Origin of the sequence: Pseudofrankia coriaricola (assembly GCF_032027725.1) — a bacterium.
In the GTDB taxonomy this organism is placed as follows: domain Bacteria; phylum Actinomycetota; class Actinomycetes; order Frankiales; family Frankiaceae; genus Pseudofrankia.
Genome location: NZ_JASNFO010000008.1, coordinates 1 through 100086, shown reverse-complemented (window position 1 = coordinate 100086; position 100086 = coordinate 1). Strand labels below are relative to the sequence as shown.

The 100086-nt window shown below is 68.7% G+C and carries 71 protein-coding genes and 8 pseudogenes; 37 read left to right on the top strand and 42 right to left on the bottom strand.

Annotated elements, in window-relative coordinates:
* Positions 1 to 253: pseudogene (locus tag QOZ89_RS06910) on the top strand (hypothetical protein); the annotation flags it as partial.
* Here QOZ89_RS06910 and QOZ89_RS06905 read toward each other — a convergent pair.
* The 7 genes from QOZ89_RS06905 to QOZ89_RS06875 all read right to left on the bottom strand — a co-directional run bounded on the left by QOZ89_RS06905 (position 254) and on the right by QOZ89_RS06875 (position 11656).
* Positions 254 to 2416, bottom strand: a complete 2163-nt coding sequence (locus QOZ89_RS06905) for an NlpC/P60 family protein (RefSeq protein WP_312623324.1) — start codon at positions 2414 to 2416, stop codon at positions 254 to 256.
* Positions 2407 to 3705, bottom strand: a complete 1299-nt coding sequence (locus QOZ89_RS06900; protein ID WP_071046532.1) for a hypothetical protein — start codon at positions 3703 to 3705, stop codon at positions 2407 to 2409. The genes QOZ89_RS06905 and QOZ89_RS06900 overlap by 10 nt, the downstream gene beginning before the upstream one ends.
* 79 nt (positions 3706 to 3784) lie before the next feature.
* The gene (locus QOZ89_RS06895; protein ID WP_071046531.1) at positions 3785 to 4123 is read right to left on the bottom strand and encodes a hypothetical protein; all 339 of its coding nucleotides are present in this window, start codon (positions 4121 to 4123) and stop codon (positions 3785 to 3787) included.
* A 354-nt stretch (positions 4124 to 4477) separates the two neighbouring features.
* A complete protein-coding gene (locus QOZ89_RS06890; protein ID WP_071046530.1) occupies positions 4478 to 5962 on the bottom strand; it encodes a hypothetical protein in 1485 nt (494 codons plus the stop codon).
* The gene (locus QOZ89_RS06885; protein WP_071046529.1) at positions 5955 to 8519 is read right to left on the bottom strand and encodes a hypothetical protein; all 2565 of its coding nucleotides are present in this window, start codon (positions 8517 to 8519) and stop codon (positions 5955 to 5957) included. The genes QOZ89_RS06890 and QOZ89_RS06885 overlap by 8 nt, the downstream gene beginning before the upstream one ends.
* Positions 8516 to 8785 carry a hypothetical protein gene (locus QOZ89_RS06880; RefSeq protein WP_071046528.1) on the bottom strand — a complete coding sequence of 90 codons (270 nt, stop codon included), beginning with the start codon at positions 8783 to 8785 and terminating at the stop codon, positions 8516 to 8518. Before QOZ89_RS06880 ends, QOZ89_RS06885 begins: the two co-directional genes overlap by 4 nt.
* 123 nt (positions 8786 to 8908) lie before the next feature.
* Positions 8909 to 11656: a helix-turn-helix transcriptional regulator gene (locus QOZ89_RS06875; RefSeq protein WP_071046527.1), complete on the bottom strand. Its 2748-nt coding sequence runs from the start codon at positions 11654 to 11656 to the stop codon at positions 8909 to 8911.
* A gap of 447 nt (positions 11657 to 12103) precedes the next feature.
* Between QOZ89_RS06875 and QOZ89_RS06870 the strand changes: the two genes are divergently transcribed.
* The 3 genes from QOZ89_RS06870 to QOZ89_RS06860 all read left to right on the top strand — a co-directional run bounded on the left by QOZ89_RS06870 (position 12104) and on the right by QOZ89_RS06860 (position 17032).
* The gene (locus tag QOZ89_RS06870) at positions 12104 to 15097 is read left to right on the top strand and encodes an AAA family ATPase (protein ID WP_312623323.1); all 2994 of its coding nucleotides are present in this window, start codon (positions 12104 to 12106) and stop codon (positions 15095 to 15097) included.
* 1257 nt (positions 15098 to 16354) lie between these two features.
* Positions 16355 to 16672, top strand: coding sequence for a hypothetical protein (locus QOZ89_RS06865; protein ID WP_071046524.1), 318 nt, complete (start codon positions 16355 to 16357; stop codon positions 16670 to 16672).
* A gap of 45 nt (positions 16673 to 16717) precedes the next feature.
* Positions 16718 to 17032 carry a hypothetical protein gene (locus QOZ89_RS06860; protein ID WP_071046523.1) on the top strand — a complete coding sequence of 105 codons (315 nt, stop codon included), beginning with the start codon at positions 16718 to 16720 and terminating at the stop codon, positions 17030 to 17032.
* Positions 17033 to 18134: 1102 nt separating this feature from the next.
* On the opposite strand, the gene QOZ89_RS06855 is transcribed toward QOZ89_RS06860, so the two are convergent.
* Both QOZ89_RS06855 and QOZ89_RS06850 read right to left on the bottom strand, forming a co-directional pair.
* A complete protein-coding gene (locus QOZ89_RS06855) occupies positions 18135 to 18365 on the bottom strand; it encodes a hypothetical protein (protein ID WP_083418053.1) in 231 nt (76 codons plus the stop codon).
* A 462-nt stretch (positions 18366 to 18827) separates the two neighbouring features.
* Positions 18828 to 19646: a recombinase zinc ribbon domain-containing protein gene (locus tag QOZ89_RS06850; protein ID WP_241841452.1), complete on the bottom strand. Its 819-nt coding sequence runs from the start codon at positions 19644 to 19646 to the stop codon at positions 18828 to 18830.
* 681 nt (positions 19647 to 20327) lie between these two features.
* Here QOZ89_RS06850 and QOZ89_RS06845 point away from each other — a divergent pair.
* Together QOZ89_RS06845 and QOZ89_RS06840 are read left to right on the top strand one after the other, a co-directional pair.
* On the top strand, positions 20328 to 20612 hold the full coding sequence (locus tag QOZ89_RS06845) for an integrase core domain-containing protein (RefSeq protein WP_241841451.1): 285 nt from the start codon (positions 20328 to 20330) through the stop codon (positions 20610 to 20612).
* A gap of 205 nt (positions 20613 to 20817) precedes the next feature.
* Positions 20818 to 21132 carry a hypothetical protein gene (locus QOZ89_RS06840; protein ID WP_071046521.1) on the top strand — a complete coding sequence of 105 codons (315 nt, stop codon included), beginning with the start codon at positions 20818 to 20820 and terminating at the stop codon, positions 21130 to 21132.
* A gap of 58 nt (positions 21133 to 21190) precedes the next feature.
* Here QOZ89_RS06840 and QOZ89_RS06835 read toward each other — a convergent pair whose 3' ends face one another.
* Positions 21191 to 21358: a hypothetical protein gene (locus QOZ89_RS06835; RefSeq protein WP_198543039.1), complete on the bottom strand. Its 168-nt coding sequence runs from the start codon at positions 21356 to 21358 to the stop codon at positions 21191 to 21193.
* Positions 21359 to 21681: 323 nt separating this feature from the next.
* Positions 21682 to 21849 (bottom strand): annotated as a pseudogene (locus QOZ89_RS06830) (transposase); the annotation flags it as partial.
* A 37-nt stretch (positions 21850 to 21886) separates the two neighbouring features.
* Here QOZ89_RS06830 and QOZ89_RS06825 point away from each other — a divergent pair.
* Positions 21887 to 22366: a hypothetical protein gene (locus QOZ89_RS06825; RefSeq protein ID WP_071046518.1), complete on the top strand. Its 480-nt coding sequence runs from the start codon at positions 21887 to 21889 to the stop codon at positions 22364 to 22366.
* 159 nt (positions 22367 to 22525) lie between these two features.
* Positions 22526 to 22996 carry a hypothetical protein gene (locus QOZ89_RS06820; protein WP_071046517.1) on the top strand — a complete coding sequence of 157 codons (471 nt, stop codon included), beginning with the start codon at positions 22526 to 22528 and terminating at the stop codon, positions 22994 to 22996.
* Between the two features lie 311 nt (positions 22997 to 23307).
* Here the strand turns inward: QOZ89_RS06820 and QOZ89_RS06815 are convergent, their stop codons facing one another.
* Positions 23308 to 23823, bottom strand: a complete 516-nt coding sequence (locus QOZ89_RS06815; RefSeq protein WP_241841450.1) for a hypothetical protein — start codon at positions 23821 to 23823, stop codon at positions 23308 to 23310.
* A gap of 473 nt (positions 23824 to 24296) precedes the next feature.
* Between QOZ89_RS06815 and QOZ89_RS06810 the strand changes: the two genes are divergently transcribed.
* Entirely contained in the window at positions 24297 to 24617 is a 321-nt protein-coding gene (locus QOZ89_RS06810; RefSeq protein ID WP_198543036.1) for an ArsR/SmtB family transcription factor, read from the top strand.
* The gene (locus QOZ89_RS06805) at positions 24614 to 25096 is read left to right on the top strand and encodes an SRPBCC domain-containing protein (RefSeq protein ID WP_071046516.1); all 483 of its coding nucleotides are present in this window, start codon (positions 24614 to 24616) and stop codon (positions 25094 to 25096) included. The genes QOZ89_RS06810 and QOZ89_RS06805 overlap by 4 nt, the downstream gene beginning before the upstream one ends.
* 338 nt (positions 25097 to 25434) lie before the next feature.
* Here the strand turns inward: QOZ89_RS06805 and QOZ89_RS06800 are convergent, their stop codons facing one another.
* Positions 25435 to 25728: a hypothetical protein gene (locus tag QOZ89_RS06800; RefSeq protein ID WP_071046514.1), complete on the bottom strand. Its 294-nt coding sequence runs from the start codon at positions 25726 to 25728 to the stop codon at positions 25435 to 25437.
* Between QOZ89_RS06800 and QOZ89_RS06795 the strand changes: the two genes are divergently transcribed.
* The 6 genes and pseudogenes from QOZ89_RS06795 to QOZ89_RS06770 all read left to right on the top strand — a co-directional run bounded on the left by QOZ89_RS06795 (position 25712) and on the right by QOZ89_RS06770 (position 33032).
* Positions 25712 to 26170, top strand: coding sequence for a hypothetical protein (locus QOZ89_RS06795; RefSeq protein ID WP_071046512.1), 459 nt, complete (start codon positions 25712 to 25714; stop codon positions 26168 to 26170). The genes QOZ89_RS06800 and QOZ89_RS06795 overlap by 17 nt on opposite strands.
* 299 nt (positions 26171 to 26469) lie before the next feature.
* A pseudogene (locus tag QOZ89_RS06790) lies at positions 26470 to 26729 on the top strand (DDE-type integrase/transposase/recombinase); the annotation flags it as partial.
* 739 nt (positions 26730 to 27468) lie between these two features.
* Positions 27469 to 28428, top strand: coding sequence for a UDP-glucuronic acid decarboxylase family protein (locus QOZ89_RS06785; RefSeq protein WP_071046511.1), 960 nt, complete (start codon positions 27469 to 27471; stop codon positions 28426 to 28428).
* 188 nt (positions 28429 to 28616) lie between these two features.
* Entirely contained in the window at positions 28617 to 30404 is a 1788-nt protein-coding gene (locus QOZ89_RS06780; RefSeq protein ID WP_241841449.1) for a glycosyltransferase family 2 protein, read from the top strand.
* Positions 30405 to 30552: 148 nt separating this feature from the next.
* Positions 30553 to 31578 (top strand): UDP-glucose 4-epimerase GalE, encoded by a 1026-nt coding sequence (gene galE, locus QOZ89_RS06775; RefSeq protein ID WP_312623321.1) that lies wholly within the window; start codon positions 30553 to 30555, stop codon positions 31576 to 31578.
* Complete coding sequence (locus QOZ89_RS06770) at positions 31575 to 33032, top strand: UDP-glucose dehydrogenase family protein (RefSeq protein ID WP_241841455.1); 1458 nt, start codon at positions 31575 to 31577, stop codon at positions 33030 to 33032. Before galE ends, QOZ89_RS06770 begins: the two co-directional genes overlap by 4 nt.
* Here the strand turns inward: QOZ89_RS06770 and QOZ89_RS06765 are convergent.
* A complete protein-coding gene (locus QOZ89_RS06765) occupies positions 33016 to 34269 on the bottom strand; it encodes a glycoside hydrolase family 53 protein (protein WP_071046509.1) in 1254 nt (417 codons plus the stop codon). The genes QOZ89_RS06770 and QOZ89_RS06765 overlap by 17 nt on opposite strands.
* Positions 34270 to 34676: 407 nt before the next feature.
* On the opposite strand from QOZ89_RS06765, the gene QOZ89_RS06760 reads away from it, so the two are divergent.
* The 3 genes from QOZ89_RS06760 to QOZ89_RS06750 all read left to right on the top strand — a co-directional run bounded on the left by QOZ89_RS06760 (position 34677) and on the right by QOZ89_RS06750 (position 39894).
* Positions 34677 to 36800, top strand: coding sequence for a WD40 repeat domain-containing serine/threonine protein kinase (locus tag QOZ89_RS06760; protein ID WP_312623319.1), 2124 nt, complete (start codon positions 34677 to 34679; stop codon positions 36798 to 36800).
* A 99-nt stretch (positions 36801 to 36899) separates the two neighbouring features.
* Positions 36900 to 39203, top strand: coding sequence for an FxSxx-COOH system tetratricopeptide repeat protein (fxsT, locus tag QOZ89_RS06755; protein ID WP_312623318.1), 2304 nt, complete (start codon positions 36900 to 36902; stop codon positions 39201 to 39203).
* 76 nt (positions 39204 to 39279) lie between these two features.
* The gene (locus QOZ89_RS06750; protein ID WP_274536485.1) at positions 39280 to 39894 is read left to right on the top strand and encodes an FAD-dependent monooxygenase; all 615 of its coding nucleotides are present in this window, start codon (positions 39280 to 39282) and stop codon (positions 39892 to 39894) included.
* 503 nt (positions 39895 to 40397) lie between these two features.
* Here the strand turns inward: QOZ89_RS06750 and QOZ89_RS06745 are convergent.
* Entirely contained in the window at positions 40398 to 40889 is a 492-nt protein-coding gene (locus tag QOZ89_RS06745) for a MarR family winged helix-turn-helix transcriptional regulator (protein ID WP_116271396.1), read from the bottom strand.
* A gap of 184 nt (positions 40890 to 41073) precedes the next feature.
* On the opposite strand from QOZ89_RS06745, the gene QOZ89_RS06740 reads away from it, so the two are divergent.
* The 4 genes from QOZ89_RS06740 (at position 41074) to QOZ89_RS06725 (ending at position 44946) form a co-directional block, all read left to right on the top strand.
* Positions 41074 to 42024, top strand: coding sequence for an NADP-dependent oxidoreductase (locus QOZ89_RS06740; protein ID WP_312623317.1), 951 nt, complete (start codon positions 41074 to 41076; stop codon positions 42022 to 42024).
* A gap of 395 nt (positions 42025 to 42419) precedes the next feature.
* Positions 42420 to 42896 (top strand): VOC family protein, encoded by a 477-nt coding sequence (locus QOZ89_RS06735; RefSeq protein WP_071046497.1) that lies wholly within the window; start codon positions 42420 to 42422, stop codon positions 42894 to 42896.
* Between the two features lie 342 nt (positions 42897 to 43238).
* Positions 43239 to 43589 (top strand): YciI family protein, encoded by a 351-nt coding sequence (locus QOZ89_RS06730; RefSeq protein ID WP_071046496.1) that lies wholly within the window; start codon positions 43239 to 43241, stop codon positions 43587 to 43589.
* Between the two features lie 337 nt (positions 43590 to 43926).
* Positions 43927 to 44946 (top strand): nuclear transport factor 2-like protein, encoded by a 1020-nt coding sequence (locus tag QOZ89_RS06725; protein ID WP_312623316.1) that lies wholly within the window; start codon positions 43927 to 43929, stop codon positions 44944 to 44946.
* 209 nt (positions 44947 to 45155) lie between these two features.
* On the opposite strand, the gene QOZ89_RS06720 is transcribed toward QOZ89_RS06725, so the two are convergent.
* The 6 genes and pseudogenes from QOZ89_RS06720 to QOZ89_RS06695 all read right to left on the bottom strand — a co-directional run.
* Positions 45156 to 46625, bottom strand: a complete 1470-nt coding sequence (locus tag QOZ89_RS06720) for an aldehyde dehydrogenase family protein (protein WP_312623315.1) — start codon at positions 46623 to 46625, stop codon at positions 45156 to 45158.
* Between the two features lie 32 nt (positions 46626 to 46657).
* A complete protein-coding gene (locus QOZ89_RS06715) occupies positions 46658 to 47944 on the bottom strand; it encodes a flavin monoamine oxidase family protein (RefSeq protein WP_312623314.1) in 1287 nt (428 codons plus the stop codon).
* Complete coding sequence (locus tag QOZ89_RS06710) at positions 47941 to 49182, bottom strand: flavin monoamine oxidase family protein (protein ID WP_312623313.1); 1242 nt, start codon at positions 49180 to 49182, stop codon at positions 47941 to 47943. Before QOZ89_RS06710 ends, QOZ89_RS06715 begins: the two co-directional genes overlap by 4 nt.
* The gene (locus QOZ89_RS06705) at positions 49179 to 50636 is read right to left on the bottom strand and encodes an APC family permease (RefSeq protein WP_312623312.1); all 1458 of its coding nucleotides are present in this window, start codon (positions 50634 to 50636) and stop codon (positions 49179 to 49181) included. Before QOZ89_RS06705 ends, QOZ89_RS06710 begins: the two co-directional genes overlap by 4 nt.
* Before the next feature lie 112 nt (positions 50637 to 50748).
* Positions 50749 to 50988: a helix-turn-helix domain-containing protein gene (locus tag QOZ89_RS06700; protein WP_312623311.1), complete on the bottom strand. Its 240-nt coding sequence runs from the start codon at positions 50986 to 50988 to the stop codon at positions 50749 to 50751.
* Positions 50972 to 51061 (bottom strand): annotated as a pseudogene (locus tag QOZ89_RS06695) (winged helix-turn-helix domain-containing protein); the annotation flags it as partial. The pseudogene QOZ89_RS06695 and the gene QOZ89_RS06700, both read right to left, overlap by 17 nt.
* A 461-nt stretch (positions 51062 to 51522) precedes the next feature.
* Here QOZ89_RS06695 and QOZ89_RS06690 point away from each other — a divergent pair.
* On the top strand, positions 51523 to 52674 hold the full coding sequence (locus tag QOZ89_RS06690) for a TetR family transcriptional regulator (RefSeq protein ID WP_071046486.1): 1152 nt from the start codon (positions 51523 to 51525) through the stop codon (positions 52672 to 52674).
* 178 nt (positions 52675 to 52852) lie between these two features.
* Here the strand turns inward: QOZ89_RS06690 and gabT are convergent, their stop codons facing one another.
* Complete coding sequence (gabT, locus tag QOZ89_RS06685) at positions 52853 to 54319, bottom strand: 4-aminobutyrate--2-oxoglutarate transaminase (protein ID WP_312623310.1); 1467 nt, start codon at positions 54317 to 54319, stop codon at positions 52853 to 52855.
* Positions 54320 to 54438: 119 nt separating this feature from the next.
* On the opposite strand from gabT, the gene QOZ89_RS06680 reads away from it, so the two are divergent.
* The 3 genes and pseudogenes from QOZ89_RS06680 to QOZ89_RS06670 all read left to right on the top strand — a co-directional run bounded on the left by QOZ89_RS06680 (position 54439) and on the right by QOZ89_RS06670 (position 59016).
* The gene (locus tag QOZ89_RS06680) at positions 54439 to 55968 is read left to right on the top strand and encodes a PucR family transcriptional regulator (protein ID WP_071046483.1); all 1530 of its coding nucleotides are present in this window, start codon (positions 54439 to 54441) and stop codon (positions 55966 to 55968) included.
* A gap of 189 nt (positions 55969 to 56157) precedes the next feature.
* Positions 56158 to 56342, top strand: a pseudogene (locus QOZ89_RS06675) (IS110 family transposase); the annotation flags it as partial.
* Between the two features lie 259 nt (positions 56343 to 56601).
* Positions 56602 to 59016, top strand: a complete 2415-nt coding sequence (locus tag QOZ89_RS06670) for a putative bifunctional diguanylate cyclase/phosphodiesterase (protein ID WP_071046481.1) — start codon at positions 56602 to 56604, stop codon at positions 59014 to 59016.
* A gap of 191 nt (positions 59017 to 59207) precedes the next feature.
* On the opposite strand, the gene QOZ89_RS06665 is transcribed toward QOZ89_RS06670, so the two are convergent.
* The 7 genes from QOZ89_RS06665 to QOZ89_RS06635 form a co-directional block, all read right to left on the bottom strand.
* Entirely contained in the window at positions 59208 to 60383 is a 1176-nt protein-coding gene (locus QOZ89_RS06665) for an ABC transporter substrate-binding protein (RefSeq protein ID WP_241841446.1), read from the bottom strand.
* A 317-nt stretch (positions 60384 to 60700) separates the two neighbouring features.
* A complete protein-coding gene (locus QOZ89_RS06660) occupies positions 60701 to 62983 on the bottom strand; it encodes an arylsulfatase (RefSeq protein WP_312623309.1) in 2283 nt (760 codons plus the stop codon).
* A gap of 215 nt (positions 62984 to 63198) precedes the next feature.
* On the bottom strand, positions 63199 to 64245 hold the full coding sequence (locus QOZ89_RS06655) for an oligopeptide/dipeptide ABC transporter ATP-binding protein (RefSeq protein ID WP_071046478.1): 1047 nt from the start codon (positions 64243 to 64245) through the stop codon (positions 63199 to 63201).
* Positions 64242 to 66347, bottom strand: a complete 2106-nt coding sequence (locus QOZ89_RS06650) for a dipeptide/oligopeptide/nickel ABC transporter permease/ATP-binding protein (RefSeq protein WP_312623308.1) — start codon at positions 66345 to 66347, stop codon at positions 64242 to 64244. The genes QOZ89_RS06655 and QOZ89_RS06650 overlap by 4 nt, the downstream gene beginning before the upstream one ends.
* Positions 66344 to 67291 carry an ABC transporter permease gene (locus tag QOZ89_RS06645; RefSeq protein ID WP_312623306.1) on the bottom strand — a complete coding sequence of 316 codons (948 nt, stop codon included), beginning with the start codon at positions 67289 to 67291 and terminating at the stop codon, positions 66344 to 66346. Before QOZ89_RS06645 ends, QOZ89_RS06650 begins: the two co-directional genes overlap by 4 nt.
* 22 nt (positions 67292 to 67313) lie before the next feature.
* Positions 67314 to 68882 (bottom strand): ABC transporter substrate-binding protein, encoded by a 1569-nt coding sequence (locus QOZ89_RS06640; RefSeq protein WP_083418044.1) that lies wholly within the window; start codon positions 68880 to 68882, stop codon positions 67314 to 67316.
* Positions 68879 to 69724 (bottom strand): TauD/TfdA dioxygenase family protein, encoded by an 846-nt coding sequence (locus QOZ89_RS06635; protein ID WP_198543035.1) that lies wholly within the window; start codon positions 69722 to 69724, stop codon positions 68879 to 68881. The genes QOZ89_RS06640 and QOZ89_RS06635 overlap by 4 nt, the downstream gene beginning before the upstream one ends.
* 97 nt (positions 69725 to 69821) lie before the next feature.
* Here QOZ89_RS06635 and QOZ89_RS06630 point away from each other — a divergent pair, with 97 nt between their 5' ends.
* Positions 69822 to 70682 (top strand): LysR family transcriptional regulator, encoded by an 861-nt coding sequence (locus tag QOZ89_RS06630; RefSeq protein WP_071046470.1) that lies wholly within the window; start codon positions 69822 to 69824, stop codon positions 70680 to 70682.
* A gap of 159 nt (positions 70683 to 70841) precedes the next feature.
* Here the strand turns inward: QOZ89_RS06630 and QOZ89_RS06625 are convergent, their stop codons facing one another.
* A complete protein-coding gene (locus tag QOZ89_RS06625; RefSeq protein ID WP_083418043.1) occupies positions 70842 to 73076 on the bottom strand; it encodes a diguanylate cyclase domain-containing protein in 2235 nt (744 codons plus the stop codon).
* 339 nt (positions 73077 to 73415) lie between these two features.
* The gene (locus QOZ89_RS06620; RefSeq protein WP_312623305.1) at positions 73416 to 74042 is read right to left on the bottom strand and encodes a TetR/AcrR family transcriptional regulator; all 627 of its coding nucleotides are present in this window, start codon (positions 74040 to 74042) and stop codon (positions 73416 to 73418) included.
* A gap of 71 nt (positions 74043 to 74113) precedes the next feature.
* Here QOZ89_RS06620 and QOZ89_RS06615 point away from each other — a divergent pair.
* A pseudogene (locus QOZ89_RS06615) lies at positions 74114 to 74485 on the top strand (alpha/beta hydrolase); the annotation flags it as partial.
* A gap of 29 nt (positions 74486 to 74514) precedes the next feature.
* Positions 74515 to 75357: an SDR family NAD(P)-dependent oxidoreductase gene (locus QOZ89_RS06610; protein ID WP_312623304.1), complete on the top strand. Its 843-nt coding sequence runs from the start codon at positions 74515 to 74517 to the stop codon at positions 75355 to 75357.
* Positions 75358 to 75873: 516 nt separating this feature from the next.
* Here QOZ89_RS06610 and QOZ89_RS06605 read toward each other — a convergent pair.
* The 5 genes from QOZ89_RS06605 to QOZ89_RS06585 all read right to left on the bottom strand — a co-directional run bounded on the left by QOZ89_RS06605 (position 75874) and on the right by QOZ89_RS06585 (position 80581).
* The gene (locus QOZ89_RS06605) at positions 75874 to 76989 is read right to left on the bottom strand and encodes a sugar ABC transporter substrate-binding protein (RefSeq protein ID WP_083418810.1); all 1116 of its coding nucleotides are present in this window, start codon (positions 76987 to 76989) and stop codon (positions 75874 to 75876) included.
* Positions 76990 to 77079: 90 nt separating this feature from the next.
* On the bottom strand, positions 77080 to 78120 hold the full coding sequence (locus tag QOZ89_RS06600; RefSeq protein WP_071049559.1) for an ABC transporter permease: 1041 nt from the start codon (positions 78118 to 78120) through the stop codon (positions 77080 to 77082).
* Positions 78117 to 79724, bottom strand: coding sequence for a sugar ABC transporter ATP-binding protein (locus QOZ89_RS06595; RefSeq protein ID WP_071049557.1), 1608 nt, complete (start codon positions 79722 to 79724; stop codon positions 78117 to 78119). Before QOZ89_RS06595 ends, QOZ89_RS06600 begins: the two co-directional genes overlap by 4 nt.
* A gap of 93 nt (positions 79725 to 79817) precedes the next feature.
* Positions 79818 to 80159, bottom strand: coding sequence for an EthD domain-containing protein (locus QOZ89_RS06590; protein WP_071049556.1), 342 nt, complete (start codon positions 80157 to 80159; stop codon positions 79818 to 79820).
* Positions 80160 to 80179: 20 nt separating this feature from the next.
* Complete coding sequence (locus tag QOZ89_RS06585; RefSeq protein ID WP_071049554.1) at positions 80180 to 80581, bottom strand: Rid family hydrolase; 402 nt, start codon at positions 80579 to 80581, stop codon at positions 80180 to 80182.
* Position 80582: 1 nt separating this feature from the next.
* Here QOZ89_RS06585 and QOZ89_RS06580 point away from each other — a divergent pair.
* Positions 80583 to 81704: pseudogene (locus QOZ89_RS06580) on the top strand (helix-turn-helix domain-containing protein); the annotation flags it as partial.
* A gap of 26 nt (positions 81705 to 81730) precedes the next feature.
* Here QOZ89_RS06580 and QOZ89_RS06575 read toward each other — a convergent pair.
* The 3 genes and pseudogenes from QOZ89_RS06575 to QOZ89_RS06565 all read right to left on the bottom strand — a co-directional run.
* Positions 81731 to 81934, bottom strand: a pseudogene (locus QOZ89_RS06575) (transposase); the annotation flags it as partial.
* A 9-nt stretch (positions 81935 to 81943) separates the two neighbouring features.
* Positions 81944 to 83164 carry an ABC transporter substrate-binding protein gene (locus QOZ89_RS06570; protein ID WP_312623301.1) on the bottom strand — a complete coding sequence of 407 codons (1221 nt, stop codon included), beginning with the start codon at positions 83162 to 83164 and terminating at the stop codon, positions 81944 to 81946.
* Between the two features lie 400 nt (positions 83165 to 83564).
* Positions 83565 to 84848: a cytochrome P450 gene (locus tag QOZ89_RS06565; protein WP_071053634.1), complete on the bottom strand. Its 1284-nt coding sequence runs from the start codon at positions 84846 to 84848 to the stop codon at positions 83565 to 83567.
* Positions 84849 to 85542: 694 nt separating this feature from the next.
* Here QOZ89_RS06565 and QOZ89_RS06560 point away from each other — a divergent pair.
* The 4 genes from QOZ89_RS06560 (at position 85543) to QOZ89_RS06545 (ending at position 93198) form a co-directional block, all read left to right on the top strand.
* Positions 85543 to 85980 (top strand): VOC family protein, encoded by a 438-nt coding sequence (locus QOZ89_RS06560; RefSeq protein ID WP_312623298.1) that lies wholly within the window; start codon positions 85543 to 85545, stop codon positions 85978 to 85980.
* A gap of 758 nt (positions 85981 to 86738) precedes the next feature.
* The gene (locus tag QOZ89_RS06555) at positions 86739 to 88430 is read left to right on the top strand and encodes a type 1 periplasmic-binding domain-containing protein (protein ID WP_312623297.1); all 1692 of its coding nucleotides are present in this window, start codon (positions 86739 to 86741) and stop codon (positions 88428 to 88430) included.
* A gap of 1 nt (position 88431) precedes the next feature.
* Complete coding sequence (locus tag QOZ89_RS06550) at positions 88432 to 92229, top strand: ABC transporter permease subunit (RefSeq protein WP_312623296.1); 3798 nt, start codon at positions 88432 to 88434, stop codon at positions 92227 to 92229.
* Positions 92230 to 92379: 150 nt separating this feature from the next.
* Entirely contained in the window at positions 92380 to 93198 is an 819-nt protein-coding gene (locus QOZ89_RS06545; protein ID WP_312623294.1) for a TIGR03620 family F420-dependent LLM class oxidoreductase, read from the top strand.
* Between the two features lie 60 nt (positions 93199 to 93258).
* Here the strand turns inward: QOZ89_RS06545 and QOZ89_RS06540 are convergent, their stop codons facing one another.
* Positions 93259 to 94857: a FadR/GntR family transcriptional regulator gene (locus QOZ89_RS06540; RefSeq protein ID WP_312623292.1), complete on the bottom strand. Its 1599-nt coding sequence runs from the start codon at positions 94855 to 94857 to the stop codon at positions 93259 to 93261.
* A 283-nt stretch (positions 94858 to 95140) separates the two neighbouring features.
* On the bottom strand, positions 95141 to 96109 hold the full coding sequence (locus QOZ89_RS06535; protein ID WP_071053639.1) for an LLM class flavin-dependent oxidoreductase: 969 nt from the start codon (positions 96107 to 96109) through the stop codon (positions 95141 to 95143).
* Between the two features lie 425 nt (positions 96110 to 96534).
* Here QOZ89_RS06535 and QOZ89_RS06530 point away from each other — a divergent pair, with 425 nt between their 5' ends.
* Together QOZ89_RS06530 and QOZ89_RS06525 are read left to right on the top strand one after the other, a co-directional pair.
* The gene (locus QOZ89_RS06530; protein WP_312623290.1) at positions 96535 to 97704 is read left to right on the top strand and encodes an amidohydrolase family protein; all 1170 of its coding nucleotides are present in this window, start codon (positions 96535 to 96537) and stop codon (positions 97702 to 97704) included.
* Between the two features lie 319 nt (positions 97705 to 98023).
* Positions 98024 to 98533 (top strand): VOC family protein, encoded by a 510-nt coding sequence (locus QOZ89_RS06525; RefSeq protein WP_071053640.1) that lies wholly within the window; start codon positions 98024 to 98026, stop codon positions 98531 to 98533.
* A gap of 206 nt (positions 98534 to 98739) precedes the next feature.
* Here the strand turns inward: QOZ89_RS06525 and QOZ89_RS06520 are convergent, their stop codons facing one another.
* Positions 98740 to 100032, bottom strand: coding sequence for an ABC transporter substrate-binding protein (locus QOZ89_RS06520; protein ID WP_071053641.1), 1293 nt, complete (start codon positions 100030 to 100032; stop codon positions 98740 to 98742).
* Positions 100033 to 100086: the final 54 nt, after the last annotated feature.

Here is a 100086-nt window from a genome sequence, read left to right as displayed (position 1 = left end):
GCTGTGCCTGACCCCGACCCAGGCGTCCTGGGCCAACCCGATCGAGGCCCACTTCGGCCCGCTGCGCGGCTTCGCCCTCGGTAACAGCGACCCGCCCAACCACCCGGCACTCGCTCGCGACCTGCACGCCTACCTGCGCTGGCGCAACACCCACCGCCGCCACCCAGCAGTGCTGGAAGCCCAGCGCCGCGAACGCGCCCGTATCCACTCCGAACGCCAGCACCGCTGGGGCCACACCAGAAACGCCGCCTGATCAACAAGAACCGACCCGCATTCGCGGACAACGCACTAGGGCCGGCGGCGGCTCAGCGCCCGCGGATGGGCCGGTCTGCGCCAGGCGGGTGGCGAGCCGCAGCGTTGGGCGGACGATCGCGTCCCGAATCTGGCGCCATTCCTCCGTGAGACCGGGCTCGTCGTTGCCGATTGCCCTTCCGCCGCGCTCCGGATGCCGGAAGGAAAAAACCATGTCCGTGAGCCGGTTCTCGTCCCGGTTGCCACTCTGGGCGGCGAGAGTCACAGCCAACGACCAAAGCCTGCCGTTCAGCGCGTCCACAATGCCGCCCGGCGGGGCGTTGCTGGGCGCGGACTCGGCTTCCTCCAACCTTGGCTGGATGACGGGGCCGTACGACGCGAAGGTCTCATGAGGCTCAGTCACATGCTCGGTGGCAACGTCGAGGTCTTCGTCTATGCCTTCGCGGTAGTCCTCGGCGGCAGCGAAGTCGTAGTCACCGGCCCTTTGGCTCACGAGTTCCCGAGCGATGCCGTCCCATTCCTCGGAGGTCGCATCGGAGCCCAGCCAGTCCGGCGCCAGCAGGGCCGCGCTCGCCTCCTGCCCGCCACTTTCCGGGGTACCCGTCCGGAATCGCCACACCCCGGTCCACCTTTCGGGGTTGTACTCGGCGCTGCGGACCACGGTGCCCGCGTACGAGGCGTCTATGACGCGGCTCGAACCGACGTAGATGCCGATGTGATGCGAGCCGATAACGAGAATATCACCGGCGAGCAGGGACGCGTTTGCTGGGATACCCACGTATTCGAGCTCCCCGCCTTCGATGATCTGTTTAACTCCATTTCCCTTTCCACCCAGCCTCAGTCGCCGCCCGAGGACATCGCGGTAGACGTGGTAAACCAGGCCCGAGCAGTCGAGCGTGCCGCTGCCCTGGCGAAGGAGCTCAGTGCAGTCCAAGGTGCGCTCGTTCTTTCCTCGGAACATCGACGGTGTGTAGGAACACGGCGCCTTGTAGCGTACGCCCAGGTAGCAGTGGGCGCGCGCGGTGACCCGGGCGGCGATGCCGTCGCCCTGGGACTCGACGGGACGCGGTGTGATCTTCGGCAGGACAAACCGCACCACCCGGGAAACGACATCATCGAGGGCGCGGAGTTCCTGCGCATCCGTATCACTGACAGCGTTCCGAGCCTCCTCGCCCCGCCAGAACGGAAGGCTCCTGTCGGGGTGCCGGTACATGAAGACCATCAGTGACAACGGCAGCCCGGCAGTCGGCGTCACCGGCGGCCTGAAGTTCGTCATGACTTTCTTCGGAGTGTGGCGCAGGTAGATCTCGAAAGGGCCGTGCTGAAAGCTATTGAACATGGCGCCGAGTAGAAGAAGCATCTCGCCCTCGTTAGTGGGAAAGATAGCCGCGAGGTCATCCCGATGCTGGGCAAGGAACTGGTCCGGGCTGCCCGCAGAGACCGGAGCGTCCACGCGGACGGCGGGCGGCGGACCTGAGACCACGTCCCGGCCGCTTCGCAATGACGCGAGCAAAGGCCGGACGATGGTGTCCCGCAGCCGTAGCCATTCGGCGGCCAGCCCCTGCTCGTCTTTTCTGATCGAGCGACCACCCAACTCCGGGTGACGGGAGTGGAGTACCAGGTCGGTCAGCTTGTTCTCGTCGTCGACGCCTGCCCCGAGCAGAAGTTTCGCATAGGTCACGGCCTGCGTGACCATGCCCCCGGGGTCCGGTATCCAGCCTTCGCTCAGACCAGCCAGTCCCGTCGAACCGGCCGGAGCCGGTGGCGCGGCGGAGGGATCGGAGATCCGCGCCCCGCCGTCGTACGGCGAGGCGAGGTCTTCTCCGATCCGCGCCCCGCCGTCGAACTCGAGTCCGTTGTCCTCCCCGGCCGAGAGCTGCGCCACCCACTCGGTCGCGTCCCATTCATCCTCGGCGTAGAAACTGCCCTCGCCCGCATCCGTGAATCCAGACGGCCCAGGCGTTCTCGACGGCGCAAGCCGTGGCGTCGGTACAGGTGACAGATTTCCCGACTCGTTGTGGAACGGCCTGTCCTCGGGTGGGGGCGGCGTCGCGTGTCGGTCCAGTTCTCCGACGGCAGCCTCGACTCCCGCCGGCGGCGAGGCGAACGGGGATTCGAGCTGTTCGTCGAGCTGCGCGCGGTAGGGGGAGATCGTCATCGCCATTCGGAGCTTCCGGACAGGTGGCCGTTGCTGGCCGCGGGTCCGGCGGACACTGCTGGCAGTGCCCTGGCCGGGCCCGGTGTGGGTATCCGCACGGGCTGTGCGGCAGGACCCGGCAGGACGTTCGTGGACGGGCGGTCCTTCACTCGCTCGCCCGTCGCGGACTGCCAGAGGTCGATGATCAGATTCATGTCCCGTCGCAGAGGTGTGTCGCCATCGAAGAGAGTTCGCGCTCGCCCAGCGGTGTCGAACAGCCCGAGTTCGATGCCTCGCAGCAGCGTCGACATGGGTTCGGCGAGCTCGAACAGCTCACGGGAGGTAGGTGCGGCGGACATGCCGACCCGTGCGGCGAGCTTCTCCAGCCGGTCCGCCGGGCTGGTCGCGTCGCACTTCAGCTCCATGACGATCTCAGAATTGCCCCGGACGGTGAGATGGAACCAGCTCATCGCGGTGACATAGACGAACTCGTCCCGCGCCAGCAACCCACGACGCCGACGCCCGTTCAACATGTCCTTGATCGCCCGGCAGAGCAGAGCGATGTATTCGGCGTCCGTGGCGTTGCTGCCGATCAGGTTCCGGCTGTTCTCGATCCCGAGCCAGACCTGGCGAAGCAGCTCGGACCACTTCTCCCTGAATCCGGTGTTGACGCTACCGGTGTCCAGCTTCCACGGTTGGCCGCCCGCGCCGGTCGCTGGCGACGGGCGCGCTGGCACGGGGTGGGGGAGATCGAGGTTGAACATTCGCCAGTAGGCATTGCGACGGTTCACCCGCGACGAAGGGCGCAGCTCGCTCACCACTCCGGTGATGGCGTACAGCGGCGGGTCCCGGAAAAACAGCTCCTCAGTGGTGCGAGCCCATTCGGCTGCGGGCAGGCTGACCGACTCCAGCGTCTCGCCGACAACAAGCCGGCGCAGCACCTCGCCGCACACCTCGAGGATTCCGGTCGCCTCGATGAGATATGCGTAGATCAGATGGTGCCAGAGAAGGCCGACGTGGGTTCCTTTGTGAATGCTGCCCGGTCCGATGTCGTCGGTGTAGGTCTCGGTGTCGTCGATGTCTATTCCGGACGGCGCGATCGGGAGGCTGGCGGGCGGCATGGGCATGCCGAGCCGGTCGACGATCCCGTCGTCGCCGAGGAAGGTCGAGCGGTCGCCGGGCGACGAGACCAGCGCCGCGATCGGTGCCTGCCGGGCGCCTTGCCACGCCTCCTCCAGCCAGCGGCTGAGCTGGAGTGGATGGACTTCGAAGACCTTGTCGTCGGATCCGAAGAGATGCGCGAGCGATAGAAACATTGTTATTCCACCTTCACCGTGACGGTGGTCACCGGAAGCTCCTGTCGCGGTCCGGCTCCTGACGTGCCTCCGTCGGTTTTCAAAACTTCGGGCCCAGCTTGATCAGATGATCCTGTGAGTCATAGATCTCTACCGTTTCGAGTGACTTCCGCACGAGGTGGGGAGGCACGCGCACCGTCTTTCCGTCGGATTCGAGATCGGCCCTCACCGGCCGGGATTTTGGATTCTCCTGAAGCTTGACGTAGTCACCCTGGCCGAGTTCCTCGGAGAAGTCGATCGTCTCGACGCCGCCGCGATGGAGCCTCCTGTCCGCGGGAGCGAAAGGCAGTGCGAAGCGTTCACGGCCGAGCAGACTAGCGATGACCTCGTAACGCAGCCGGGTCAGCTCCTGCTGGCGGAACGCCTCAGGGTCGACCACCGGGAACGGAAAGGTCGGCGACCTGGGGGCGTTCCTGGCTCCGGGCTCGGCGCCGCTTCGCGTTCCTGCCCCGACTCCGGAGCCTGTCGGCAACTCCGTATCCATCCTCTGGCGCAGGTCCGCGAGGTCCTGCGCCAGAGATTTGATTCTATCTTCGGCCGATTCGGCTCCGGTGGCCGCCGCCGGGGATAGCGGGGGAGAATCGCCGGGGGATGGCGAGGAGGCGGCGCCGGCCGGCGGTTGTGGGTGTACCACAGTGCGATCTCCTGATCTCCTTGGTCGGGGTGGGCCGGGTTGGTCGTGAACCGCGCGCGTCGTGCTGGCGGTTCTGTCGGTCTTGGGCGTTCGGCGGTTCTAACCAGCCCCGGCGAGGCCCGATCCGTCGGCGCCGAGATCGGAAAGCCAGCGGGTCAGGCGTGCGCTATGAGCCCCGGGTGCCTCGTCGCGGGCGTCGTCGACGCCCGCGCGACCAGTGCCTGACGCGCCACCGCCCCCCAGGCTGGTCGGCCCGACGCTGAACGGCGGGGAGCAGGCGGACGCGGTGCTGGCAGTCAGCCACGCAAGGATGCGCAGCGAGGCGATCCGGCGCAGGTATGTCGAGGTGAGCAGCGACGGTCCGGCCTGCCGCGCGAACACTGCCAGAGCCGCGGGCGACACAATCCGAGGGTCGGCCACGGCCGCCAGTGGCCGGCCACCGAATGCCGCCATCGGCTGGCGGGTACAGACGTCCACGATCAGGCCGAGCGCGTCGATACTGGCCCGGGCCAGCCGGGCAGCCTCGGGTGGCGCGCGATGCGGGGGGTGGCGACTCCACCAGATGCGGGCCAGGCCGTCCCACGGTCCGGCGCCGAACCAGCTCCGGCACAGCGCGGCGTTGAACATCACCCGAATCCACGCGAACGGGTGTGGGTCACCTGGCAGAAGCCGGTACACCGCGGCGGAGGTCCCGTCCACCACGTTTGCCAGCGCCGGCAGGGGTGCCCAGCCGGCCTGAGCGAAGGCGTGCACATCGGCGGCGACCTCGCTGGCCCAGCCCTGCCACGTCGCGGCGAGCTCACGCGAGACGCCGACGAGGGCCGTTCCCAGCGCGTCCGCAAGCTCCCCGGTCCAGCCGGTCAGGTGTGCGACCTGGTGACCGGTCTCGTGTAACAGTGCGGTCGGGTGGACGAGGTTGTGTCGAGTGATCTTGATCGCCGCTGCCGGGGACGGATGGGCCTGGTCCCAGAGCCGAACGCCGGCGCGCAGAATCGAGGCGCCGAGCCCCTTGTCCACGTACACCAGCACCGGTGGAGGCTCGATGCCGAGCGGACGCAGGATCACGGCGAGACTGTCGCCCGCGATCGTGTCCAGGCCGCGCAGGACGGCGGCCGTGCGCGGATTCGCCCTCGTGCTCACGGCGTCCCCGTAGAAGTCAAGCACCGTCTCGGCCTGCAGGTAACGACGGCGCAGGCGCAGCACCTGTGGACGCAGGGCCGCCGGGTCGCCGCCCGCGTCGATCTGGCGCCGCAGTTGGGTCGCCTCCAGACCGATCGCCGCCGCTACCGCCCCGAGCTGGTCACGGACCTTCGCGCGCAGGTAGCGCTCTAGGCCCGCCCATGCCTCGGGAGCGGCTACGGAGTCGAGGTCGGCGAGCGTGTGGGCCGCCTGCTGCCAGTGCGCCACCTCGGCCGCCAGCTGCCGGCGGGCCGCCAGGTCTGCCGGGTCGGTGACCGATGGGGCGCCGACGGGCGGGTCGGTGGCGAACGCGGCAGTGGCGAACGCGGTGGTGCCGGCCGGAGCGGGCCCCGCGCTGGTGACCATCGTCGGAGTCAGCCGGACACGGGTGATCGCGTCAGTCACGGTAGCGCCCCGGCCGGATCGTGAGGGCCGGGGCACCGGGGGTGCCGTTCGCCAGCGCACCCGCGTCGGCGAACGGGAACGCGAAGGTCAGTGTCACCCCGCGAGCCGGGTCTCGTGTGGCCTGAGCGAGCTGGGCCGCGGCGGCCGGCAGCTGACCGGCAACCCCGGTGACGACAGCCTCCGCGAGATGGGTGGCCAGGGCGTGGGCGCGCTGCGCCGGCAGCGGCAGCCCAGCGGGTCGACGGCTGCCCGGTCGACCCAGCCAGGCCGCAACGTAGGATCGCGCCGGCGGGCCGAGCAGCTCCCGGAACAGGGATACGACCCGCACATGCGACTTCTGGGCCAGCATTCCGGCGACCGCTCCCGACTCCCGCTCGCTGAGCCGGACGTGGACGCGCAGGACTCGGTTCCCATCGAGGCGCAGCGCGATGCGCTTGCGCCGGCGCCGCTGCCTCGCCAGCCGCTGCCCACCTGGGCTGGTGATCCGGTAGTAACGGCGCCCTGGATAGGCCGCGGCGGGGCCGGCATGCTCGGACGACGGGCGGCCGAGGCCAGGCTCGGCGGTGAGCAGCGCGGCCACCGCGGGGGTGAGTTCCTCGAACTCCTCGGCAAGCTCGGCGGCCGCGGCCGGAATGTCGCCACCGAGCGCCTCAAAGGCCGCGAGATGGCCGAGCCTCGTGCCCGGCAGCGCCTCGTAGAGGTGCGCCTCCGCCGCGACCGGCCACTGCCGAACGCCGCAGTCGAGCAGTTGGCGCTCCAGCGTCGCGCCGTCCGCGAGCAGGATCGCACGGGCCAGCGGTCGAGTGATCAGGACCGGGTAGACCCGGCTGTACTTCTTGTAGCGGAACACGGGGCGGCTCGCGCGCGGCATCACGATCCACACTCCGCCCTCACCGGCGGTCTCGAACCCCTCCAGGTCGTTGCGCAGCGCCTGGCGCGGCAGGTGGCGGGCGACTGACTCGCCGAAAACCCGCTGGACCTCCGCGTCGAGGCGCAGCTGGTTCGCCAGCGACGCCGGCGGCAGCGCCGCGACCTCGCGGATGGTGTCCTCGAGGGCAGCGACCAGTGCCTCCATGCCTGTCGCCGGGTCTGCCGCCAGGCCGACGCCTCCCGGAGTGAACGCTCCGAACTGGCCGGACTCGGCTTCCAGGCCCAACATCCCGAGCCCGGCACTGGCGATGTGTCGCGCCAGGCTCCGCGCCGCGTCGACACCGACGTGGTTCTGGATCAGAGTTCCCAGTCGCGCGGCGAGGAAGTTCACCACCCTGTCCCTGCCCGCCAGCCGCAGACCGATCCGCAGCACCGGCAGGGCCGCGGGGATGAACTGCTGCAGCTGCGTGAAGGGTGCCTCGCCCGGAGCGACTTCGGTGAGCTCGCGGGTCAGCCGGGCGCGGGCCGCGTCCAGCGCCGCGATTGTCCCGCTCTCCGACCCCGCCCCCACCCATGCCCGGGCCGCGTCGGCCCGGGCGTCCGCGTCCTCGGCCTCTCCGAGCAGGCGATCGACCGCGGCCTCGCCTGGCGCCAGCACCGCCTCGGCGAGGAGCAGATCAAACTGTTCGCTCAACACCTCCGTCTCGGAGGCACCGGTGGCCGCCGCCGTTCCCGCGGCGCTCGCAGGTGCCGCCCCGGCCCTTGCCAAGACGGCCGGGTCGCCCTCGGCGGTGTTGGCCGCGGCGCGACCTGTGAAGGCGGCGTCCGAGGCCGCCGCCCCGCTGCCCATGTCACCGGCGGCGCTGGCGGCTCCGCTCCCAGCGCCCGCGCCGGTGAGTCGAGCGGCCAGCCGCTGGGCGATGGGGCGCACCGATGGCGGCAGCTTGCCGATAGCCGACTTCAATACCCGGCTGAGCAGCGGACGCACGAGCCGACGCAGCATGCGGAACAGCGCCGCGACCGGATGGAGTGTGCCGACGACCTTCGCGGCGGAACTCACCAGCCTGCCGGCCTTTCTGACCAGCTTTCCCAGGAACTCCTCGGTCGCGTCGGCCAGAGTGTCCTCGTCCTCGTCACCGTGTTCGCCGGCGGCGGGGACGGTCCGGCCAGCGGCGATCTCGATCTCGCCTTCGGCGATCGAACCGGGCGTCCGGTCGCCGAAATGCTCCTCGAGGTGCGCCAGCATCTGGTCCGCCTTGGCCGCGACCGCAGACATCCACGCCTCGACCTCGATCTCCGCGAGCGACGGAGCCTCGGACTGCCCGGTCCAGCTCGCCGCCCCACCGACGTGGCGGGCCGCGGCCTCCTCGGCGAGGGCCTCCAGCGCGCTGTCGAACTCCTCGTCCGCCAGCTCGGCTACCAGCCCTCGGAATGCCTCGACCGCCAGCTCGGCCTCGTCGTAGGTCGCCAGCCCGGCGTCGAACGGGCTCGCCAGCCACAACTGGTTATCGGTGGTGGCGGTGTGTCCGAGGGACTCCTGCCCAGCCTCGGTGACTCCGCCGAAGGGGGCGGCAGCGACACGGGCGGCGGCGAACGGGGACGACAGCAAGGCCTGCGCACCCTGATCGTCGTGCCCGCCAGACCGCCAGGTCTCGCCTGGCGCCACCACCGGCTGGTACGGGGTCACTGCGGCCTCCCGGATGCATCGTCATCGGTCCACGTCGAGTTCCGGTCGGCCCGCGATGGCCCGCCCGGTGGGATTGCCGAGCCCTCGGTCCGGCCTTGTCCCTGGGCTTGGTCCTGTCGCTGGCTCTCCGCCAGCGCACCCGCCATCTCGAGGACACGCAGGAGACTGAGCCAGCTGTAGAAAGCGAGTGGCTCTCCGCATCCCTCGTAGGTGACGGTTCCCTCGACGTCGCTGCCGGTCTGGTGCAGCTCGACCGTGAATCGCATGTCGCCCCCGCCCAGGCAGAGGGTGTTGGAGGACGACGCTAGGCCGCGCCCGCCCAGGTTCGCCCCAGGGCGGGCACTGGGGCCTGCCCTGGTTTTCGCGCCACCCGCCAGAGTCCTGGCACCCTAGGGCCGCTCGCCGAGCCTCTCCCGTAGCTGCATCCGGCTGGTCACGCCGAGCTTCATGTAGATGTTGCGGAGGTGAAACTCGACGGTCTTGACGCTGATGAACAGCTCCCTGGCGACTTCACGGTTGGTCAGGTCGACGGCCCGCCGGGCGACCGTCGACTCCTGCGGGGTGAGGATCGAAGTGTCGTGGTCGCGGCGATCGCGAGGGGTCAGCCCGCAGGCCCTCAGCTCGCGCTGGCATTGCTCCAGGTAGGGACGTGCGCCGAGGCCGGCCAGGACGTCGTGGGCCGCGTCGAGCTGTTTCGAGGCCGCTCGCCGCTGTCCGCCGCGGCGTAGGAACGCGCCGTAGCTGAGGTGGAGCAGCGCCCGGTCGAACGGAAGGGCAAGGTTGGCGACATAGCCGAGCCCGGCCTGGTAGCTCGTGTCTGCCGCGGCGGTGTTCCCGCGAGAGGCTTCCAGGGCGGCGCGGGCGCGGGCGGCTCCCGCCATCGCGGAACGCCGGGCGCGACCGCGCGCGAGCTCCTCGAAAGGGCGAAGGATCGCATCCGCTTGGGCGTAGTCGCCGAGCGCCGGCAGCACGTCAAGGACCTGGTAGACCCAGAACAGGACGGCGGGTTCGCCGACGCTGGGCGGATCCGGCTGGATCAGGGGTACGAGCGCATCGACGACTGCCGCGGTGTCCCCACGGGCGTGGGCAAGGCAGGCTCGCCCCAGCGAGACGGCCAGATCCGGGCCAGCGTACCCGCTCTCGGTCAACATCCGGGTGTGCTCCTCGGCGGTGGCCCAGTCGCCACGGGCAGCTGGCACCAAGGCGGCTATCGCCTGGCAGTAGAGCGCCAGATGGTGTTCGGTGTCGATGGCGAGAGACAACGCGAGGGCGCCGTGCGCCGCCCCGTCGTCCCAGTGGCCGGATCTGTACTCGCTGAGAGCCAGTGTTCCCGTCGCGAAGATCTGGAACGCCGCCGACCGTTCGTGACCGGCGGCGACGACGCCGGCCAGGTCTCGGCAGGCTCCGAGCGGGTCGTCGGTGTACAGGCGCAGCTCGGCCCGGCCAAGCAGCCTGTCGAGGTCCGCGACGGATGCCAGCGCGGGGCTCGGTAAGTCGGCGACGGACGCGATGGCCTCCTCCCCGAGGCCGCTGCGACAGCGGCTGGAGAGCGGACGGCAGTGGATCATGTCGGTCGTGGTCTGTTCCGGCGCCAGCCGCAGGGCCTCCATCGCCCAGGCATACTCCTTGTCCAGTCTCAGTAACCCGCTGTGGATCAAGGCCAGCTGGCCAGCGATGCGGGCGCCCAGTGCCGGGTCGGCATCGACGTCGCATCGCGCCCAAGCGTCGGTGAGCCATTCCTCGGCGTCCCGCAGTCGGCCCGCGGACATGGACAGCCGAGCCAGCAGGTAACTACGCCATCCACTTTCGCGGAAGCTCCGCACGCGGGCCGTCTCCCGGTCCAGATCGACGACCTCACCGGCGAGGCTTAGACACTCGATGGCCTCGAGGCTCAGCTGCTCGTGGTCGGCACGGCTGGAGACGAGACCCGCGGCGGCCACGAGATGGTTGGCGGCCGCGGCCCAGGCTCCGGCGTGGACCTTCTGGCGGCCCAGCGATGCCAGCTCGGCGGCGAGCTGCGCGTCCGGCCCACTCGCCGCCGCGGCACGATGACGCAGGCGGGTCGCCTGGTCGTCGGTCAGGCTGGCGGCCCGGGCGTGCAGCTCGGCCCGTCGGACCGGCCCGAGCTGCTGGTAGACAGCGGCATGGGTGAGCGGGTGCGGGAATCCGACTGTCCTGTCGCCAGCGTGCTCGACCAGCAGCCCGGCCTGAACCGCACCCTCCAACGACGGCAGCGGGTCGCTGAGCCCGGCGACCGCCCCCGCCAACTGGAGTGGACCGCGAACACCCAGCACCGCGGCGGCACCGACGAGTGCCTCGGTGTCGGGATCGCACGAAGCCATCCGGGCCACCGTCAGCATCGTGTAGGAACGCGGCGCGGGCAACGGGGTGTCGACGTCCGCGATCGCGTCGGCAGGCACCTGGTCGAGCAGCGCCCGGACGTACAGCGGATTGCCCTCGGTGTGCGCACGCAGGCGCTCGGCCGCTCGCCGGGACATCGGGCGGCAGCCGAGCCGTGCGCCAAGCACGCGCAGTTCGCCGGTGTCCAGACCGGCGAGGCGCACTCTCACCGCGTCGTCCCCGGTCAGCAGACGCCGCACCCCGTCGGGAAGCTGAGGGGCTGTCACGTCGCGGACGGTCACCAGGGTCAGGACCCGGTCGAACCGGAGCCGCCGCAGGGTAAATGCGAGCGCGTGTAGCGAGAGCCGGTCAGCCCAGTGCGCGTCCTCGACGACAAGAACCATGGGACCCGCGCTTTGCGCCTCGCCCAGCAGCTCGACCAGGTCGGCGCCGGCCACCAGCGGGTCGACCTCAGGCCCGCCGGCACGCGAAGGACTGCCGGCGATCGACGCCGCCGCCGCCCAGATCTGGTCGAGAACGCCGAACGGCAGACCCATCTCGGCTTCTTCGCCGCTGGCTCGCAGCACACACCGGGCATCCGTCCTGGCCAGGAACCTAGCAACCAGCGCGGTCTTGCCAATGCCTGCCGGACCCTCGACCAGCGCCATCGCCGGCGAACCCGCGCGGACCCGAGCGAAGGCACAGCCCAGCCGGTCGAACGACGTCTGGCGCCCTACGAACGGGCCTTCAGTTCCATCGACGATGGCCGGTGGGAGGCCAGCATCGTCCACAGGCATGGCAGCTCCCCGAGACGCCAGTGACGGGCGACTGTCAAAACATCGCGGTCGAGCGACAGCTTCGACACATTGCAGAAGTGGTGGCGGCGAACAAGCTGCTACGAACATTCCCAACGAAAAAAGCAACTATCGGCGGCCGGATGAACTCGGACGGAGACGGTGTTGATCGCTGTACGGGAATATATGATTGGCCGCCGCCCCCGGGGAGGAATCGGGGAACACCCTCGATACGTCGGCCTGTCACGCGTGGACCGTCACTTTCGCCCGCCCGGTGGACCGTCTGAGGACTGCGTCCGCGCGCCGCGGCGGCCCGGAATCGGCAGTCGGGTCCCGGCGGCGCCGGCCCGGGACCGAGCGGGACGCGGCCGCGCCGGCCGGCGGAAGAACGAACCGCGATACAGGGGCCCAGCCGGCCCGCGGCGCGAGATACTTGGCGGGGGTGGCGGGGTGGACGTCAAGCAAACGGACCTCGTCGGGCGCTTGGACGAGGTCGAGCGGCTGCGGTCGGTGTTGGGAGAAACCGACGGCGCGGCGTCGGTGCTGGTTTCCGGCCCGCCGGGTATCGGCAAGTCCGCGCTGCTCTCGCGGGCCCGCGAGCTTGCGGCGGCGGCGGGCCGGCGGCTGCTGTACGCGTCGCCGGCGGCCGCCGAGCAGGCGCTTCCGTTCGCCGCGCTACACGACCTCCTGCGGCCTGTGCTGGCCGAGATCCGGCCCCTGCTGCCGGCGCCGCGGGCGCGGGCGCTTGACGTGGCTCTGCTGCGCGACGACCCGCCCGAGGACGGCCAGGAGCAGCTCGGGGTCTATCTGGCCGCGCTGACCGCGCTGGAGCTGCTGGCGGCCGACGGCCCGTTGGCGCTCGTCGTGGACGACGCGCAGTGGCTGGACGCGCCGACCGCGCAGGCGCTGGTGTTCGCGCTGCGCCGGTTCGAGGCCGGGCTGCCGCTGGTCACCCTGCTCGGTGTCCGCGCGACGCCGCCCGGCTCTCCTGTCTCGGTGGACGGGCTGATCCCGGTTGACCGGCGTCTGCCAATCGGGGGCGCGCGTCCCGCCACGCTCCCGCCGGTCGTCGGGCCGCCCGCCTCGAGCGCCGCCAGTCTCCTCGCCGACGACGCCCTCACCGACGCCACCATGGCCGATGACCCGTGGTCGCTGAGCGCGGGCCGCTTCATGGCGCCCGCCACCCAACCGTCCCTGGCCGCGGACCTCGTCCGAGCGCTGCCCGGGTCGGTGACCGAGATCGTGGTCGGCCCGCTCGACCGGCTCGCGCTGGCGGACCTGGTCAGGGCCCGGCTCGGGGTGGCCACGCCCGCTCACGTGATCACGCTGGTCCACGAGGCGTCGGGCGGCAACCCGATGTTCGCGCTGGAGTTCCTGCGGGCGATGGCGGGCTCGGGCGCGGCGGCCACCACCGGTCTGGCGCTGCCCGTGCCGGAGTCCCTGCGGGCGCTCGTCGGGCAGCGGCTGGCGGGGCTGCCCCCTGGCGTGCGCGACGTGCTGCTGTACGCCGCCGCCGGCGGCCGGCTGACGACCGCGACGCTCGCCCAGCTCACGGCCGTCGAGGGCATCGGAGCCGCCGTCGCCACGGCCCGCGACCACGAGATCGTCGAGGTCGGCGACGACGGGTCGCTGACGTTTCGCCATCCGCTGTACGCGACGGTGCTCTACGGCTCGGCCACCGGCGGCGAGCGCCGCCGCGTCCACGGCCGGCTGGCATCCCTGGGCACCCAGGGCGACGACTACCGCGCCCGCCACCTCGCGCTCGCCGCCGACGAGCCGGATGACCTGCTGGCCGCCGAGCTTGAGGCGGCGGCAGCCGGGGCGGCCGCCCGCGGCGCGACCTGGACGGCGGGCGAACTCGCCCAGCTCGCGCTCGGCCTCACTCCCGAACCCGACCCGGCGGCCAGCCGGCGCCGGGCCCTGCTCGCCGCCGACCAGTTCCTGGCAGCCGGGGACTACCCACGAGCCCAGACGCTGCTGGAACGGCTGGAACGGACGGCACCGACCGCCGCCGAGGAGGCCGAGGCCTTCGTCCGGCTCGCGGAGATGACCGGTCACCACGACCCCGCCCGGTGGGTGCGCCGCCACAAGGACCTGTTGGCGCGGCTGTCCGACGACGTGCCGGTCAGCGCGGACCTGCGGGCGGGACTCGCGCGGACCCTGTTCCTCGCGGGCGAGCCCGAGGCCAGCGTGCTGGAGTGCGCGCGGGCGGCGGCGGTCGCGAGCCGGCACGGCCTGGGCGCCGTCCACGTCGCCATGCTGACATGGCAGAGCATGGTCGAGGGATTCCTCGGCAAGCCGAGCGCCGACGAGACGTTGGCGCGGGCGCAGGCAGCCGCCGCGGCCCTGCCACGGATGATGGTGCACATCTACCGGCCCGATGTCATCGCTGCCTGGCGGCAGCTCTTCCGGGGGGACGCCGACGACGCCTGCCGACGGATCAGGGTGCTGCTCGTGGAGGCGGAGGCGGACGGCGACTACGACTCACTGCCGCTGCTGAACCATTTCCTGATCGAGGCCGCGGTCCGGGCCGGGCGCCTCGACGAGGCCGACCGGGCGGTTCGAGCGGCCGAACGGTGGTGGCCGGGCCCAGAGCCAGGACACTGGTGGTGGTGGGTCGCGGCGCTGGCCGCCGCCGCGCGCGGCGACCTGCGCTGGGCGCGGAGCGCGGCCGCGCGCGGCGTCGAGGGCGCCCGTTCGAACGGTGACCAGTTCCTGCTCATTCCGGCCCTGGCGGTCAGCGGCCTGGTCGAGCTGCTGGATGCCGACCCTGCGGCGGCGCTGCTGTCGTTGCGGCAGGCGCGTGACCTCGGCGCGTCGATGGGGCTGCACGAGCCGGGGATGTGGCCCTGGTACGGCGACTTCGTCGAGGCGGCGCTGGCGTGCGGTCAGACCGACGAGGCCGCGGCGGTCGCGGCGCTGCTGCGCGAGCAGGCCACCGCGCTGGAGCGCCCGGCATCGAGGGCCCTCGCGGACCGGTGCGACGCCATGATCCTGGCCGCCCGCGGCCAGCTCGGCGAGGCGGGCGCGCTGCTCGACGCCGTCGTCGCCCAGGCGGCGGAACCCAGGCTGGAGCGGGCGCGGTCGTCGCTGGTCGCCGGCGCGGTCGCCCGCCGGGCGAGACGCAAGGCCGCGGCCCGCGGCCATCTGGAACATGCCGCCGCCGAGTTCGCCGCCATGGGCGCGCGCGGCTGGCATGACCGCACCGTCGCGGAGCTTGGCCGGGTCGGGCTACGCACCGCGCCGACGCACCTGACCGTCACGGAGCAGCGCGTCGCCGAGCTGGCCGCCGCCGGCCGCACCAACCGGGAGACCGCCGACACGCTGTTCATGTCCGTCAAGACGGTCGAGGCCAACCTGTCCCGCGTCTACCGCAAGCTCCAGGTCCGCGGCCGCACCGAACTGGCCCGGCGCCTCACCGACCAACCAGGCCCCGACCTGTGAACACGCCAACCGCGCCCCCTGGAGGCAGACACTCCGCCACAGCGCCGACACAGCGCCGGTCTCATGCTCTACCGGACCGCCGACCTCGGGCCGGAGGTGCTTCTCGGTCACATAGGTGGGCCGTTCTGGGCGCGTAAGGACGACGTCACCTGGTCGTTCCGAAGGGCGACTTCGAGCCGCGCGAGGAGGCGCTGGCGCCCCACAGCAGACGACCCGGCCAGCGCCGACCTGTTCTGGCCACCCTCGACACTCGGCGGCACCCAGGCACAGCTAGCAATCGCCCACGGCGACTACGACAACGCCATCAACGCAGTCGACCAAGCCGTGCCCCGCGCCGCCGGCCACGCCCGCCGCGGTCCAGGCCTCACAATGGCGTTCAAGGTCGAAGCCCTGGCCCTACGCGGCGACGCCGCCGCAGCGGCGGCCGAGTTCGCCGACGTCGTCGAGCTGATCGCAACCAACCCGGCACCCCGCGCCATCGCACGGCTACGCGACCTGCGGTCACAGTCGCCGCCTCCGGGCGTAGCGCACTGCTCCGCGAAACCGACCAACGAGCCGCCGACCACGGGATCACCCTGGCCGTCTGAACCCCGCCCCTCCCCTCCCAGCAGACCCGGCACACGGCACCTGGGAATTACCTGCTCGCAGCTCTTGGGGAATAGCAAGATCGCCCACACTCCGATGCCTCACGATGCGTAGTCAGCTACGTCGGCAGGCCGGTGGCCGAAGAGGCCAAATCCTCGACTCCAACCGGAGCAAGAGCAAGATCATTGTGGTCGGTATGTGGTCGCGGAAGCCCCACCACAGGTTGACACGGGCCTGCACCCAACGACCCGCCGCGGCGCGGAAACCCCTGAAATCATTGAACTTCGCGGCCTCACGCAGATCTCCAGGACACGGCACGACATCCGGGTTGGGTGGCTTTTAACCGGCGAGTTCAGGGTTCGAGTCCAGACGACGCCGTCGGCGACCAGCGCCACCAGTCCCGTCGCGGCGGCGACTGCGGCGCGATCGGCCAGTGCCCAGCGTCCCGTCCCTGACTGGGTCAATTGCTGACCCGCCACCGGATCGGCGCCGCCTGGCGCGCCAAGGGGCTCCTGCGCGACCGGCTCGCGCTGCCCCCGGCTCGCACCCCGGCAGGACCTGGCGACTGCCGATATAGCGCCTCCTGCCTGACTCCCGAGTGGCGTCCACGGGACACGGGGCGACCGGGCAAACTGATCAACGCTGGTTGCATCGATATTGACGGCGGCCCGGGTGGCTCCGAGCTTTTCTGAACCGGCGCCACGAGCGTCAGCGGCGGACCGGACCCGCGTTACGCTGACCTACCAGTGGGCGCGGGAACTGCGGCGGTGGCACGCCGGACCGTTCGTCGGCGTGCACGCGCGGATCCCCGACGACGAGCCGGTGGCGGTCGGCCGGTACAACGCCGAGCCGGAGATGCTGCCCGCGAGCCAGGCGGCGGCGGTCGTTCGCGCTCTGACCGATCCGCGCGGCTGGGAGATCTTCGTCCCCCGGGGGATTCTCGCCGGCGAAGTGCGGCACATCCGGAGCGCGCCGTGGGGAGTCGGCTGACGCTATCAGCCGGACGCGCATGGCCAGCGGCCCTGCTCCTGCCCGGTGTGCCTGCCGCGCGGCGTCTTCGGCGCGGCGCGGATCCGCCGGCGCGACCCGGACCTCGCGTCGCCGGGCAAACCCGAGTTGATGGCGGCCCTGCGCGCGGCCGTCACGCCCGAGGAGATCATCGACGCGCTGTACGCGCTCGGTAGCCGCCGCCGCGGCGGCGCCGAGGACCTCGCCTACCTCGCCGACCATCCCGACCCGGAGGTCCGCGCGGCCCTCGTCGACGTCCTCGACTCTTACCGCGGCCGCGCAGCCCGCCTCCTACGCGAACGGCTGGGTGCAGACGAGGGCGTCAACGCCGGCAACGAGTAGACCGCGGTCACGCTCACACCCAGATCAGCCGCGGCGAAGCGGCCAACCTGGGCGCTCTGTCCCCCGACCAGACGTCACGACTGCGGCGCCGACCTCGAACGGTGCGCAACCAACGGCATCGCGTCCGACCTCCGTGACGCGGCGTGGCATCGGGGCGGACGCTCAAGGTACCAACGGCCGCGCCGGCGTCCGTGTTCACGTGAAGGCAAGCTGGGCGACGAGAGTGTAGGGGCCGGGCGGCCCTGGACGGGCCGATCGAACTCCTGCCCTGACGCCGACCTGATCGGCTGCGTGGCTGCGTGGCTGCGCCCCATGTCCTCGCCTGGCGCTGCTCACGGAGCGTTGCCCATGCGGATCATGCGCGATCGAGGCGGGCGTCCAACAGCGCGTATCTTTCGACCCGCGTATCACGTATTGTGACCGACGGGCTGACGCCGTTCTGATGCCGAAAAGCGCGGCACCGGCCGGCACGGGCAGGCCGCCCGCGGCACGGGCAGCGGACTCCCGGCTAGCCCCGAGGCCCAGAAGTCTCGACAGCACAGCACAATCCGGCCGCAGCCGATACGCGGCGACAGCCACGGAGAATGCCTCAACCCGCCAGAAACCTCGACTCATAATCCTCCGGTCGCGGATTCGAGCCCAACCCTCCCCACGCTCACACTGAGTAGTTCTTGCAGGCCAACAGAACCGTTTTGATCAGCCCCGCTGGCCTTTAATTATTTCCGGAAGCACGTGTGTGGCTGGCCGTTGAGAGCGCCTATTGGGTCGACCTGCGCTGATCGCCGGTGCCAGAATGCGCCTATCCCGACAACAGGCTTCCAGGGGAGCCCGAGGCGACAGCCGAAGCGGCAGGTGCAAAGGGCGGCAGGCGGGAGGACCGCTCGCGAGTTCAACGATCGTGAACCCACGTAGTGCTGCCGCACCCTGGCGACTCCGTTCTGACGTAAGCCGCAGATCAAGGCAGGTCGGCCGCGCCTCGCGACGGCTGTGCGCGGTGCTGGCACGCCGTGCTCGCCGGACAGGCGTCGACGGAGACCGGAGCGCGGCGGCCGAGTCTGTTCAGATGCGCCGGCACACCGCCCGCTGGCGGGCGGGCGGGGCATCAGAAGGAGTCCCACGTGTGCCACTCTGACTCGGGGACGCAATCGTCGGGGCTCATCCTCCACTCGTGACTGAGGATGAGCAGCCGGGTGAGGAGCACGTCGCCCGCCCGCTGCACGCGCATCACGAGACCAAGATCGGGCAATGCCGGATCGCCGTTGGCGGTAAACCTCAGCTCAATCTTCCGGGCGTCGCTCTGGTCGACGAACCACTGCTCGAGCTCGGACGGCACGCGCCCGACCAGCGGGGTGCCGTCAACGTCACCTGCGGGCCGACCCGGGCGTCGACAGCGACACCGGCCAGACCGGCGGAGCCGCTGTAGTACGTCGTCACTCCCACGTCGCGAAACACCTTCCCGGCGTCCGTCTTGAAGGAAGAAACGACACCCAACGACACCTCATCGGAACTCATCCCGAAACGCAGCGGCCCGACGCCCACAAGCGGAGCCAGAGCCCACCCAGCGCGCTCCTCATCCGACTTGACGCACCAGCGACCCATGAACGCCACCCCCGGACTGTCGGCCGCCCGGCGCGACCAGCGCGATCATGGCATGCCGGAACGGCAAGCGATGTGCGGGCCGTGCGCGCCTCTCCGGCATGCGGGGCAGCCAGTCCGCGTGCGCCGGCTTCGGGGGCGGCGCCGACATGCCATACTCGGCAGCCAAGGCTGATGAGCGTCCGGCCCGCCCCGCTCCTCAGGGATGACCTGGGAGAACGAGCTCACCGGTGAGAGTGACCGGCGGTGGGGTAATGGTTCGAATCCCCCCTCGGACACGATCCATTACCCCACGGTAGGTTTCGTCGATCTTCAGGTCGGCCTTCACCGTGTTGGTTCGTACCTGGTAGGTCAGCCGCAGGCCCAGATGGCGGTATAGATCTGTCTTCTCTACCGGCTCGACCTCGGCAAGTGCCGCGGCTACGTCGCCGAGGGTCTCGACCAGGCCGCTGATCTCCTCGCGCGTAAGCTGTCGCTCCTGTCCTTGTCGTGCCTGGCGGAGGTCGCGTTCGGCGACGGTCTTGTCTGCCTGGGCCTGCGCGATCCAGCCGGTCACGACCGTGGGGTCGGCTCCCGCGTCCAGCGCGGCTCGGTAGCGGGCCAGCTTGGCGTTGCTGTCCTCGATCGCCCGTCGGGCCTGTTCGAGGGCGAGGTCGGATGTCGTGCGGGTCTGGGCCGCGAGCATCGTGTCCAGAGTCCTGGACAGTCGTGGGGGCGCCAGGGCGCGGGCGAGCCAGCTGTCGAGGGTGGGCAGGATGGCGTCCTCGCGGATGTAGACGGTGGTGGGGTGGCTGACCGTGTTGGCGAGGGCGTATTCCTGTGGGTAGCGGCAGCGGTAGTACGCGACGCCTCGGGCGGTGTGGCCTTGCATCTTGCGGTCGCAGACGCCGCAGTAGAGCGAGCCTCTGAGGGCGTAGGGCTGGCGGGTGCGCGGTCGTTTCTCGTCGCCGGGGCCTCGTCCTCGGGCGGCGAGGAGCTGTTGTGTCTGGGTGAACGTCTCGATGTCGATGATCTCCACGGGCTGTGGACAACCCTGGTCATCCACGACACCCCGCCAGACACCGCGAACGACATCCGCCGCGACACGCACGAGTCACCGCTGCGATAACCCCATTGGCGGCACCACCCCAAGAGCCACCGCAGACCGTGTCCGGAGGTCCAGCCATGCACACCTGCCTTTCCCGTCGCCTTTCGGCTGCCGCCGTTCGCTTCTTGAGCCGTCCTGTTCCCGCCACGGAGTTCCGCACTGCGGCCTACCGGCAGGCGGTCGTTCCTGCCGGACCGTGACACGTTTTCCACGTTCCGCACCTACGAGATGCGTCCGGCGTCGGGTGCCCCCTGTACCCCGGGGTCGTGGTGCCCTCCCGGCTCCCAGACGACAGAAGCCGGCACTGCCGCATCTCAGCGGCCAACCCATCTACCCCAGAAAGACTTCCCACCACCGGGGCGTGCAATGACGAGGCTTACTCGGGGGTTCACCTTATTCACCCTTCCGGACTTCCCCTCTCCTGTCGCCAACGGATGGATCGCCGGCTCTTGGGATTCCTCTCGGGCTTCACACCCCACAGCGCAGTCGTCCGTGGCGCATGCCGAGAGCGGGGACAGGTGTTGAGTACGTACCCGAACCTACCCGTCGATCATCGACCCTCCGCTTCGAGTAGATTACTCATAGTGTGCGACCTCGTGTCGCACCGTCCAATTGCACCCCACCCCCCGCGCGAGCGCCTACGCCGAACGCTGGGTCCGCACCGTACGCGCCGAATGCCTCGACTGGATCTTGATCTGGAACCGGCGCCACGCGGAACAGGTCCTGTCGATCTACGTCGAGCACTACAACACGGCTCGGACGCCACCGCGGCCTCGACCTCGACATCCCCGACCCGACGACCTCGTCCGGCGATCCGAGTGGCCCGATCAGACGCATCGACTCAGACGCATCGACCGCCTCGGCGGCCTCCTCCACGAATGTCAACACGCCGCCTGACCAGCGAAACCGCATACTTACACCCTTCACGCGGATACGCGGTACGGCGCCGCGCCGAACCTTATTCCTCGCCTGTCCGACTTGTCAGCATATTGACGATCCGCTAACTACAGGCAGAGAATTTTCCTCGGCGGGGTTGACGGCGCGGGCGCTCGAAGATGTAGGTTTCGTCCAAGGAAGTTCGATCCGGGAGAGAGGTGACGAGATGGAACAGCAGCAGGCACAGCAGGTCGAACAGGAATTGCGCGAGAATTGGCGCCAGACCCGGTACGACATTCTCGACCAGTTCGCGCACGTGAGCACGGCGGATCTCGACTCCGCCCGTGATGTGAATGACCTGGTGCAGCGGATCGCGGACAAGTCGCACCACAGCGAGCGGTACGTGGAGACCCGTCTACAGGAGCTGGTCGGCGTCGGCGGGCAGCAGGGCGGACAGCGTAGGCGGGGCGAGCGATTCTCGTCTCAGCAGGCCGGCCAGCAGGCGCCGGGACAGCCCTTCGGGTCGTCTCAGCAGCAGTAGCTGGAAAACCGTGCGGGTGGCTTCGCGGTCAGCGCCGACATGCGGAGCCACCCGCTTTTCACGTGGTCGCGCTGCTGAGGAGCGTTCGGTAGTCGAGCAGAGCGTCCATCAATCTCTGGGTCGCGTCGTCGCGTCGCATCCGGCACAATTCCTCCAGGATCGCGTCGGTCTCTTCGAGACTGGGTCGTTCGTCAACGGCCGCGACCAGGGCCAGCAGTCTGTTCATCGAGCGCCCACGAGCGGGCCCACGGTCGGCTTCGCTGTCACTCGTATAGCTCCTTGTCTCGAACACACCGAACTTCGACGGATGTCGGCCCACCACTCACATGGATTGGCTAATCCCAACCTGAACACCTCAGATTATGTTACCGTTGCACCACCGTTACTATACGGTAACTACCAGGCTCCCGCCGTCGATCCGTGACATCAGGCGGGTGAAAGGATGCGCGGCTGGTGCTGGGACCTGTGGCGCGCCAAAAGTCGGCCCGTGCCTGTGACCAGGGGCGTTGCTGAGCGAGTAGAGGATGTCTGAGAAGGTGGCGTGCCGGTGAGGTGGTGGAGCAGGATCATGCTCATCGCCAGGTAGATGGCGTTCTCGGCGGTGGCGGTCAGGTATTCGTAGTCCTTGGACAGGCGGCGGTATTTCCCCAGCCAGGCGAACGTCCGCTCAACCACCCACCGGCGCGGCACCACCGCGAACACCGGCACCTCTCGCGGCGGCGCCCCGGCCTGGGCCCAGTAAGGATGCTCGCCGGTGGCTGACTCCAAGCTCCTGACGTCCCGCAGCGACTCCGTCCAGGTCGACTACAGCATCTTCTACATCGAAGATGAGGGCGAGGCATGGTTCGACTCCGCCCTACCACAGGGCGCAGTCCCACCCGAGGCTCCGGCCGATGACGAACTCGTGCGGACAGGACTGGACTGGATCAGCATCGCCAGCAACGTCAACTACCATGTCGCGGGCGTCCGGCTGGAGCTCTGGCGCGGGGAGCCGCCCCAGCAAGACGACTGGGAAGCCCACGCGGACGTCGCGTTCTCCTGCACGACAGGAAACGTCTACCTGAGTGGTACCGGTGGAACACAGTCCGAAGAGGCGTTCGAGCTGGGCGGCCCCGGCACCTACCACGGCCGTGTCCACTCCCGTGGACGGGAAGAAGCGCGAGAGGCCCTTGGCACCTCCGGGGAGGTACCGGAGCGGATGGAGCAATACCTGTGCCAGTTCTGGGCGGAGTAGCGAACGTTTATCTCCGGTCGAGGCGGCCCCTGCCCTGCTCGGCCTGATGGTGCCCGTTGAGGCTGGGAGCGTTCGGCTCGGCGTGGTCCCGACCAGCACTGCCTTGCAGACTGCGTCCGACGCCGCACCAGTCAGCAAACCGATACGGAGTGCGTAGCCATGGCCAATCCAGCGCCACAGGCCGTCCTGGACGAGAAGGTCGACATCGAGTACCGGCAGTTTTTCGTCAAGGACGAGGGCTTCTACGAAGCGGAGGAGACGCCGGACCTCGAAGGCCCTGCGGACGGCGAGTTCCTCAGCACCGGCGCTGACTGGATCGTCATCGTGAGCGGCGCTGCGTACCACGTTGCCACCGCGCGGATCGAGGCTTGGGAAACGGCGCCGAGCCGGCAAGATGACGCCTGGGAGATCAGTAGCGACTTCCAGTTCACGTGCACCACAGGGCGACTGGCTGTGGTCACGGTCACCATGGGTCCGGCGTCGGAGGACGGGATCACCATCGGGCCGCTCGGCAAGTACCACGGCCGCGCCTACTCCAAGGGCCGCGACGAAGCCCAGGGCCAGTTCATGGACAAGTACGAGATCGACGATGGCACAGAGCAGTACCTGATCCAGTTCTGGCCTGCGTAGATCGACGGTTCGGAACCCGTGTAGCGTGCCAGAACTCGATCCGGGGCCGTGACCAGCGGTTTCGCTGCTCGGTCAGGCGACCCGATCACGAGTTTCCTCCATGACTTCGTGGCTCGGGGCGATACGGCGGGCAGTGTGCGCAGCTACTGCTTCGCGCTGCTGCGCTGGTGGCGGTTTCTTCTCTGCACTTTCTCCTCTAGCGATCACGGTTCAGGGCTCTGCTCGGGCCGGCGCGTGGCGGATGTCCTCCAGAGCGTGACGCAACTCGTGCGGGGTGCCGCCGAGCTGGCCGAAGCGTGGGATGAGTTCCGTCAGCCCGGCCCGCTCGACGATGCGTTTCTCGTTGAGGGCCCAGCAGCGGCCAGGCGGCCGTGGGCGGCCTCGATGACGGCGCGAGCGAACGCGCCCGCGCAGCTGAGGGCGTCCCCGCGGGGAACGTAGTTGGTTTCCGCGTAGTCGAGGATGAGCCGCGCCGATTCGTTCCAGAACCGGGCGGCTTGGCTGCGCAGCGCGGGTGGGAACGCCGGTCGGGGCAGATCGCCGATCAGGACGCGGGAGATGGCGGGTTCTCCGGAGACAACGTAGGTCGGGATGCCGGCCAGGTAGAACGGCAGCCGCTCGACCACGAACCGACCCTGCTCGGTCTCGACGAGCCGATGCTCAACTTCGTCGAGATCGCGGTAGATCAGGTCGACACGGCGTCCGTCAACGGTCAGCCAGGCTCCGCCGTTCATTACCCCGCCGCCCCACTCGCCGGGTGCGAACACCGTCCCCTGCCAGCCCAGCGCCCGCACGTCGTCCGGATTCAGCCGGCCCCGGTAGTACAAGGCCGAAGTCCCAATCGCTGTTTGGCCCGTGATCTCCCTGCGCGCGGGATCCCCCGAGGGCCACGGCGACGACTCCTGGGATCGCGGCCACGTGTCGTGCCACCAGGTCAGCGAAGTGCTCGTCGTCGACCACGACACCGCCTCCAGGGGTCGGTCCAGCCGTCAGGGCAGATCTTTCGGTGAAGATCAGCGCTTTCTGTCGAACCCAACCCAAACACGCCGGTTGATCGTTCGGGGTGCCTCGTGAGCGCAAACAGCAAGATCGAGTGGACGGATCTTCTCTGCACCTCCGGGGGCGCGTGATGGGCGTCCTCGTGGAGAACTACCGGGGCCGCCGGATCTCGGTGCGTTCACGGAAGGACCGAGTCGAAGGGCGACTGGTCCGACGCGGCGAGGATCCCGACGGAATGGAAACTTAGCCGTTGCACTAAGTGTCGCGGCGCGCGATACTTAGCCACGTGGAACAGTATTCGGTGCGGCTCGATGGACTGCTCGGCGCCCTCGCGGATCCGACCCGGCGCGCCGTGCTCAGCCGCCTCGGCCACGGGCCGGCGACCGTCAGCGACCTCGCCGACGCCTTCCCCATGGCCCTCCCCTCGTTCATGAAGCACGTCCACACGCTCGAGAAGAACGGCCTCATCCGCACCGTGAAGTCCGGCCGGGTCCGCACCTGCGAACTCAACCACGGCAGCCTCGCGCCGCTTGAGGACTGGCTGGCCGAGCAGCGGCACATCTGGGAGGACCGCGCCGACCGTCTCACCCAGTTCGTCACCTCCCCGAAGGAACAGGCATGAACCTCGAACTCGACCTCTCGATCGAACGCGTCATCCGCGCGCCGCGCGCCGCCGTCTGGAAGGCCTGGACCGACCCCGCCAGCCTCGAACGCTGGTGGCTTCCAGCCCCGACGCTGTGCCGCGTCGACCGCCTCGAGGTCCGTCCCGGCGGCGCGTTCGTGACGCGGCTCAGTGACGACAGCACCGAGTTCACACCACACCTCGACGCCTGTTTCCTGGTCGTCGACGAACTCGAACGCATCGTGTTCACGAACGCGATCGACAGCGCCTGGCGCCCCGCCACACCCGCGCCGGTACCCATGACCGCCGAGATCACCTTCCGAGATCATCCCAGCGGAACCGACTACCGAATCCTCGTCCGCCACGGCGACCCGGCCGCCCGTGCCCGACACCAGGAGCTCGGCTTCCTGGAAGGCTGGGGCACGGTCACCGAACAGCTAGCCCAGCTCGCCGAGAGCGGCACCACACAGGAAGGCTAGCCTCGAGCCTCCAGGCCGATGATCGGGATCCAGGGAGACCAGGATCAGCCGGGGAGTCTGCCCGTGGTCCGGCGTGCCCTCGATGCGCTGTACCTAGCAATTGCCAGGGAAGTGCTAAAGATCGCCGGGAATTGCTAGATCATCGGGGAACCTGCACGCCTGCAGGTTCCCTTGTTGATCTTCCAATCGGAGGCGTGCTGCCGGGGGTTTCCCAGGCTGGGTGTCATTAGGCGCAGTGCTGACTTACCAGGTTCCGATGGCAGTTCTGTGCGCTGTCGCACCTCGCGGTCTCGGCGACGACCGGCGGCTCGGCTACGTTCAACCGCGACCTGGACGCCTCAGGGGGCCGCAGGGGTCTCCCAGATCGTGCGCAGGGTGCGGTCGAGAGTGGCGTGCGTTTCCCAGTCCGCGCGGACGGCACGGGTGAGCAGCTTTCGGGAGCTGACGAAGGGCAACTGGGCGAACACGAGGCCCCAGATCCGTTCGCCTACCTGGCGGAGGATCTCCTCGGCTCCGAAGCCCGCCAGCGTGCCCAGGGCGGCGCCGAGCGGTCCGGACAGTCCGCCGGCCACGGCGCCGAACGCGCGCGGCCCCACCTCGATAAGCATGGCCTTGGTGCCGGCCGGAACCATCCTGTTCCACCCGCAACTCCTGGGCCATCGCCGCCGCGAGTTTCCTGAGGTCGGCGAGCGCGTCGTCGCCGCCGGACAGCGCAGCGGCGCCGCGCCCGGGACGGTCATCGCCCGCTGGTACGGCGCGAGCCCGCTGCACCACCTGCACAGGTGGGATCTCGAACTCCGACTCGTCACCATCAGCAATGAGCACAGGCCGACCGCCCCGATCAGGGCCGACCTGAAAAGGCTCGTGCGGTCCGGCGTGCTGGCGCACGTCGACGTCCACGGCGGTACGACGTACCCGGATGGGCGGGACGAAACCCGCCTGCACGTCGTCGTGCGCGACGACCTCCCCGCCGCACTGGCCGCCGTCCGTGGAGTCCTCGCACAGGCGCCCCCAGGCGTGACCGCATCCCTGTGGAATGGCACAGAAGAGATCAGCCTTTCCAGCGAGCGGTGAGCGCCGGCGGCGTGGTCCGGCGGGCTGCGGAGTCAGCCAGGCGTGGATCTCCGCCGTCGCCGGCGCCCCACTCGGCGCCGCACTCCGCCACAGCCACGATCGTCGTCGACGTTCTCCGCGGTGAACGCTCAATGGCCGGGGACCACGAACTGAACGTGATCGATAAGTGATCTGCGGCCCGGCCGGGTGGGGCCAGGTATGGCTGTCCTGGTGCAGTTGACTGCGACCGTCACCCGACGCCCGGGCAGAACCGACGACAGACGTATAACGCCGACGGAAACCACGAAACTGGCGCGGACCCGAGGATCCTCGACGAGCTGCTACCCGAGGCCTGCCACATCGACGCCGCCCGGGAGAACAACCGCATCGAATCAGACCACAGCCGAACCAAAGTCAGGCTCCGGCCGATGCGCGGCCTGAAACGCCTACGCTCCGCACGGACGATCAGCACCGGACAAGCACTCGTCCAGAACATCCGCCGCGGCCACTACGAACTCGCCGTCGACGCCGACCCACGGCTTCCCGTGGCGACCGCGTTACCGAACTCGCTCGCGCTGTTCGACGACACCGCCGCGGGAGTCCGGCACGCGCGCCTCCCCACAACGCAGCACTCCCCCTGCGTGATGTCTGGCTGCTCGCCAGCACCACCCATCCTCCGGCGGGCTCGGTGCGAACTCGCCGAGCCGCCGGCGGCGGGCGGCTCGTCCGCGCGTGATCACCCCGAGTGGGAGGTGGAACCCGGTGAGCCCCGAGGCTGGAACCGGTTGACAGAGGTACAGAGGCACTACCCGTCAAAGGGTCGACATCGCCGTATCCACGCGGGCCGCGTGGCACGAATGGGCGCTCGAGCTACAAACCGTTCACCGTTACTGTCGGCACTAGATTCTCGACACTTGGTAGCGATGCTTACCCGTGAGTGATCGTTTGATCACGGCGTCGATATGCACTGGCACGGATTCGGGCTTAGCGATGCCGCCTTCAACAGGGCGTGCCCTGTTGACGCTGGTAACTGGGGGTTACCTGCGTCGGGCGAGACCGGTCACATTTGTCCGGTAGCGGGTGTACGTCTACCCTGACCTGAGGGGGGATAATCCGCGTGCTGGCAACCGGAATGACGCGATGGTCGGTGGACTGTCGTGGCGGCGAGCAGTCGATGTTTTTGCGCAACAAGACATCTACCTTCTCGCAACGTTCGAACGCATGCCGTGGCCGCATGTTCATCTTCTTCCTTGGGGTTTTGCTCTCTCCCGGTGCCGTGTCCGAACGAGAGCTGACTGGCGAACGAGAACGGGGGGGTCGTGACGCGCGTCGCGATAACTGGTGGTGCTGGCTTTCTGGGCAGCCATCTGTGTGAACGGCTGTTGTCCGACGGCGCGGAGGTGATCTGCGTCGACAACTTCGTCACCGGCCGGCCGGAGAACGTCGAGCACCTGCTCACCAACCGCCGCTTCCGGCTCGTCGACCGGGACGTCACCGAGTACCTGCACCTGCCGGGACCGCTCGACGCGGTGCTGCATTTCGCCTCGCCCGCGTCCCCGGTGGACTACTACCGCCTGCCGATCGAGACGCTGATGGTCGGCTCGACCGGCACCCGCAACGCGCTGGGGCTCGCGAAGGCGAAGGGTGCGCGGTTCCTGCTCGCCTCCACCTCGGAGACCTACGGCGACCCGAAGGTGCACCCGCAGCCGGAGACCTACTGGGGCAACGTCAACCCCGTCGGCCCACGCAGCATGTACGACGAGGCCAAGCGGTTCGCCGAGGCGCTAACCATGGCCTACCGCAACGCGCGCGGCGTGAACACCGGGATCGTGCGCATCTTCAACACCTACGGCCCGCGCATGCGCGCCGACGACGGCCGGGCGATCCCGACGTTCATTTCCCAGGCGCTGCGCGGCGAGCCGATCACCGTCGCCGGCGACGGCTCGCAGACCCGTTCCGTCTGCTACGTCGACGACCTGATCGAGGGCATTCTTCGACTGCTCTGGTCGGACCTCCCCGGCCCGGTCAACATCGGCAACCCGTACGAGCTGTCGATTCTCGACACGGCGCGGCTGGTACGCGAGCTGTGCGGCTCGGACGCCCCGATCACGTTCATCCCGCGCCCGGTCGACGACCCGACGGTGCGCCAGCCGGACATCACGCTCGCCCGCCAGCGGCTCGGCTGGGAGCCGCGGGTATCCGTGGGCGACGGGCTGGCCAGGACCATCACGTGGTTCGAGCGCGAGCTCGCCGGCGCCGGCCAACCGCAGGCCGCGTGATGCGCCACCGGCGTCCCGCTGCCCGATCAGAGACGACGGCGACGCTGGCTGACAGCACGAGGTGATTCATGGACGGGTGGATGGGCACCCGGCCGGGCCCGCCATCGAGGCTCTCATTCATCCGACCCCAGCGACGGGACGAAGCGCGCGGCATGGCTGACACTGGCATTCGGACCGAGGAGAAACCGATGAAGCACCGAGCCGGTGCCCACCGGCGCGGACACCCCGGGTCGCCCACGGTCGACGGTCGCGCCGCGGTTGAGCTGCGCAAGGTGATGACCCGACCGCAGCAGTGCCAGTACTGGCTGATCGTCGCCCTGTGGCTGGCCGCGAACGGGTACTTCTGGGAATGGTGGCTGACTCGACAGCACATCGGAAACACTCTGCTGTTCGTCCTCATGACGGCCGCGCTCTTCTATTCGGCGACGGTACTGTCGTCGATGTACGCGCTCTTCCTCGGATACATGCGCCGTCCCGTGCCCATCCCGGTCAGCCGGGCGGAGGATTCCGGTGTCATCGGGCGGGTGGCGGTGATCAGCCTTACCGTCCCTGGTTCGGAGTCACTCGACATCGTCCGCGCCCAGCTCGTGGCCATGACTCGCATCCGGTATCCGCACGACAGTTGGATCCTGGTCGACAAGGAGCATTCGCCCGAGATCGCGGCCATGGCGCAAAGCCTCGGGGTACGTTATTTCTGCCGGCACGACGAAGAGACCTGGGGCAAGGACAGGGTCTCGGCCTGGAATCAGGCAAATCCGCCGTTCAAGGCGAAAACGAAAGCCGGGAACGTCAACAGCTGGCTCGACGCGTACGGCGACCTCTACTCACATTTCACGCAGTTTGACATTGATCACCTGGCCGATCCCTCCTACCTCGACCGGGTGCTCGGCTACTTCGTCGACCGGCAGGTGAAGTGGGTCCAGGCGCCCAGCGTCTACGGCAACCATCTGACCTGGACAGCGCGTGGCTCCTCGGAACAGGAGTTCGGCCTTCAGGGCCCGCTGCAGATGGGCTTCTTCGGGTTCTCCCGCACGCCGTTCATCATCGGCAGCCACTGCACCTACGATATGGCGGCTATCCGCGGCATCGGCGGCTTCCAGCCAACGCGAGCGGAGGACCATCTCGATACGGTGTGCCTGGCCGCGAAGGGCTACCAGGGGGTGTTCGTCCCGGACGTTCTCGCGGTGGGTGGTGGGCCCGAGACCTTCGAGACCTACCTGTCCCAGCAGTTCGCGTGGGCATACTCGATGATCGAGGTCCTGCTGTTCCACACCCCGCGGCTGATCTGGCGCTATCGGCCTCGCCAGGCCGTGCAGTTCCTCTTTGTCCAGACCTGGTACACGTTCTGGTCCCTGTCGATGGTGGTGCTGTTCTGCATACCGCTGCTATCCCTGCTGCTGAACACCCCGGTCGCCCATGTGGGATACCTGGAGTTCCTGTCTCGCAGCATCTGGATGGCCATCATGGCCACGGTGATCTGGTACTGGAGCCGTCCATGGCACGTGCCCGCCGGACTGCGCCTGAGCTGGCGAGGCGTCGTCCTGCACGTCGCGCGCTGGGTCGTCGTCTTCAGCGCCTTCATCCAGGTACTGCTGCGCGTCAAGAAGCCTTACATGATCACCAGAAAGGGGGTCGACGGCGCGGGCCGCCCATTCCCAATGCAGGTGCTCACCCCATACATAGCCATGGTCCTGATCGCCTTGGCGAGCTGCTGGTTCTACCTCGGTCTGCACCACCGGGGCCCGTCCCAAGGCTACCTGTTCTTTGGGCTTCAGGACGCCGCCCTGTTCTGGCTGCTACTGGTGATCACAGTTGTCCAGGAGGTCCGGTCCGCGCACCGCACCGGTACCGCGCTGCCAAACGTCGTGGCGCTGCAGGCTCGTCCGCTCCTAGTGTCCGGCCTTCTCGGCGTGCTGTTCCTCGGTACCGCCGTCGCGTCGTCGGGACCCATCATCCAGGCGCTCGCAATCTGGTAACTGCGATACATGCCATATTGAGTCGATATCGGCGACGGCTAGACCTGGATGGCCACCGACGCCGCCAGGTCAACCCACTCGCCTGCCGAGAAGGAGTCTTCCGCTGAGCGCGCCGGAACGTTCCACAAACGCGGCACAGACGGTCCTGGTGACCGGCGCGGCCGGTTTCATCGGTTCGCACACGGCCGTCGAGTTGATGGCCGCGGGTCACGATGTCGTCGGTGTCGACAACTTCGCGAACAGCTCGCCGGGCGCCGTCGAGCGGGTTCACCGGCTCGCGGACGGGCGTTTCACGTTCGTCGAGCTGGACCTGCGCGACCGCACGAGCCTGAACGAGCTGCTGCGTCGCCGGCCGGTGGACGCGGTCGTCCACTTCGCGGCGAGGAAGGCCGTGGGCGAGTCGGTCGACATCCCGCTCGACTACTACGACACCAACGTGAACGCGACGCTTGGTCTCGTCTCCGTGATGCTCGAGCGCGGGGTGAACCGGCTTGTGTTCTCCTCGTCCTGTTCGATCTACGGCGAGGCGGAGTCGATGCCGATCCGGGAGGACGCCCCGGCGCGGCCGACGAACCCGTACGCCCGGACGAAGTGGATGTGCGAACAGATCCTCGCCGACGTGTGCCAGCGCCACCCGGACTGGCAAGTCACGTCGCTGCGGTACTTCAACCCGGCCGGCGCGCACCCGTCGGGCCTGCTGGGCGAGGACCCGCGGGGCGTCCCGAACAACGTGCTGCCCTACATCGCCCAGGTGGCGGTGGGCCGGCGGGCCGAGCTGTCGATCTTCGGCGACGACTACCCGACGCCGGACGGCACGGGCATCCGCGACTACATCCACGTCGTGGACATCGCGGAGGGCCACCGGCTCGCGCTGGAGGCGCTCGGCGAGGCCACGGGCCATCGAGTGATCAACCTCGGTACCGGCCACGGAACCTCCGTCCGCGAGCTCCTCACCGCCTTCTCGGCGGCGTGCGGGCGGGAGCTGCCGAGCCGGGTGGTCGCGCGCCGTCCCGGCGACGTCGCCGAGCTCGTCGCGGACCCGTCGCTCGCACGCGAGCTGCTCGGCTGGAAGGCGACCCGGGACGTGGCCGACATGTGCCGCGACGCCTGGAACTTCCAGCGCCACAACCCAAACGGCTACGCCGAAACGGACCGCGGGGGGACAGAGCAGTGACGACGGGGGATGGCGATGGCGAGTGGCGGTTCGGGGCTGGCGGCGGCCAACCGCGGCTGACCGTGATCGGCACCGGCTACCTGGGTGCCACGCACGCGGTCTGCATGGCGGAGCTGGGCTTCGAGGTGCTGGCGGTCGACGTCGACACCGCGAAGATCGACCGGCTGGCCCGGGGCGAGGTCCCGTTCTTCGAGCCGGGGCTCGACGAGCTGCTGCGGTCGAACCTGGACTCCGGCCGGCTGCGGTTCACCACCTCGTTCGAAGAGGTCGCGGCCTTCGGTGACGTGCACTTCCTGTGCGTCGGCACGCCGCAGCAGCCCGGCGGGCAGGGCGCGGACCTCTCCTACCTGCACGGCGCGGTGAGCGCACTCGCGCCGCACCTGCGGCGCCGCTGCCTGGTGGTCGGCAAGTCCACCGTGCCTGTGGGCACCGCCGCGGACCTCGCCGCGCGGCTGGCCGCCGAGGCGCCGGGCCTGGGCGTCGAGCTCGCCTGGAACCCCGAGTTCCTGCGCGAGGGCTTCGCCGTCGACGACACGCTGCGCCCGGACCGGCTCGTCTTCGGCGTCGCGTCCCCCGGCGCCGAGGCGACGCTGCGCGCGGTCTACGCGCCGATCACCGACCGCCACGACACCCCGGTGATCGTCGCCGACTTCGCCACCGCCGAGCTGGTCAAGGTGGCCGCGAACTCGTTCCTGGCCACCAAGATCTCCTACATCAACGCGATGGCCGAGGTCTGCGAGGCGGTCGACGCGGACGTGACGACGCTCGCGCGCGCCCTGTCACTCGACGACCGGATCGGCGGGAAGTTCCTGCGCCCCGGCGTCGGCTTCGGCGGCGGCTGCCTGCCCAAGGACATCCGCGCGTTCCGCGCCCGGGCCGAGGAGCTCGGCGTCGGTGCAAGCCTCGCTTTCCTGCGCGAGGTCGACGAGATCAACATCCGTCGCCGCCACCGAATCGTCGAGCTTGCGCGTCAGGCGGCCGGCGGGGCGCTGACCGGCCGCGTGGTCAGCGTCCTCGGTGCCGCGTTCAAGCCCAACTCCGACGACGTACGGGACTCGCCGGCGCTCGCGGTCGCCGCCCTACTCGCCGACGAGGGGGCCGCCGTCACCGTCTACGACCCGATGGCGGTCGAGAACGCGCGCCGGGCGAACCCGCGGCTTGGGTACGCGACATCGGTCGCCAATGCCGTGAAGGGCGCGGACGTCACGGTCCTGCTCACCGAGTGGGCCGAGTTCGCCGACCTCGATCCGGCGGCGCTCGCCGAGGTGGTCGCCCGTCGAACCGTGATCGACGGGCGACACGCCCTCGACCCGGCCAGGTGGCGAGGCGCCGGGTGGACCTACCTGGCCCCGGGCCGGCCAGCGGGTGGGCCAACGAAACCGGAAGCCGCCGACGCCACCGTCGCCGTTCCGGCTCCCCGTCAGCTCACGGAGGATGTCACCTTCCGGGCGTGACGGCGGCCGAGGGCGTCCCCGGTGTGCCGCGGCCTGGCGGCGCGAACGCTGTGGCGACCACCGGAAGCATGCGGCCCTCGTAGTCGAACATGGTGACGTTTGCCAGGATGGAGTCCTCCCCCGGATGTGCGCCGACGCCGGGCAGCCAGCCGGGCTCCCAATCGATGAACCCAAGTCCGTGGCCGTCCGGAACCTGACTGATAAGGGTACGTAGCGCCTCAAAGTAGGCTATCTGCCCGGCGGGTGTCGGGGGGAAGTGATCCGCCTCCGGCAGCTTGGCCACCTCCGCGATCCCAAGGAGCGGGTTGCCGCCCTCCAGAGTCCACGGATAGGCGGTCTCCGTGACGAGGACATCGATGCCAAGGCCGCGCGCGAGCTCGTCCATTGCGGCGCCGAGTTTGCTCATCGGCCCTTGCCAGAACGCGTAGTACGACAACGAGACCAGGTCGAACGGGACCTTCCCCGTCCGCAGATGCTCGACCCAGCCGCGCAGGCCGTCGGGGTCGTCGATGCGGTCCGTGTGGATCGCGATGCGCACCGGATGGCCGGCGGCGGGGCCGGAGAGCTCGGCGTCGTGCACGCCGGCCGCGCCCGCCCGCAACAGGGCGAGGAAGCCCGGCCAGCCGCCGCCTGGCAGGCTGTCGTCGAGCTTGCCGAGCGGCCACAGGATGCCGGCCGACACCTCGTTGCCAAGCTGGACCATGTCGACGGGCGTGCCTTGGCTCGCAAACTCCTCGAGCACGTCGCGGGTGTAGTCGCGCACCTGGCCGGAAAGCACCGTGAGGCGCGTGTGGTCCCACGACTCCGGTATCGCCTGGTAGGTCGGGTCTGCCCAGATGTCCGAATAGTGGAGATCCAGGTAGATCTTCATCCCGGCGTCGGCCGCCCGGCGGGCGAGCTTGAGCGTGTCCGCCTTGCTGCCGCTGTACCCCTTGGCTGGGTCCACCCAGAGCCGAAGACGCACGTAGTTGGCGCCGTGGTCCGCGAGGATCCGTTCGATCGGCGCCTTCTTTCCGTTCTCCGAAACCTTGTTGCCGGCCTTCTCCTCCAGCAGGGTGAAGGAGAGGTCGGCGCCGCGGATCTGCGGCGAGGGGGAGCCCAGCGCGGTGGACGGCGGTGGTGGCGGTGGCGGCGACTCAGACGAGCCGCACGCCGTCAGCGACAGGGCCGCCATCGTGACGATCAGCGCCCCGACGGCCGTACTCCCGCGCCGCCGCGAGAACAGGGACGGACTCACGCTCCCCCGAGGACCCACTTGCCCGCTCCGGTACAAGCAGTTCCCCCCTTGTCGATCTGGACGCCCGGCTCGGTTACGAACGCAAGGCCCGCGCGCATCCTCAGATCACGCTTGCGGCATAGTAGCGAGCTATCGCGCCCTGGCCAGTCAGCGGCCGGTCTGCATGTGCGGGCCAGGTCGAGGCCTCGCCGAAGGATCCAATGGATCTGGGGACGCCCGGCACCACCCACCCGAATACCTGTGCTCGATCTCTGAGGAATGCCGCACTAGACGGCGACGGCTGTTGGGCGTTTCACAACCGGGTAGCCGGTATAGTCCTGCCGAGAAGATCCTCCCTTGCCCTGGGCAGGACCAGGCGGGTGTGGTTTTGTCTGACCGGGGGTGGCGTGGCTGAGGTGCCGCCGGGCGTGGAACCGCTCGACGAGTCCGACCCGCGTACGTTCGGCCCATACCAGGTGCTCGGCCGGCTCGGCGACGGCGGCATGGGCACCGTGTACCTCGCCCAGCGCGACGGTACCGGGCCGCTCGTCGCGGTCAAGGCGATCCGCGCCGACCTCGCCCGCGTACCCGAGTTCCGCGGCCGCTTCCAGCGCGAGGCCGAGGCCGCGAAGCGCGTCGCCCGGTCCTTTACGGCCCCGGTCCTCGACGTCGCCACCACGGGCACCCGGCCTTACCTCGTCACCGAGTACATCGAAGGGCCGACGCTTACCGCCGCCGTCCGCGACCGCGGCCCCTTGCCCCCCGCCGACCTCGAATGGCTCGCCACCGCGGTCGCTTCCGCCCTGCGCGCCATCCACGCCGCTGGCGTGATCCACCGCGACCTCAAGCCCAGCAACATCCTGCTGTCCCGGTTCGGCGCCCGCGTCATCGACTTCGGCATCGCCCGGGCACCAGACGCGACGACCATGATGACCCAGGGCGCAATCGGCACCCCTGCCTTCATGGCCCCCGAGCAGGCCCTCGACCAGCCGGTCACCACGGCCGCCGACATCCATGCCTGGGGCGCGGTCCTGGCGTACGCCGCCGCCGGCCACGCGCCGTTCGACGGCGCCTCGCTGCCGCGCATCCTGCTCCGCGTCGTCCACGACCAGCCCGACCTCACCGGCGTCCCTGCCAACCTGCGCCCCCTCGTCGCCCGCGCGATGGCCAAGAACCCCGCCGACCGCCCCACCGCCGACGACCTGCTCGACGTCCTCCAGCACCTCCACACCCCAGCCAACGACACCCCGACGATCACAGGCCCACGGGTCACACCCCCACGGTTCGTGGTCCCGCAGATCACACCGCCACCGGTCGCACCCCCATGGGTCACCGCCCCTCCGACCACTGGCCACACGCCCCCTGGCCCGACGACCCCACCCAGCCCAGTCGCCGCGACGGCGGGCAGCAACATCGCCCCGCCACCGCGCGGGCCGGTCCCGCTCCTACCTCAAGCCGCCGCGCCCACGCCTGGCAGCGTCGAGGACGAGGCTCCCGCCCGGGTCGGCCCGCTGGCGCCCCCCTATGCGACCGCCCAACCTCTGCAGCCCCCAGCACCACCCCACCCGCGACGGCGGCCTCTCCGCCGCGGGCCGGCCATCGCTATCGCCACCACCGCCGCGCTCGGTGTCGCCGCCGCGGTCACCGCGGCCGTCCTCACCACCCGCCACCCCGCCCCCGCCGCGCAACCCCTCGCCAGCTCGACCACCCATGCTCCTACCACCATGCCTAGCCGGCCCACGCCCCTTGGAAAGCCCCTCACCGGCCCCACCGACAAGGTGACCTCCGTGGCGTTCTCCCCGGACGGCCACACCCTCGCCGCCGGCAGCAACGACACCACCGTCCGGCTCTGGAACGTCACCAACCCCGCCAGCCCCACACCCCTCGGGAAGCCCCTCACCGGCGCCCCTGGCCCGGTGTGGTCCCTGGCGTTCTCCCCCGACGGCCGCACCCTCGCCGTCAGCAGCAGCGGCGCCATCCAGCTCTGGAACGTCACCAACGCCGCCAGCCCCATGCCCCTTGGAACGCCCCTCACCGAACCCGTCGGCGCGGTGTGGTCGGTGGCGTTCTCCCCCAACGGCCGTACCCTCGCCGCCGGCGGCGAGGACCACCAGGTCCGGCTCTGGAACGTCGCCGACCCCGCCAGGCCCGCACTCTTCGAGCGGCCCCTCACGGGAGCCGCCGACTGGGTAAGGGCCCTGGCGTTCTCCCCCGACGGCCACACCCTCGCCGCCGGCAGCAACGACCACACCACCCAGCTGTGGGACGTCACCCACCCGGACAGCCCCACCCCCCTCGCCCCACCTATGACCGGCCCCACCGGCCCGGTGACCTCCGTAGCGTTCTCCAGCACCGGCCGCACCCTCGCCGTCGGGTGCGACGACTACACCGTCCGGCTGTGGGACGTCACCCATCTGGACAGCCCGACGCTCATCGGACAACCCCTCACCGGGCCCACCAGCTATGTGCTCTCCGTGGCGTTCTCCCCGGACGGCCACACCCTCGCCGCCGGCAGCTACGACCACACCATCCGGCTCTGGGTCGTGCCCTGAACGGGCTGTTGCGTTGTGGGGCCGGGCTGTCCGGTAATTGTGTCGGGCGGTGCCGACTGGTCGTGATCGGTGCGACGATGGCGGCGAGTGTGGTAGATCGTGCTGTCCGTGTCGTCGCGGCGGTCGGGGGTGGCGTTGGAGGCGGGGCTGAGCCGCGCGCAGGTCGAGGCGCTGGCCGAGCGGCTCGCCGCTCCGGGCTTGGCCCGGCAGGTGCTCGCCGAGGCTGGTATCCACCGCGCGGACCTGCCGTGGAACCCGCAGAACCCGCGGTCGTTCTGGACGGCGGTCTCGGACCTGCTCGCCGACGGCGTCGCGGTGGATGGGCGGGCGCGGCTGCTAGCCGTGCTGGGTACGCGCTATCCGGGCGAACCGCTGTTCGCCGACAGCACGATGCACCCCTCGGAGCAGCCGGTCGACGGGGCGCCACAGGCGCGACGGGCGTTGTGGAACGTTCCGGCGCGGCTGGCACGGTTCGTAGGCCGCGACGACCAGCTCGCCGAGCTCGCCGAGAAGCTGGACGCCCGGTCCGGGGTCGAGTCGGTGGTGGCGCTGGCCGGGATGGGCGGCGTCGGCAAAACCTCGCTCGCGATCGAGTTCGCCCACCGCGCCCGCGAACGCTACGACGTCACGTGGTGGATCCCGGCAGAGCGCCCCGAGTTCGTGACGGGCCATCTCGCCGAGCTGGGCGAACGGCTGGGTCTGACACCCGGCGCCGAGCCTGGGGCGGTGTTCGCGGAGCTGACGCGCCGGAACCTGCGCTGGCTGCTGATACTCGACAACGCCGAGTCGACCGCCGCCGTGGCCCCGTTCCGCCCGACCGACGGGCGCGGCCGGGTGCTGGTGACGTCGCGACGCACGGGCTGGCGCGGGCTGGGCGACACGGTCGAGGTACCCACCCTGGCCCGGGCCGAGGCCGTGGCACTGCTGACCGGACATCTGCCGGGCGCGGATCCGGCAGAGGCGGACCGGGTCGCCGACCTGCTCGGCGATCTCGCCCTCGCGGTGGAGCAGGCCGCCGCGTTCTGCGAGCAGACCGGCACCCCCCTGTCCGAGATAGCCGAGTTGCTGACCGAGCGGCTCGACGACGTCCTCGGGCTCGGCGAGGTCGTCGAACGGGCCGACGTCACCGTCGAGACACTCTGGGAGCTGTCCACCCGCCAGGTCGCTCAGGCCCAACCGGCCGCGGTCGAACTGCTGCAGCTGCTGGCACTGTCCGCGCCGGAGCCGCTCCCGCTGGACCTGATCAGCGGCCACGCCGACCTGCTCGGCGACGGACCGCTGGCCCAGGCCGCCGCGGACCGGCTCGCCTGGACCCGAACCGTGGGCACACTCATCGGCTACAGCCTCGCCAGCAGGAGCCACGACGCGACGGCTATCTCGGTGCACCGCCTGGTCCAGGCAGCCACCCGCCGGTCGATGACCGACACGCGCCGCACCGAGTGGCTCGTCGTCCTTCTCTATCTGCTGTCCGCCGACCTGCCGAACGACATCGGCCGCAACCCGAAGGCCTGGCCCCGATGGCGGGCCCTGCTCCCACACGTCCGGGCTGTCCTGGCCCGCGCCGGCACAGACCCGGACGCCTCTCCTCCCGCGCCGACGACCGGATCCGACGCCATGTCCTACCTCTACGATCTGACGGCCGGCTACCTGCTGGAACACGGCCAATTCGCGGAGGCGCTGCCGCTGGCGCAACGAGCACTGGCCATCGACGAGGCCCTCCACGGCCCGGACCATCCAAACGTGGTCGCCGCGACGTTGACTATCGGGGAGGCGCTACGGGCCCTGGGACGGGCCGCCGAGGCTCTACCCCTTCAGCGCAGGGCGCTGGCTATCACCGAAGCCGCGCACGGGCCGGACCATCCGTTTGTTGCCAACATCCTGGTCTCCTTTGCGAAGGCTCTGGGATCCGAGGACCGCAATGCCGAGGCACTGCCGTTGCTTCGCCGGGCACTCGCGATCGACGAAGCCGCTCATCGGCCGGATCACCCTGTCCTCGCCGTCGACCTGCTCAACCTCGCGGAGACATTGCGCGATCTGGACCGCGCCGCCGAGGCACTCCCGCTGGCCGAACGGGCGCTCACCATCGACGAGGCCACCTACGGCCCCGACAGCCCCGACGTCGCCGACGACCTGACCGTCCTGGCCGCGACCCTGCAGGACCTGGGACGCGCCGCCGAGGCGCTGCCCCACGCGCAACGAGGCCTCGCCATCTACGAGGCCACCTACGGCCCGGATCATCCGACACTGGCCGTCATCCTGACCAGGCTGGCCCAGGTCCTGCGTGACCTGGAACGAGCCGACGAGGCAGATCCCCTGCTCCACCGCGCACTGGCGACAAATGAAGCCGTCTACGGCCCGCACCACCCACGCAGCACGTCCGTCCGAACACTCCTAGCAGAGTGAGCCATGTGCACTCCCCGCGCTGGTTGTCCCGCTTCGGGGATGCCACCCGGCTAGCCGAACGTTATCGGTCGGGCGGGTGCTGCTGGCCGGCGATGCGGCACACGTCCATCCACCCACCGGCGGACAGGGCCTCAACCTGGGCGTTCAGGACGCATTCAACCTCGGCTGGAAACTGGCCGCACAGATCCGCGGCTGGGCGCCGGAAACACTGCTGGACACCTACCAGGCCGAACGTCATCCGGTCGCCGAGGACGTGCTGGACAACACCCGCGCCCAGATGGAACTGCTGTCCACCGAACCGGGCCCGCAGGCCGTGCGCAGGCTGCTCGCCGAACTGATGGACTTCGACGAGGTGAACCGCTATCTGATCGAGAAGATCACCGCGATCGGCATCCGCTACGACTTCGGCGAAGGCCCCGACCTGCTCGGCCGCCGCCTGCGCGACATCGACGTGAAACAGGGCCACCTCTACGGTCTGCTGCATCGCGGCCGCGGCCTGCTGCTGGACCGCACCGAACGCCTGACCGTCGGCGGCTGGTCAGACCGGGTCGACTACCTCGCGGATCCCACCGCGGCACTGGATGTTCCGTGCGTCCTGCTACGCCCCGACGGCCACGTCGCCTGGATCGGCGACGATCAGCAGGACCTGGACGACCACCTCTCCCGCTGGTTCGGCAAGCCCGCCAACTGATTTCGCCTGAGCAACCGAAAATGAATGCGAACACGCCTGTCTCGGGTCGAGATCATGGCGGGGACTGGTTCGTGTGGTCATCCCGCATATACGTGGCGAGATGGCGAGCAGATCTGCGGCGCTGTCGGCCAGGAGCTGGCCAGACGATTCCGCGACCCACGACAGATCATGACGCCAGTTGACGTTGTGTCACCACCGGAAGTGAGACAGAGCCGTTAACTTGGCACTCCCCCTAGACAGCTCCGAGGTCGAGGAGGCGGTTTGAGTCCTGGGTGGGGGTGCGTCGGGGCGGACAAGCTCGGTGAGGTGGTCGCCCGGTGGCGGAGATGATCAGGACGTGGCGCGGTGTCGGTAGGGACGGGTCCAGCCGAATAGTTCTGGCAGCCGCGGGCCGTCGTCGAACAGCGGCGGTGCCCGTGGCCTGGTGGCTGGCGCTGGGAAGTTCCTCGGGGGTCGCTGATCGCCAGGCGGGAAGGGCTTGGCGATCAGTGTGGTCGGGCGTCTCAGCTGGAGAAGCTGTCGAGGTGGCTGCCGCCGGGGTCGACGGTGCGGGCGATGCGGCGTCCGATGTCGCCCAGCTGCCGCTGCTGCGGGCGGGTGAGGGGATCGAAGACCAGGGCGCGGACTGTTTCGACGTGCCCGGGGGCGGTCGCGACGACTTTCTCCCAGCCCGCGTCCGTGAGGATGGCCAGGGTGTAGCGACCGTCGGTGGGGTCCGGTGTGCGGCGCACCCAGCCTGCCTTCTCCAGTCGCCCGGCCACGTGGGAGAGCCGGGAGAGCGATCCGTTGGCGAAGACGGCCAGGGTGCTCATACGTAGGGTGCGCTCGGGTGCGCCGGACAGCATCGCCAGCACCTGGTACTCGAAGTGGCTGATCCCGGCGTCCCGCTGGAGCTGGTCGTCGAGTGCCGCCGGGAGCCTGATCAGCACGCTGGCCAGGGCCAGCCAGGTCTGCATCTCCTCGTCGGTCAGCCAACGCGGCTGCTGCACGTCCACACCATCATCCTAGCTTGAAGTGTCAACCGAGCCAAGACCGTTGATCACTTGACAGATCAAGCGATCTCTCCTAGGTTTGAGTTGAAGGTTCAATCCAAAAGTTGGGTGCCCGAGGCCGCGAGTCGGGCCGCGACGCGCACCCATCGCCGGTGTCGTCATCGATGCCGATCCCCAGGGAGCACACATGCGCGCACTGAATGTCCCGGCCGCGGGCGAGCAGCCCCGCCTGTCCGACCTGCCCGTCCCCGGGGCCGTTGAGGGCACCGTGCTGGTCCGCGTGAAGGCGGCCGGTCTCAACGCCCTCGACAACGCCCTGGCCGCCGGAATGATGGCCGAGATGCTCCCGCACGTGTACCCGCTCGTCCTCGGCCGCGACGCCGCCGGCATCGTCGAGGCGGTCGGAGCCGGCGTCGACCACGTCGCCGTCGGCGACGAGGTGATCGGCCACATGCTGCTGGCCCCACCGATCCAGGCCGGCACCCTCGCCGAGTACGCACTGCTGCCCGCCGCCGCCGTCACCCACAAGCCCGCCGGCCTCGACTTCACCACCGCCGCGGCACTTCCCCTCGCCGCGGCCGCCGCCAAGGCCGCCGTCGACGCCATCGAGCCCGAGCCGGGCCAGACCGTCCTCGTCGTCGGCGCCGGCGGCGGCGTGGGTTCCTACGCCGTCCAGCTGCTCGCCGCACGCGGCGTCACCGTCGTCGCCACCGGCACCGCCGACGACACCGACCGGCTGACCACGCTGGGCGCGACCACCGTCATCGACTACACCGCCGGCCCGGTCGCCGAGCAGGTGGCCGCCGCGTACCCCGACGGTGTCGACGCCCTGATCGACCTCGTCGCCTACACCCCGGACAGCGCGCCCCTCGACGTGGTCCGCAAGGGCGGCAAGGTCGCCAGCACCCTGGGCGCCGCCGCCGACGAGCAGGCCCTCGCCGCCGTCGGCCTGACCGGCACCAGCGTCATGGCCGCCCCCCTCCGCGAGGTCGTCGCGCAGCTCGCCGACCAAGCCGCCGCCGGCACCCTCAAAGTCGACGTCACCACCGTCCTGCCCCTCGAGAAGGCCACCGACGGGCTAGCCACCCTCGCCAGCGGCACCGCCCGCGGAAAGATCGTCATCGAGATCGGCGACTGACAGGACACGCCCCGCCCATTACCACTCACAGGAACGCCCGCGCGGACGCACACCGAACCGACCGGCGGAGCCCCGCGGGGCCCCCCCCCCCCCCAAAACGCCCGGGACCCCCCCGGGTGCCCGCGCCCCGCCCCCCCCCCCCCCCCCCCCCCCCCGCCCCCCCCCCCCGGCGCCCCCCCCCCCGGACGGGGTCGCAGATGTTTCCAGCACGGACAGCGAAGGTGCCTGGTCCCGACCGTCCTGTCAGCATCTGCCACCGGGTCGGGCACGAGCGCGACAGCTTCCTAGCTAGGGCGGATTCCCGGCAACCACGGATGTCAGCGCACGGCGCGCCCATTTCTCTCAATCCGCTGGTAAACGGCTCACTAGGCCCCTCGGGCTATCGGGAGACTGACATGGAAATCAAGGAGCTCGGACACCTTGTCCTGTACGTGAGGGACGTCGACCGGTCGGCCGCCTTCTACCGGGACGTGCTGGGCTGGCGCCAGATCCTGCCCGACCCCACAGCGTCGGCGTCGGCTTCGAGCCGCATCCCGGCCGCGGCGTTCTCGGCCGGCCAGAGGACACACCACGAGCTGCTGCTCATCGAGGTAGGCGAGAACGCAAAGCCGATTCCAGCCGGACGCCGCGTCGGGATGTACCACTTCGGGCTGAAAGTCGGCGACAGCGACGACGAACTGCGCGAGACACTCGCCCACATCACCACGGCCGGTGTGACGATCGCCGGCGCGTCCGACCACACCATCACCCACAGCCTCTACATCCACGACCCGGACGGGAACGAGATCGAGCTGTACATCGACGTCCCCGGCGTCGACTGGAAGACCGACCCGACTCTGGTAGGCGCCCCGATTCGCCCACTTCGCCTCTAGCCCCGGGCTTTCACCGCTGGCCGTCGACGAGCAGTCGTGATTCTGGATGACTTTTGACGTCACTCAAGTTATCTGCGCTGGTCACAGCTTTGATCGTCAGCAAATAGACAAAGGGGGAGCTGCATCGCGGGGCACTAGCCGCAAAGTGGTCCCTAGAAGATGACCCTCACGTGGTCCCATGAGCCTGGCTGATGACAATATTGTCCGCGCTTGCCCGAGCACTGCAGGAGGACCCATGACAGCGACCTCGGCGAGGACAGCCCAGGCGAGCCCGGGCTGGATGTTCGTGCTGAGCGGGCTGAAGACGTTCGTCGAGACCGGAGCCCCGCTGGTGGTCGCCCGATGAAGCTCGCCAGCTACACGCTCGTCACCTTCGTGCGCCCGGACGGCTTCCGGCCGCTGGCCCCCGAGGAGGAGCTGCGTGTCCGAGACGCGCACCTTGCGAACATGGCCGACCTGCACTCGCGGGGCCTGCTGCTCGCCGCCGGCCCGTCACGCGGCACTGACGAGAACGTCCGCGGCTTCGCGATCATGCTCTGCGACGCCGCGACCAGCGAGGAACTATGGGCGACGAACCCGAGCGTGCTCGCGGGCCGGTTCGAGGCACGCTGCGCGCCGTGGGTCGTCCCGGCCGAGATGATCGTTGCCGGCCCAGGCCTCCCCCCTCGCTCGGTGGCCGAGACCATGGCTTGACAGGGAGAGGCTCATCGGCCCGGCCCCGTCCGCGCGCGGCGGCGCCGCGTTGTCGACGGCGGTATTCCAACGGTTGGACCTGCGGGACAGTTGAAGGGCCGGCCGACCGTGCCACGTGATCGGCTGGATCGCCGCCGCGTGTGGGCGCCGGATGGAGACGACTGGAAGGTCGTCAGCTAGCTTCATTTCAAATGGCCCGCGGCTTTGCGACAAACGGATTCATTTACCTGAGCGGGCCGGGCTAGTTTGTTGCTTGCGGGCGCAAGTATCTCGGCATTTGGCGCCCTGGGCGGTGCGCAAAGCGCAGTCGCAGGTCGCACAATTCGAAAGGCATGTGATGGAACGCAACGTTCAAGAAACGAACCAGACGACACGACGTACGCTGCTGCGTGGAGCCGTGCTCGGCGGAACCGGTATTGCCACGGCCTCCCTGCTTGCCCCCGGAAGCGCGTCGGCCGCCGACGCCGGCAACGGGCTCGTGTTCCCCGGCGTCGATGTTGTCATCGACTCCTCGCACGCCACCGCGGAGGTAGCCGCGCTGGTCCGGCGCTATCTCACAAGCAAGAGTGCGCAGGACCTAGACGGATGGATGTCCTTCTTTTCGCGCGATCTCATTACCTACATCGATGCGGTCGTGGGCGCGGGCTTCTACAACTGGGACTCCCTGCGGGCTTCATTGTCCCAGTTCATGTCCAATTGGCCCAGCGACGGCAAGTCGTACCCCACGCGGATCCTGGGCGATGCGACCAGCGCCGTCGTGTTCTTCACCGACACCGCGGGCCTGTTCGGGCCTTCCGAAATCCGCGCGGTGGGCATTATCAACTTCCGCGATCATAAGATTACCCGGCAGATCGACTACTGGGATGGCCGGCATTTCGGCATAGCAAACGAGGCGGCCCTCGCGGCATACTCGACTGGGTCCCCAACGGACTTCGGAGAATCCACTGTCGGAGAAACCGCGGCGCCCGCCATGAGGGACGTCGCATCCAAGCTTGCGCAGGCCCTGCGCAATGGCGACGGCGCCAGCGCCGCGGAGCTCTTTGCGCCCGGCGCCATCTTCGAGGACATGCCAGCACACCTGCATATTGTCGGCCCACGAAGCATTGGTACCTATCTGACCAAGGCCATCTCTCTGCTGCCCTACGCCGGTGGTGGTACGGCTGTTCGCCACGTCGTCGGCAGCGCGGTGGGAGGGGGTTATGAATGGACGGCGTCCAACAGCGCTGTTCCCCGAGGTGTCGTCGCCCTTGAACTGGATGGCTGGGGCAGGATTACCCGCCTCACCGCCATGTGGGACGGCTCGCTCGTGGACGACTCCACGTTGATCTCATTGGCCCGCACGACGATCGAACAATAAGTGATGGCGCCCGTCGTCGGTCGGCGACGGGCGTCACAGCGGTGCAGGTCAGGCCGCTTCGACAGCGTGCTGCTTCTGACGTGCATGGCCAAGCGGTAGGAGTCGGAGCCGGTAACGAATACGAGCGAGCCGCGTAAAACCGCAGGTCAACCCCGGTGGCTGAGTTCTGACACCCAACAAGGCGCACGCCGTTCGCGACGGCGTGCGAGTCACCAAGCAACGCTGCCATCGTCGCGCAGGAGCGGGTAGTGCGCCTCGGTGAAGGTCATGACGTGCTTGATCTGTGTGTACTCCTCAAGCGCAAACTTCGAGAGGTCGCGACCGTAACCGGACTGTTTCACGCCGCCGTGAGGCGTTTCCGCATTGTGCAGCAGGTGGCAATTGACCCACACGGTGCCGGCACGGATTCCCTTAGTGAAGTAGGCGGACCTTTTAATGTCATTGGTCCAGATCGACGCGGCGAGGCCGTAGCGTGTTCCGTTGGCCATCGCCAGCGCTTCGGCATCGGAGCTGTACTTCTGGAGGGTCGCCACCGGCCCGAACACCTCTTGCTGCACGATTTCGTCGTCTTGCTTGACTCCCTCGATGAGGGTGGGCGCGAAGAAGAAGCCGGGCCGGTCCAGACGGGATCCGCCTGTGAGCACCCGTGCGTGCGAGGGCAGGCGGTCCAGGTAACCCTGCACGATCTTCAGTTGCTGCTCGCTGTTGAGCGGGCCGTAAAGTACATTTCTTTCGTCGGGGGCGCCGACGCGTATCTTTGCTACGGCTTCGAGAAGCAATTTGACGAACCGGTCGTAGATGCTGTCGTGGATGATGAAGCGGGTGAGCGCAGTGCAGTCCTGTCCGGCGTTGTAGAAAGCCGACATCGCCGTCATGGCAGCGATCTCCTCCACGTCCGCGTCAGGCGCTATCACGGCGACACCATTCCCGCCCAGCTCGAGATGCACCGGCATGACATTCTCAGCAGCGGACGCGGCCACGGCGCGCCCCGCTCGCGTGGATCCGGTGATTGCGACCATGCCGAGGTCGGAATGGGCGACGAGGTCAGCACCGGTTGCGCGGCCTCCGTTGACGACGTTCAGGACCCCGGGACCCAAAACCTCCGTTGCGATCTGCGCCAGAAGGTAGGCCGACGACGGGGTGGACTCCGAGGGTTTGAGCACGACGGTGTTGCCGACGGCCAAGGCGGGTCCGAGCTTCCAAACCGTCATCATGAACGGGTAGTTCCACGGCGCGATCTGACCCACCACTCCGATGGGCTCCCTGCGCACGGTCGATGTGTGTCCTGCGCGGAACTCCTGAGTCGCGAGGCCGTCCATCACGCGCGTCGCCCCGGCGAAGAACCGCAACTCCTCCAATGCCGGCATGACCTCGTACTCGATGACACTCTGCCGTGGCTTTCCCGTGTCAAGAATCTCCGCCTCCACCAACTCGCCGAGACGCGTAAGAACGCGATCTGCGAGCGTATTGAGGCGCGTGCAACGCTCCCCGGGCGTGAGCCGACTCCACCCCGTGAACGCCTTCATACTCGAGGCGACGGCAGTCTCGATGTCAGTGCCGTCCGACAGCGGCGCCTCCCCGCTCACGTCTCCTGTAGCCGGGTCGATCAGCGTTGTCCAGTTGTCGGATGCTGCAGGTTGCGCGAGTCCGTCGATGACGTTCAGAATTTTTCTTCTCACGATGCTTCTTTCGATTTTCGCTAGACAAGATGCTACGACAGCTCATCGGCGACGCGGAGCCCGGACGCGTATGCACCGCCCACTGTTCGGGGACGCCAACGTGCGGTCGCCTCTCCAGCCCAGAACAGCCGTCCGTTAAGGGGTTCGGCCAACCGATCGCGAACATCGGCTCGTGCTCCGGGCGGCGTGTGGCTGTATGCGCCTCGTGCATACGGATCGCCGGCCCACAAATGGACGAGGGCTTTGCGAGGCCTGCGGAACTTGTCACCCAGGTAGTGCTCGAGCGCCTTCTCCCCGAGCCGGAGAACTTCGGGAACGTCCTGCGACTCGATCCTCGTTGCCTCGCGACCACCGGCCCAAAGAGCGATAATTGTCTGCGCGCGGTTTTCTTGCCAGCCGTTCGACAGGATGGCTCTGCTCGGAAGGATCTCCGGATCGGAGATGTCGTCGGGAGCACCGTCCGGCCAGACATCTCCGTCGAAGACGAAGACCATCTTGACGACGGGCACGTGACTCATCGAGTCGATCGCTTCTCGCTTGCGGGCCGGCAGCGGTGGCTCGAATCGGATCCCATTGTTCTGCAGCACACCGAGCGGCACGGTGACGACGACGTGTTCGGCCGAGACGGTGACCGCCCGGCCATCATCTGTCACCGCGTTCATCTGGACCACTGGGTCGGACCAGGTGATGGAGCGGACCGCCACGCCCAACCGGATGTCGACTCCCGCTGCCAGGCGGTCCAGAACCGGTCGCCATCCGCGCTTCAGTTTGAAGTCCGCGTCGTGCAACGCCTCGCCATCGGTCCGGTTGCCGGCGACCTCGAGCATCGTGTGCAGCGCGCTGGTCTCCTCCAACGACTCGCGAGTGGTCCAGAACGCGAACAGCTTCTCCAGTTCGTCGCGCTCGGCGACGCTGCCCGCGAGCCGATCCACGAAGGAGCGGAGATCTTCGGAGGGATCGAGGCCCGCGGCTGCCTCGAGGAGCGAGTTCCACCGTTCGTCGTCGATGGCGATGACGTCGAGCCCATGGGACACCGGAAACTCTTCGTCGGCCATCCCGAATTCTGCGATCGCGCGGCGGATCGGCGTCGTCGAGGTGTGGATCCACTCCGCTCCGAGTTCGACCGGCTGATCCGCGAGATCGGTGATCGTGTGCACCCGCCCGCCGATGCGACTGCGGGCCTCGAGGACCACGACCTCCCTTCCTCGCTGTGTCAGGGCATGGGCGGCGGCGAGTCCCGCCGTGCCGGCGCCGATGATCACGATGTCGGCGTGGGTGTGGTCAGCGATGTCCGCGCGCTCCGCCGCATCGCGTGTCACGATGCGTCTCGCGTTGCTTCGAGCAGCGAGTCGATGGCAGACGCTCCAGCTCGACCGGACTCAATGGCTCCTTCGATGGTGCTCGGCATGAACTCGGCGATGTCGCCGCCCGCGAAGTGCACTCGGCCGAGCGGTCGGCGCGCTTCCGGCAGATACGCAGTCGGGCCGGTCGCTGTCGGTGCCATCCAGGTTCCTCGTGCGAAAGCGTCTCGGTTCCAGTCGTGCCCGTCGACGCGGAGGACCTTCGCGTCGGGCACGAAAGCGCGCACCGCTTGCTGGACGCGTTCGAGGTCGGTGAGGTCGAAGTCGACATCGTCGCCGAAGCCGACAAGCAAGCTCGTGCCGTCTTCGAAATCACGCTCGGTGCGCAGGTAGGCAAGATCACCGCTGCCTGAGACGCCGCGGAACAGCCTCGGTACATCGCGAGCCAGAATCCACGCCTTCAGCGAGTGTCCGACGTTGCCTCCCGATCCGATTTCTGCCTGGATGCCCGGCATCGGCGGCTCGAAGCGGATGTCGCTCCACGTCGTGATCGGCACGGCGATCAGCGCGTAGCGGGCCACGAACTCCGCATCCACGCTTTTCACGCGCACCAGGCCGTCGCTCTGCTCGATCTGTGTCACCCGCGTGTCGAGGCGAAGATCGGTTGCGGCGTCGTCGAGCATCCGGCTGATGAGTTCGGTGGTGCCGCCGTGGATGCTGGTGGAGTGCTCGTCGACATCCTTCATGAGCTCGATCGTCACCTCGCTCATGTCGCCGCGCAGGATGTCAGCGGTGATCTCCTCGGGAGAAGCGCCGCAGAGGTACCGCGTCCAGGCTCGCCCCCAGTCCCGGGCCTCCGGCGAGAGCCCGGCGAGGGCCGCGCCGAGGTTCCGCGCATCGGTCCGCGAAAGACTGTCGAACTCGGCGGCTATCTCCGCGGGCAGCTCTCCCCAGGTGAAGGCAGAGCCACCGATCAGGGTCACGAAGTTCGCGGGTGCCGGGGAGTCAACGGTGGTCATCCCGTACCGCGCAAGCTCCTCGAGGACGTGACGGTCCGAGGCCGGGAGGATCCAGGTGCCTCCCATCTCGATCCGCAGCGTCGATCCGGCGAACCTCCGCAGGAACGTCCGCCCGCCGACCTGGCCCTTGCCTTCGACGATCAGGACGTCACGCCCCGCCGCCGCGAGATCCCGGGCGGCACCAGCCCCTGCGAATCCCGCGCCGACGACGACTACGTCGTAGATGTGCTCCGTCACTGGCTCACGCCGCTTGCCAGGCGGTTGAGTTCGATCTTGGTGCCGCCTCGACGGCGATCCAGGAGGAGGAAGATCGCGAACAGCACCGCGATCGCGATGAAGGAGATGAACGGAATCGCGGCGTAGATGCCGGACAGGCCCTCGACGAAGGTGAACACAACGAAGGTGGTGAATCCGATCGAAGCGACGAAGACGGCCACCCAGGACACCACCTCCGTGCTCCCGGTCCGGCGGAGCACCACGACGGCCGCGACCGCTGTCATCACGTAGGGCACGCACCAGAAGTACGTGATCGCACTGCTGAAATAGAGTCCGCCCTCGATCGGTGCGGTTCCGGCGGCGACGACGAGGATGATCGGAAGAATCGTCTGCAGGACAGCAAGCATGATGATCGCGACGTTGGGTGACTTCGTCCGGGCGCTGATTGTCGCGACGAAACGGGGAAGCAGCCCGATCTCTGCCGCCGTCGCGAAGATCCGGCTGCCGTAGGTGACGAAGGCGACGCCGCCGGCGAACTCGCCGAGCGTGAGCAGGATGTCGAGGACCGTGCCCATCCAGGGCAGGTGCGCCGAGGAGGCGACGATCGAGATCGGGGACGTTCCTGCGGCGAGCAGGTCGGCGTTCGCCGCCATCGAGGACGTCTGGAGGACGATCGCCACCAGTTGACCGACGAGGAGCACGATCACGACGGTGAAGATGATCCGAGGGATGCTCCGCTTGGGGTTCTTGGTCTCCGCCGCGACCGTTGCCATGTCGTCGAACCCGACGAGGCCACCCAGGGTCAGCGTGACCCCGAAGACGATGTTGTGCAGATTGGTGTGGCTGAAGTTGACGAGGGCCGGCAGATCGACGCCGGTGTTGGCGGCCGCGCCGACGCTCAACGCCACGATGAACGGGACCACACCGATGCTGAAGATCAAGGTGACGAGGGCGACGCCTTGGACCCCGAGGCAGGCGAAGAGTCCGGTGGCAACTCCGACGATGAGCAGGATGACGACTTGCGTGTTGGTCGCGAAGGCGCCGGAGAACCCCAGATCCGACAGCGCACTGGAGGCGAACACCACGACGACCGACGCGACCGCCGCCGTGGCCGCGACGTAACCGAGGATCAGGGCAGCACCGGTGAGCAGCCCCCACCTTCGCCCCAGCCCGTGGAGTACGTAGCTCATCAGCCCGCCGCTGGTGACGTACTTCGTCGCGAAGATCCGGATCATCTCTGCGATGGCGAGGATCAGGATCCCGCCGATGAGCGTGCCGACCCAGGACGTGGCTCCCGAGGTGAGGAAGACGAGACCCACGTAGAGCGCGAGCACCGGTCCGACCTGCTGGGCACTCAACCCCAGGACGATGCCGCGCCGGACACTCAGCGGCTTGTGTTGGCTCAGTTCACGCTCGACCTGGTCACCCAACGCCACGGTCGTTGTCGCACCACGGTGACTGCCTTCAATCGACATGCGCGCTTCCTCTCGCCGTCGCACGCACCTGAGCCGGGTGGCTGGGTGCGCCAGTAGCGGGACTGTACCGCACGTCCGGTATACTAACTGTTAATGTGTGGGTTCATGTCGATTACAGGCCTTCCCAGGTCAGGCCGGTCGCGGCAAGGAATCCGAAGATCAGGTCTGGTCGGTACTGGGTCTGCTTGAGGCCGTGTTTGACGGCGTGGAGTACCTGGTCGAGGCCGCGGGCGGCGAGGTTGGCCAGGGCAGTGCCCTTGAGCTGGGACCAGATGGCCTCGCCGTCGCGCTCGGTGGCCCGGCGGGTGGGCTGCTGGCACGACCAGCCGTACCGCTCAAGCAGGTACCACACCCCCGGCCTCGGTGTAGCCCACCCCGAACTCCACGGCGATCACCTGCCGGATCCGGGCCAGCGTCCAGCGCTGGTCGTCCCAGCCGTACCCCCCGGGCCCCGGCGCAGCAACGCCTCCAACCGGGCCAACTGCCGGTCATCCAGCCGGCACGGCGACAACGCCCCCCGCGACCGCGGCGCACCGGCACCGCCGTCCTCCCAGGCCCGATCCAGCGACTCACGGTCTTCGGCGTCACATGGAACTCCCACCTCCGCCTGGCCCACCCCCTGGGCGAACCGGTCGGCGGCAGCCAGCCGGACCGCTCGCGTCGTATCTGCTCGGCGGGCGTCAGCCCGCCACCGGGTCGCATACCTCACCCCGGCGAGCTACCCACCCCACCGGCATCATCACGGACCCCCATGACCTCAAGGATTAACGACGGGGTAGCAGACCAGGTTTTCGATGGGGTTTTTCGGGGCTCGAACAGCCGTGCGCGATGCTCGTCGCGACGCCCAGATGGCCGGGCGAGTCGCCCTGGTTGTTAGTATCGGCAGGTGGCAAGCCAGAGTTCGACACGAGGCGCCTTCACGCCTCAGCGAATCATCGAGTCAGCGCTCACGATCGTCGCGCGCAACGGGCCCACCAGCTTGACGGTCGACGCCCTGCGCGCCGAGACGGGCCTCTCGCGCGGGGGGCTCGCCCACCATTTTCGGAGCCAGACCGAACTGCTCGAGGCGACGATACGTCATTCCCTCGACGCCTACCGGGGCGCGCTGGAGCGCGAGGTCTCAGGTGGCGGCGACAGCATCGCGGGATACGCGGACGTCACTCTCGGCACCGGGATGCGCTATCGCTTGGCCCTCATGCTTGGTCTCGCGCAGGACCCCGGACTTCTGACCGAGTGGGCCGCGTTCTTCCGGCTACAGGACGCGAATCCCGGTGGATCGGAACTGGTGTCCACCGCGTGCCTTCGGCGACTTGCCATTGACGGTTTGTGCTGGACGAAGATCCTGAATCCGCATCGCTTCAGCGCGCAGCGCATGGAGCGACTCGCGACCGAGGTTCTCACGTGGTCTCCCGAGCCGATCGACGTCGAGAGCCTCCCGACCAGCCCCAGTCGACGCCATCGCGGGGCGACGAAGGAGCGCATCCTGCAGGCGGTGCGGCACGTCGCGCTCAAGCTCGGCGGCTCCAGCGTGACGATGGAGCGTGTTCGCAACGAGTCCGGCATCAGCAAGAGCGGCATCCTGTACCACTTCGACTCGAAGGGCGCGATGCTGCAGTCGTTCTTCGACGAGATCGCAGCCGGCAGCGCGGAGATCAGCCAGGCTGGTCTCGGTGAGCGCGGATGGGACCTCAGGACGCTCGCGTACGCGCGCGCGAACATCGCCCACTCCGACGCAACAATGACCCTTCTCTGGATTCTGGCGATTTCTTCGGCGCCGCATCTCAGCAGCGAACTGGCAAAGAGCAGCCGCATCATCGACTCCGCGGAGGACGCTCTGCCCGAACCGCTCTGGCTCGACGTGCAGTTGCGCCGGCTCGCGCTCGACGGGCTGTGCTGGAGCGACCTGATCGACCCACAGCGCTTCTCGAGACTCGACCGGGACGGACTGCTACGTCGTCTGGTCGGACGGACTCAGGACGAACTGTTCCCTCGGCTCGCAACGACGCGGTCCGTCCGTACCCAGACAGGACCGCAGTGATCACCCGTCGAGTGGTCGTCCGAGGACGACCTCGACGAACGTTGGTCGACCTGGCGTCGCCGCCACCAAGCGCGAGCCCGCTGGTTCCACCACAGAACACGCCTCGCGAGGCTCGGATGGTAACCACCTAAATCACCACAACATGAAAACCAGTCATACATCTCGAAATGCGGCTGTCCTACGAGGAGGCGCGCTCGACGGCATTCTCGAGAACCGACAGACCCTCGTCGAGCACAGCCGGCGGGATGACCAGCGGTGGCAGGAGACGGATGACGTTCTTGTGCGTGCCGCACGTGAGCACGACGACCCCGGCGGCGTGGCAGCGAGCGGCGACCTGCGCGGTAAGGCGCGGGTCGGGCTCATCTGTGCCGGGCCGCACCAGCTCGATGGCGAGCATGGCGCCACGGCCCCGGACGTCGCCGATGGCCGGGGTGGTTTCGGCAAGCCGGTGCAGGCGTGGAAGTGCGGAGTCCGCGATCGCCCGCGCGGCAGCGTCCAACTGCTGCGTGCGCAGGGTTGCGATCGTGGCCAGCGCCGCCGCGCAGGCGACCGGGTTGCCGCCGAAGGTCCCGCCGAGTCCACCCAGGTGCACCGCGTCCATGAGCTCGGTGCGGCCGGTGACGCCCGCCAGGGGCATCCCGTTGGCGATGCCCTTGGCCGTCACCACCAGGTCGGGGACGACGTTCTCGTGCTCGGAGGCAAACCAGTCGCCGGTACGGCAGAAGCCGGTCTGTATCTCGTCTGCGATGAACACGACGCCGTTGTCCCGACACCACTCGGCGATGGCGGGCAGAAAATCGGGCGCGGGCACGACGAAGCCGCCCTCCCCCTGGATGGGCTCGATGAGCACGGCTGCGACGGAGCCGGCGCCGATCTGCCTGTCGATCTGGTCGATAGCGCGGGCGGCAGCCTGAGCGCCTGAATAGCCGGCGGGGTCGCGGTACGGGTAGGACATCGCCACCCGATAGACCTCGGGTGCGAACGGACCGAACCGGTGCTTGTACGGCATGGCTTTGGCGGTCAACGCCATGGTGAGGTTGGTGCGCCCGTGGTAGGCATGGTCGAAAACCACGACCGCGGGGCGGCCGGTCGCATGACGGGCGACCTTGACGGCGTTCTCGATCGCCTCCGCGCCGCTGTTGAGCAGCAGGGTGCGCTTGTCGTGGTTACCCGGGGTGAGGGTGTTGAGCTCCTCGCAGACGCGCACGTAGCCCTCGTAGGGAGCGATCATGAAGCAGGTGTGGAGGAATGCGCCGGCCTGCTCGCGGATCGCCTCGACCACGGCCGGCGCGGCACCCACGTTGGTGACCGCGATACCGGAGCCGAGATCGATCAAGGTGTTGCCGTCGACGTCGGTGAGCAGCCCGTCGCCCGCGGAGGCCACGAAGGCCGGCAGGGCGCTGGAAACCCCGCGCGCCACGGCGGCCGATCGGCGCCGGGCGAACTCCTGGGAGCGGGGGCCCGGGACCTCGGTACACAACTGCCGCGCGATGGCCGCAACGGCGTCGCCGGTCACGCCGCGAGGTGCGGCGGGAAGAAGCGCACCGGGAAGGAGCGCGGGGGAAGGGGACGCGGCCGTCGGATTCGTGGCGGCGGGGTCAGTGGCGGCGGGGTCAGTGGCGGCGGGGTCAGTGGCGGTAGACATGCGTGCAACAGTGCGCGGCATCCCACACTCGAGGCGAGTGCCAAACTGGCTATGTTGATGATGATCCTACGCCGTTGTGTAGAGGTCGCGATCGAAGATAGCCATGATAGGGGGCACGGATGCCGTTGACGCTGCGTAGTCTTGTCAGCGACCGCTCGCTGGACCTGTCCGTTCTCGCCGGCGAGGCCAACCTGGACCGGCCGATCGCCTGGGTGCACTCCACCGAGCTGACCGACCCCACCCCGTTCCTGCAGGGCGGCGAGCTGCTGCTGACCACTGGCTTGGCCCTGCGGCAGGACCCGGCCACGTGCGCCGCCTACGTCGCCCGCCTTGGCGACGCCGGTATCGTCGGGCTCGGCTTCGGCATCGGGCTCAGCCACGACACAGTTCCGGTCGGGCTGTCGGAGGCTGCCGAGGTTGCGGGGCTGCCGCTCTTCGAGGTGCTGCGGAGCACCCCATTCATCGCGATCAGCAAGGCAGTGTCGGAGGCGGTCGCCGCGGACCAGTATGCAGCGGTGAGGCGTACCAATGAAGCCCAGCACGTACTCACGCGAGCAGCCGCCGGTCCGAACGGGTTTGCCGCGCTCGTCGACCGCCTGTCCCGCCTGCTCGGCGCCTGGGTCCTGCTGCTCGACTCCGCAGGTAACCCGGACGAGGCGGCACCCGCGTCGGCCGCGGGGAAGGCGGTCCTGCTCGCCCCCGATCTCGACCGGCTGCGGTCGGCCGGCACCGTCGCCAGCGCCGGGATCACCGACGGAGTCGACGAGGTGTTCATCCAGACGCTGGGCGCCCGGGCACGCGGGTTCCTCGCCGTCGGTCGCCTTGCCCCGCTTGACCTCACCGATCGCCAGATCGCCAACACCGCGGCGGCCCTGCTGACCCTGGCATTGGAGCAGTCACGAACCCTCGCCACGACGTACCAGCATCTGCGGACCGGCCTGTTCCACCTGATGGCCGCAGGCCAGGCCGAGTTGGCGCGCGGGACCGCGGCGCACCTGTCGGGGGCGTTGCCGGAGGAGCCGTTGCTGGTCTACGCCCTCGCTGGGCCGGTCGCGGCGCGCGCGGCAGCGGCCGACTTGCTGGAGATTGCGGCGCGCCAGCCCGGCAAGTCGCTGTTCTTCGCCGAGTTCGGGTCGTACGTGGTCGTCCTGACGGGCGAGGGCGATTCGGGCCCGACGTGGCTGTCGTCGCTGTCGCGCCGCGTCGCAGGGCTGCGGATCGGGGTCGGCGAGCCGGTCGGGTACGGGACGTTGGTCAACGGATACCGCCAGGCGACGCTCGCAGCGGAGTCGGTACCCGCCGCCGGCGCCCCGGTGATGCGCTTTGCCGACCTTGCCGGGCAGGGACTGCTGCGGCTGCTACCGGGCGCGCGGGCGCGCGGTTTCGCCGAGGCGCTGCTGGCACCGTTGATACACCACGATGGGGACGGCCGCGCCGACCTGGTCGTCTCGCTCCGGGTGTGGCTACAGCACCACGGCCAGTGGGACCCGGCAGCGGCGCGTCTCGGTGTGCACCGCCACACCCTGCGCAACCGGATGCGTAAAGTGGAACAGCTCACCGGGCGCAGCCTGGACGCGCCCGGATTCCGCGCCGAGTTGTGGTTCGCGCTGCACCTGCTGGACGAGACGGTGCCGGCCGATCCGGAGTGACGTTTTGGCGATTCTGACCGTCCCCGCTGTACGGACCGGCATGAGCCTTGACGCTTGTTGGCATCTAGTCTCGCGGCATGAACGCCGTGAGGAGGCCGTGTATGGAGGAGTCGGTGGCCAGCTACTGGATCGCCGGGCGGGCGAGCGCCAGCTCGGACGTTGTCGAGGTGCGCCACCCATACGACGGATCGACTCAACCGCGGCGGCGACCGCGCCCTCAACCGCGCGATCCACACGATCACCATCAGCAGGATGCGGACCTGCCCGACCACCAAGGCCTACGTCGCCCGCCGCACCGCCGAAGGCAAGACGGTCCCGGAGATCCGCGCTGCCTGAAACAATGCATCGCCCGCGAACCCTACCGAACACGGTAACCATGACCGCCGCGGCCACCTCCAAGAAGCCAGATCCGATCAAGATTCAGGGCCACAGTCATGCCATTTGACGATCTATAGAAGCGTCTAGGTTAGGCCGAGGAGCGGAGATGACCGATTTTCCGGGCTTGGCAAATTTTGTCGAGGCGCTCCCACTGGCCGCAACACAGGCAGCAGATCTATTCTGTCATGTATGTACACACCGTTATCCGCTAGTTCGGCGCCCGGCGAAGCTGACACATTCGACGGCACGGTGTCGATGTCAGTCTGGAAGCGCTGGGTGCTGGTCGCGGCGGTGTTCCTCGCAGCGCTCGCGGTGTTCTGGGTGGAGATGCCCGCCCGCGTGAGCGGGACCTTGTCGGCCGCCTCGACCCTGGCCGCGCTCCTGTTCAGCTTGGGTACCGCCGTGTGGACCATGCGGCGGGCGCGGGCGGCGGAGCTTCGCTGGCGGCTGCTCATGGCCGTCTGGGCACTGATCGGCGCCATCGGGTGTGCCATACCCCTGGTGTACCTTCGCTTTTTCGGCCTGAGCGCCTCGTGGACCGCGGTCTCCTACAGCGATTTGTTCTTCCTTGTCGCGCCACTGCCTGCCGGGGTAGCGCTGGTACTGTTCCCCACGTCCCCGCTCACCCCGGAAGACGACGGCGACGCGGCCGAACCAGCCGGGAAGATCACTCCACGATCGCTGGTCGTGGTCCTGGACGGATTGTTGATCACAGGATCGGTCTTCCTGATCGCCTGGGCCGCGATCCTGAAAACCGTGATCGTTTCCGGTCCTCCCGGCATGATGCAGTACATCATGGCCGTGCTCTATCCGATCATCGCCATGACCCTCGCCGTGATCGTGGTCCTCCAGGCAACATTCCGGCGGCCGGCCAATCCGCGAGCGCTGCTGCTGCTTGGCGTCGGCCTGGCGGCTCAGATCATCACCCACGGCGCCTGGATCCGCACCATCAGCACGGGCGGACGCATGCTGGGCCCCGAGTACACCGCCTTCGCCATAGTCGGGATCATGCTCATCGCGCTGGCGGTCGGCGTGCCCAGGCCGGACCGGCGCGGCGACCGCGGTCACCGTCATCACGGAGTCCTCACCTGGGCCTACGTGTTCCTGCCTTACGCACCCATGGCGGTGGCCGTGGTCCTGGTGGCAACGCTCGCGGTCGGCGGGCGTCTTGACTCGGTCGAGATCGCGGTCAGCATCCTTCTGATCGTCTTCGTGGTGGTCCGCCAGATGATCATTCTTACCGAGAACACCGTTCTGTTGTCCCGGGTCCGACGGGCGCGTCAGGAGCTGCACTACCAGGCATTCCACGACCCGCTGACCGGCCTGGCCAACCGGCTGCTGTTCAACCGACGACTCGAGGACGAGCTCGCCGCCCAGCGAGGCGGAGCCCCTTCGGCTCACGACGAGAGGGCGCCCAACCACGGCGAACAGCGCTCACTCCCACCTCGGCAGGCCGCCGTCCTGTTCTGCGACCTTGACAAATTCAAGGCCGTCAACGACACCCTTGGCCACGCCGCCGGCGACGAGTTGCTCGTCGCGGTGGCCCGCCGGTTGACCGGCTGCGTCCGCGACACCGACCTCGTCGCACGCCTGGGCGGCGACGAGTTCGCCATCGTGCTCGCCGGCGACGCGGAGGCACCTCACCATGTGGCCGACCGGGTTGCGGAGGCGCTACGGAACCCGTTCGTCTTCCACGGCCGGACCGAACACGTCGGCGTCAGCATCGGCATGGCCACGATCCGCGCCGACACCCGCCCGGATGACGCCGACGAGCTGCTACGCCGCGCGGACGCGGCGATGTACGTCGCCAAGCGGCGGACCGACGGGCAGGTCGTCATCTTCCACCCGGACACAGGCCCGGCGGACCTGTCCGCCTCCCCGTTCGACGGCGCCGCCCTGAGGCCGACACACCAGGACGGACCGGCCGACTTCCGCGTGGACTACGAGCCGATCGTCGCGCTCGCCGACCATCGCATCGTGGCGTTCGAAGCCTTTCCATCCTGGTCGTCCACCCCCGACACGGCGACAGCGACCCGGGCCGCCGCAGGCCGATCGGGCCCAGACCAGACTGGCGACGCCGGAGCAGTCCTCGACGGCTACGTCCTCACGGCGATCTGTGCAGACCTGCCCGCATTGCGAAACCGGTTCGGCGCCGAAGTCGCTGTGCACATCGACATCGCCCCGCCACGGCTAGGCGGGCCCTGGCTGGTGGAGCGCGTCGTCGCGGATCTGCGCCGTCGCGCCGTGCCGCCCCCGGCACTGGTCATCGAGATCAGCGGCACGACCACCGGCCCTGATCTCGACGCCGCCGCGCGCGCATTGAGCGAACTTAGCCGGTGCGGCGTGCGGATCGCGCTCGACAACATCGGCGCCGACTCCAGCGGCTTCGCCGGCCTCCGCCGGCTACCAGTCGACATCATCAAGGTCGATCAGGCACTGACACTCGACGCTGCCACGAACACAGGTCAGACCCAGATCGGACCGACAAGCTTGATCATCGGCCTGGTCCGTCTCGCCGACACGCTCAAGGCCACCGTCATTGCGCGAGGACTCGCGAACCAGCATCAAGCCGACATTGCCAAGGCGGCCGGCTGCCACTGCGGTCAAGGCCCCTACTTCGGCCCGTCAATCGCCGTTCACCACCTCGCCGAAGTAACGACAACCCGATGAACCGCGACCAGGCAGCGCACCTCGGGAGGGTCTGTCAATAAAACTTGACACTCCAGCCGAAGACCGCGCTCAACGTCGTCGGGGCACCGGTACCTGGCTGCGGTCGTCGCAATCGCGCGTCCACGCCCCGGCAGCGCCCGGCGGTGCGTGGGACTCATCCGTCACCGCTGGGCACATCAGACCCCACCCTGTCAGCCGGAGGTGCCGTCGGCGCAGACTCGTTTGCGCACCAGCTGGAAGGCCGCGCCGCCGGGAGCCACCTGGACGAACGAGTAGCAGGAGAGTGGTTTGCCCGAGTAGTCGCGTAGATCGACGGGTTCAATGAGTCCGTCCGCGTCATAGGAGGAGACGCTGCGCAGGGCCTTGATGAAGCTGTCGCGGGTGGGGCAGGGCCCGGCCAGGTAGAGTCCGCGCAGGAACAGATCAGTGTTGATGTAGGTGAACATCGCGAACTGCTGGTCGGCGTCCCGCGCCTCCGGAGCGTAGCGGTCCATGGCGCTGTGGTATCTCTCGATTGCTGGGCCGCCCGCTTCGAACGGACGGAAGAAGACCGGCATCGACACGCCGGCGAGCGCCTGGCCATCCGCTGCCAGCACGCTATGGTCGTAGCCCGCGAGCACGACGCTGACCGCGAGGTGCGCACCCGCCGCGCGCGTTGCCTGTACGACCTGGCCAAAACCTTCCGGAGCGATGATACCCAGCAACGCATCAGCGCCGAATGCCATGATCTTGCTGGCCAGCTGGGCGGGACTGCCGCTAGCGACCGCATAGGGAAAAACCTCGACCGCGCTGACCCCCGCGGCCCGCAGGCCCTGTTCATACAACGTCACGTTCGCGGCGGAGTCGGCCGACTGACCTGCGGTGATAATAGCAACCTTGGTGCCGTGGGCTTCCCGGATGTAACGCCCGACAACTGCCTGTGAGGCGGAGTAGATGAAGGAGAACATGTTCTCGCGCCCAGCCCAGGCAGGATCGACCGCGAGTCCGGCAACGGGAATTCCCTGTTGCGCCAGACTGTCCAGCGAGCCGCCGAGGGAGGCACTGGCCGCTACCAGGCCGAAGACATGCTCCTGTTGAACGAGCTCTTCGGTCGCGCGTGCGGTGACGGATGAAGTGTTCTCGTCGTCTCGCCACTGGTAGGTGATCCGTCGGCCGTGCATGCCGCCCTGCTCGTTCGCGAGGCCGATCCTGGCATCGATGCCGGCGCGAGCCGCGGACAGCGCGGAACTCGACGCACCTGACGCGGGATAGATGAACCCGAGCGTCACCTGGCTCGGGGTGACTCCAGGCGAGTCGCAGGCCGCATTCGTGCCGCTTCCGCCGCTTGAAGATGCGCAGCTGGCAGCCGTGGCGACCAGGGTCGCCATCGCTAACCCTAAAGATACGAGTCGTGTGCGCGATAACATATGATTCCTTCATACCGGCTCCCACCCGTCTCACCCCGCCTTCGTACGAGGTGAACGGGTAGGCGCCGAATCGGCGCCACGCGATGAGCGCGGCCCAGGAGCAGCAGGACGACGTTGAGCTGGATCATCTGACACATCGTTCGGCCGTGTTTGGTCGCCTGCGGGCGGGCCCCGGTCCCCCACCACCCACCGCCGCGCACGCGAGCGCGGGCCGGATCTGCCCACCACCCTCGCCGAGTACCTCCCGCTTGCGTCAGCCTGCTGCTCGCCGGGACGTGTCAGTCGGCGTGCAGCGCGGCGCGTACATCGGCCGCCGGTGACCGGCCGAGCACGGGTGTTTCGACGGTCACGTCGTGGATTGCCCCCCGCCATGGGAAGGGCGGGACGTAGTCGTCGCACACGGGGAACCCTCGGTCATGGCCCAGGCAGAGGTGCGCGCCGCCATGCTGCATGACAAAGGGCACGCCAACGGTCATCGTGGCCGATCCGAGTGTTTCCCCGTCGCAGGCGAGTGTGAGTTCCCCGCCCGGACCATCGGGGCTGAAGGTGACGGACAGGCAGTGCCGTCCGGGGGAAAGGGGGGTGGAGGCCTTCACGGTGACCGGGTCCCCCGCGGGGCAGAGGGTGAACCGGAGCAGGCCGTCGACGGCGTACAGCGCATAGCCTCCGTTCCAGTCGCCCAGTGCCAGCAGGACGCCCTGGGCCCCTTCGGGTGCCACCTCAGCTTCGACCGACATCCGGAACCCGAAGGAGAGGTTCGGGATACTCTCGTCGAAGATCGGTGAGCCTCCCGGCCGGAACACGGCCTTGTTCCCCGGCGAATAGTCGGCCGGGACGATGGCGCCGATCCGGTCGGTCAGGCCCTCGGACATCGGCATGACGTTGTTACGGCCGGCCTCGATCAGCCACACCTCCTGCAGCCTGCGCACCGTCTCAGGGTGGACCGCGGCGACGTCCGCCGCCTCGGAGAAGTCCTGCTCCAGGTCGAACAGGGCCCAGTGGTCCGCGGCGAAGTCGCGGCTGCCGGTCATGAGCTCTTCTTCGTCGACGACGCCGCGTGCCACGTGGTCGGTGGTCGCCTTCCACCGGCCGTTCACGATCGAGCGGGACCCGAGCATCTCGAAGTACTGGGTCTGGCGCGCGGCCGGCGCGGTGGCGTCCTCGAAGCTCGCAGTGAAGCTGGCGCCGTCCATCGGCTGTTGGGTGACGCCGTCCACCGCATCAGGGGCCTCGACGCCACAGACGTCAAGGACCGTTGGAAGGACATCGACGGCGTGGCAGAACTGGCCACGGATCTCGCCTCGGGAGCGGATGCCGGCGGGCCAGTGGACCACGAGTGGGACCCGCGTCCCGCCGAGCCAGGTGTAGCGCTTCCACAGCCGCAGGGGTGTGTTGCCGGCCCACGCCCACCCCCACGAGTAGTGGCTGTAGGACCGGAAGCCTCCCCAGTCCTCCAGGCTGGCGAGGTTTCCCTCGACCGTCTCCCGGACGCGGTTGGAGAAACGGTGCTCGTTGACGGTGCCGTGCTGCCCGCCCTCGGCACTCGCGCCGTTGTCGGACATCAGCAGGATCAGCGTGTTGTCCAGGACACCGAGGCGCTCAAGGGCGTCACACAGGCGGCCGATCTGGGCGTCCGTGTGGCTGAGGAAACCGGCGTAGACCTCATGGGGCCGCGCGTGCATCCGCCGGGCGTCGGGCGTCAGCTCATCCCAGCCCGCCACCCACGGCGGCCGCTCGGTGAGAACGGTGCCGGCGGGCACGATCCCGGCGTCGATCTGCCGGGCGAAGACCTCCTCGCGCCACCGGTCCCAGCCATGGTCGAACTGGCCCTGGTAGGGGGCCACCCACTCCGGCGCGACCTGGTGCGGCGCATGCATCGCGCCCAGGGAGAAGTAGAGCAAGAACGGCTTTCCCGGCGCCGCGTGCTGCTGGTCGGTGACCATCCGGATCGCCGTGTCGGCGAGATCCTCGGAAAGGTGATAGCCGTCCTCGGGCCGCCGGGGCGGGTCGATGTACTGGTTGTCGGACACGAGGTTCGGCGTCCACTGGTTGGTGTCGCCCTGCAGGAATCCGTAGTAGCGCTCAAAGCCCATGCCGAGCGGCCAGCGGTCGAAGGGGCCGGCCGGCGAGCGCTCTCCGCGCGGCAGGACGTGCCACTTGCCGACGGCGAACGTGTTGTAGCCGGCGTCGCGCAGCAGGCGTGGCAGTGCGGCCGCGGACTTGGGGATCCGGCCGGTATACCCGGGGAACGCCAGCGGGACGTCCACGAGGAAGCCCATGCCGACGGCGTGGTGGTTGCGGCCGGTCAGGAGGCTCGCTCTCGTCGGTGAACAGAGCGACGTCACGTGGAACCGGTTGTAGCGGAGCCCGCCGGCCGCCAGCCGGTCGATGTTGGGGGTGCGGATGTCCGATCCGTAGCAGCCGAGCTGGGCGAAGCCCATGTCGTCGAACAGGATGACGACGACGTTGGGAGCGCCAGCGGCGGGCTTCGGCGCCCGCGGATAGCTGGGGACGCTCTCGGCAACCGTCATACCGAGCTGCGGGCGGGTCTCGACGGGCACAGGTTCTCCTTCGGAGCCGGTGGTCAGCGTCTCCTGGTCAGGTGCGCGGTCCAGAGGTCCGGCACGGGAATCGCACAGCTGGTGGAGATGTCAGGCGTCGGCCACGCCCGTGTCGGTCGACGGCCCGACCCGGGCCGGCGCCGCTTCACCCACCAGCGGTCAGGGCCGCCGGCACGCGGGCGGAAGCCTGCCTGTGTGACAGCGTGTCTGTGCGGTCAGGCGGTGGTGTCAGGTCGGTCTCCGAGCGTCAGGACGCTCTCACCGGCCAGCCGTGGCCCGTCGCTGTGGAGATGGCAGTAGGTGGTAACGCCGTCCTCGGTTGTCGTGGCGGGCGGATCGGTCTGGGCGCACACGGGCATCGCCCAGGGGCAGCGGGTCCGGAACCGGCATCCGGACGGCGGGTTGGACGGGGACGGGATGTCGCCCTGCAACACGATGCGCGGTCGTGATCGTTGTCGGGCGGGGTCCGGGATAGGAACGGCCGAGAGCAGGGCCGCGGTGTAGGGGTGGCGAGGTCGTTCATAGACCGCCGAGACCGGCCCCGACTCGACCACTCGACCCAGATACAGCACCGCGACGTCGTGGCTGAGGCGACGCACGACGGACAGGTCATGCGAGATGAACAGGTACGCCAGGCCTGTCTGCGCCTGCAGGCTGTGCAGCAGGCTGACGATCTGGGCCTGGGTGGACACGTCGAGTGAGCTGACCGGCTCGTCGAGAGCGACCAGCGACGGGGCGGCCGCGAGTGCCCTCGCGATGGCGGCCCGCTGCAGCTGGCCGCCGGACAGTTCCCGTGGGTGGCGGCTCAGGAGGGACGGGGACAGTCCCACCTGCGCCATCAGCTCGGCGGCGGCCGCGAGCCGCTCGGCGCCGCGCTCCGCACGGCCCCGCAGCGCCTCGGAAAGGCTGTCGGCCAGCGACGCGAGCGGGTCGAACGAGGAGTAGGGATCCTGGAACACCATCTGGGTCTGCCGGCGCAGCGCGCGCAGTTCCCGGCCGTGCACCGCCGTGACGTCGTGGCCGTTCAGCAACACGCGACCGGACGTGGGCTCAAGCAGGCGCAGGAGCACCCGAGCCGCTGTGGACTTGCCGGACCCGGACTCGCCGACCAGGCCCAGCGTCCGAGCGGGCATGATCGACAGGCTGACGCCGTCCACCGCGCGCACGGTCGCCGTGCGCCCAGGCCATCCTCGGCGGGTGTAGTGCACCTGTGCGTCGATGATCTCGGCCGCCGGCGGCGCGGCGTACGCGGGAGCGTTCATGCGACACCACGCAGCGTCAGTTCGGCCGCCCGGTGACAGCGCTCGTACCGGCCAGATTCCCTGACCAGCGGCGGGTCCACGGTCCGGCAGAGGTCGATCGCGTACTGGCACCGTGGATGAAAATGGCAACCCGCCGGCCGCCGGCCGAGAGCGGGCACGCTCCCGGTGATGGCCGCGGACTCGCCGATAGCGTCCTGCGCCGACCGGGAGGCGCGCAGCAGCCCCTCGGTGTAGGGATGGCGGGGACGCGCGAACAGATCGTCGATCGGCGCCTCCTCCACGATCTGGCCGGCGTACATGACGGCGACGCGGTCGCACAGGTCCGCGACGACCCCGAGGTCATGGGTGACGAACAGGACCGCCATCCGTTCCCGCCGCAGGCGGCGCAGGAGTTCCAGGATCTGCGCCTGCACGGTGACGTCGAGGCCTGTGGTGGGCTCGTCAGCGATCAGCAGACGGGGCCCGCACACCAGTGCCATCGCGATCATCACGCGCTGGCGCATGCCGCCCGACAGTTCGTGGGGATAACAGCGCATGCGGGCCGCCGGGTCGGCGATGCCGACCTCGACGAGCATCTGGACCGCCCGTTCCCGTGCCGTCCGCCGGGCGACACGTTCATGCAGCCGCACGGCCTCGGCGATCTGCTCGCCCACGCGAATGGAGGGATTCAGGCTGGACATCGGGTCCTGGAACACCATCCCGATGTCACGCCCCCGGATTCGACGCAGTTCGCCAAGATCCATCGACAGCAGGTCCTGGCCCGCGAAGGTGACCTGCCCGGCGGCGACCGCGGCGGGCGGTGAGGCCAGCAGGCGCATGATCGCCATGGACGTCAGCGACTTCCCCGAACCCGACTCGCCGACCAGCGCGACGATCTCGCCTTCGCCGATCCGGAGCGAAACGTCCTCGACGGCGGGCACCGGGCCTGCGCTCGTGTCCAGAACGACGCGCAGCCCCTCGACGGACAGCAGTGTGTCCCGGGACGTGTCCCCGTCCGGGGACCGCGGGGCAGGCGGCGCCGTCACGGGCCCGCGGTCGACGCGGGTGAGACCACGCGAGAGTCTCGATTTGCCCCAGCGCCGACGACGTCCGTTCGAGGGCCGCCCCACCCCGAGCGCCGCGGCAAGCCCGTCGCCGAGTGTGTTGAACGCCAGCACACCTGCCGCGATCGCGGCACCCGGGACGACGAGGCTCCAGGCGTGGGTGAACAGACCGGTGCTGTACGCCTGCTGCAGCATCGATCCCCAGCTCGGTGACGGCGGCTGGGCGCCGAGGCCGACGAAGCTCAGCGCCGCCTCGGCCAGCAGGGCACCGCCCAGGGTCAGCGACGCCTGAACGATGATCGTCGAGACGACGTTCGGGAACACCCGCCGGGCGACGATCAGCACTGGCGGGGTGCCCAGGGACCGGGACGCCTCGACGAACGTCTCCTCCTTGACGGCGAGGGTCTGGCCCCGGATCAGGCGGGTGAACGCCGGCATGAACACGATCGCCAGGGCAAGGGAGGCGTTGTTCGCCCCGGGTCCGAGCGCGGCGACGACGGCCAGCGCCAGGACCAGCGGCGGGACGCTCATACCGCCGTCCACGAACCGCATGACGATGTTGTCCGCCTGCCCGCCGCGATATCCGGCGAACAGGCCCACGGGTATCGCCAGGACGAGCGCGAGCGCGACCGACTCGAAACTCACCTGGAGGCTCGACCTGGCTCCGTACACGAGCCGGGAGAACACGTCGCGCCCCAGGTCGTCGGTGCCGAGCCAGTGGGAGGCCGATGGACCGCCGAAGCTGTGGAGCAGGTCCTGGGCGGCCGGCGCGTGCAGCGTCACCCAGGGCGCGAGGATCGCGGCCAGAACGAGCAGGAGAAGCCAGCCCGCCGCCACGACCGCGCCCCGCTGCCGCGCAAGCCGCCGCCAGGTGCTGGCGGAGGCGGGACTCGCTTCCTCGTCCGCTCCTTGTCCGGGCTGTACTAAGGCGGCCGTCGCCTGGCCCTCGTCGACTGGTGCCTCGTCGACTGGTGCCTCGCCGACCGGGGCCTCGCCGATCAGGACCTCGTCGACCGAGGCCACATCGTCTCCGGCCCGAGGCGCCGTCACCTCTCTCATGCCACCCTCACCTTGGGATTGAGGTACCCGTAGCTGAGGTCGACGAGGAGGCTCATGGCCATCTGGAAGACGACGAACACCAGCGTGACGCCCTGGACGACGGGCAGGTCGTGACCGGTGATCCCCTGCAGCATGTAGGTTCCGAGCCCTGGGATGGAGAAGATCTGTTCGATGATCACCGCGCCACCCAGCATGAAGCCGATCTGGACACCGAGGACCGTCACCGCCGGGATCGCCGCGTTCTTGAGCGCGTGCCGGACTACGACACGGGTCGTGCCGGCGCCCTTCGCCCAGGCGGTCCGTACGTAGTGGGATTCCAGGACCTCGGCCAGCGAGCGCCGCAACTGCCGGGCGACGCCCGCCGCCGGCGCGAGTCCCAGTGCCACCGCCGGCAGGGTGACCGTCTGCACCCAGCCGGTGAACGATGACGAGATCGGGGTGAACCCCGTCGGCGGGAAGACCTGGAAACGGACCGCCAGCAGGGATACCAGGATGACCCCCAGCCAGAAGTTCGGGACCGCGAGCCCGAGGCTCGAGGTCACGCGCGCCGACGCGTCCGCCGTGCCCCCCGGCCGCAGGCCTGAGACGGCCCCGAGCGGCACACCGATGACCACGGCCACCAGCGTGGCGGCGATCACCAGGCTCAGGGTGACCGGCAGCCGCGCGGCGATCTCGTGGGCGACCGGTATGCCGCTGAACAGCGACCTGCCGAGGTCGAGCCGGGCAATCCCCGCCAGCCAGTGCCAGTACTGCACCAGCAGCGGGTCGTCGAGACGGAGCTGTGCACGGACGTTCGCGATCGTCTCGGGTGTCGCGCTGGCGCCGCCGGCAAGGGTGACCGCCGGGTCTCCCGGCACCAGCGCGACCAGAAGGAACACACCGAACGAGACCACAAACAGCATCGGTAACAGAACCAGCAGCCGGCGCAGCACTAATCGAATCACGTGCCCCTCAGCCTCCTCGTCATCACTGGCGGCCTACACGGACGGTGTGATAATCGGGCACGGGCACCAAATAGGACGTGACGAGGTTGAGGTCGGCCAGGCTCGGGCTGACCGCGGCGGCCGTGGGAAGGAAGTCAAGCCAGATCGCCAGGGCATCTCGGGAGATGATGCTCTGCGCGTCGGCCCAGAGGCTGGCCGCGGCCGGGCTGTTCGGCGCGATGCCCTGCAACTGGGTCGAGATCTTGGTGAGTTCGGGGTTCTCGTAGCCACAGAGGTCGCCGACATTCCCGGGGGTGAGGGTCTTGAACTTGTCCACACCGGTCCCGATGGCGGGGACGATCGAGGTCTGGCCGAGATGGTTGATGTAGAGGTCACTGACGAAGTTCGACGACTGCTTGATCGTGACGTTGACGCCGATGGCCTTCCACGCCGACTGGATGATCTGCGCCGTCTGGCTCGCGACGGGAGAGCTGGGCAGGAGGACGAGGGTGAGGTCGAAGCCACTCGGGTAGCCAGCCTGGGCCAGGAGCTGCTTCGCCTTTGCCACGTCGAAGGCGTATTTCGCGGGAAGACTCTTCGGGTAGAAGACGCTGTCCTTCGGCCAGAAGGAGACAGCCGGCTCGCCGGCGCCCTGCAGCACCGCCTGGTTGATCGCATCCCGGTCCACGGCGTAGCTGAGCGCCTGCCGGACCAGCGGCTTGTCCAGGGGCGGCTCGGACTTGCACAACGGCATCCACAGGAGCGAGGTGTCGGTGGTGTGGGTGACCAGGCGCAGCGAGGAGTCCGAGCGGATCGCCGGGATGTCGGCCGGCTGGACGAGGCTGAAGTTCACCTGGCCCGACTTGATCGCGTTCACCTGTTGAGGCCCGGCGCTGACACTGACGATGTCGATCTCGGCGAGGTGGATGTCCTTCGCGCCCCAGTACCGCGGGTTCTTCTTAAGCACCATCCGCTGCTGCGGCACGTACTGGGCGAGCATGAAGGGCCCCGCCCCGACCGGTGACCGGGCCAGATCGGCGCTGGCGGGACTGACGAAGGTCTCCGGCCCGGCGAGCAACGCATAGAACGCGCCCGCGTTCGGCTTGGACAGGTGGATGGTCAGTGACGTGGGCGAGGCCACGTCGATCGTGGAAACGTTCTGGAGGACCGCGCTGAGTTGTCCGTGCTGCGGCTCGGCCTTGTTGCGGAGGATGGACGCCTTGACCGCGTTCGCGTCCAGCGTCGTGCCGTCGGAGAACACCAGCCCAGAGCGCAGTGTGACAGTCACAGTGGACGGGTCGGAGATCGTGGCACTCGTCGCCAGCCCAGGGACGAGCGCGCCGGACGTGTCGTAGTGCAGCAGCGAGTCATAGATAGGCAGCTGCCACGCCACCTGCGCGCCCGCCGCCGTGCCCCCGGCGGGATCGAACGTGACCGGGGTGGCGGTACCGCTCAGGTCGAAGGCCATCCGCAGAACGCCGTTGTCGGTGTTCGCGCCCGGGGCTCCCGCCGGGCCACCGCCGGATCCACCGCAGGCGACGACCGCGAGGAGTGAGACGGCAGCCGCGACGGCGCCGCCTAAGACCCCGCGCCGGCTCCTGCGCCCCATCATGCCGCGGCCTGGAAAAAGGGGCGATCGCCAGCAATCTCGACCCGGCGCACGACGCGAACCTGGGGAAAGTGGTCGGCGGCGCTGCGGTGGTTCGTGCTGCGCTCGTCCCAGATCGCCAGGTCACCGGGCTGCCAGCGCCAGCGGCACTGGAAACGGGGATCCTCGATGTGCCGGGCCAGCAGGTCGAGCAGCGCTCGGCTCTCGTGCTCACGCATCCCCTCGATGCGCCGCATGAACCGACCGCCCAGGAAAAGCGCGCGCCGACCGGTCTCGGGATGGGTCCGCACCAACGGGTGCCTGACCGGCGGATAGGCCTCCCGCAGCCGCGCCACGAGCACTTCGAGATCGGAGGTGACGCCCTTCCTGCGCATACCCTCGATGAAGCTCTGACAGTCATGCACCACGTCCAGGCCAGCAAGCAGACGCTGCATGGTCGGTGACAGCGCGTCGTAGGCAGCGGTCATCGAGGCCCACAGGGTGTCGCCACCACGCTCGGGCACAACTTCCGCGTGCAGCAACGCGTACTTCGGTGGCTCCGCCGCCCAGGTGACGTCGGTGTGCCAGTAGTCGGCCTCGGGCGGGCTGTCAGGCCCATCGCTGATCACCTGGAGGGTCGGCTCCGTCGCCCCTCGCAGCCGGGACAGGGGGAAGATGCTGACCTCGCCGAAGCTCTCGGCGACCTTCAGGTGCTCCTCGGGCCCCAGCCGAGCCCCGCGGAAGAAGATGACCTCGTAGCGGTGCAGCTGGTCGCGAACCTCGGCGATCTGGCCACGGCCCAAGGAACGAATCTCGACGCCACGGATCTCGGCGCCCAGCGCGCCTGACACAGGCAGAACATCCACATCGGCCTCCTTCGTTCTGGGCTCTGAGAGTCTCCTCCGACGTTCCATTCGTCCAATAGAAGTTGTCGCCCGGGTTCATGCACGATATAGATAGATCGTGGAGTTGCATCAGTTACGGTGTGTCATCGCGATCGCCGAGCACGGAACTTTCACCGACGCCGCCAGCGCGCTGCACCTGAGCCAGCCGGCCCTCTCACATGCCGTCGCGCGCCTCGAGAAGGAACTGGGCTCTCGGCTCTTCCATCGCAACTCGACCGGCGCCCGCCTGACGGCCGCAGGCGAGGCCCTCCTCACGCCAGCGCGCCGAGCGCTCGCCGAAGTGAACAGCGCCCAGACGGCGGTCCAGGCGGTGGCGGGCCTGCTCAGCGGCCAGCTCAGTGTCATGGGAGTCCGGACAGCCGCGGTCGAGACCGCCGATCTCGTCGTCCGGTTCCACCGGCGTCACCCCGGCGTCCGACTGCTGGTCGAGCAGCCAACTGACGACCGAACCGTCGTCGAGGCCGTCCGCAACGCCCGCTGCGACATCGGAGTCATCCACGGCACCGAGGTACCCCCCGATCTGCCACACGTCCCGGCCGGCACCCAGGAACTGCTCGCGCTCTTCCCCGAAGGCACTGCGCCACCCGGCGAATCGGTCACAGTGCGCTACCTCGCCGAGGTGCCGCTCATCGTTCCCTTGTCCGGGACCTCCACCCGCACGAGGCATGACGCGTTCTTCCGGAACCTCGCCCGGCGGCCAACCATCGCCGCGGAATGCTCGGACCACAGCACCGCGATCGAGCTGGTCCGCGGCGGCCTCGGCGCCACGCTCATCTCGGGATCACGCCATGCCCGCATCAGCACCGACGGCGTCGTCGCCCGCCGGGTCCGCCCCGACCTCAGTCCCGACCTCGCCGCGATCCGCAGGCCACACGGCTCCCCCGCCGCCGAGGCGTTCCTTCGCATGCTGACGACCTGACAACCTCGAGTCGCGGCCGAGGTCGCCACGCCGCCCTCGGCCAGACGGTCGAGACCCGGGCCGGCAGCCGAAGTACGCGGTGAACCGGTGCCCGAGCCAGGCCGACGCGAACACGCCCGCCGGTCCGGTCCCTGGTGGATCGCGCTCGGGTGGCGCCGACTAGGAACGATGTGGTTGGTCCTGGTCGAAGTGGACGGTCAGGTCGGGGTCGTATACGACCGGCCTGCCTGTCTGTTCGCGCTTCGCTGTGTACATCGCCAGGTCGGCCTGATGGAGCAGGGTGTCGGGGTTTGCTCGCCGCGCGGTGCAGTCAAGGGAGACAAGACCGAAGCTGGCGCGCGGGATGTAGGTCTGGCCCGCCAGTTGACAAGGCGCCTGAACCGCGGTCGCGAGCCGCTCGGCGACCTGGATTGGCCTGTCTGGGCCAGCGTCGGCAAGGATGACGGCAAACTCGTCGCCACCAAGGCGGGCGACCGTGTCGGTGGCGCGAGTTCCGGCCCGCAGCCGCGCCGCACTGATCTTGAGGAGTTCGTCGCCGACAGCGTGCCCGAACGCGTCGTTGACCCGCTTGAACTGGTCCAGGTCAACGAACAGAAGGGAGACGACGGCCTCTCGGCCAGTGGGTGCGCCGTCAATACTCGGATCGGCGCCGGGGTCGACCATTCGCTGCAGGCGCTGGCTGAACAATGCCCGGTTCGCCAAACCGGTCAGTGGGTCATGAAACGCCTGATAGTGCAGCTGCCTCTCGCGCTCCCTCACCTCGGTGAGCAGGTGGGTGTTCTCGGCGAGGGTGATCATCTGACGCGCGAGCGCCAAGACCAGCAACGACACCGTGCCATATGCCTCGACCCAGTCGAACGGTGCACCCGCCGCCAGCCTGCCGAGAATCAGTAGGCCGGCCATGCCGAGCAAGGCATACGGCAGGGCGGCATGCGCCCACGTCGCCCGCGGGCCGGGCGGGGCCGAACCGTCCAGGTCCACTCGGGCGCGGGCCGGCACCAACGCGGCGAGAGCGATCAGCAGAAAGGAGACGACGTACGAGATCAGGCTCCACGCGGGAAGGTCGTAGTGGCCCTGAGCCACGCGATAGGTCACGACGCCGTTCGTAAGGGCGTAGACCAGCAGGCCGCTGCCTAGCAACGCCAACGTCGCCGGGGACCGCGGCCGGCGGAAGGTCGCGATCAACAGGACAGCCGCCGCGAGGATCAGCGCAGTTACCTGGTGCGCGAGGGCGAGCAAGAGCAGCGAAGGTTCGGGCGCGCTCGCCCGGACGACCACCTCCAGCCCCGTCCCCCATTCCAACAGAAAGACCGAACCGACGATCAGCACGCTGTCCAGCACGATGATCGCATGCCAACGAGTCGTGCCACCCCTCCGCCCACGCTCGCCCCGGGCCTGGACTGGGTAGGTGGGCAGGCATAACAGCCCAACCAGAGCCAGCCCGTAGATGGGAAACAGGGCCAGATACTCCGACGTCGAATGGGAAGCGACCGAGCCATCGTTCAGCAACGTCACCACGGCGACGAGGGCGCTCCCCGCCACGCCAGCCGCAAACACGCCGACGAGCACCCGCCATCGCCGGTCACCGGCCGCTGCGTGCCGAGCGCTCCAGAAGCACGCCACCGCGGCGGCAACCTGAGAGGCGAGCGCGGCAACCGCCGTCGCGATCAGGACAGAATCCGGGCCCAGCAGTGCCATGAGCACGGCTGCCAGCCCGACGAGCAGCATGCCACCCACCACCGCGCCCCGGAACAACCCCGGCCCGTGGGACCAACCGGCCGAACGTCGAAGGCCTGGCACTGCGCCCCCGACAACGCGGAGCCTCGCCACCACTCCCCCCAACCAGCCCATCGTAACTGCCTGGATGCATACCGCGACAGCTCGACCGCGCCATGGCCAACCGAGGCGCTGCGCCGCCATCTGTTGGATTTCCCGGCTCCCGTCCGCCGAACCGACGGCGACCTCTCCGCGCGGACGGCGTACGGCTCTCCCGCTGGCACGCTGGATCCGATCGGCCCGCAGAATACCGTCCACGATGGTGCGTTTCTCCAACTCCAACAGGTGCATGATGATCGCCGAGAGGTCGGCCGGCACCGCCGGATTCACCACCGACGGCGCCGCCGGCACCCGCGCGAGATGGCCGTGAATGATCTGCAACGGGTCGCCGACGCCGAACGGCGGCGCGCCGGTCGCCAGCTCGTACAGCGTCGCCCCGACCGCGTACAGGTCGGCCCGGGCATCGACCTGGCGACCGGTCCGACCGGTCTGCTCCGGCGCCAGGTACGGCAACGTCCCGACGATCTCGCTGTGGTGCACGAACCCCGGCTGGACCACCGCGAAGGTCGTCGCCAGCGCGAAATCAATCAGGCAGGGCGCGCCGCGCTGCCCGATCACGATGGCGGATCATGGCTCGGTGCCGTGCGCTGGAATCCCATCTGCCACCTCACACCGCCCTACACACAGCCCACCTCCCCAGCCTTCCCACGATCACGACGGCGCAACAGGGCGACCGGGCACGGACTCAGACCGCGACGAGGCGGATGCGACGGCGATCAACCCTTGCGGGGACTCACCGTCCGAGCAGCGGGGCACGCCGGATCGCTTCCGCGAGGCCGTGCCCGCGCCGTGCCACGCCATCCGGATGACGAGCGGCCCCTAGGTGTCCCGGTCCGGAGATCTGCGATCTCCCGCCGCCGGTCGGCGGCGAGGGTGGGACTAGGAGGGTGGGACTAGTTAGTGCGCTGCCCTGCGGCGGAGCCCGTCGGCGATCGTTTCGACGTAGGTGGCGAGAAGGGCGTCCAGTTCGTCGGCGTCGGGCCGCAGCTTGTCGGCCCGCCAGGCCAGTGCGAGAAGTCCGTTCATCGTGGCCCACAGGACGGTCGAGACGCGATCCGGGTCGAGGTCGGGGCGGCTCGTCCCCGTGGCGATGCCGTCGCGCAGCACGTCCGTGAGCTTGGCGTTCTGCTCCTCGATGAGTGAAGCGATGCGGTCGAGTGTCTCCGGCTCGTCCGGCGGGTCGACCAGGATGCGGAACTCGTGGGGACGTTCCCGAGCGAACCGGACGTAGGCGGCCGCGGCGCGCAGAAGTCGCTCCTCGACGGTGCCCTCGGCCTCGTAGGCGGCGTCCATGTAGGCACGGTTCTCCTCCATGGCCATCTCCGCTACCGCGGTGAGAAGCGCGGATCGACCGCCGACGCGGTTGTAGATGGTCTGCACGGCCACGTCGGCCCGCTCGGCCACCGCCTCGAGGGTCACGGCGTCCGCTCCCTCACTCGCGATGATCTCGCGGGCGGCCTCGACCACCGCCTGGCGGGTCGCGGCCGCCCGCCGCTGGGCGCGGGTCCCTGTCACAGCCGTCACGCCCCGAGTGTAACCCGTTCTACAGATCGAACCTGTTCCAACGTTGGAAGGCGTTCCATATAGTCGACTCCGTGAACAGAGCTGACGTGACCTTCCCCTCCGGTGACGGCACCTGCGGCGCCTGGCTCTACCGGCCCGACACCGGCGCACCTGGACCGATCATCGTGATGGCACACGGCCTCGGCGGCATCAAGGAGATGCGCCTGGACGCCTACGCCGAGAGGTTCATGGGCGCGGGATACGCCTGCCTCGTCTTCGACTACCGCCACTTCGGCGCGAGCAGCGGCGAGCCGCGACAACTGATCGACGTCGACCGGCAGCTCGAGGACTGGGCATCGGCGGTCGCCCACGCACGCACACTCGACCTGGCGGATCCCGACCACGTAGCGCTCTGGGGAACCTCCTTCGGCGGCGGGCACGTCATCCTCACCGCCAGCTCGAGGGATGACCCCGACCACCCGAAAGAAGGACCATGCCTCGCTACGACCTCGCCGGACGCACGGTCGCCATCACCGGCTCCACCGGTGGCCTCGGCACCGCCCTCGCCGACGCCCTGCGCGCCCGCGGCGCCAATCTCGCCCTGCTCGACATCGGCCAGGATGCCGTACGCCAACAGGCGGACGCGCTGGGAGGCGACACGGTCGCGCGAGGGTGGGCTGCCGATGTCCGTGACTTCGACGGCCTTCGGCACGCCATGACCGAGGCTACCGAGCACTTCGGACGCCTCGACGTCGTCGTCGCCAACGCCGGCATCGGCACCATGGCACCGCTGGCGACGCTCGACCCCGCCGCCTTCGAGCGGGTCATCGACATCAACCTCACCGGCGTGTGGCGCACATTCCGCGCCGGCCTGCCCTTTGTGCAGGAGCGCGGCGGCTACCTCCTGGCGATCTCATCCATGGCCGCCTTCGTCCACTCCCCCCTCCAGGGCCCCTACACCGCCAGCAAGGCCGGGGTCTGGGCCCTGTGCGACTCCACCAGGCTTGAACTGCGCCACCTCGGCGTCGGCGTCGGCAGCGCCCATCCCACCTTCTTCCGCACCCCGCTCATGGACCAGGTCAAGGCCGACCCCGCCGGCGAAATTCTCGGGGGAGGCAATGAGAAATTCCTATGGAAGACCATCCCGCTCGACCAGGTCGTCGACGACATCGTCAACGGCGTCGAACGCCGCGCCCACGTCATCGTCAGTCCGCGGAAGAACGCCCTGGTGGCCCGCGCCCCCGGCGTCTTCCGCCCCGTGATTGACCGCATTGGCTTCCACGGGTCCACCGTCCCCGACGCCATCGCCCACGCGTCGAGCACCGGCTGGAACTGAGCGCGTCGTCCGTCATCGCCGAACATGCCGTCAACCCTCGCTGGTCAGATCGCCCCACTCTATTCAGATCGCCCCACTCTATGGAGAGTGTTCGACGCGCGGTTCTGTCGCACAGGGGGTGTCAAGTTAACGGTCGGGTAGCCCGGGGCGAGATCCCCCCGGGCTACCCCACCGGCGGCCGGACAGTCTCCGGAACCACCCGAGCCTTCCTTGAAGACGGCGCCGGCTCCCGGGAAGGGTGCGGTCGGCGAAGCGCCGATCCGCCGGCTGGAGCATGATGCCGATGACGGAGGCCGGAATGGCCTTCCGACGCCGTAGGCGAAGCCGTCGCGGCAAGACTTGAGGACCCTGAAGAGGATCACGACAGCGACGGGACGACCGGTCCGTTAATGCCGAACTGTGCCGTCACTGTTCCCCCGCGGCAGGCCGCCTTGCGGGAAATGTGCGGCGGACTGCCGCGGGTGGGCGTGAGCGTGCGGGATCCAGGAGGGGAAAGGGGTTTCTGGCCAGTCTGGTTCAGGCCTTCGCCTGCCAGAGCTTGAGGTAGGCGCTCCGCCAGTCCACGTCGCCGTCCCAGGGGATCGTGGTGAGGTTGTCCTTGGTAATCAGCTTGAACGGGCTCGGCACGGAAAGCGGGACGTCCTGCTTGTTGAAGATCCGGTTCATCTGGTCCAGGGACTGGTAGGCCGCCCACTCGGTGGGGGCGGCGACGTCGGCGGTCTGCACCTGGCCGGCCTTGATGTAGCCGAGGTTGGCGGCGTTGCCGTCGGAGGACACGAGCTGGATCTTGCCGCCGTTGGTACTGCGCTGGATGACAGGGAGGATGGCGCTGGCCGCGGCGTCGTAGGCCGCCCAGACCATGTCGGTGTTGGGATGTGCGGTGAGCGCCGCCTGGAACTGGGTGGGCAGGCTGGTTGACAGGCCGGCGATCTGATAGCTGATGTCGTCGGTGACTTCGCATCCGGGGCAGTACTTCTTAAGCGCCGCCAGCACGCCCGCGTGGTACTGCACGACGGAGGGGAACTCGGGGTCGTTGACCAACATGATCTTGCCCTTGCCCTTGGTGGCGACGGTCATCTGGGCGCCCATCACCAGGCCGTACTCGTAGCCGTCCGGCTCCACGGTGGTGTCGAACTGCCCCTCCTTGAAGGGGCCTCCATCGAGATCCACGAGTGCGAGTCCCGCAGCCCGGGCGTCGTTGAGGGCGGGCTGGAGCTGATCGCCGCTTCCGGCCACGAAGAAGATGCCGTCAGCCTTGAGTCGTATCGCGGTCCCGACAGCGGCGCGTGCTTTGTCGGGGTCGCCCGCGGGGTCGATCATCTTGGTCTTCCAGCCGACGGTCTTGGCGGCTTCGGCGAAGGCGTCGACTCCGCGCTTGCAGTTCTCGGCCGCGTAGCTGCACGGGACGGTGATGATCAAACGCCCAGGTTGGACCGGCGGGCTGGAGGCGGGTATTCCTGCGGACGTTAGATTGGCCTGGTACTTAGCGACGAACGTCGTGGCTTCTTGGAGCCCGGTCGCCGAGAAATCTCCGGATGGGCCGGCCGACGACGAGGAGCAGGCGGACAGCACCGCGGTGAGCGTGGCGACGGTGAGCAAGGCCAAGGGCGCGCGGGATCTGGGCAAGGGCATGTGGAGTTTCTCCTTGGAACTGGGAGGAACGGCAGGAAGGGCAGGCGGCCAGGTGGAAGCGTGCGGTTGGCAGGGCAGGAACCGCTGGGGTCAGGTCGAGGCGCGGGCGGTCCGGCTGCGGGTGAGTAGGACGGAGGCCGCGACCGCGACGATGAGGGCTGCCCCGTTGAAGAGGTTGGTCACCCAGGTCTGGGCGCCGAGGAGGGTCAGCCCGTTGGAGCCGACCGCCAGCAGGAAGACGCCGACGACCGTGCCCCAGACGTTGAAGTAGCCGGCCTTGATGGTGGTGGCGCCGAGAAAGGCCGCGGCATAGGCGGGGAGCAGGAAGTCCGGTCCGATGCCCGGTGGCACGCTGCCAGACCTCGACGCCTGCAGGAGGCCCGCGAGCGCTGCCAACGCGCCGGCGGCCACGAAGGCGGTGGTCAGGAAGCGGCCGGTGCGGACTCCGCTGAGCCGGGCTGCGTCCCGGCCCATGCCGGTGGCTCGCAGATACCGGCCGAACGGCGTGCGTTCCATCGCGAACCACAGCACGACGGCGAGGGCGAGGAAGTAGGCGAGCACCACCTGCATTCCACCGACGCGAGTGATGGTCAGCTGGGCGAAGGAATGCGAATCGAGGGTCAGCAGCGAGCTGTTGGTGAGGTAGAGATTGCCTCCGGCGAGCAGGGTGCTGACGCCGAGGGTGGCGATGAACGCGTTGACCCTGACCTTGACGACCAGGAACGCGTTGAGGCCTCCGATACAGGCGCCCAGCAGCAGGGTGAGCAGCGCGACGAGCGGCCATGGGAGACCCCCGTTGGAGGCCCAGGTGGCGAAGATCGCGCTGAAGCCGAGCACCCCGCCGAGGGAGAGATCGAACTCGCCCGCGGCAAGCGGGAGGATCGCGGCCAGGGCAAGAATCCCGGGGATCGACTGGTCGGCGAGGACCGCCTTGGCGTTGTCCCAGGTGGGAAAGGTCGTAGGAGCCGCCACGGAGAACGTGGCAGCGATCAGTATCAGGAAGATCAGGGCCCCATAGCCGGACATTGCGCTGCCCGCGACCTTGCGCCACGTGCGCCGGGCTGCGTCCCGGGGCGACGTCGGGGTCTGCGCGGGCTGTTCCGTCGTCGCCTCCATCGCTGACGTGGTCATGCTGGCTCCTTGAGGTGGGCTGGAGCTTGCGCCCTGGTGGACAGGAGCGTGAGCTTTTCCTCGGTGATGTCGTCGCCCTCGACCAGGGCGACCTGCGCGCCGCGGTCCAGGACCAGGACCCGGTCACACAGGGCTGCGAGTTCCTGGAAGTCGCTGGACGCGAGCAGCACGGCGGTGCCGTCGGACGCCAGCGATCTGATGGTGGTGGCTATCTCCTGTTTGGCCAGCGCGTCGACGCCCTGGGTGGGCTCGTCGAGCAGCAGTACCCGGCCTCGGCGGCTCGCCGCCCGAGCAACCACGACCTTCTGCTGGTTGCCTCCGGACAGGGTGGCGATCGGCCGGGTGGGATCAGCGGGCCTTACCGAGTAGTCGGCGATCAACCGGACCGCGTCGGCGTTCTCCGCGTCCCCGAGGAGCAGGCCGGGGCCAGTGACGAAGGTGCGCAACCGCCCGAGAGAGAGGTTCTCTCGCACGGTCATCGGCAGGACGCAGCCGTCGGAGTGCCGGTTCTGCGGTACGCAGGAGACACCCCGGGCAACGGCGTCGGCGGGCGAGCTCGGCGCGTAGGGCAGGCCGTCGACCGTCATCCGGCCGTCGCTGGGCTGCTCGGAGCCGGCGAGGATCCGGACCAGCTCGCTGCGGCCACAGCCGACCAGTCCCGCGATGCCGAGGATCTCCCCGGCGGCAAGGCGGAGCCCGACACCGGTCAACCGTCTGCCGACCAGATCTTCCGCGGCCAGCACGGCGTCTCCCGCACCGCTTCCCCGGCTTGGGGGACGTTCGCCGTTCGCTTCTTGGGCGAATCGTTGGCCGATGATGAGGGAGACGATCCCCGTCGAGCTCAGGCCCCCCAGCTTTTGGTCCGCGACGAGCCGTCCGTCGCGTAGGACGACCAGGTGGTCGGCAATGCGGCGTACCTCGTTGGTGCGGTGGCTGACGTAGATGACAGTGCCGCCGGCGGCCCGCAGCCGCTCGAGGGTCCGCAGGACCCTGTCCACCTCTTCCGCGGGCAGGGAGGCAGTCGGTTCGTCGAGGACGAGTACGTTCCTGCGGAAGCTTTCCTCGGTAGAGCCGTCCTGGTCCTGGAAAGCCCGGGCCGCGCCGACCATGGTGCGGGTAGTCGGGTCCAGGGCTGAGATCAGGGTTCCGGGATCCCGGTCGACGCCGAAGAACGCCAGAACCCGCGCGACGTGCTCGTGCTGCGCCCGGCGGTCGATTGCCCGCAACGGGCCGCGCGTGCGGAACCTGTCCACGAGGGCGAAGTTGTCCGCGATGGACAACGCCTCCACGAGGCCGACGTCCTGGTGCAGGAAGCGCAGACCGCGGACGTGTGCCTGGGCCGGCCGCAGGGGCAGGGCCACCGGCTCGCCCGCGATGTGCAGAGTGCCGCCAGGGTCAGGCTCGTACACGCCAGCAAGGATCTTGATCAGCGTCGACTTGCCCGAGCCGTTCATCCCGAGCAGAGCGGTGATCTCGCCAGGGGGGACATCGAAGGACACGTCGGCGAGCGCCCGTTGCCCCGCGAAGGACTTACTGATGTGCCGGAGGCTCAGCGCCGGCGCTGGTCGGTGGGCTGCGTCCGCGGGAGGGTCGTCAGCTGGCATAGTGATCTACCTCGCTCGATTCGGGTGATCCAGACGGCACCCTGGCTCGGCCTGCCGATGCCGGCGTCGCGGTCGGCTGTCCGCCGGTTGGACTCAGGGCTGGTGGCAGATGGTGGTGGTGCCGGGATAGGCAATGACGGTGTCCCAGTCGATGAACAGTCCGGTGTCCTCGTCGACGGCGATGCCCTCGGGAGATTTCCAGGCGGCTTCGGCGGCCTCGTCGCTTTCGAAGACGTAGACGGAGATGGCGTCGTAGTCGCACCTCTGGCCGTGCCATTGGTAGTCCTCACGCAAGAGCGTCTGTCGATATTCGACAAGGCCGGGGAGCTTGCGGGCCAGTCGGGCGTGAACGGTGTGGTAGTGCTCGGCGAACTCCTCGCGGGTAAGGCCGGGCTTGCGCTTGGTGGCGAAGACAATGGTGTGGGGCACGGTCACGACGGGCTCCGTTGCTGGGTTCATTTCAGGAGGACGGCGGTGACGCGGATCTCGACGCGCATTTTGGGGTCGCCTAGGGCCGGGACCCCGGTGCACGTCCAGACCGGGGCCTGGTCGGGCATGTGATGGCGGAAGCGGTCGGCCATCACCTGGACCGTCTCCTCGTCCAGCGGCAGATGGTAGGAGTTCACGTGGATCACGTCCTCCCAGCCAGCGCCCGCCATGGCAAGGGTCCGCTCGACGTTCTCGAAAGCGCGAACGATCTCGTCCGCGATCGCCTCGGGGAACTCCCAGTCGTCGTTCCAGCCGCCCTGCCCCGAGATCTCCACCCGGTTGCCGACCTTCACCGCCTGCGAGTAATGGAAAAGCTCCAGGTTCCTCTCCCCGTAGCCGGGTGTGACGAAGAACTCAGGCTTGCTCACGATGTTGCTCCTGTTCCTGCGTGTGCGAGGGCCGTCCACGGCTGGGTCCGGTTGCCGTGGCCAGAAGGTAGTTGCCTGCAGCGGCCTGGAGCCGGCGTTCCAGGCACCGCGGAGTCGGCGTTTTCAGCACGGCGGGAGCCACGGGAGGTGTGACGCAAAGTCCGCGCAACGCGTCGTTCATCCGGCTGGAACCTGTTGTGCGGATGCTGCCGGTGTGAGCACCCTGACTGCCGCAAGCGCCGACGAATGGGCGCAGATCTGCAGCGACAGCTTCGCGCCCTGCGGCATCGACCGCGTCGCGTCGGATTTCCGCGGAACCGTCGACGTCACCGTCTACTCGCCCGCGACAGCCTTGGTGCGGCTCGCCTCGCAGTCGATGGATGTGCTGCGCTCACGGCGGCATGTGACCGGAGCCCCGAGGTCCGACTACATGCTGCTGCTGCACCAGCAGGGCGGCCCCGGGCTGCTGGAACAGGACGGGAGGTGGGCCGAGGTCCGTGCCGGTCACGCGGTGCTGTGGGACGCCTCGCGCCCGTACCGGTTCAGGTGGCCCACCGCGATCGGCCAGACGGTGCTGAAGGTGTCCCATGACGAGATGCGGCACTGGTTCGGCGATCCCAGTGAGATGTGCGCCCGGTCGCTGCCATCGACGCTTCCCACGTTGCGCGTGCTGTCGGCGTTCCTGAGGGAGCTCGGCGATGTCGAGGACGAACTCCACGACACGCAACAGCGTGCCGAACTCGCGCACACCGCGGGCGAGTTGCTGGCCACGGCTCTCCGATCGGCAGACGGCACCGCGGCGCCGCGGGCCGCGGGTCGGGAGGCACTGCTGCGTATGATGCGCGACTTCGTCCGGGAGAACCTCGCCGATCCTCGCCTCGGACCGGAAACGATCGCTGAGCGGCACTGCGTATCGGTGCGCTACGTCAGCTCGCTGTTCCGTGACCTCGGCACCTCTCCGGCCGCCTACGTCCGTGAACAGCGGCTGGAGCGGGCGCGGCGGGCGCTCGACGACCCGCGCCGCCGTGAAGTCGGTATCGCGACGGTCGCTGGACTGTGCGGTTTCACCGACGCCACCACCTTCTGCCGGGCCTTCCGCCGGGCGTACGGCCTCACGCCGGCCGAGTACCGCTCCGCCGGAGCCGGACGAAAGGCGCCGCGAGCCCGGGACAGCATGACCATCGCCGCCTCGCGGTCGTCCACGCTGGCCGGACTGACGCAGACCGCCAGCACGGTGTCGACGAGCAGATGACGCTTGATGCCGTTAACTTTCTTGCCACCGTCGTAGCCATGCGGCCCGCCCCGGTCGGTCGCGTGCACACTCTGGCTGTCCAGGACGCCCGCCTCGGGCGAACGACAGCGTCAGCTGGTGCTGCCGTCGGCGCACATACGCTCTCGAACCGGCTCGAACGCCGCGCCGGCGGCGGTTACCTGGACAAAGGCATAGCAGGAGAGCGGCTTACCCGAATAGTCATGCAGGTCAATGGGTGCGATGAGGCCGCCGGCGTCATAGGCGGAGACGCCGCGCAGGGCCTCGATGAAGCCCGCGCGGGTGGGGCATGGCCCAGCCAGGTCGAGCCCACGCACGAACAGGTCGGTGTTGATGTAGGTGAACATCGCGAACTGCTGGTCCGGGTTCCCGGACTCCGGGGCGTAGCGGGTCATCGCATCCTGGTAGCGCTTGACCGCCGGACCGCCTGCTTCGAACGGGCGGAAGTACACCGGCATCGACACGCCGGCGAGCCCCGGGCCAAAGGTTGACAGTAGGCTTTGGTCGTAGCCGGTGAGCACGACGCTGACCGCGAGGTGGGCGCCCAACGTGTGCGTCGCCTGCACGACCTTGGCGAAGTCGTCCGGCATGGAGAGGCCCAGCAGGGCATCGGCGCCGAAGTCCACGATCTTGCTGGCCACCTGGTCGGGGCTGCTGCTGCCGACTACGTAGGGGAACGCCTCGACCGTGTTGATCCCGGCCGCCCTCAGGCCCCGCGTGTACGCCGTCGTGGTGTCGGAGGTCACCGCCGACTGGTCGGCGGTGATGAGGGCGACCCTGCTACCGCGAGCGGCCTGGATGTAGTGGCCGACGACTTCGGGTGAGGCCGAGTAGATGAAGGAGAACATGTTCTCCCGCCCGGCCCAGGACGGTTCGACGGCGACCCCGGCGACCGGCACCCCCTGCCGGGTCAGGCGGTCCATCGAGTTGCCGAGGGCGGCGGTGGCCGTTACCAGGCCGAAGACCTTTTCATGTTCGACGAGATCTTCGGTCGCTGTCGCGACGACCGTCCCGGAGCCCTCGTCGTCTCGCCACTCGTAGGCGATCCGTCGGCCATGCACACCGCCTTCGTCGTTCGCGAGGCCGATCCTGGCGTCTATCCCGGCTCGTGCCGAGGACAGCGCCGAATTGGACGCCCCCGAGCCGGGATAGACGAACCCGAGCGTCACCTGGCCCGGTGTGACCCCGGGCGAGTCGCAGGCGGCGGCCGCTCCATTCCCGGCACTCGACGAGGAGCAGCCGGTCGCCGCGACGACGACGACGAGGATTGCGACCGCCACCTCTAAAGGTGCCCGTGACGTGCGTAAGCGCATGTAAATCCCTCACTAGCACCGTGCTTGACCGGATTCATTTCCCCGCGTCGGCGCCGGCCGGCCCCGGACCCGGACCGACCATGTCCTGGCCGACAAGGCATACAGCTCGAAGGCGAACCGCGCCTGGCTACGCCGGCGGGGCATCGGGTGCACGATCCCGGAGAAGGCCGACCAGCCGCCCAGCGCCGTGCCCGCGGCTCGAAAGGCGGCCGGCCGCCCCCGCTTCGACCACCAGGCCTACAAGCAGCGACACGCGGTCGATAAAACCGGCTCAAACATCACGGCGCCGTGGCCACCCGCTATGACAGGCTAGCCGTCCATTACGAAGCAACAGTCACCATCACCGCGATCGACGAATGGCTCCGCTGACCAACTTTGAAACAGGCTCTACCCGCTGACGTCAGCTGACCGGCGTGAATTCGAGATGCAGCTGCGTCAGGCCGCGGAGGACGTAGGTGGGGAAGTAGTCGTAGTGACGATCACCCGCCGGGCCGTGAAACCGCTCGGAGATCCGGATGTCGTTGGTGCGGTCGAACAGGCGCTCAATACTTACCCTGGTCTCGGCCCGGGCGAGCGGGCCCCCAGGGCATGAATGGATGCCACGACCGAAGGCCAAGTGCTCGCGGGCGTTGGGCCGATCGACCCGGAACTCGGCGGGGCACTCGAAGCGGCGCGGGTCGCGGCTGGCCGCACCGTTGAGAACCATGACTGTGGTCCCCGCGGCGATCTCGACTCCACCGATGGTGGTCGCTCGGCGGGCCAGCCGGAAATCGCCCTTCACCGGGCTCTCGTGGCGGAGGACCTCCTCCACGAAGTTCGGGATGCGTTCGCGCTCGTTCCGCAGGAGGCGCTGCAGTTCGGCATCCTCGCCGAGGCGCTGGAGCGCGGCGCCGAGGAGTCGCACCGTCGTCTCCTGCCCCGCGGCGAAGAGGTTGGTCGCGACGCGCGCCGGGATGTCCACCGGTGGGAGGGTGCCGTCCGGGAAGGTCGTGTTCGCGATGGACGTCAACACGTCCTGGCGCGGCTCACGCCGGCGGTCCTCGATGTAGGCCCTGAACTGGTCTTGCAGCGACTCGAGCGGCGAGTGCTCCATGGACATCGACGTGCTGCCGACCATCGCCGGATAGTCCTCACCACCCCGCTGCTGCGACTTCGTATTCCACGGGTCCCACTCGTCCTCTGGCATCCCGAGCAGGTCGCCGATCACGGCCATCGTGAACGGGGCGGAGTACATGCTGATGAATTCGCATTCGCCCTGATCGGCGAAGCCGTCGAGCTGGCGGTCGGCGAGCCGCCACATGGCGTCCTCGTTCTCCTTCAAGCGCTTCGGCGTGAGGAGCCGCATCAACAGGGACCGGAAGTCGGTGTGCTCGGGCGGGTCGAGGCACGTGATCTGATCCGAGAAGGGAAGCTGGTGCCGGTATTGCTCGATCAGGCCGCTGACGTCGTCGCCCTCGAGCGGCACCGGGAAGCCCGGGAACGGCCCCGAGACCGAGTTGCACGACGAGAACGTATTCGAGTCCTTGTAGACGGCGGCAGCCTCGTCCCATCCCGTCACCATCATCACGCCGTGGTGCGGCTCGCTGGTCACCGGGCAGCGGTCACGCAGGTGGTCGAAGTAGGGATACGGGTCCGAGATGAAGGAGTTGTCGCGAAAGAAGTCGAGTGCGTCGAAGTCGGTCACCAGGCAGCTCCTGTGGGGCGGCGGATGAGAACGCGCCGCTGACTGTAGCACACGGATCCCAAATCCGTTGACTCACTCACCGATTAGCGGACGGCGCTGTCCGGTCCCGGCCGCCGCAGGTTCCGCGCGGCCAGCCTCGCTCCGCCGCGGCGAGCCGGTAGCGCCTGGCGGGACGATCGTCGTGCCGGCGGCCGGCCGCCGACCGCCGCCCCGCTCGAGCTCGACTGGGGCTTGCTGTTCAGCAAGAAGACAAGGGTCATCCCGTCGGCTGCATACTGCTCCCACGACGGCCAAGGAGATACGGACGCCGCCCGACCGCTCGTCTGCGAGCCGGAGATCGTGGATCACCTGATCATTGACCGCTTCCCGCTTGAGGACGCCCAGAGGCGTTCCGAGCGGCGACCGACCGGACGTCGGGTGTCGTCCGCCTGATGACCGACCCGACGTGGGCGGCTCGAGACCTCCCCGGCGCGGCGACACGACCCGCCTCCCACGGTGTCCAACTTTCGGAGAAATGGTTGACGCAGTCCGATGTTGGTCGGAGAGTGGGGCGCCTAGGCTGGCATCGTCGAGGAGCTCCCGAACTGGCCACGCTGCTGCAGCGGCGCGGGACCCGGCATCGGGCGGTTTCTGGATCGGTTCGCCTCGCCTCGCTGAACGGTGCCAGCCGAACGACCACGAGGTGGAGGAGCCCATGAACGTACCCGACCTTGGAGGCATCCCGATCACGTACACGCATGTGTGCTACGTGACGGCAGACCTCGAGCAGTCCATCGCCACCTTCGCCGCCCTGGGCGCCAAGGTCGTCGAACGGGTCGAGTTCTCCATCGGGATCTACGCCATGGCCCAGGTGCCGGACGGCACGACGGGGGTGGACGGCGCCTCGAGCTGGATCATGGTCGAGCTGCTGATGCCGACCGAGGAGGGGAATCTCTACAGCGACCATCTCGCCAAGTACGGGCCGGGACTGCACCATCTCGGGGTCACCGTCAGCGACTTCGACGCCTGCCTCGACGCGCTCATAGCCGCCGGCTGCGTGCCGATGACGGAGCACCGAGCGCCCAACTACGACATGTGCTACTTGGACTGCGGCGCCATCGGATTCCCCATCATCCAGATGGTCGCCAGCTGAGGCCTGAAGTCGACACTGACCGACAGACCGTACTCTACGCGATCGAGGCGCCTGCCCCCGAGGTGGGAGCTTCGCCGGTTGAGTCAGTCAGTTGACTTGAGTCAGTCAGTTGACGCAGTCCGACATTTCCGCGCGATTCGCTCTTCGCACTGACCGACGCTGCCGCGCTTCGCGCGAGCGGGCGGTACCGGGTGCTCACGCCGGGCCCAGTCCATCGAGGAGCTTCAGGCCGTGACTGACTCGTTCCCGATGCTCCCTCCGATGCGCGGCGCCCTCCCGCCGGAACTGGCCTGGGTGTCACCGCGGCGGCTGAAGCGCTGTAGGTGGTCACCCGCCGGTTCGGGCGCTAGACAACTTACTGAGTCAACTCTATTATGCGGTACCACTGCGACGCCGCCACCTCGGGCGCCGTCGCGGCACGACAGCCACCCACTTCGATCCCCGACGTCCGGTGTCGGGGCGGACTTTCCCGGTCGGGCCGGCGCCAGCCGCCTCGGGCCGGGCCGCCGGCTCTGGTCCCCTTCGGGCTGGCGCTGGGACCCCGGGAGGTGTGCCCGGCCGCTGGGCGGCGGCGGGCACGTCTCCCGGGAGAACGCCGGCGCCCTCTGAAGACGTCGGCATCGAGCCAGTCGCGGGCGATTGACGCCTGCTCCTGAACAGCAGAGACCTCCCGCCCGGCCCCAGGTCTCGCCCGGCGAGGCAGCACCCTCAGAGGCCGCCGCAGCAACGGTGACATCAGGTGGAAAGGGGCAACCCGAATGAACTCTCCCAAGGAGCCCGTGTTAGGCAACCTCGGCCGGGTGCTCAAGCGCTACTGGATATTCCTCGTCATCGGGGCCGTCGCCGTCGTTCTCATCGGCGTGGTGCCTGCGCTCACCCACTCGGACGACGAGGAGGCGTCGACGCCGACATCCGCGGCGGCCGGCGGCGCGCCGACGGCCGGCGCCTCGAGTGCGCCGGACTGCGATCCCGAGACGGGCAAGCTCATGATCCCGAGCCGGTTCTTCGCGCCCCCATGCGTCTCGATGTGGACGGCCGACGACAACAACGGCGGCGCGACGGCACGCGGGGTGACTGCCACGGAGATCAAGCTGGTCGTGAGGGTGCCGCAGTCGATACCGCCCGGCACGGGCATCTCCGACACCACCGACCAGATCAAGGCTGATCTCACTGACTGGGTCAAACTCTTCAACCGTCACTTCGAGACGTATGGCCGCACGGTGACGTTGAGCTTCCAGACCGGTACTGGCGAGGACGCGGCCGGTCAACGTGCCGACGCCATCCAGGTGGCGTCGGAGCAGCCCTTCGCCACGATCGCAGGGGGCACGACAGGTCAGACCTATGACAACGAGGCGGCGGCGCGCGACATCGTGACCTTCACGACCTTCGACACTCCGCAATCGCTGTACGAGGCGCGGGCGCCGTATCTCTGGGGCGTGCGGTCGGCCTCGGAGCAGCAGCTGCTCACGATCCTCGCCCGCTACGTCGGCAAGCGGCTCGCGGGTCACGACGCCCAGTGGGCGGGCGATCCGGAGATGCAGTCCAGCACCCGCAAGTTCGGCCTCCTGTATCCCGCCGGCATGGACCAGAACGCGCTCAAACTGTTCAACCAGGAGCTCGGCAAGTACGGCGTGAGCATGGTCGACGAGATCGCGGTCGCTGCCACGGACCAGACGAACGGTGCGGACCCGCAGACCTCCGCGCAACAAGCGCAGGCGGCGATCGACAAGCTGCGTGACGAGGGTGTGAACGTGGTGGTGCCGTTCATCAACTACAGCGCGCTGCTCACCGCGCAGCGAGAAGCCACCGCACAGCACTACTTCCCCGAGTGGGTCGTCACCCCGTACGGCTACAACACCACCACCGCGCTCGCCCGGTACCTCGATCCGGCCCAGACCGCTCACATGTACGGCCTCAGCATCGCCGCTCCCCCGGTCACCGAGGGTGAGTCCGAGCCCGAGCGGCTGTTCCGGTGGGAGTACGGCCGCCTGCCGCAGGCCAAGTCCTTCGGCACCCACGTCGCTCCGGGCGAGCTCTACGACCTCTTCCTGGGGATCCAGATGGCGGGGCCGAACCTCAACCCGAAGACGTTCCAGAGGGCATTGTTCGACCTCCCGGCGTTCGGCGGCGCCACGCAGAGTTTCGTGACGACCGAGACGTGGTCGTACGGGCCTGCCGCGAACGAGTGGCCGTTCGACAACTACACGGGCGTCGCGGACGTCGCGGAGGTGTGGTGGGACCCGGGCGCGACGGGCATCGACGAGAGTGGCCATGCCGGACAGGGGATGTTCCAGTACGCGAACGGGGGCAAACGGCTTGCCCTCGATGACATCCCATCCGGCGAGCCCAACGCCTTCGACCCGCGCGGAGCCGTCGTCAGCTTCGGCACCATCCCGCCGGCCGAGTTAGCGCCCGACTACCCCAACCGACACTGCGAACGCAGGTGCTGACGTGAGGACCCCAACAGACCCTGCGATCACAGGTGCTGGCGCGGACGTCCGGCCCACGCTGGCCAGCGCGATGAACGCCCCACGTGTTCGCGGCGTCCTCCGCGCGCTGGCCTGCGTCGTGGTCTTCCTCGCCGTCCAACGCGTGCTGTGGCCGGCGCCGGCAGGCGTCCTCGTGAAGGGCGTGATCCTCGGGCTGCTGTCGTCGCTGCTGGCGCTCGGCCTTGCGCTCGTGTACCGGGCGAACCGCGTTGTCAACTTCGCCCAGGCCGGCCTGGGGGTCGCTCCCGCGACCGTGATGGTGCTGCTCATCGCCAACTACGGCTGGCCCTATCCGGTCGGTTTCGTGCTGGCCCTGGCATCGGCGGGCGTGGTGGGTGTCGTTGTCTACGTCATGTTGATCAGACAGTTCTTCAAGGCACCCCGACTCATCCTCACGGTGGTGACCATCGGGGTCTCACAGATGCTGTTGGGCCTGTCTGCCCTCGTCGCCGACTGGCTCGACGGCTCCTCGTTCACCCGCGTGGAGCCGCCGTTCTCGTTCCGTCTGACGATCTCCCCGGTCACCTTCAACGCCTTCCACCTGATTGCGGCGATCGCCGCCCCCGTCGCGATCGTCGCCCTTTTCGTCTTCCTCCGCCGCAGCAGAGTCGGCCTGGCGATCCGGGCGACGGCCGAGAACGCCGAGCGAGCGGCCACTCTGGGCGTGCCGGTCGAGCGCATCCAGACTGTCGTCTGGGCAGTCGCCGCGACGCTCTCGGCCCTCGGCGTGTTCCTCGCCAGCGGGGTCGGCGGCGAGGCCCTGGGCACACCTGGTGTCGTGGCGGGACCGGCGACGCTCCTGCGGGCGCTCGCGGCCGCCGTGATCGGGCGCATGGAGCGCCTCGGCGTCATCGTGGCCGCCGCCGTCGGCCTCGGCATGCTCGATCAGGCGATCTTCTGGCACACCGGCAACGGCCAGCTCGTCGAGCCGATCATCTTTCTCGTGATCCTCGGCGCGCTGCTGCTCCGGCGGCGGCGCGGCGGATCGCGTGTCGAGGACAGCGACACCTCGAGCTGGCGCGCCGTCGCCGAGGCGAGGCCGGTTCCCGTCGAGCTCGCGGGCCTGCCCGAGGTCCGCTGGACCCGTCGGGCGGTGGTCGGGGTCCTTGCCGCGGTGGCTCTCGCCGTGCCATGGATGATGGGTCCGGGCCGTACGAACCTCGCTGCGCTCGTCCTCATCTACATGCTCGTCGGGCTGTCACTCGTCGTGCTCACGGGGTGGGCGGGCCAGGTGAGCCTCGGTCATGTCGCCTTCATGGCGATCGGTGCCGGCGTCAGCGGGGCCATCACCGTCCACTGGCATTGGGACCTGCTCGAGTCGTTCCTGATCGCCGCCGTGTGTGGTGCTGGGGCCGCTGTCCTGGTCGGGTTGCCGGCACTCCGCATCAAGGGTCTGTTCTTCGCGGTGACCACGTTCGCGCTGGCCGTGACGACCTCGACCTACCTGTTGAACGCAGATGTGATCCACTGGCTCCCCGGCCCGAACGACCACATCGATCGCCTGCCGCTGTTGGGTCGATTGGCGATCGACTCCGAGCGCCGTTTCTACTACCTCTGCCTGGCCTTCGTCGGCATCGCGCTGTTGATGATTCGGGGGATGCGACGAAGCCGCACCGGGCGTGCGCTGATGGGTATTCGGGACAACCAACGGGCCGCGGAGTCATACGGCATCAACGCTTCGCGCGTCACTCTCACCGCGTTCGCGGCGTCAGGCGCGCTCGCAGCCGTCGCCGGCGCCCTGTTCGTGCACAGCCAGCAGACGTTGGACGCGACGCAGTTCGGCGTCACCGACAGCCTGCGGGTGTTCACCATGGTCGTCATCGGTGGTCTCGGGTCCGTCCCCGGTGCCGTGATCGGCGCGCTGTACCTCAACGGCGTCACCTGGTTCCTGGTCCTGCTGCCTGATCGGGGCCCGATCCAGTGGGGCGTCGAGGTCCTGGCCACCGGAGGTGGCCTCATCGCGGTACTCGGCCTCATGCCCAACGGGCTCGGGTCGCTGCTGTACGGCGTGCGCGACATCGGACTGCGGGCCGTCGGCAGACGGCGGGGACTGCTGGTGCCAAGCTTGATCGCCGACGCCGCCGGAACCAGGACGGCGGACGACGCGGCGAGGACGCGCAAGATCGTGGCGCCCCCCAAGCCGCAGCCTGCGATCCGGGTTGCCGAGCCAGCACCGTTGCTGGCAGTGCGTAACCTCGACGCCGGCTACGACGGCGTGCAGGTGCTCTTCGGTGTGGACTTCGAGGTCCAGGCCGGCGAAATCGTCGCCTTGCTCGGCACCAACGGCGCCGGCAAGTCGACCCTGTTGCGCGTGGTCGCCGGCCTGACCCGCGCCAAACGCGGGTCGATCGAGCTCGACCGAGCGGCCCTCCGGGGAAGAGCCACCAAGATCGCTTCCTGTGGTGTGTCGCTCGTTCCCGGCGGCCGAGGCGTGTTCCCGTCACTGACGGTGGGCGAGAACCTGCGCGTCGCGACATGGCGGCTGGACGGCGACGCCGCCTCGGCCCACCTGGCCATGGAGGACGTCCTCGGCCGGTTCCCCGTGCTCCGGCGGCGGTGGGCGACTGCCGCCGGCAACCTCTCCGGCGGCGAGCAGCAAATGCTGACGCTCGCCCAGAGCTTCCTCCGAAAGCCGCGGCTGATCCTCATCGACGAGCTCTCGCTCGGCCTTGCGCCCGTCGTCGTCTCGGAGCTCATGGATGCGGTGCGGACGTTCCGCGACGAAGGCGCCACCGTCGTGCTCGTCGAGCAGTCCGTCAACGTCGCGCTCACGATCGCGGACGAGGCATATTACATGGAGAAGGGCGAGGTCCGCTTCCACGGCCCCACCGCCGAGCTCCTCCATCGGCCCGACCTCCTTCGCAGCGTCTACATGGAAGGCGCAGCCACTCGCGGCACGACGCGCGGCCACGCTGAGCAGCCCGAGAGCCCGCGTCGAACGAGCAACAACGGACCGACGTCCACGGTGCTGGAGGTGGCGGAGGTGTCGAAGCACTACGGGGGCATCCTCGCCATCAACGGTCTGTCGCTGCGCCTCGAAGCAGGCCAGATCCTCGGAATCATCGGCCCCAACGGCGCCGGCAAGACGACGCTGTTTGACATCATCTCGGGCTATCTCGTTCCGGACTCCGGGGCCATCATCCTCAACGGCGCCGACGTGACCTCCTACGGTCCCGACCGGCGCGCCCGGCTTGGCCTGGGCCGCTCGTTCCAGGACGCACGGCTGTTCCCCAACCTCACGGTGAACGACACCATCGCGTTGGCCCTGGAACGGAGCATCGAGATCAAGGACCCGGTCGCCGCCGCACTGAACCTGCCGAGCGTCGCCGACAGCGAGCGCAAGATCGCGGCCCGAGTCGCCGAGCTCGTGGAGCTCATGGGCCTTGAGGCCTACCGCGACAAGTTCATCCGCGAGCTGTCTACGGGAACCCGCCGGGTCGTCGACATCGCGTGCACCTTTGCCCACCGGCCTTCGGTCCTCCTCCTCGACGAACCCTCCTCCGGCATCGCGCAGCGCGAGACCGAGGCACTCGCGCCACTGCTGCGTCGCGTGCAGGTGGAGACCGGAGCCAGCCTCATCGTGATCGAGCACGACATGCCCTTGCTGAGGGACGTCTCCGACGAGCTCATCGCACTCGAATTCGGTCAAGTCGTGACCCGGGGCAACCCGGACGACGTCCTCACCGACCCCCGCGTCGTCGCCTGCTACCTCGGGACCGACGACGCGACCGTCTATCGCTCCGGCGCACTTGGCGGGTGATCGAAGAGCCGCGAGGCTGCATCGAGCTGATGGAAACCCCTGGCCTCGCGGGCTCTATACGGTCGACTGAGTCCACTATATTATTGAGGGCAGCGCCCCGCACAGCGCGAAAGGGCAAGGCGGCGGCGATCCACCAGAGAAGAGGGCAATGTGCTCACAGGAACGGGTATTTGGTCGACGGCGCTCCGCTATGGTGACCCGGGGTCGGTCCCCGACGCCGCCGCCGAGCTCGAGTCGCTCGGGTACACGGCAGTGTGGGTTCCCGACTTCGGTGGCCCAGTCTTCGACTCGCTGGACGCCCTGCTGCGTGCGACCTCGACCATCACTGTGGCAACGGGTGTCATGAACGTGTGGATGCAGACGGCCGAGGCAGCCAACACGTGGTGGAACGCGCTCTCCTCCGACCATCGGTCCCGTGTGCTCCTCGGCCTGGGTGTCAGCCACGCGCCGCTCATCGGGGAAGCGTGGGGTCGGCCGCTCGCCACGATGGAGGCGTTTCTCGGCGCGCTCGAGGTGCCTCGGGAGCAGCGGTGTCTGGCGGCCCTCTCGCCGAAGATGCAGCAGCTGGCGCGCGAGCGCACCGCGGGCTCGCTGCTCTACCTCGTGACGCCGGAACACACGGCGACGGCCCGGGAGAACCTGGGCGAGGGCCGGTTCCTCGCTGTCGCGCAAAACGTCGTGCTCGACAGCGACCCGAGGTCGGCGCGCGACATCGCCCGCCAGGAGCTGGCGCAGGTCTCGAAGTTGCCGAACTACGCCAACAACTGGAAGCGGGCGGGCTTCACTGACGACGACATCGCGTCACTCAGTGATCCCCTGGTCGATGCCGTGTTCGTCTGCGGAGATGTGGACGCGATCGCCGAGCGTGTGGCACAGCACCGGGCCGCGGGTGCCGACCACGTCTGCCTCCAGGTCGCGCCGGGCGGTGAACTTCATCCCGACGCGTGGAAGGCACTGCGCGGTGTCTGACAGGCTGCTGACCCGGCCGAACCGAGCGGCCAACACCATGGCCGCTCGGTTCGCGGGTCGTCACCCGATCAGGTCGACCACCAGGAGGTGACCCAACTCGGACGCTTCGTTGTACGCCGCCGTGGGACGGACCAAGGCCTCCCAGACGGATCTTGCCTTGGACGAGTCCTGGGTGGCCATGGCCTCGACGAGCTCCAAGAAGGCCTGCCGCCTACGGACGCTATCCAGGTGACTGAACCTGGCTCCCTCCGGCGTCTGGGTAAGGGTCGCAGTGATGCCAACCCGAACCCACTGGAGCATCTCGGCGACGACCGCGAGTGCGGGGTTGCGCGTGCTCGCGAACGCAGCCGTGATGCCGTCCCGCCAGACCTGGACGAACCGTGGCCTGTCATCGACGCACGCTGCCATGTCGGCCTCGATGGCGCGGAGCGTCTTCAGGGAACTGCGGCTTACACGTGACGCAGCCAGCTCTATCATGGCTGGCTCGATCAACTGCACGGCTCTGGCGAAGTCCGCGACCGTCGTCTGCTGAGCCTCGAGCACGTTTCCGGCGAGCTGCGCAGCGCGATCGCTGGCCGGGTGTCGAATCGAAGGCCCAGCACGGTCGCCGGGGCGAAGGTCCAGCAGCCGTTCCATCTCCAAGATCCGCAATGCTTCGCGCAGCGTCGGTCGGGAGACGCCGAACTCCTTTGCCAGTTCCATGATCGGCGGCAGCCGGTCCCCGTCCTGAAGACGGCCATCGGCGATCCGGCATCTGACCTCGGTCGCCACGACCGCCGCTGCTCGTTGCGTCGGCTCCTCACCGACCCGGGTCGCCTGCGCCGTCCACAGCGGCGTGACGTCGATGGGATCGCGACTCTCGCGTCTGCGTAGGACGAGCCTGCTCGTACTGATGAGGTAGTCGCTCCATGCCTCCTTGGCGACGGTGGCATCGCGTCGCAGAGCAGCGTCGAGAAACGAGCTGTGTCCGGCGACCACCGTCCGGGCGACGCGCGCCGCCGAACGGGGATCTGTGGCGCCGACCGCCGCATAGACCTGGCCGGCGTAGATGTCGCGGAGGACGCCGGCGATGACGGCGATGGAACGGTTGCCGCAGACATCCGTCATCGCCTGGTCGAAGGCGACGACAGCCGTCGCGAACGAGAGAGGGTCTCCTTCGGCGCGCCGTTCCTCGTCATGGAGCGCCACGAGACGGTCGAGCTCGTCGTCGCTGGCCCGGATCGCGACTTCCAGCGCAGCGCGCGGCTCGATGACGGACCGAGCCTCCTCGAGGTCCGCCACTGTGGCCTTCCGGACCTGCAGGAGCAGGGCGACGTACCGGCCTACCGATGCCAGTCCTGGCCGGCGAACCACCGCGCCGCCACTGCGGCCGCGGCGGATCTCGATGAGCGACTCGGACTCGAGGATCCGCAGTGCCTCTCGAAGCGTCTCGCGGGAGACCTCCAGCGCCGCTGTGAGGTCAGATTCCGTGGGGAGCCGTTGGTCGGCGACCAGCTCGCCGCTCAGGATCTGTCGCCGAAGATCGGCGGCCAGGAGATGCGAGGTCTTCCAGGTTCGGCGAGGCGTATTCCACGACGGGCGGGGCAGAGCGTCCAGTCGTCCGGCCGTGGGTGCGAAGCCCGATTGGGCCGGCGTGGCCTTCATCAAGTCGATCGCCACTGATGCGTCGATCGCCACTGATGCTGAGCGTACTGGCGCACGCGCACCGTCCTTCGTTCTTCGCGGGTTCCGATCAGGGTGAGAACACCCAAGTCTATGCGCTCACAGGCGAGGTACTGGTGAAGCCGGCGACCTAGTCGGCGAGATGGTCGAGCCTCGGCACGTCGCGGGCCAGGTAGCCGGCCGGTCGAGGTCGCCTGTGAGGTAGCCGACATGGAGGCAGGTGGCGGTCGGACTTACCAGCTGGAGGACCCGCGGCGAGCCCGGCACCTGATCGTCTCCATCAGGCGAACTTGGGCCGCACTTCGCGTTCAAACAACCGGAGCGACTCCCATGCCAGCTCTGGGGGAATACCACCGCACATCGGGTGGAGCGTCACCAACGGGTCCGAACGGGTATGCAGTTCTTCGACGTACTGGGCGGGCGTGAGTATCCGGTATCGCCCGTTCGCCCGGAGTACGGCGACGTCGGTCTCCGGTGTGAAGGTCTCCTCGGCACCGTAGAACCAACACGACACGTACGAGTTCCAATCGTGGAGCAGGTACGGCCCCAGCCGTTCCCACGCCGCCTCTGGGTCGTCGGAGAGCGTGACGTGGCTGCCGTCGCCCGTGTCCGTCGGGCCGGGGTCTGGCTTTCCAAGCTTGGAGAGTTCGTCACGATAGAAGTCCCAGGGCCCCGGGTTGCTGGGCACGAACCCGTCGGCGATGCGCGCTGCCCGGCGGGCCGCTCCCTCGCTGTCCCCACCCATGACGACGGGAGGGCCACCAGGCTGGCATGGCGTGGGCGTGACCCGGACGGTTCGGCCACGGAACTCGAACGGCTCGCCGGTGAACGCCTGCTTCAGGGTGGTCACGACCTCCGTGACGCGCTTGGGACGCTCCCGCATCTCGACACCGAACATGTCGAACTCGTGCCGAGCCCAGCCGCCCACGACGATGATGTCCAGGCGTCCCCGCGCCAACTGGTCGACGACGGCGATGTCCTCGGCCAGCCGCAGAGGGTCATGGAAGGGCCCGATGAAGGCGGCGATGCTGAGCCGGACCTGCTTCGTCCGCGCCGCCATGGCGGCGGCGACTGGCAGCGGGCTCGGCAGGAGCCCGTCAGGCGATCCGTGGTGCTCGGGCAGGAGGATCGAAGTGGCGCCGAGGTCGTCGGCCCACACGGCCATCTCGATCGCGGCCGCGAAACGGTCGGCGAGCGGCACACCGGCGAACTCCGGACTGCGAAAATCGAAGCGAAGCGAGAACCTCAACGGAGATTGCCTCCTCACGGCAGCGATCGAGTGCTTCGAGCGTCGTGCCGTCGCGATTCCGTGGCGTCCTGGGACGCGGACCCATGTGAAACCCCACGTACCGAGGCCACACGGCTCTCAGACTATACAGTTGACTCGGTCGACTGTCTAACCCGGGCGCCTCGCGAGATGGCGAGGTCGTCCGGCGGCGCGGCATCCGTAGCCCAACAATGAGTTGACGCAGTCGCATGTTATCTGGGACGATGCCGTACATCGACAGCCGGATCGGCGCGGCTGTCGGGTCCACGCTTCGGGCATGGTCCGAGTGAAGGAGAAATCGATGAGTGCCAACCAGGCGGACGAGCCGGTCATCCTCGTGTCCAACGACACGCATGTCGGGCCGAGGCTCGTCGAGGATCTCCGTCAGTACTGTCCAGCGAAGCACCTTGATTGACGACTACGACGCGTTCGCGACGACGAACGGCGCACACACGGTGCCGGACTTCCTGCCACCCCACCCGAACCGTAGGACGCCCGGCCACTATGACCACAAGGCTCGGATCGCCGACTATGACTACGACGGCGTCGCCGCTGGTGTGCTTTACCACGGCAGTCAGAATCTCGAGCCGGTCCCGTTCACGCCGTCGAACTCCGGTGACGCGGACCACAGGGGCGAGCTGGTCGCGGTTGGTCAGGAGATCTACAACCGATGGCTGGCAGATTTCGTCTCTCAGGCACCGCATCGTCACGTTGGCTTGGCCCACTTACCGATGTGGGACATCGAGGCTGCGACGGCGGAGCTGGTTCGCGCACACGACTCCGGGCTCCGCGGTGTCAACTTCCCAACGTTGCGCGAGGGCATCCTTGAGTACACCGATTCGGATTGGGACCCCTTCTGGTCGGCGTGCGAGGAGCGCGGGATCCCGCTTGTGACCCACGTGCCCATCGGCGCCGGGTCGACCGCCAAGGTTCGTCGCCCGGGGTGGTACCTGTCGATGGTGCACTCCATGGAGACCGGCGGCTGGATGTCGAGGCGGGCCATCTGGTGGATGATCTTCGGAGGCGTGTTCGAACGGCATCCCGGCCTCAAGCTCGTGATCACCGAGTCCCCCGGCAACTGGTGGCCCTGGCTCGTCGCGGAGCTCGACGGCATCTACGAGATGACGATGGGGGCGGCCCGTAAGATGATGCCCGAGTTGGTCGAGAGCCTGCCCCTGCGTCCCAGCGAGTACATGGACCGCAACGTGTTCTTCGGGGCCACCTTCACCTCCCCGGTCGAGGCCAAGGCGGCCGTCGACGGCGGTTTCTCCACACAACTCATGTGGGGCACCGACTACCCCCACATGGAAGGCACGTTCGTCTATCCCGACGGCACCGACATGCCCTCGGTGACCAAGCTGTCGCTTCGCAACGGCTTCTCCGGTATCCCCGAGGAGTCCACGCGGCGGATGGTGGGCGAGAACGCCATAGAGCTGTACAACCTCGACAGGGCGGCCCTCCAGGCCGTCGCCCGCGAAATCAACGCCCCGACCGCGGCGGAGCTCGCGAGGCAGGTCGATGCCGTCCCCGAGGGAGCGGCCAGCTTCGCGTTCCGCACCGGGTCGAGTTGGGCCTAGCCCTGCTGTTCAGCCAATTCCAGCCGATGTGACGGATCCGGCCGGTCCGGTGACGGGAAAGTGCCCCTGGCCTGGGACGATACGGGCGTCTGACGTCCGATCATCCGCAAGATCGAGGGGCACTTCCCAGGTGAAGTATGGGGACTGGCCGAGGGGCTTTCCGCGAAGGTCGGTGGGGCCAGTGGAAGGGTATCGTCTTTGGCGGAACCACGGCACTTGCCGACGCCCGAACGGGGAGTCCGGTACGGGACGATCACGTAGCTCATCGACCCGTCACGCCGATTCGAACGGCGTCATGGGCCATGCCGCTGGAGGATTCATGCAATTACCCAAGGAACTTGGCGACATTCCCGTCACCTTCACGCACTTCTGTTACCTGACCCGGGACCTGGAGCATTCGACGGCGTCGCTGAGAGCGCTCGGTGTGAGGGACCTTGAGCGGGTGGATTTCGGGATGGGTGTCTACGTCATCGCTGAACTGCCGAACGGTGCTGGAATGGCTGGCGAGGCGTCGCCAGGCGCACTGAGGATCGAGCTGCTGTCGCCGACGTCCGAGGGAAACATCTACAGCGACCACCTGGCCCGTTACGGACCAGGCCTGCACCACATCGGCATTCTCGTCCCCGACTTCGACCAGTACCTCGAGGCGTTCACCAAGGCCGGGTGCGAGATCGTTTTCGACATGCAGCGAGAGGCGCTTGTGGCAGCAGCCGACTCTGTCGACGGCGCGTCGAAGGACGCTTTCCTCGAGAACCACCCGACTTACAAGATGTGCTACTTGGACTGCAGCGCCGTCGGATTCCCCACCATCGAGATGGTGAGCCTCTGACCTAGTTTCGCCAGTCGAGCTGCTGGAGATCGTCGATGTGTTCTCAGCTTGATCGACATCGAGTCGAGGGTCATTCTGTCGGTTTTCGGGTGCGCCAGTTCGCCGCTGCCGTCCCGGTTGGTGACCTCACCGGCGCCTCGGAATCGGCCGGAGTTTGGGCTGGCGCGTCCTCATGGGGCGGGCCCGGCCGGGCCGTCCCCGAACCGTCAGGGCTGTTGGTTCAGGGCGGTCATCTGCTGCGGGGTGATGACGTCGCCGCAGATGGCCGTGTTGCTGGCCGGCTGGAACCTGGACCCGTCTGGGCTGATCTTGATGGCGTAGTAGCAGGTGGAGGTCTGGCGGTAGTTCGTGGACAGGTCGATGTTGGCGTCGGCGGTCAGGCCTGCGCCGTCGTAGTTCCTGACGGCGCGCAGTCCGGAGATGAAGGACTCCCTGGTCGGGCATTTCCCGGCGGCCTGCAGGCCGCGGATGAACAGGTCAGCCGAGGTCCAGCCGTTCACCGCCTGGTCCTGGGTCGGTGGCTGGATCTCGGGGACGTAGTCGCTCATCGCCTGCTTGAACTTCTTCTGCGTGTCGGTGTCGAGTTCGAAAGGCTGAACGTCGGTGAGGATGGACGCGCCGGCGAGCGAACTGCCGTATCTCGCCAGGCTGTTGTCGTCATAGCCCAGCGGCATCAGCGCGGCCTTGAGGCCGCCGCCGACGGTGAAGCCTATCTTGGCGAGCTCGGGGAGCAGCTGTGCGGCCGCGTCGGGGAGCAGCACGCCGGCGAGGGCGTCGATGTCGTTGGCCTTGATCTGCTGGGCGACGGTCTCGTAGCTCGTGATCTGGCTGACGTTGAACACCTTGACGATCTTGACGCCGGTTGCCTTCAGGCTCGCGACGACCTGCTGTGCGTAGTTATCGCTCGTGGAGCTCGCGCCGATCGTGAAGACGGCGGCGCGGGTGCCGCCCTGCTCGCGGACGTACTTGCCCAAGGTGGTGCTGGAGCCGTTCCCGAGGTAGAACCACGAGAACATGTTGTTCATGCCGAGCCACGCCCTGTCGCTGGCGATACCCGCCACCGGGATGTTGCGTTCCTGCAGGAGCGCGGCCGAGTCACTGCCGCCGCCGGGCGCGTAGATGAGTCCGAAGATCTTCTCCTGGTCGAGGAGCTCGTGGACCATGCGCACGTTGAGGGCGGGATCGGCCTGGTCGTCGCGCCAGGCGTAGGTGACCTTGCGCCCGTTGACGCCGCCGTCCTCCTCGTCGAGAACGTGGAGGCGGGCGTCCACGCCCGCCCGGAAGGCGCGCATGGTTTCGGCTCCCGGCCCTGTGTCGTTCCAGACGACGCCGGCCTTGACGTCGGTGGGCGTGATGCCGGGCACCGTCGACGAACACGCCGCCCCGCCCGCCCCGCCCGCGCCTTCGCCACCACAGGCGACCAGGGACGCGGCCAGGCCGCTGACGCTGACCGCGAGTGTAGCTGCTCTCATTAATCGGTTGTTCGCGGGAAGTGACATGCCGCGGCTCCTTTGTCATCATCGCGGCGGTGCTCACCCAGGTGGGTGAGCACC

What these genes read in the sequence shown, in the direction of transcription:
- QOZ89_RS06905 (WP_312623324.1), bottom strand. Translation starts at nt 2,416, where the DNA reads ATGGCGATGACGATCTCCCCCTACCGCGCGCAGCTCGACGAACAGCTC.
- QOZ89_RS06900 (WP_071046532.1), bottom strand. Translation starts at nt 3,705, where the DNA reads ATGTTTCTATCGCTCGCGCATCTCTTCGGATCCGACGACAAGGTCTTC.
- QOZ89_RS06880 (WP_071046528.1), bottom strand. Translation starts at nt 8,785, where the DNA reads ATGCGATTCACGGTCGAGCTGCACCAGACCGGCAGCGACGTCGAGGGA.
- QOZ89_RS06875 (WP_071046527.1), bottom strand. Translation starts at nt 11,656, where the DNA reads ATGCCTGTGGACGATGCTGGCCTCCCACCGGCCATCGTCGATGGAACT.
- QOZ89_RS06840 (WP_071046521.1), top strand. Translation starts at nt 20,818, where the DNA reads ATGGAACAGCAGCAGGCACAGCAGGTCGAACAGGAATTGCGCGAGAAT.
- QOZ89_RS06835 (WP_198543039.1), bottom strand. Translation starts at nt 21,358, where the DNA reads ATGAACAGACTGCTGGCCCTGGTCGCGGCCGTTGACGAACGACCCAGT.
- QOZ89_RS06820 (WP_071046517.1), top strand. Translation starts at nt 22,526, where the DNA reads ATGGCCAATCCAGCGCCACAGGCCGTCCTGGACGAGAAGGTCGACATC.
- QOZ89_RS06805 (WP_071046516.1), top strand. Translation starts at nt 24,614, where the DNA reads ATGAACCTCGAACTCGACCTCTCGATCGAACGCGTCATCCGCGCGCCG.
- QOZ89_RS06800 (WP_071046514.1), bottom strand. Translation starts at nt 25,728, where the DNA reads ATGGTTCCGGCCGGCACCAAGGCCATGCTTATCGAGGTGGGGCCGCGC.
- QOZ89_RS06780 (WP_241841449.1), top strand. Translation starts at nt 28,617, where the DNA reads ATGAAGCACCGAGCCGGTGCCCACCGGCGCGGACACCCCGGGTCGCCC.
- QOZ89_RS06740 (WP_312623317.1), top strand. Translation starts at nt 41,074, where the DNA reads ATGCGCGCACTGAATGTCCCGGCCGCGGGCGAGCAGCCCCGCCTGTCC.
- QOZ89_RS06735 (WP_071046497.1), top strand. Translation starts at nt 42,420, where the DNA reads ATGGAAATCAAGGAGCTCGGACACCTTGTCCTGTACGTGAGGGACGTC.
- QOZ89_RS06730 (WP_071046496.1), top strand. Translation starts at nt 43,239, where the DNA reads ATGAAGCTCGCCAGCTACACGCTCGTCACCTTCGTGCGCCCGGACGGC.
- QOZ89_RS06725 (WP_312623316.1), top strand. Translation starts at nt 43,927, where the DNA reads ATGGAACGCAACGTTCAAGAAACGAACCAGACGACACGACGTACGCTG.
- QOZ89_RS06705 (WP_312623312.1), bottom strand. Translation starts at nt 50,636, where the DNA reads ATGTCGATTGAAGGCAGTCACCGTGGTGCGACAACGACCGTGGCGTTG.
- gabT (WP_312623310.1), bottom strand. Translation starts at nt 54,319, where the DNA reads ATGTCTACCGCCACTGACCCCGCCGCCACTGACCCCGCCGCCACTGAC.
- QOZ89_RS06680 (WP_071046483.1), top strand. Translation starts at nt 54,439, where the DNA reads ATGCCGTTGACGCTGCGTAGTCTTGTCAGCGACCGCTCGCTGGACCTG.
- QOZ89_RS06670 (WP_071046481.1), top strand. Translation starts at nt 56,602, where the DNA reads ATGTCAGTCTGGAAGCGCTGGGTGCTGGTCGCGGCGGTGTTCCTCGCA.
- QOZ89_RS06665 (WP_241841446.1), bottom strand. Translation starts at nt 60,383, where the DNA reads ATGGCGACCCTGGTCGCCACGGCTGCCAGCTGCGCATCTTCAAGCGGC.
- QOZ89_RS06655 (WP_071046478.1), bottom strand. Translation starts at nt 64,245, where the DNA reads ATGAACGCTCCCGCGTACGCCGCGCCGCCGGCGGCCGAGATCATCGAC.
- QOZ89_RS06650 (WP_312623308.1), bottom strand. Translation starts at nt 66,347, where the DNA reads ATGAGAGAGGTGACGGCGCCTCGGGCCGGAGACGATGTGGCCTCGGTC.
- QOZ89_RS06640 (WP_083418044.1), bottom strand. Translation starts at nt 68,882, where the DNA reads ATGATGGGGCGCAGGAGCCGGCGCGGGGTCTTAGGCGGCGCCGTCGCG.
- QOZ89_RS06610 (WP_312623304.1), top strand. Translation starts at nt 74,515, where the DNA reads ATGCCTCGCTACGACCTCGCCGGACGCACGGTCGCCATCACCGGCTCC.
- QOZ89_RS06605 (WP_083418810.1), bottom strand. Translation starts at nt 76,989, where the DNA reads ATGCCCTTGCCCAGATCCCGCGCGCCCTTGGCCTTGCTCACCGTCGCC.
- QOZ89_RS06600 (WP_071049559.1), bottom strand. Translation starts at nt 78,120, where the DNA reads ATGACCACGTCAGCGATGGAGGCGACGACGGAACAGCCCGCGCAGACC.
- QOZ89_RS06595 (WP_071049557.1), bottom strand. Translation starts at nt 79,724, where the DNA reads ATGCCAGCTGACGACCCTCCCGCGGACGCAGCCCACCGACCAGCGCCG.
- QOZ89_RS06570 (WP_312623301.1), bottom strand. Translation starts at nt 83,164, where the DNA reads ATGCGCTTACGCACGTCACGGGCACCTTTAGAGGTGGCGGTCGCAATC.
- QOZ89_RS06560 (WP_312623298.1), top strand. Translation starts at nt 85,543, where the DNA reads ATGAACGTACCCGACCTTGGAGGCATCCCGATCACGTACACGCATGTG.
- QOZ89_RS06555 (WP_312623297.1), top strand. Translation starts at nt 86,739, where the DNA reads ATGAACTCTCCCAAGGAGCCCGTGTTAGGCAACCTCGGCCGGGTGCTC.
- QOZ89_RS06525 (WP_071053640.1), top strand. Translation starts at nt 98,024, where the DNA reads ATGCAATTACCCAAGGAACTTGGCGACATTCCCGTCACCTTCACGCAC.
- QOZ89_RS06520 (WP_071053641.1), bottom strand. Translation starts at nt 100,032, where the DNA reads ATGTCACTTCCCGCGAACAACCGATTAATGAGAGCAGCTACACTCGCG.